The 115,343-nt window shown below is 67.9% G+C and carries 89 protein-coding genes, 2 tRNA genes and 4 pseudogenes (1 of these 95 running past the window's edge); 38 read left to right on the top strand and 57 right to left on the bottom strand.

Annotated elements, in window-relative coordinates; all coding sequences use genetic code 11:
* The 8 genes from ABIB26_RS03025 to ABIB26_RS02990 all read left to right on the top strand — a co-directional run.
* On the top strand, positions 1-369 hold the end of the coding sequence (locus ABIB26_RS03025) for a polysaccharide biosynthesis protein (protein ID WP_354239464.1). It extends 873 nt beyond the left edge of the window; 369 of the gene's 1,242 nt are visible here — the last part of the coding sequence; its start codon lies off the left edge, out of view; its stop codon occupies positions 367-369.
* 10 nt (positions 370-379) lie between these two features.
* Positions 380-1,312 carry a glycosyltransferase gene (locus ABIB26_RS03020; RefSeq protein ID WP_354239462.1) on the top strand — a complete coding sequence of 311 codons (933 nt, stop codon included), beginning with the start codon at positions 380-382 and terminating at the stop codon, positions 1,310-1,312.
* Between the two features lie 14 nt (positions 1,313-1,326).
* Complete coding sequence (locus tag ABIB26_RS03015) at positions 1,327-2,082, top strand: glycosyltransferase family 2 protein (RefSeq protein WP_354239460.1); 756 nt, start codon at positions 1,327-1,329, stop codon at positions 2,080-2,082.
* Positions 2,079-2,456, top strand: a complete 378-nt coding sequence (locus ABIB26_RS03010; RefSeq protein ID WP_354239458.1) for a DUF2304 domain-containing protein — start codon at positions 2,079-2,081, stop codon at positions 2,454-2,456. The genes ABIB26_RS03015 and ABIB26_RS03010 overlap by 4 nt, the downstream gene beginning before the upstream one ends.
* 19 nt (positions 2,457-2,475) lie before the next feature.
* Positions 2,476-3,363, top strand: coding sequence for a glycosyltransferase (locus ABIB26_RS03005; RefSeq protein WP_354239456.1), 888 nt, complete (start codon positions 2,476-2,478; stop codon positions 3,361-3,363).
* 11 nt (positions 3,364-3,374) lie between these two features.
* Positions 3,375-4,286: a glycosyltransferase gene (locus ABIB26_RS03000; protein WP_354239454.1), complete on the top strand. Its 912-nt coding sequence runs from the start codon at positions 3,375-3,377 to the stop codon at positions 4,284-4,286.
* Between the two features lie 80 nt (positions 4,287-4,366).
* Positions 4,367-5,230: a glucose-1-phosphate thymidylyltransferase RfbA gene (gene rfbA, locus ABIB26_RS02995; RefSeq protein ID WP_354239452.1), complete on the top strand. Its 864-nt coding sequence runs from the start codon at positions 4,367-4,369 to the stop codon at positions 5,228-5,230.
* Positions 5,231-5,237: 7 nt separating this feature from the next.
* Positions 5,238-7,259: a DUF6541 family protein gene (locus tag ABIB26_RS02990; RefSeq protein WP_354239450.1), complete on the top strand. Its 2,022-nt coding sequence runs from the start codon at positions 5,238-5,240 to the stop codon at positions 7,257-7,259.
* Between the two features lie 51 nt (positions 7,260-7,310).
* On the opposite strand, the gene ABIB26_RS02985 is transcribed toward ABIB26_RS02990, so the two are convergent.
* Genes ABIB26_RS02985 through glf form a run of 4 tightly spaced genes read right to left on the bottom strand, consistent with a single transcriptional unit; the run spans position 7,311 to position 12,110 of the window.
* Positions 7,311-8,063, bottom strand: coding sequence for an ABC transporter ATP-binding protein (locus tag ABIB26_RS02985; protein WP_354239448.1), 753 nt, complete (start codon positions 8,061-8,063; stop codon positions 7,311-7,313).
* A gap of 1 nt (position 8,064) precedes the next feature.
* Positions 8,065-8,934 (bottom strand): ABC transporter permease, encoded by an 870-nt coding sequence (locus ABIB26_RS02980; protein ID WP_354239447.1) that lies wholly within the window; start codon positions 8,932-8,934, stop codon positions 8,065-8,067.
* On the bottom strand, positions 8,935-10,926 hold the full coding sequence (locus ABIB26_RS02975) for a glycosyltransferase (RefSeq protein ID WP_354239445.1): 1,992 nt from the start codon (positions 10,924-10,926) through the stop codon (positions 8,935-8,937).
* Complete coding sequence (glf, locus tag ABIB26_RS02970) at positions 10,923-12,110, bottom strand: UDP-galactopyranose mutase (protein ID WP_354239443.1); 1,188 nt, start codon at positions 12,108-12,110, stop codon at positions 10,923-10,925. The genes ABIB26_RS02975 and glf overlap by 4 nt, the downstream gene beginning before the upstream one ends.
* A gap of 297 nt (positions 12,111-12,407) precedes the next feature.
* On the opposite strand from glf, the gene ABIB26_RS02965 reads away from it, so the two are divergent.
* Positions 12,408-16,625 carry an FtsK/SpoIIIE domain-containing protein gene (locus tag ABIB26_RS02965; protein ID WP_354239441.1) on the top strand — a complete coding sequence of 1,406 codons (4,218 nt, stop codon included), beginning with the start codon at positions 12,408-12,410 and terminating at the stop codon, positions 16,623-16,625.
* Positions 16,626-16,652: 27 nt separating this feature from the next.
* Here the strand turns inward: ABIB26_RS02965 and ABIB26_RS02960 are convergent, their stop codons facing one another.
* Positions 16,653-17,117, bottom strand: a complete 465-nt coding sequence (locus tag ABIB26_RS02960; RefSeq protein ID WP_354239439.1) for a hypothetical protein — start codon at positions 17,115-17,117, stop codon at positions 16,653-16,655.
* A 238-nt stretch (positions 17,118-17,355) separates the two neighbouring features.
* On the opposite strand from ABIB26_RS02960, the gene ABIB26_RS02955 reads away from it, so the two are divergent.
* On the top strand, positions 17,356-17,604 hold the full coding sequence (locus ABIB26_RS02955; protein ID WP_003804966.1) for a WhiB family transcriptional regulator: 249 nt from the start codon (positions 17,356-17,358) through the stop codon (positions 17,602-17,604).
* A gap of 122 nt (positions 17,605-17,726) precedes the next feature.
* Here ABIB26_RS02955 and ABIB26_RS02950 read toward each other — a convergent pair whose 3' ends face one another.
* From ABIB26_RS02950 to ABIB26_RS02935, 4 genes are read right to left on the bottom strand one after another with little or no spacing between them, the layout of a single operon-like run.
* The gene (locus tag ABIB26_RS02950) at positions 17,727-19,196 is read right to left on the bottom strand and encodes a sensor histidine kinase (protein WP_354239437.1); all 1,470 of its coding nucleotides are present in this window, start codon (positions 19,194-19,196) and stop codon (positions 17,727-17,729) included.
* A gap of 39 nt (positions 19,197-19,235) precedes the next feature.
* The gene (locus ABIB26_RS02945; protein ID WP_354239435.1) at positions 19,236-24,176 is read right to left on the bottom strand and encodes an NAD-glutamate dehydrogenase; all 4,941 of its coding nucleotides are present in this window, start codon (positions 24,174-24,176) and stop codon (positions 19,236-19,238) included.
* 58 nt (positions 24,177-24,234) lie between these two features.
* Positions 24,235-25,548 carry a CpaE/TadZ family protein gene (locus tag ABIB26_RS02940; RefSeq protein ID WP_354239433.1) on the bottom strand — a complete coding sequence of 438 codons (1,314 nt, stop codon included), beginning with the start codon at positions 25,546-25,548 and terminating at the stop codon, positions 24,235-24,237.
* The gene (locus ABIB26_RS02935; protein WP_354239431.1) at positions 25,545-26,189 is read right to left on the bottom strand and encodes a CpaB family protein; all 645 of its coding nucleotides are present in this window, start codon (positions 26,187-26,189) and stop codon (positions 25,545-25,547) included. The genes ABIB26_RS02940 and ABIB26_RS02935 overlap by 4 nt, the downstream gene beginning before the upstream one ends.
* Positions 26,190-26,338: 149 nt before the next feature.
* Between ABIB26_RS02935 and ABIB26_RS02930 the strand changes: the two genes are divergently transcribed.
* Positions 26,339-26,554, top strand: a complete 216-nt coding sequence (locus tag ABIB26_RS02930; protein WP_306916140.1) for a helix-turn-helix domain-containing protein — start codon at positions 26,339-26,341, stop codon at positions 26,552-26,554.
* Between the two features lie 73 nt (positions 26,555-26,627).
* Here the strand turns inward: ABIB26_RS02930 and ABIB26_RS02925 are convergent, their stop codons facing one another.
* Complete coding sequence (locus ABIB26_RS02925; RefSeq protein WP_354239429.1) at positions 26,628-27,242, bottom strand: hypothetical protein; 615 nt, start codon at positions 27,240-27,242, stop codon at positions 26,628-26,630.
* Between the two features lie 122 nt (positions 27,243-27,364).
* Between ABIB26_RS02925 and ABIB26_RS02920 the strand changes: the two genes are divergently transcribed.
* Both ABIB26_RS02920 and ABIB26_RS02915 read left to right on the top strand, forming a co-directional pair.
* Positions 27,365-28,255, top strand: coding sequence for a LysM peptidoglycan-binding domain-containing protein (locus tag ABIB26_RS02920; RefSeq protein ID WP_354239427.1), 891 nt, complete (start codon positions 27,365-27,367; stop codon positions 28,253-28,255).
* 130 nt (positions 28,256-28,385) lie between these two features.
* Positions 28,386-28,892, top strand: a complete 507-nt coding sequence (locus ABIB26_RS02915) for an Rv3235 family protein (RefSeq protein WP_354239425.1) — start codon at positions 28,386-28,388, stop codon at positions 28,890-28,892.
* Between the two features lie 155 nt (positions 28,893-29,047).
* Here ABIB26_RS02915 and secA read toward each other — a convergent pair whose 3' ends face one another.
* The 7 genes from secA to mtrA all read right to left on the bottom strand — a co-directional run bounded on the left by secA (position 29,048) and on the right by mtrA (position 39,539).
* Positions 29,048-31,786: a preprotein translocase subunit SecA gene (secA, locus tag ABIB26_RS02910; protein ID WP_354239423.1), complete on the bottom strand. Its 2,739-nt coding sequence runs from the start codon at positions 31,784-31,786 to the stop codon at positions 29,048-29,050.
* An 84-nt stretch (positions 31,787-31,870) separates the two neighbouring features.
* On the bottom strand, positions 31,871-33,121 hold the full coding sequence (locus ABIB26_RS02905) for a winged helix-turn-helix domain-containing protein (protein ID WP_354239421.1): 1,251 nt from the start codon (positions 33,119-33,121) through the stop codon (positions 31,871-31,873).
* Between the two features lie 33 nt (positions 33,122-33,154).
* The gene (hpf, locus tag ABIB26_RS02900; RefSeq protein ID WP_354239419.1) at positions 33,155-33,880 is read right to left on the bottom strand and encodes a ribosome hibernation-promoting factor, HPF/YfiA family; all 726 of its coding nucleotides are present in this window, start codon (positions 33,878-33,880) and stop codon (positions 33,155-33,157) included.
* Between the two features lie 143 nt (positions 33,881-34,023).
* Positions 34,024-35,091 (bottom strand): ComF family protein, encoded by a 1,068-nt coding sequence (locus ABIB26_RS02895; protein ID WP_354239417.1) that lies wholly within the window; start codon positions 35,089-35,091, stop codon positions 34,024-34,026.
* 77 nt (positions 35,092-35,168) lie between these two features.
* Positions 35,169-36,890, bottom strand: coding sequence for an LpqB family beta-propeller domain-containing protein (locus ABIB26_RS02890; protein WP_354239415.1), 1,722 nt, complete (start codon positions 36,888-36,890; stop codon positions 35,169-35,171).
* Positions 36,887-38,668 carry an MtrAB system histidine kinase MtrB gene (mtrB, locus tag ABIB26_RS02885; RefSeq protein ID WP_354239834.1) on the bottom strand — a complete coding sequence of 594 codons (1,782 nt, stop codon included), beginning with the start codon at positions 38,666-38,668 and terminating at the stop codon, positions 36,887-36,889. The genes ABIB26_RS02890 and mtrB overlap by 4 nt, the downstream gene beginning before the upstream one ends.
* Positions 38,669-38,864: 196 nt before the next feature.
* On the bottom strand, positions 38,865-39,539 hold the full coding sequence (gene mtrA, locus ABIB26_RS02880; RefSeq protein WP_354239413.1) for an MtrAB system response regulator MtrA: 675 nt from the start codon (positions 39,537-39,539) through the stop codon (positions 38,865-38,867).
* A 187-nt stretch (positions 39,540-39,726) separates the two neighbouring features.
* Between mtrA and ABIB26_RS02875 the strand changes: the two genes are divergently transcribed.
* On the top strand, positions 39,727-40,440 hold the full coding sequence (locus ABIB26_RS02875; protein WP_354239411.1) for a DUF4166 domain-containing protein: 714 nt from the start codon (positions 39,727-39,729) through the stop codon (positions 40,438-40,440).
* A gap of 38 nt (positions 40,441-40,478) precedes the next feature.
* On the opposite strand, the gene ABIB26_RS02870 is transcribed toward ABIB26_RS02875, so the two are convergent.
* The 7 genes from ABIB26_RS02870 to mnmA all read right to left on the bottom strand — a co-directional run bounded on the left by ABIB26_RS02870 (position 40,479) and on the right by mnmA (position 49,270).
* The gene (locus ABIB26_RS02870) at positions 40,479-41,558 is read right to left on the bottom strand and encodes a uroporphyrinogen decarboxylase/cobalamine-independent methonine synthase family protein (protein WP_354239409.1); all 1,080 of its coding nucleotides are present in this window, start codon (positions 41,556-41,558) and stop codon (positions 40,479-40,481) included.
* Positions 41,559-41,583: 25 nt separating this feature from the next.
* Positions 41,584-42,018 carry a chorismate mutase gene (locus ABIB26_RS02865; protein WP_354239407.1) on the bottom strand — a complete coding sequence of 145 codons (435 nt, stop codon included), beginning with the start codon at positions 42,016-42,018 and terminating at the stop codon, positions 41,584-41,586.
* 164 nt (positions 42,019-42,182) lie between these two features.
* Positions 42,183-43,886 (bottom strand): ABC transporter ATP-binding protein, encoded by a 1,704-nt coding sequence (locus tag ABIB26_RS02860; protein ID WP_354239405.1) that lies wholly within the window; start codon positions 43,884-43,886, stop codon positions 42,183-42,185.
* Positions 43,883-44,908, bottom strand: coding sequence for an ABC transporter permease (locus tag ABIB26_RS02855; protein WP_354239403.1), 1,026 nt, complete (start codon positions 44,906-44,908; stop codon positions 43,883-43,885). Before ABIB26_RS02855 ends, ABIB26_RS02860 begins: the two co-directional genes overlap by 4 nt.
* Position 44,909: 1 nt before the next feature.
* Entirely contained in the window at positions 44,910-46,001 is a 1,092-nt protein-coding gene (locus ABIB26_RS02850; protein ID WP_354239402.1) for an ABC transporter permease, read from the bottom strand.
* Positions 46,002-46,132: 131 nt separating this feature from the next.
* Positions 46,133-47,767: an ABC transporter substrate-binding protein gene (locus ABIB26_RS02845; RefSeq protein WP_354239400.1), complete on the bottom strand. Its 1,635-nt coding sequence runs from the start codon at positions 47,765-47,767 to the stop codon at positions 46,133-46,135.
* A 324-nt stretch (positions 47,768-48,091) separates the two neighbouring features.
* On the bottom strand, positions 48,092-49,270 hold the full coding sequence (mnmA, locus tag ABIB26_RS02840; RefSeq protein WP_354239398.1) for a tRNA 2-thiouridine(34) synthase MnmA: 1,179 nt from the start codon (positions 49,268-49,270) through the stop codon (positions 48,092-48,094).
* 207 nt (positions 49,271-49,477) lie between these two features.
* Here mnmA and ABIB26_RS02835 point away from each other — a divergent pair, with 207 nt between their 5' ends.
* On the top strand, positions 49,478-50,734 hold the full coding sequence (locus tag ABIB26_RS02835) for an NAD(P)/FAD-dependent oxidoreductase (protein WP_354239396.1): 1,257 nt from the start codon (positions 49,478-49,480) through the stop codon (positions 50,732-50,734).
* Here ABIB26_RS02835 and ABIB26_RS02830 read toward each other — a convergent pair.
* Positions 50,713-51,978 (bottom strand): cysteine desulfurase family protein, encoded by a 1,266-nt coding sequence (locus tag ABIB26_RS02830; RefSeq protein WP_354239394.1) that lies wholly within the window; start codon positions 51,976-51,978, stop codon positions 50,713-50,715. The two genes, ABIB26_RS02835 and ABIB26_RS02830, sit on opposite strands and share 22 nt — an antisense overlap.
* Positions 51,979-52,092: 114 nt before the next feature.
* Between ABIB26_RS02830 and ABIB26_RS02825 the strand changes: the two genes are divergently transcribed.
* A complete protein-coding gene (locus tag ABIB26_RS02825; protein WP_354239392.1) occupies positions 52,093-52,968 on the top strand; it encodes a DMT family transporter in 876 nt (291 codons plus the stop codon).
* 19 nt (positions 52,969-52,987) lie between these two features.
* Here ABIB26_RS02825 and ABIB26_RS02820 read toward each other — a convergent pair whose 3' ends face one another.
* The gene (locus tag ABIB26_RS02820) at positions 52,988-53,692 is read right to left on the bottom strand and encodes a helix-turn-helix transcriptional regulator (protein ID WP_354239390.1); all 705 of its coding nucleotides are present in this window, start codon (positions 53,690-53,692) and stop codon (positions 52,988-52,990) included.
* A gap of 114 nt (positions 53,693-53,806) precedes the next feature.
* Between ABIB26_RS02820 and ABIB26_RS02815 the strand changes: the two genes are divergently transcribed.
* The 5 genes from ABIB26_RS02815 (at position 53,807) to ABIB26_RS02795 (ending at position 58,714) form a co-directional block, all read left to right on the top strand.
* Complete coding sequence (locus ABIB26_RS02815; RefSeq protein ID WP_354239388.1) at positions 53,807-54,220, top strand: hypothetical protein; 414 nt, start codon at positions 53,807-53,809, stop codon at positions 54,218-54,220.
* Between the two features lie 1,220 nt (positions 54,221-55,440).
* Positions 55,441-56,436: a J domain-containing protein gene (locus ABIB26_RS02810; protein ID WP_354239386.1), complete on the top strand. Its 996-nt coding sequence runs from the start codon at positions 55,441-55,443 to the stop codon at positions 56,434-56,436.
* Between the two features lie 24 nt (positions 56,437-56,460).
* A complete protein-coding gene (locus ABIB26_RS02805; protein ID WP_354239384.1) occupies positions 56,461-56,928 on the top strand; it encodes a tRNA (cytidine(34)-2'-O)-methyltransferase in 468 nt (155 codons plus the stop codon).
* Positions 56,929-57,216: 288 nt separating this feature from the next.
* Complete coding sequence (sigK, locus tag ABIB26_RS02800; protein WP_354239383.1) at positions 57,217-57,822, top strand: ECF RNA polymerase sigma factor SigK; 606 nt, start codon at positions 57,217-57,219, stop codon at positions 57,820-57,822.
* Position 57,823: 1 nt separating this feature from the next.
* Entirely contained in the window at positions 57,824-58,714 is an 891-nt protein-coding gene (locus ABIB26_RS02795) for an anti-sigma factor (protein ID WP_354239381.1), read from the top strand.
* Positions 58,715-58,861: 147 nt separating this feature from the next.
* On the opposite strand, the pseudogene ABIB26_RS02790 reads toward ABIB26_RS02795, so the two are convergent.
* Positions 58,862-59,149: pseudogene (locus ABIB26_RS02790) on the bottom strand (GntT/GntP/DsdX family permease); the annotation flags it as partial.
* A 177-nt stretch (positions 59,150-59,326) separates the two neighbouring features.
* On the opposite strand from ABIB26_RS02790, the gene ABIB26_RS02785 reads away from it, so the two are divergent.
* Positions 59,327-59,545, top strand: a complete 219-nt coding sequence (locus tag ABIB26_RS02785; protein WP_354239379.1) for a hypothetical protein — start codon at positions 59,327-59,329, stop codon at positions 59,543-59,545.
* Between the two features lie 196 nt (positions 59,546-59,741).
* A pseudogene (locus ABIB26_RS02780) lies at positions 59,742-59,927 on the top strand (acyl-CoA dehydrogenase family protein); the annotation flags it as partial.
* Positions 59,928-60,057: 130 nt separating this feature from the next.
* On the opposite strand, the gene ABIB26_RS02775 reads toward ABIB26_RS02780, so the two are convergent.
* From ABIB26_RS02775 to ABIB26_RS02755, 5 genes are all read right to left on the bottom strand, one after another.
* Positions 60,058-60,591 carry a gluconokinase gene (locus ABIB26_RS02775; protein WP_354239377.1) on the bottom strand — a complete coding sequence of 178 codons (534 nt, stop codon included), beginning with the start codon at positions 60,589-60,591 and terminating at the stop codon, positions 60,058-60,060.
* Positions 60,592-60,666: 75 nt separating this feature from the next.
* On the bottom strand, positions 60,667-61,446 hold the full coding sequence (locus ABIB26_RS02770) for a PIG-L deacetylase family protein (RefSeq protein ID WP_354239375.1): 780 nt from the start codon (positions 61,444-61,446) through the stop codon (positions 60,667-60,669).
* Positions 61,447-61,450: 4 nt separating this feature from the next.
* Positions 61,451-62,404 (bottom strand): electron transfer flavoprotein subunit alpha/FixB family protein, encoded by a 954-nt coding sequence (locus tag ABIB26_RS02765; protein ID WP_354239373.1) that lies wholly within the window; start codon positions 62,402-62,404, stop codon positions 61,451-61,453.
* A gap of 14 nt (positions 62,405-62,418) precedes the next feature.
* On the bottom strand, positions 62,419-63,219 hold the full coding sequence (locus ABIB26_RS02760; RefSeq protein WP_354239832.1) for an electron transfer flavoprotein subunit beta/FixA family protein: 801 nt from the start codon (positions 63,217-63,219) through the stop codon (positions 62,419-62,421).
* 217 nt (positions 63,220-63,436) lie between these two features.
* The gene (locus ABIB26_RS02755; protein ID WP_354239371.1) at positions 63,437-65,035 is read right to left on the bottom strand and encodes a trypsin-like peptidase domain-containing protein; all 1,599 of its coding nucleotides are present in this window, start codon (positions 65,033-65,035) and stop codon (positions 63,437-63,439) included.
* 296 nt (positions 65,036-65,331) lie between these two features.
* Between ABIB26_RS02755 and ABIB26_RS02750 the strand changes: the two genes are divergently transcribed.
* The 3 genes from ABIB26_RS02750 (at position 65,332) to ABIB26_RS02740 (ending at position 69,902) form a co-directional block, all read left to right on the top strand.
* The gene (locus ABIB26_RS02750; protein WP_354239369.1) at positions 65,332-67,371 is read left to right on the top strand and encodes a TPM domain-containing protein; all 2,040 of its coding nucleotides are present in this window, start codon (positions 65,332-65,334) and stop codon (positions 67,369-67,371) included.
* A 137-nt stretch (positions 67,372-67,508) separates the two neighbouring features.
* Complete coding sequence (locus ABIB26_RS02745; protein ID WP_354239367.1) at positions 67,509-68,294, top strand: PspA/IM30 family protein; 786 nt, start codon at positions 67,509-67,511, stop codon at positions 68,292-68,294.
* Between the two features lie 168 nt (positions 68,295-68,462).
* Positions 68,463-69,902, top strand: a complete 1,440-nt coding sequence (locus tag ABIB26_RS02740) for a cryptochrome/photolyase family protein (RefSeq protein WP_354239365.1) — start codon at positions 68,463-68,465, stop codon at positions 69,900-69,902.
* Between the two features lie 144 nt (positions 69,903-70,046).
* Here ABIB26_RS02740 and ABIB26_RS02735 read toward each other — a convergent pair.
* The 4 genes from ABIB26_RS02735 to ABIB26_RS02720 all read right to left on the bottom strand — a co-directional run bounded on the left by ABIB26_RS02735 (position 70,047) and on the right by ABIB26_RS02720 (position 74,838).
* Positions 70,047-70,120 (bottom strand) — tRNA-Met (locus ABIB26_RS02735).
* 165 nt (positions 70,121-70,285) lie between these two features.
* Positions 70,286-70,359: transfer RNA gene (locus ABIB26_RS02730), tRNA-Met, on the bottom strand.
* 164 nt (positions 70,360-70,523) lie between these two features.
* On the bottom strand, positions 70,524-73,526 hold the full coding sequence (locus ABIB26_RS02725; RefSeq protein ID WP_354239363.1) for a UPF0182 family membrane protein: 3,003 nt from the start codon (positions 73,524-73,526) through the stop codon (positions 70,524-70,526).
* A gap of 163 nt (positions 73,527-73,689) precedes the next feature.
* The gene (locus tag ABIB26_RS02720) at positions 73,690-74,838 is read right to left on the bottom strand and encodes a YlbL family protein (protein ID WP_502913610.1); all 1,149 of its coding nucleotides are present in this window, start codon (positions 74,836-74,838) and stop codon (positions 73,690-73,692) included.
* 249 nt (positions 74,839-75,087) lie between these two features.
* Between ABIB26_RS02720 and ABIB26_RS02715 the strand changes: the two genes are divergently transcribed.
* Complete coding sequence (locus ABIB26_RS02715; RefSeq protein ID WP_354239361.1) at positions 75,088-76,533, top strand: zinc-dependent metalloprotease; 1,446 nt, start codon at positions 75,088-75,090, stop codon at positions 76,531-76,533.
* Positions 76,534-77,437: 904 nt separating this feature from the next.
* Here ABIB26_RS02715 and ABIB26_RS02710 read toward each other — a convergent pair.
* From ABIB26_RS02710 to nudC, 3 genes are all read right to left on the bottom strand, one after another.
* On the bottom strand, positions 77,438-78,067 hold the full coding sequence (locus tag ABIB26_RS02710) for a M48 metallopeptidase family protein (RefSeq protein WP_354239359.1): 630 nt from the start codon (positions 78,065-78,067) through the stop codon (positions 77,438-77,440).
* On the bottom strand, positions 78,067-80,157 hold the full coding sequence (locus ABIB26_RS02705; RefSeq protein ID WP_354239829.1) for an ATP-dependent DNA helicase UvrD2: 2,091 nt from the start codon (positions 80,155-80,157) through the stop codon (positions 78,067-78,069). Before ABIB26_RS02705 ends, ABIB26_RS02710 begins: the two co-directional genes overlap by 1 nt.
* Before the next feature lie 169 nt (positions 80,158-80,326).
* Entirely contained in the window at positions 80,327-81,424 is a 1,098-nt protein-coding gene (nudC, locus tag ABIB26_RS02700) for an NAD(+) diphosphatase (protein ID WP_354239357.1), read from the bottom strand.
* A gap of 201 nt (positions 81,425-81,625) precedes the next feature.
* Between nudC and ABIB26_RS23725 the strand changes: the two genes are divergently transcribed.
* The gene (locus tag ABIB26_RS23725) at positions 81,626-83,266 is read left to right on the top strand and encodes a macrolide 2'-phosphotransferase (protein ID WP_502913609.1); all 1,641 of its coding nucleotides are present in this window, start codon (positions 81,626-81,628) and stop codon (positions 83,264-83,266) included.
* A 484-nt stretch (positions 83,267-83,750) separates the two neighbouring features.
* On the opposite strand, the gene ABIB26_RS02690 is transcribed toward ABIB26_RS23725, so the two are convergent.
* From ABIB26_RS02690 to ABIB26_RS02680, 3 genes are all read right to left on the bottom strand, one after another.
* Positions 83,751-87,299: an ATP-dependent helicase gene (locus tag ABIB26_RS02690; RefSeq protein ID WP_354239355.1), complete on the bottom strand. Its 3,549-nt coding sequence runs from the start codon at positions 87,297-87,299 to the stop codon at positions 83,751-83,753.
* A 116-nt stretch (positions 87,300-87,415) separates the two neighbouring features.
* Positions 87,416-90,835 carry an ATP-dependent helicase gene (locus tag ABIB26_RS02685; protein ID WP_354239353.1) on the bottom strand — a complete coding sequence of 1,140 codons (3,420 nt, stop codon included), beginning with the start codon at positions 90,833-90,835 and terminating at the stop codon, positions 87,416-87,418.
* On the bottom strand, positions 90,832-91,248 hold the full coding sequence (locus ABIB26_RS02680; RefSeq protein WP_354239351.1) for an MGMT family protein: 417 nt from the start codon (positions 91,246-91,248) through the stop codon (positions 90,832-90,834). Before ABIB26_RS02680 ends, ABIB26_RS02685 begins: the two co-directional genes overlap by 4 nt.
* Before the next feature lie 71 nt (positions 91,249-91,319).
* Here ABIB26_RS02680 and ABIB26_RS02675 point away from each other — a divergent pair, with 71 nt between their 5' ends.
* The 4 genes from ABIB26_RS02675 (at position 91,320) to ABIB26_RS02660 (ending at position 95,268) form a co-directional block, all read left to right on the top strand.
* Positions 91,320-92,030: a 3'-5' exonuclease gene (locus tag ABIB26_RS02675; RefSeq protein ID WP_354239349.1), complete on the top strand. Its 711-nt coding sequence runs from the start codon at positions 91,320-91,322 to the stop codon at positions 92,028-92,030.
* Positions 92,031-92,426: 396 nt separating this feature from the next.
* Complete coding sequence (locus ABIB26_RS02670; protein WP_354239347.1) at positions 92,427-93,560, top strand: methionine ABC transporter ATP-binding protein; 1,134 nt, start codon at positions 92,427-92,429, stop codon at positions 93,558-93,560.
* Complete coding sequence (locus ABIB26_RS02665) at positions 93,560-94,231, top strand: methionine ABC transporter permease (protein WP_354239345.1); 672 nt, start codon at positions 93,560-93,562, stop codon at positions 94,229-94,231. The genes ABIB26_RS02670 and ABIB26_RS02665 overlap by 1 nt, the downstream gene beginning before the upstream one ends.
* A 194-nt stretch (positions 94,232-94,425) precedes the next feature.
* Positions 94,426-95,268 carry a MetQ/NlpA family ABC transporter substrate-binding protein gene (locus tag ABIB26_RS02660; RefSeq protein WP_354239343.1) on the top strand — a complete coding sequence of 281 codons (843 nt, stop codon included), beginning with the start codon at positions 94,426-94,428 and terminating at the stop codon, positions 95,266-95,268.
* A gap of 141 nt (positions 95,269-95,409) precedes the next feature.
* Here ABIB26_RS02660 and hemL read toward each other — a convergent pair whose 3' ends face one another.
* From hemL to ABIB26_RS02615, 9 genes are all read right to left on the bottom strand, one after another.
* Positions 95,410-96,741, bottom strand: coding sequence for a glutamate-1-semialdehyde 2,1-aminomutase (gene hemL, locus ABIB26_RS02655; RefSeq protein ID WP_354239342.1), 1,332 nt, complete (start codon positions 96,739-96,741; stop codon positions 95,410-95,412).
* 51 nt (positions 96,742-96,792) lie between these two features.
* Entirely contained in the window at positions 96,793-97,896 is a 1,104-nt protein-coding gene (locus ABIB26_RS02650; protein WP_354239341.1) for an LLM class flavin-dependent oxidoreductase, read from the bottom strand.
* Complete coding sequence (gene hemB, locus ABIB26_RS02645) at positions 97,896-98,876, bottom strand: porphobilinogen synthase (RefSeq protein WP_354239339.1); 981 nt, start codon at positions 98,874-98,876, stop codon at positions 97,896-97,898. Before hemB ends, ABIB26_RS02650 begins: the two co-directional genes overlap by 1 nt.
* Positions 98,873-99,838, bottom strand: coding sequence for a uroporphyrinogen-III synthase (locus ABIB26_RS02640; protein WP_354239337.1), 966 nt, complete (start codon positions 99,836-99,838; stop codon positions 98,873-98,875). Before ABIB26_RS02640 ends, hemB begins: the two co-directional genes overlap by 4 nt.
* A gap of 20 nt (positions 99,839-99,858) precedes the next feature.
* Positions 99,859-100,857, bottom strand: coding sequence for a hydroxymethylbilane synthase (gene hemC, locus ABIB26_RS02635; protein WP_354239335.1), 999 nt, complete (start codon positions 100,855-100,857; stop codon positions 99,859-99,861).
* Complete coding sequence (locus tag ABIB26_RS02630) at positions 100,854-102,170, bottom strand: ferrochelatase (RefSeq protein ID WP_354239333.1); 1,317 nt, start codon at positions 102,168-102,170, stop codon at positions 100,854-100,856. Before ABIB26_RS02630 ends, hemC begins: the two co-directional genes overlap by 4 nt.
* Entirely contained in the window at positions 102,167-102,895 is a 729-nt protein-coding gene (hemQ, locus tag ABIB26_RS02625) for a hydrogen peroxide-dependent heme synthase (RefSeq protein WP_354239331.1), read from the bottom strand. Before hemQ ends, ABIB26_RS02630 begins: the two co-directional genes overlap by 4 nt.
* Positions 102,896-103,007: 112 nt before the next feature.
* Positions 103,008-103,886, bottom strand: coding sequence for a hypothetical protein (locus ABIB26_RS02620; RefSeq protein WP_354239329.1), 879 nt, complete (start codon positions 103,884-103,886; stop codon positions 103,008-103,010).
* 296 nt (positions 103,887-104,182) lie between these two features.
* Positions 104,183-105,430 carry an MFS transporter gene (locus ABIB26_RS02615; RefSeq protein ID WP_354239327.1) on the bottom strand — a complete coding sequence of 416 codons (1,248 nt, stop codon included), beginning with the start codon at positions 105,428-105,430 and terminating at the stop codon, positions 104,183-104,185.
* Positions 105,431-105,463: 33 nt separating this feature from the next.
* Here ABIB26_RS02615 and ABIB26_RS02610 point away from each other — a divergent pair, with 33 nt between their 5' ends.
* Positions 105,464-105,916: a winged helix-turn-helix transcriptional regulator gene (locus ABIB26_RS02610; RefSeq protein WP_354239325.1), complete on the top strand. Its 453-nt coding sequence runs from the start codon at positions 105,464-105,466 to the stop codon at positions 105,914-105,916.
* Between the two features lie 521 nt (positions 105,917-106,437).
* On the opposite strand, the gene hemG is transcribed toward ABIB26_RS02610, so the two are convergent.
* Together hemG and hemE are read right to left on the bottom strand one after the other, a co-directional pair.
* The gene (gene hemG / locus ABIB26_RS02605; RefSeq protein ID WP_354239323.1) at positions 106,438-107,910 is read right to left on the bottom strand and encodes a protoporphyrinogen oxidase; all 1,473 of its coding nucleotides are present in this window, start codon (positions 107,908-107,910) and stop codon (positions 106,438-106,440) included.
* 5 nt (positions 107,911-107,915) lie between these two features.
* A complete protein-coding gene (hemE, locus tag ABIB26_RS02600; protein ID WP_354239321.1) occupies positions 107,916-109,052 on the bottom strand; it encodes a uroporphyrinogen decarboxylase in 1,137 nt (378 codons plus the stop codon).
* A 157-nt stretch (positions 109,053-109,209) separates the two neighbouring features.
* Here hemE and ABIB26_RS02595 point away from each other — a divergent pair, with 157 nt between their 5' ends.
* On the top strand, positions 109,210-110,547 hold the full coding sequence (locus ABIB26_RS02595) for a glutamyl-tRNA reductase (RefSeq protein WP_354239319.1): 1,338 nt from the start codon (positions 109,210-109,212) through the stop codon (positions 110,545-110,547).
* A 6-nt stretch (positions 110,548-110,553) separates the two neighbouring features.
* On the opposite strand, the gene ABIB26_RS02590 is transcribed toward ABIB26_RS02595, so the two are convergent.
* Positions 110,554-110,760, bottom strand: a complete 207-nt coding sequence (locus tag ABIB26_RS02590; RefSeq protein WP_354239317.1) for a hypothetical protein — start codon at positions 110,758-110,760, stop codon at positions 110,554-110,556.
* Between the two features lie 104 nt (positions 110,761-110,864).
* Positions 110,865-111,439: pseudogene (locus ABIB26_RS02585) on the bottom strand (recombinase family protein).
* A 298-nt stretch (positions 111,440-111,737) separates the two neighbouring features.
* On the opposite strand from ABIB26_RS02585, the gene ABIB26_RS02580 reads away from it, so the two are divergent.
* From ABIB26_RS02580 to ABIB26_RS02565, 4 genes are read left to right on the top strand one after another with little or no spacing between them, the layout of a single operon-like run.
* Positions 111,738-112,088, top strand: coding sequence for a PadR family transcriptional regulator (locus tag ABIB26_RS02580; RefSeq protein ID WP_354239315.1), 351 nt, complete (start codon positions 111,738-111,740; stop codon positions 112,086-112,088).
* 2 nt (positions 112,089-112,090) lie between these two features.
* A complete protein-coding gene (locus ABIB26_RS02575; RefSeq protein WP_354239313.1) occupies positions 112,091-112,453 on the top strand; it encodes a DUF1048 domain-containing protein in 363 nt (120 codons plus the stop codon).
* A 25-nt stretch (positions 112,454-112,478) separates the two neighbouring features.
* Positions 112,479-113,312, top strand: a complete 834-nt coding sequence (locus ABIB26_RS02570) for an ABC transporter ATP-binding protein (RefSeq protein ID WP_354239311.1) — start codon at positions 112,479-112,481, stop codon at positions 113,310-113,312.
* Positions 113,309-114,073: an ABC transporter permease gene (locus tag ABIB26_RS02565; protein ID WP_354239309.1), complete on the top strand. Its 765-nt coding sequence runs from the start codon at positions 113,309-113,311 to the stop codon at positions 114,071-114,073. The genes ABIB26_RS02570 and ABIB26_RS02565 overlap by 4 nt, the downstream gene beginning before the upstream one ends.
* A 133-nt stretch (positions 114,074-114,206) precedes the next feature.
* On the opposite strand, the gene ABIB26_RS02560 is transcribed toward ABIB26_RS02565, so the two are convergent.
* Both ABIB26_RS02560 and ABIB26_RS02555 read right to left on the bottom strand, forming a co-directional pair.
* The gene (locus ABIB26_RS02560) at positions 114,207-114,728 is read right to left on the bottom strand and encodes a putative immunity protein (protein ID WP_354239307.1); all 522 of its coding nucleotides are present in this window, start codon (positions 114,726-114,728) and stop codon (positions 114,207-114,209) included.
* Positions 114,729-115,240: 512 nt separating this feature from the next.
* Positions 115,241-115,343, bottom strand: a pseudogene (locus ABIB26_RS02555) (dihydrofolate reductase family protein); the annotation flags it as partial.

Here is a 115,343-nt window from a genome sequence, read left to right as displayed (position 1 = left end):
GGGATTGCGGGCGGACTGTTCCTGGGCTTCTTCGGCCCCTGGGTGTCCGGCGTGATGTTCGGTGACGACAAGCGCGCCGATACCCTGACGTGTGTCTACTACGGGCTGTCCTTCTTCTTCCTTTCGGCGTCAACCCCCCTCATCAGGAATATCCTGATTCCCGCCCGGCGCCAGAAGTCGGTCCTGAAGTGGACGGGGGTCTCTGCCGTGGCCGGGGTCCTCCTCATGGTGGTTGCCGGCCTGACGTCGAACGTTCCGGGTGTCGCACTGGGAATGGCGGTGAGTGAGGCCATTCTCTTCCTGGGGCTGCTGGCCCCCGCCCTACGGGTCCTGCCCGGCGTTGCCCGCCCGTCAACAGTCGAAAGGTAGTATCAACAGCGTGACTGAAAGACGCCAGCGGCGGATTGCCGCCGTAATTGCAGCGTTCAATCCCGACGACGACCTCCTGGCCAACGCTGCCGCCATCCGCGCACAGGTCGATGAGCTCGTCGTGGTGGACGACTGCAGCGCGGATCCTGCCGCGGCCGGCATCCTCGCCCGATTGCAGCAGCAGGGCGTCATGGTCCTGGCGATGCCCCGCAATTCCGGCATCGCCGCCGCCCTCAACCGCGGCGTCGAGGAGCTGGAGGCAACAACAGCGCCGGAATTCATCCTCACCTTCGACCAGGACTCGCTGCCCGTTGCCGGCTACGTCGACAACGCCCTCGCGAGCTACCTCCTGGCCACAGCCGCCGGCAGGAGGGTCGGCTTCGTATCGGCGGAATCCTTCAGCGGACACCGTGTCCCCGCACTCGGGAAGACGGACGGCCTGGCCGAAGCCTTCGACCCGATGCAGTCCGGCTTCTTCATCCCGGTCTCCACCTTCGCCGCGATCGGCAGGTTTGACAGCGGCTTCTTCATCGACTGCGTGGATTCCGAATTCACGGCCCGCGTCCGGGCCGCCGGGTACAGCGTGCTGATCGGTGCCGGCTGCGCCGTCGACCACCGGCTCGGGGCGCGCCTCCCGGCCACTGTGTTCGGCAGGCCGCTGCGGCTCAAGGGCAGCGCCCTGTCCTTTAACTACTACTCCCCGTTCAGGATGTACTACATCGTGCGCAACGGGACCACCCTCATTCGGCGGTACTGGCGGCGGAACCCCTCCTGGCTCCTCCGCCGTCTGGTGGAGGAATCCAAGGCGCAGCTCCTGCGGTTCGCGTTCAGCCCCGACCGCGGCAGCCTGGCGATCGCCGCATGGCACGGATTTCGTGACTCCAGCCGCGGACGAGAGGGCCAGATCAGCAATGAACTCGTCAACCGCTTCCGGGCCCGTTGATATATTGGAGAACTATGAAAATTCATGACTCGACCCGTGTCCTGGTCATCATGCCGGCGTGGAACGAAGCCGAGTCGGTGGGCAATACCGTCCGCGAGGTGCTCGGCGTCGGACGCCCCTACGATGTTCTCGTCGTCAACGACGGATCGACTGACTCCACGGCGGACATCGCCAAGGAGGCCGGCGCAACCGTCCTGACCCTGCCCTTCAACCTGGGTGTCGGCGGCGCCATGCGGGCCGGATTCAAGTACGCGCAGCGCCTCGGCTACCGCCGGGTGATACAGGTGGACGCGGACGGCCAGCACGATCCCGGCAACATCGACGAGGTCCTGGCCGGCCTGGAATACGCCGACATCTCCATCGGCGCCCGTTTTGCCGACCGCGGCGACTACGAGGTCAGCGGACCGCGCAAGTGGGCCATGCAGTTTCTGGCCAAAGTGATTTCCGGACTTGCCAAGACCCGGCTCACCGACGTGACCTCCGGCTTCCGGGCGGCCAACGAACGGGCCATCAGCCAGTACCTGGACCACTACCCGGCAGAGTACCTGGGTGACACCATCGATTCCCTCGTGGTCGCTGTCCGGTCAGGCTGCAAAGTGACTCAGATCCCGGTCGCGATGCGCCCGCGCCAGGGCGGCACCCCCAGCCACAATCCGCTCAAGGCGGCCATCTACCTCGGACGCTCGATTTTCGCCCTGCTGCTCGCACTGACCCGCAAGCCGTCACGGATTCCCACGGCACCGGTCAACGCTCAGGGGAGGGCACTGTGACGAATCTGGCGGCATTCATTCTCTCGCTGGCGATCGTAGGGGTCGTCTTTGAAATGCTTCGGCGGAAGAAACTCCGTGAAAAGTACGCCGCGCTCTGGCTGATCGTCGGCGTCGGAACCCTCATCCTGGCCGCATTTCCCCGTCTTCTGACCATCGTCGCGGAAGCCGTGGGCGTGCAGCTGCCGTCGAACCTGCTGTTTATCATCAGCATCCTGCTGCTGCTGGGCGTCTGCCTGCACCTGTCGTGGGAAATCTCGGTCGTCGAGGACGAAACCCGCACGCTCGCCGAGGAAGTGGCTATTCTGCGCACCATGGTCGAGGCGATGCCCCAGGACTCCGGCGGCGACGCGCCTGCGTCACCGATATCGAAGTAGCGAGTACCGAAAACTTCCCATGGCACTCGATATCTTCATCCCCTACTGGGGCGACGCTAATTTCATGAAGCAGGCCGTCGACAGCGTCCTGGCCCAGAGCAACGGCGACTGGCGCCTGACGGTGGTGGACGACGCCTATCCCGGTGATGAGGTCCGCCGCTACGTCGAGGCGATGGAGGACCCGCGGATCAGCTACCTCCGCAAAGAGACGAACCAGGGCATTACCGAGAACTTCCGGACCTGCGTCTCGCTGGCAACGCAGGACGTCTTAGTGGTCATGGGCTGCGACGACCTGTTGTTGCCCAACTATGTCGACGTGGTGCTCCGCGCCCATGCGGCGTTCCCCCAGGCCTGGATCATCCAGCCCGGCGTCCAGGTCATCGACGAAACCGGTGAGGCCGCGGCCCCGCTGGCGGATATCGTCAAGCAGCACCTCGTCAAGCCGCGCGGATCGGGCGCCCGCCTCGTGTCCGGCGAAGCGCTCGCGGTCAGCCTTCTCCACGGCGACTGGCTGTACTGGCCCTCTCTGGCCTTCCGCAGGGACCGGATCCGCAACTACGACTTCCGCGACGGCTTCCCGGTGATCCAGGACCTCGCCCTGGTCATGGACATGATCCTGGGCGGCGCCGAGCTTCTGATCGAGCCGGAAACGTGTTTTAAGTACCGGCGTCACACGAACAGCGCTTCCTCGGCAAAGCTCGTGGACGGGTCCCGCTTCACCGGTGAGCGCGACTACTTCGAGGTTGCGGAGCGTCTCTGCGCGGCGAAAGGGTGGCACAAGGCCACCCGCGCGGCACGTTTGCGGCTGACCTCACGCGCCCACGCGGTCCTGTACGTTCCCAACGCCCTCCGGCAGGGCGTTGCCGGGCCGCTGGGCACGCTCCTCCGGCATGCCCTCGGAAGGTGAGTGGCCGCACGATGCATGAAAATCCGAACGGGCACGTCAGCGGCGTCGCCGGCGTCGTGACGGCCTACCGGCCGGACGCCGGGCTTATCAGCAACGTTGCATCCCTCCTGCGGCAGCTGACTGCCGTGGTGGTGGTGGACGACGGCGGCGGGCCCGGCTTTGACCCCATCTTCGCGGCCCTCGAGGACGCCGGCGCCGAGGTGGTCCGGCTCGAGAAAAACTCGGGCATTGGCGCGGCCCTGAATGCGGGCATCAGCCGGGCACGGGAAGGCAGCAGGCCTGCCTACATTCTCACCGTGGACCAGGACTCGTACTTGCCCCAGGGCTACATCCGTGCGCTTCACGATGCCGCTGTTGCCGCGCGGGCCGCCGGCATCCAGCCCGGCCTGGTGTCCCCCGCCCGGATTCAGGGAAACCCGGTCAAGCGCGCCGGATCCCGCAACGGCATCGCCCTGGGCAGGGAACCCATCCAGTCCGGACTCTTGATTCCGGTGGCAACCCTTGATGCCATCGGCGGTTTTTGGGAAGAGCTGTTCATCGATCTTGTGGATACCGAATACTACTTCCGCGCCCTCGACGCCGGCCTGCCGACCGTCCTCGCCAAGACGGAATTCAACCACTCCCTGGGGACCATGGTTGAGGCCAGCATTTTCGGACGGACCATTGACGTGGGCGGGCGGCCGCTGAAGGTCCGCATCGCAGCCACGTGGCGGTACTACTACATCTTCAGGAACAGGGTCCTGGTGGGTCGTCGCTACGCCACCCGCAACCCGGCCTGGGTGGCCGCAGGGATCTGGACCGATCTCCGCCACCTGCTGGTGGTCACGCTGCTGGCGCCCGGGCGCACCGTCCGGCTCAGTTACGCGCTTAAGGGCATCACGGACGGCTTCCGGGGCCGCAGCGGCCGGGGGCATGAGAACTGAGTCCGCTGCGAAGGCGGCGGCGTCCGTCCGGCAGTGCGCTGGTTTGGTTCACCGCTGACCGGTAAGGGAGGATATAGTCCATGCGCGGAATTATTCTTGCCGGTGGGACCGGCTCTCGACTTCATCCCATCACCCACGGCATCAGCAAACAGCTCGTCCCTGTCTACGACAAGCCGATGATCTATTACCCGCTCTCGACGCTGATCCTGGCCGGAATCCGCGACATCCTGATCATCACCACCCCGCATGACGCCGAGCAGTTCCAGCGGCTCCTCGGCGACGGCTCACAGTTCGGCATCAACCTCAGCTACGTCCAGCAGGCTGCTCCGGACGGCCTGGCGCAGGCCTTCATCCTCGGGGAAGAGCATATCGGCAACGAGACCGTGGCCCTTGTCCTGGGCGACAACATCTTCTACGGCCAAGGCATGGGCACCCAGCTGCGCAAACATGCCGACATCGACGGCGGCGCCGTCTTCGGCTACTGGGTCAAGGACCCCAAAGCGTACGGCGTGGTCGAATTCGACGACGCGGGCCAGGCCATCTCGCTGGAGGAAAAGCCGGCGAAGCCCAGGTCCCACTATGCGGTTCCCGGGCTGTACTTCTACGACAACGACGTCGTGGAGGTCGCCAAGAACCTCAAGCCCTCGCCACGCGGCGAACTGGAAATCACGGATGTCAACCGTACCTACCTGGAGAATGGCAAGCTCCGCGTGGAGATTCTGCCCCGCGGCACGGCCTGGCTCGACACCGGAACCTTCGATGACCTCAATGACGCCTCCAATTTCATCCGCACGGTGGAAAACCGCCAGGGACTTAAAATCGGAGCCCCCGAGGAGGTCGCCTGGCGCCAAGGATTCCTGACGGACGACGAGCTACGTCAACGTGCCGAACCGCTGACCAAGAGCGGCTACGGTGCATACCTGCTCGGCCTCCTAGAACCGTAACGGCCGGATGTGGTGGTCGGTTTTACCGCAGATCATCGGCGCCGCCGTCCTCCTGATCGCACCGGGACTCCTGGTTGCCCTGGCGGTGCGGTTCAAGGGATTCGATGCCCTGGCGCTTGCCCCCCTGCTGTCGGTGGGCATCATCGTCGTCACGTCGACGCTGGCCCCGCTGGTGGACGTCAGGTTCGGCCTCGTGCCGGTCGCCGTCGTCTCGCTGCTGGTGGCCGCCGTGGGGCTGTACGCTGTACGGTTGCGCGCCGCCCGGCTGCCGGGCTTCCAGCCTCCCGCCCCGCGGAGGCGGCCCTGGCCAGCGCCGTGGTCAGCGCCCCGGATGCGAGGTGGTTTCGTGCCGTTTGCCGCCTTCGGTGGCGCAGCCCTGCTGGTCGCTGCCAGCGTGGTCCTGGCCATCGGCTCCCCGGAAGCTCTCTCGCAGACGTATGACGCCGTCTTCCACCTGAACTCCGTAAAGTTTGCCCTCGAGACCGGCCAAGCGTCGTCGCTGACAATCGGCGGGATGACCGGGGGCGGATTCTACCCGGCCGGCTGGAACGCCGTGGCCACCCTCGTGGCGTCGACCACGGGCGCGGAGGTGCCGGTCGCGGTCAACATCACCAGCATTGTCATTGCCGCCGTGTTCTGGCCCCTTGGCTGCCTCCTTCTGACCCGGTGGGTCGTCGGTCTGCGGGCGTCGGCTACGGTGGCGGCGGCAATCGCCTGCGCGTCCCTGGGTGCCTTCCCGCTCCTGATGATGGATTTCGGTGTCCTCTACCCGAATCTGCTCGCCATCAGCCTCCTGCCGGCGGCCATCGCGCTGGCGGCCTCGCTCGCCGGCCTCGCACCGGGATCGGACCGGCGCGATCTGGCCACGGCCCTGGCACTGCTGCTGGGACTCGCCGGGCTCGCCGTCGCGCACCCCACCACCTTCACGGCCTGGCTGACCTGGACATTGCCCATGGCAGGTTCCCTCGCGTGGCGGTGGTTCGGGCCGGCATGGCGTAGCCGACGGACCGCGCGGGGCCGTTTCGTAAAATACGTTTCGTCGGTGTGCGCGTACAGTGCCGCGTTCGTGGCTTTGTGGATCGTGCTGCGGCCGCCGGCGGATGCCTCGTTCTGGAAACCCCGCGGCACCATGCCGCAGGCTTTTGGTGAAGCCCTGATGACGTCCCCCGTGGATCTTCCCCCGGCCTGGTTTGTGGCGCCTCTGGCGCTTCTTGGCCTCTGGGCATGTTTCAAGGTGCCGAAACGCTTTGCCTGGCTGGGGCTGGTCTTCATCCTGTTTGCGGGCCTCTACATCGTCGTCGCCGGCTTTCCGGAGTCTCCGACGCGGGACTTTCTGACGGGGGTCTGGTACAACGACAGTCTCCGCGTTGCTGCGCTTCTCCCGGTGGTCGCCGTGGTGCTCGTCGCCGTCGGCATCGATTGGGCCGCCGGCGCGCTCCCGGCCGCCCGAAAGCGGTATCGTCGCGTCGACCGGGCCGTGGACGGTCCCGCCGGCTGGAGCGCGCCGGCGCGGCTGGCCTACCGCACCGCGGGGGGAATGGTCCTGGTCCTCGCAGCCGTCGTCCTGGGCCAGCAGGGCGGCCTCAGGGAGGAGGTGCGGCTGGCCGCGTCCCACTACCGGCTGGACGCCTCCTCCCTGCTGGTGTCCCCGGACGAACTGGCAGTCTTGAAGCGCCTCCCGCAGACAGTGCCCGAGGACGCCGTTCTGATCGACAATCCGTATACGGGCGCCGCACTGTCCTACGCCCTTGGCGACCGGAAATCCGCGCAGCTGCACATCCTAAGCTATGTCTCCCCGGAGCTCCAGACAATCTATGACGGCCTGGGGCGCGTCTCAACGGATCCGAGCGTCTGCCAGGCCGTCCGGGAAGAACACGGCTTCTACGTCCTGGACTTCGGCACCAGGGAAGTGCACCGCGAATACCACACGCCCCCCGGCCTGACCCGCCTGGATCAGAACCCAGGCCTGCAGCTGATCGACAGCCAGGGCAAGGCAAAGCTCTACAAGATCACGGCCTGCGGCAGCTGACGGACCGCAGACCGGACCGGAACCAGGGGCGTTGCCGCCGGGGCCGCGGCGCTACAGCGAGACGGACCTTCGCCGGAGTTCGCCGACGACGTCGTGCACTTCCCCGTCCATGATGACCGCGCCGTGCTCCAGCAGCACGCCCCGTTCACAGACCGTGGCGACCAGGTCCAGGTCATGGCTGACCACGAACAGGGTCTTGCCTTTGTCCGAGAGTTCCTTGATCTTGGCGATGCACTTGCGCTGGAACGGCTCGTCACCGACGGCGAGAATCTCGTCGATGAGGAAGACTTCGGGGTCGGTGTGCACCGCGATGGAGAACGCCAGCCGCAGGTACATGCCCGAGGAGTAGAACTTCACTTCCGTGTCGATGAACTCGCCGATCTCGGAGAATTCCACGATGGAGTCGAACTTCTCGTCGATCTGTTTCTCGGTCATGCCGAGGATCGCGCCGTTGAGGTAGACGTTGTCGCGGCCGCTGAGGTCGTGGTGGAAGCCGGCGCCGACCTCAATCAGGCCCGCCACCCGGCCCCTCGTGCGCACGGTCCCGCCGTCGGGCTGCAGCACGCCCGAGATCAGCTTCAGGAGGGTGGACTTGCCGGACCCGTTGAGCCCCAGCAGGGCGACGGTCTCGCCCTGCTTGACCTCGAGGGAGACGTCCTTGAGCGCCAGGAATTTCTTGGATAGATCCCCCTTGCGGCCCTTCACCAGCCACACGAGGGCTTCCTTCAGGGACCGGGTGTGGCGCAGCACGAACTGCTTCCTGAGGCCCTCACAGCTGATGGCGACGTGGCCGTGCGAAGTCATCTTAAAGCTCCTGTGCGAAATGGACGGCGAGCCGGCGGAACGTGAGCTGTCCGAGGAACAGCACCACGATCGTCATCAGCAGGGCGACCGGGAGCCATACGGTCAGCAGGTCAGGCGGCATGGTTCCGCTCACCAGCTGGTCGGCTTTGAGCGTCGGCTCCCAGAAGGCCCAGTGGAAGATTTCGACGGCGACCGTCATCGGGTTCAGCTGGTAGATCCAGAACCACGGTCCCATCACCCGCTCGACCATCGACCAGACGTACAGGACGGGGGACGCCCACGTGACGATCATGACGATCATGTCCACGATGTTCTCGGAGTCGCGGAAATAGACGTTGACCGCCCCGAACATCAGGCCCAGGCCGGTGGCGAGAACCGCGACCATCAGGAAGACCAGGACCACGGCGGCCAGCTGCAGGATCGACGGCGTCCATCCCACCACCAGGCAAGCGCCGATCAGCACCAGGAGCTGCGGCAGGAAATGGGCAGCCGAGACCCAGACCGTGGCGACCGGGAACAGTTCCCGAGGCAGGTAGATCTTCCGGATCAGATCGCGGTTGTCCACGACGGAGCGGGTGGCGTTGGACAGCGACTCCGTGAAGAAATTCACCAGCACGATGCCGGCGAAGAGATAGATCGCATAGTTCGGCGTGCCCCGCTGGAGATTCAGGAAGATGCCCAGCGCCATGAAATAGATCAGGAACTGCACCAGCGGTTTGACGTACGACCAGAGCAGCCCGAGCACCGAGCCACGGTAGCGCACCTTGATTTCCTTGCGCACCAGCAGCTTCAGGAGGAATCGGTCCCCATAGACGTCGAGGAGGCCCCGCCCGCTGCCGGGCCTGACCAGCTGGTCGGCCTGACCCGCCACCTAGCTGCCGTCCTTGGAGTTCGCCTCAAACGTCTTTTTCCACGCGTCAATCGAACTGATCTCGGCCACCGCGCGGCGGTACTGTTCGGCGAGGGTGTCCCACTCGCGGAACAGCTTTGCGTGCAGCAGGGTCGCTTCCGTCAGCATGGATTTGAGCTTCTTCGGGTCGCGCTGGTACCACGAGGCGCCGGTGCCCTCCGCGTTGGAGACCACCACGCTGTCATAGTGCGCCACCCGGTACCACCGGTTGTCCCGGTGGGCCAGATAGCCCTGGGGCCGTTCGGCGCTTTCCGGTCCCGGCGCCTTGATGAGCTGGCGCGCAACGGTCTTGATGCCCCACGGGATCAGCTGCTTCTTGCTGGGCAGCCCCACAACAGTCCCGCCCATCGGTCCGCGGCCGATCTTTGGCGCCGGGAAGTCATCCACGTCTTCCTTCAGCTGGGCGTCCGGGTACTGCGCTTTCAGCGCGTTGATTTCCGGCAGCTTGGTGCCGAGCACCTTGTGGAGGTCGCCGGGTCCGTTCAGGAGGTCGCGCAGTGCGTCGATCCGGCCGTGTTCGGTGAAGTACTGCATCGAAACGAGGTGCTTGACGTCGGACTGGAAAGATTCGCGCAGCACGCGGCCGCCCTTGGGGTACGGGCTGTGGATCAGCGTGGTGATCAGCCGGTTGCGTGCGTGGAAGTAGGCCTGCCAGCCGACCAGGTCGTCTTTGTCGATCCAGGACACGTGCCAGACGGCGGCACCCGGCATTGAGACCGTGGCAAAGCCGGCTTCCCGGGCGCGCAGCCCGTATTCGGCGTCGTCCCATTTGATGAACAGGGGCAGGGACAGCCCGATTTCCTGGATTACCTTCGTGGGGATCAGGCACATCCACCAGCCGTTGTAGTCAACGTCCACGCGGCGGTGCAGCCACGGTGTCTGGCGCAGGTTCGCGACGCTGAAATCGTGCCGCGTTTCCATGTCGGCATGGGGCAGGGCCGGGACGATCCGGTAGGGGTCCACGACCTCGCCGAAGGTGTGCAGGACGCTGCGGTTGTAGAGGTCGAACATGTGCCCGCCGACAATTGTCGGCTTGCGGCAATGGTCGGCGAACGTCAGGAGCCGCACGATGCTTTCGGGTTCGACGACGATGTCGTCGTCGAGCAGCAGGGCGTAGTCACTGCCGTTTTCGACCGCCTCGAACATGCCACGCGCGAAGCCTCCGGAGCCGCCCAGGTTTGCCTGGTTGATGACCCGGAGCTTGCCGCCCAGGGCGTCCCGGACGGCGGCGAAGCCCTCCTGGTCCTCGACCTTCTGCGTGCCCTGGTCCACGATCAGGATTTCCTTGACGTTTTCAAGGACGTCCGGGTTATCCGCCAGGATCCGGGCGTTGTTCAGGCAGAAGTCGGGCTTGTTCATGGTGGTGATTTCGAGGGTCACCTGACCCTTGGTCGCGGGACCGCCCGTAGCCTCCCACGCACCGTTCTTCAGGACCAGGTCGCCGGTGCTGGCGGCCAGATCAAACCAGTACCAGCCGCCGTCGCCGAAGGGCTTGAGTGAAAGATCGAACGTGGAGGTGGCGTCGCCGTCGACGTGCTTGCCGTCGACGCGCTGGACCGATCCGCGGGCGTTCGACTTGTAGACCGTGACCGTTCCCGGGCCGCTCGTCTCGACGACCAGGCGGACGTCCCGCACCGAGGTCCACCGGCGCCAGTAGCTCGCCGGGAAGGCGTTGAAGTAGGTGCCGAACGAGAGCTGCTCGCCAGAGCGCACCCGCATGGAGTGCCTTCCGAGGAGGTCCTCGAAATGCGCAACCCGGCTCTCGGAGCTGAACATCTGCAGCTTGTCTTCGAGCAGCTTGGGCGTGCGGGCGAATTCGTCGTTCTCCCGGAGCCGGATGCCGCTGGCGGTGCCGGCGTCAACGTAGAGGGGTACGGTGTCGGTCTGGTCCGTCGATGGCAGGATGACCCGCTGAATCGGGTTCCAGCCATGTGTCGCTTCAGCGGCGCTCATGCGTCCACTCCTCCGCTTTCGATCGTGGCGCCGGCCTCGAAATGCGGCCGGATCTTGTTCTCGAACATGGCCAGGGCCGAGCCGATGGCCATGTGCATGTCCAGGTATTTGTACGTGCCGAGGCGTCCGCCGAAGAGGACGTCCTGCTCGGCGGCTGCGAGGTCCCGGTACTTGAGCAGGCGATCCCGGTCCGCGGCGGTGTTGATCGGATAGTAGGGCTCGTCGCCTTTTTCCGCCGCGCGGGAGAATTCGCGCATGATGACGGTCTTCTCCGTCTGGTAGTCGCGTTCCGGGTGGAAGTGGCGCGGCTCGATGATGCGCGTGTAGGCCACATCGGCGTCGTTGTAGTTGACCACCGACGTTCCCTGGAAGTCTCCGACGTCGAGCACTTCTTCCTCGAAGTCGATGGTGCGCCAGGAGAGATCGCCCTCGGCGTAGTCGAAGTAGCGGTCCACGGGACCGGTGTAGATCACCGGGATGTTGCCGACAACCTTGTCCTTGCTGTACTCGTGTGATTCGTCGAAGAAGTCGGTGTTGAGCCGGACTTCGATGTTCGGGTGTTCGGCCATCTTCTCGATCCAGGCGGTGTAGCCGTGGGTCGGGAGGCCTTCATACGTGTCGTTGAAGTACCGGTTGTCGTAGTTGTAGCGCACGGGCAGCCGGGAGATGATGCCCGCCGGCAGGTCCTTGGGATCCGTCTGCCACTGTTTGCCCGTGTAGTGCTTGATGAACGCCTCGTAGAGCGGCCGCCCGATGAGCTGGATTCCCTTGTCGTTCAGGTTCTGGGGATCGGTGCCGGCAAGTTCCCCGGACTGTTCCTTGATCAGCTCGCGCGCCTGGCCAGGAGTGAGGTTGGCCCGGAAGAACTGGTTGATCGTCGCCAGGTTGATCGGCAGCGAATAGACCTCGCCCTTGTGCACCCCGTACACCTTGTGCACGTAGTTCGTGAAGGTGGTGAAACGGTTCACGTACTCCCACACGCGCTCGTTGGACGTGTGGAAGAGGTGGGCACCGTAGCGGTGCACCTCGATGCCGGTCTGTTCTTCTTTTTCGCTGTAGGCGTTGCCGCCGATGTGGTGGCGCCGGTCGATGACGACCACCTTCAAGCCCAGCTCGGTGGCGGCCTGTTCTGCGATTGTCAGGCCAAAGAAGCCCGACCCTACGATGACGAGGTCAGCGGTCACAAACTCTCCTGGTTCGAATGCGGGCAGCCCAATGTTGCGCATTGTCTGCTGCTCCAGCCTACCCGAGGCGGGATCGGAACCGCGGACCAGCCTCCGGCGCCCGGGGGTTCCCGCGGCCGCAGCGGAGCCGTCATGGCGCCTCCCCGCCGCTGCCGAGCCGTTCCCGCAGGGTCCCTTATCCACATGGCTGGACTTCCCCGGGACGCCACCGCACCGCCGCTTCTAGCGTGGGCTACAGTCCGCTCCGGCAGAAAGGATCCTGCGGTGATGTTGCAGTGATGTTGCGGTGAGGTTCCAGTGATATTCCAGTGCACCCTGGTGCCGGCACCAGGTTCGGCGCTCGCGGGAGGCCCGGTGGAGCTGGCCGTCGAGGTGCCCGCGGAGTGCTCGGGCACGGACCTGGAAGAGGCCATCTCGAGGCGCTACGGAACGGGCGGGCTGACGGTGGACGGGGTTCCGGTCCGTGCCGTGCGCGTTGGTGATCCGCCGCTGCGTGACGGGGCGGTCCTGGTGGACGGTGCCTCGCAGGCTCTCCCAGGCATCAGCCAGGGCCGCCCGGCGGTTCCGCCGCTGCTCCTCGCCGTGCACAGCGGTCCCGGCGCGGGGACCATCGTTCCGCTGCGGCGGGCGCGGTTCCGGATCGGACGGAGCGGGACGGAAATCGTCCTTCCGGACGCCGAGCTGTCCCGTGAACACGCGCTGCTGGACGTCACGGACTCGGCGGTGACCATCGTTGATCTGCACAGCGCCAACGGGACCGCCGTCGACGGCAAGCGGGTGCGCGAAGCGGTGGTGACCACCGGCTCGGTGATCCGTTGCGGCAATTCCACGATGTCCCTCATCTTCGGCGGCGGTTCCGCGGATTCCGGGGTGGCGGAATCCGCGGGCTGCAGCGTTGCGGAGCCGCTACCCGTGCGCAGTCCCGCGAACAGCGCTCCGTTTAACGGCAGCCGCGCAACGGTGCTGCTCACGGCAGTATTGCCGCTGGTCATCGGAGTCGGCCTGGCGCTCCTGACCGGGCTGTGGATGTTCCTGGCCTTCAGCCTGGTCTCTGCCGCGTCCATGCTGGTCCCTGCGGTGTCCGGCCGGAGGCAGCGTCGCGGGCTGAAGGCAGCCCTCGCGGCAGCTGCGCGCGAGGATATGGAACGACGACGGCGGTCCGCCCCGTCCGCGGCGGAACTTTGCGCCCACAACGCCCACGGCGATGCCGACGGCAAGGAACCGCGCGCCGGAACCGGCGCCCTCTGGCTGCGGCTTGGGCTCGCCGAGCAGCGGGCAAACATCAGGCTGGAACCGGCGGATCCCTTCTTCCTCCCACCCCCACTCGGCCTGGCGCCGCTGACGCTCGACCCCGCCGCCATCACCGCTGTCTCCGGCCCGGAGGCTGCCGTGGCCGGGCTGGTCCGCTCCTTCATCCTGCAGCTCGCCGGCTATCCTGCCGCCCGGCGGACCCGGGTCCTGATTCACGGCTCCCCGGCGTGCATCCCGCTCGCCGCACGGTTCCTCCCCCGGGTGACGCTGTGCTGCCACGACGGCGCAACGGCCAGCCACCTGCGCGCCGGCCCGGGTCCGGGCTGTGACCGCGGAGTACTGATCATCCTCGATGACCCAGGCGGCGGGCTCATCCCCGCGACGACGCCAGGCACTGCCCGGGCTGCCGTACTCAGCGCTCTAGCCGCCGGCAAGGGCTGGCAGGTGATCGATTGCTCGCGTCCCGCGGATCCACCCGAGGGCTCCGTCATTGCCCTCGGGGGGCGCACGGCCCGGCTGACACGCGGCCCCGATGCGGTCCCGTTCCTGCCTGACCTCGTCCCTCCCCCGGTGTTTGAACGCTATTGCCGCCGGCTGGGGTCCGCCGGACGTCAGTGCACTGACCGGCCGGAGGCCATGGCGGCCGGCGGCGCACTGGCCGGGATCCTTCCCCTCGACGCCAATGATGTTGCCCGCCGCTGGGCACATTCCGGCCACACGGTGGGGCTGCCGGTGCCGGTCGGCACAGGCCGGAAGGGAACCCTCCACCTGGACCTGCAGCGCGACGGCCCCCATGTCCTGGTGGCGGGCACCACAGGCTCGGGCAAGTCGGAGTTCCTCCGGACGCTGGCGGCGGCCTTGGCTGCCACCTACCCGCCGGACCGCATCAACCTGCTCTTCGTGGACTTCAAAGGCGGCTCGGGGCTCGGCCCGCTGACCGGGCTTCCACACTGCGTGGGAATGCTGAGCGATCTCGGGATACAGGAAGTTGACCGTACCCTGGTCTCGCTCCGGGCTGAGGTGCGCCGCAGGGAACAATTGCTGGCGTCCGCCCAGGCCCGCGATCTCATCATGTACCGCTCGCTGGACCGGACCCTACCCGTCCTCCCCCACCTCGTCATCGTCGTTGACGAATTCAGGATGCTGGTCGACGAAGCCCCGGGAGCGTTGACCGAGCTGATGAGGATTGCGGCGATCGGCCGGTCACTGGGAATCCACCTCGTCATGGCCACCCAGCGCCCGCAGGGCTCGATCACGGCCGACATCCGGGCGAATGTCACAAGCTGCGTGGCCCTGCGCGTCCAGTCCGGGATGGAATCGATGGACATCATGAATTCTGCGCTGGCGGCAGACATCCCCATCGCCAGTCCGGGGCGCGCCTTTCTGGCCAGGGGGACCGAAGCGCCGGAAGAGTTCCAGACGGCCACCCTCACTCCGGACCGGCCCCCGCCCGCCGCGCGAACCGTGACCGTGCTGACCGCGGGCGAGTGGCTCGGCCGGCCGCCCGAGGATGCGCGCAGCGGTGAAGCGGAGGAAGCCGGGCGGACACGGGTGCAGGAGGCGGCAGCGCTGGCAGCGGAAAGCAGCAGGCTGTGGGCGGCCATGGGCGGCAGCCCGGTGCGCCGTCCGGTCGCCGCGCCGCTCCCGACGCTACTTCCGTTCCCGCGCGCCGTCTCCGCCGGCGGCCCGCCTCCCGTCCGCCCGGTTCCCAGCGGCCCGCCTCCCAGCCAGGCAATGCCCGCGGTGTCCGGGGACGGCGGCACGGTCCGGCTGGGTTGGCTGGACTTACCGGAACAGCAATGCCTCGCGGAGCTGTGCTGGCACCCGGCCGATCACGGCCATCTGGGGCTGGTCGGCGGGGCTGCGGGCGGCGCGGACGCAGCCCTCACCCTGGCGGTGGACCAGTTGTTGGCCGCGGAGCGGGAATCGCATCTCTACATCCTTGATGCTGCCGGTTCATTCAGCCGGACCGCCGCGTCGGCCAGGGTCGGGGCCGTGGCGGGTCTGCACGAACCCCGCCGCGCGGTCAGGGTGCTGGAACGCCTGGCCGAAGAAATGACGCGGAGGCTCAGCGCGCCCGCTGTTCCGGACCCACCGCGGTTGGTCCTCGTCCTCTGCGGCTGGGGCTCGTGGGTTTCGGTATTCCGGTCAGGCCCGCTTGCCCGGGGCGAGGACCTGGTCCAGGACATCATCCGGGACGGTGCGAAGGCGGGAATCACCGTCATCGTCTCCGGCGAACGCGAACTGGCCACAGCACGGTTTTTCGCCGGTATCGCCAACCGCATCTTCATGCCGGCCGGCTCAACGGAGGAAGGCCGGCTTGCCTGGCCGCGTCTGCCCGCGCTGCCGGCTCTTCCCGGCCGGGTCGCCGTTTTTGGCGCCTTCACCGGGAACGCTGCGGCGGCGGGCCGCGCCGGCCAGCTTTATGAGGCGCCGCCTCCCGGACTGCTGACGAGTCCCGAGTCGTCGTTGCGGCAGGTGCCGTTCAGGGCCGAAGCCCTGCCCCAGCGGGTCAGCGTCTCCGACGTGCTCGCCCGGGCCGGCGCCCCCGCACCGGCGGGACACCGGCCCGCAGACCCACCGGCGGGACGCCGGCACGCAGACCCACCGGCGGGACCCCGGCCCGCAGACCCACCGGCGGACGCATCCGTGGAGGGACGCGCCCGGGCCGGGTCCCGGGCGCCCGTCTCCCTCTGCCTCGGGGTGGGTGGAGACGATCTCAGGCCCGTCAGTCTCACGCTCCCGGCCGGCAGCGTCCTGGCTGTCCTGGGCGGTCCAAGCTCGGGGAAGACATCGTTGCTGGCAGCCCTCCCGGGCCTCAATCCATCGGGTGGCGGCTGGCTGCACCCTCGGGCCGGCGGGGATCCGGCGGATTTTTGGGCCGGGACTCATGCCCAGGCCCGTGCCGGCACCCTGAATCGGGCGGCAGTGCTGGTGGCCGACGATCTTGACCTGCAGTCCGAGGAAACCAACCGTGAACTGCTCTCCCTCAACAGCCTCGGCTGGACGGTGATCCTGGCCGCCGGTTTCAGTCCGGCTCTTCAGCAGCGCGTCCCCCTCGCGCACTGCGCGCGCAGCCACGGAAAAGGAGTGCTGATCTGCCCCAGAAGCCTCATGGATGGAGACCTTTTCGGGGTCCGGTTTGAGCTGGAGGCCAGCCCACCGGCCGGACGCGCCGTCGTGATCTCCGACGGGCAGGCCATGGCGGTGCAGCTGGCCGCGGATCCCGCCGCCGGCACGGCCACGCCGGAAGCTGTGCCGTGACGGACGCTTTGCCGTGACGGAAAGTGGCTACAGGGCCGGAGGGGCGCCAGCGGTCCGGGACGCGAAGGCGATGACTCTCTTGTCGAACAGCAGCACGATCGCGGCGGCGGCCGGCACGAGCATGGCCAGTCCCGCCAGAGGGTATCCGCCCGTCAGGGTGGGGAAGCCGATGGTGAGGGCGAAAAGCTGGGCCACCAGGGCTCCCGCCCTCGGCCAGCGGTATCCACCGAACAGGAACCGGGCCACGGCAAAGAGCCAGAGGGAAAAGCCAAGGAGCAATCCCAGCGTGAATACTGCACCCCAGAACGAGAGCACCGGGGCTCCCGTCAGCAGTTGGCTTCCGTACCAGCCGGCAGCAATCAGCAGGGCGGCCGCCTCGAGCGCCACAATTGCTGCGATGACCGTTATTCCGGCCGGCCGCACACCCTGCCCGGGAGGACCCCCGGCGCCGGGTCCGGCAGGTTCGGAAGGGTTCTCAGAGGGTCTTGACACACTGGCAGAGTACCGGACATAGTCGTCTAAATGTGAGGGCGCCGCCAGCCCATGTGATGCATCGCTCACGATTTCATGGCATTACGAACCCAAATACCCCTTGTTTACACAGCGTTAACGTGACACGCTTAATCAAGATGACCGAGGGGCCCCAGAGGGCCCCTTTCTTATGAAGCCCCTAGTGAATAATTTCACAAAGGCATTTAACGTGTTCCCAGGAATGGAGTGACTGATCAGCATGGATTGGCGTAACCGCGCAGCGTGCCTTGACAAGGACCCGGAGCTGTTCTTCCCGGTAGGAAACACCGGCCCTGCCCTCCTGCAGATCGAGGAAGCCAAAAGCGTCTGCCGGCGCTGCCCGGTAGTGGATACGTGCCTGCAGTGGGCGCTTGAATCCGGCCAGGATGCCGGCGTCTGGGGCGGCATGAGCGAGGACGAACGCCGCGCCTTGAAGCGCCGCGCAGCACGCGCCCGCCGCGCCTCCTGATTTTTCCGCCTTCGGGCGGCACGTTTCCGTCTTCGGGCGGCACGTTCCCGTCTTCGGGCGGGACTGCAGCAAAGGGCCGCAGACCTCAGGGTCTGCGGCCCTTGCGCGGTTAACAGCGCGGCTCAGCGGGTGGCCAGGCTCAGCACGATCTGCACGGCGGTGCCGCCGCCCTCCCGCGCTGACCACCGGATGCTGCCGCCCAGCTCACTGGTGACGAGGGTGCGCACGATCTGCAGGCCAAGGCCTTCCGCATAAGGCTTCTCGGGAATGCCGACGCCGTCGTCCGCCACGGTCACCGTCAGCAGCTCCTCGCTGTCCTCGCCTTCCGAGCGGTCGGCGATCAGCCAGACCGTGCCGGTCCGCCCCTCCAGCCCATGCTCGACGGCATTGGTCACCAGCTCGTTGATCACCAGGGCCAGCGGGGTGGCGAAGTCGCTGGGCAGCTCGCCGAACAGCCCGGAGCGCTGCGTCTTCACCTGCTGCGACGGCGAGGCCACCTCCGCGGACAGCCGGAACTGGCGCCCGATCAGCTCATCGAAGTCGACGCTCTGGGTGAGGCCCTGGGACAGCGTTTCGTGCACGAGGGCGATCGTCGCGACCCGGCGCATGGCCTGTTCGAGCCCCTGCTTGGCCTCGTCACTGACCATGCGTCGGGACTGCATCCGCAGCAGCGCGGCCACGGTCTGCAGGTTGTTCTTGACCCGGTGGTGGATCTCGCGGATCGTGGCGTCCTTCGTGACGAGTTCCATCTCCCGCCGCCGCAGCTCCGAGACGTCGCGGCACAGGACGAGCGCCCCGAACCGTTGCCCTTCGTCGCGCAGGGGGATGGCCCGCAGCGACAGGCTGACGCCCCGCGATTCGATTTCACTGCGCCACGGCATCCGTCCGGTGACAACCAGCGGCAGCGTTTCATCGACCAGGCGCCGGTCCTTCAGGAGCCCCGCAGTCACCTCGGCAAGGCTCCGGCCTTCGAGCGACTCGCCGTCGCCAAGCCGCCGGAAGGCAGACACCCCGTTGGGGCTCGCATACTGGACGATCCCCTCGGCGTCGAGCCGGATCAGGCCGTCCCCCACCCGGGGTGCGCCGCGGCGCGAACCGGTGGGCGAGGCAAAGTCCGGCCACAGTCCCAGGGTGCCCATCCGGAGCAAGTCGTAGGCGCACTGCCGGTAGGTCAGCTCCAGCCGGGACGGCATCCGCGAGCTGGAAAGATCCATGTGCGTCGTGACAACGGCGAGCGTCCGGCCGTTGCGGACCATCGGCACAGCCTCGACCCGCAGGGCCATATCGCTGCTCCAGTTGGTCTCATTTGAGCGCTCGATGGTGCGGCTCTCCCAGGCCTTGGCGACCAGCGGCAACAGGTCCGATCTGATCCCCTCCCCCACGAAGTCGGCGTGGAACACCGTATGCGTGGTGGAGGGGCGGACATGGGCCAGCGCCACATAGCCGAACTCGGGATGCGGAAACCACAGCGCCAGGTCCGCGAACGCCAGGTCGGCGACCATCTGCCAGTCGCCGACCAGGAGGTGAAGCCACTCGGCATCCCCCGGGCCGAAATCAGCATGCTCCCTGATAGGGTCCGTAAAGATTGCCACAGCACCTCCATTTGCGACGCGGCGGGCAGCAAGCTGCTCCTAGCGTCGAACGATTGACCTCAAGAGCCTCAATGCTACCGACAGGGAGGCCATGTCATCGGCCTCGAGGGCGTTGACCTCGTCGAACATGCTCTCCGCACGGTCCAGCTGTTCGACATTCTGGCTTTCCCACAGCTCCAGCCGTTCCTCCGCGGGGGTTCCGGGAGGAGTCGACTCCAGCACCGCGGTGGTCATGTCCGACACGGTCGAGTAGAGGTCGTCGCGCAGGGCAGCGCGTGCCAGCGCCTGCCAGCGGTCCTGCCTGGGCAGCTTGGTGATGCGTTCCAGCAGGGAATCCGCGTGGAAGCGGTCAAACACCGTGTAGTAGACATGCGCGATGCTCTCCACAGGCTCCGGGCTGACGTGGACGATCTTGGCGATGTCCAGCAGCACGAAACTTTCGAACAGCTCCGCCCAGCGGTGGGCCAGGTCTTCGGGCAGTTCCCAGCTGCGCGCCTTCTCCAGCCATGCAGACACCCGGGCATGGTCATCGCCCCGCAGGTAGTCGAGCAGCCGGGCGCGCATCGGGTCCATCAGCGGCTTGAACTCCCCGACGATCTCGGCGATCGGCCGGGACGCGTTGCTCTGGCTCAGAACCCAGCGGACGGCCCGGTCCAGGAGCCGGCGGATGTCCAGGTGGACGGTACTCCAGTGCTCGGTCGGGAAGGAAGCCGGCAGCTCATTTAGCTCCCCGACCATGATGTCCAGCTCATAGACCTCGCGGAGCGCCACAAACGCTTTGGCGACGGCGGCCTCGGTGGCCGAGGTCTCCTCCATCGCCCGGAACACGAAGGTGATACCGCCCATGTTGATCATATCGTTGGCCACCACCGTCGCGATGATTTCCCGGCGCAGCGGGTGGGTGTCCAGTTCGGCGTCGAACCTCTCCCGCAGCTGCTTCGGGAAGTATGCCCGGAGCGTTTCACGGAACCACGGATCCTCGGACAGCGAACTGTCCCGCAGCGCCGTCGCGAGCTCGATCTTGGCGTAGGCCGCCAGTACGGAAAGCTCCGGCGCCGTCAGCCCCTGGCCCTGTTCGAGGCGCTCCTGCAGCGTCTCCGTGGTGGGCAGCGCCTCCAGATCGCGCTTCAGGTCCGCCGACTTCTCCAGCCAGTCCATCAGGCGTTCGTAGCTGGGACTCCATTCGGAGACCCGCATGCGGTCGTTGAGCAGCAGGATGTTCTGGTCGATGTTGTCCTGGAGCACCAGCCGGCCGACTTCGTCCGTCATCGAGGCCAGGAATCCGGCGCGTTCGGCGGGGTCAAGCTTTCCCGCCGCCGCCATCCGATCGACGAAGATCTTGATGTTGACCTCGTGGTCCGAGCAGTCCACGCCGGCCGAGTTGTCGATCGCGTCGGTGTTCAGGATGACGCCCTGGAGCGCGGCCTCGATGCGTCCGCGTTGCGTCATGCCCAGGTTGCCGCCTTCACCGACCACCTTCACCCGCAGATCGCGGCCGTCGACCCGGATGGAGTCGTTGGCCTTGTCGCCCACCTCGGCATTCGTCTCGGTGCTCGCCTTTACGTAGGTGCCGATTCCGCCGTTGTAGAGCAGGTCGGCCGGCGCCAGCAGGATCGTGCGGAGCAGTTCAGGCGGGCTCAGCTGGGTGGTGCCGTCCGGCAGCCCCAGCGCCGCCCTCACCTGCGCCGAAACGGGTATCGTCTTGGCCTGGCGTGCGAACACGCCGCCGCCTGCGCTGATCAGTGACTTGTCGTAGTCGTCCCAGGAGGAGCGGGGCAGTTCGAAGAGCCGCTGGCGCTCCGTGAACGACACGGCCTCGTCCGGGGTCGGATCCAGGAAGATGTGCCGGTGGTCGAAGGCCGCCAGCAGACGGATGTGCTTCGAGAGCAGCATGCCGTTGCCGAAAACGTCGCCGGACATGTCGCCGACGCCGACCACCGTGAACGGTTCGGACTGCGTGTCCAGGTCCAGCTCGCTGAAGTGCCGCTTGACGGACTCCCAGGCGCCGCGGGCGGTGATGCCCATGGCCTTGTGGTCGTAGCCGACCGAGCCGCCGGACGCGAAGGCGTCGCCGAGCCAGAAACCGTATTCGGCGGCGAGGCCGTTGGCAATGTCTGAGAACGACGCCGTGCCCTTGTCGGCCGCCACCACGAGGTAGGAGTCGTCTTCGTCGTGGCGCACGACGCCGGCCGGGGGCACAAGCGCCTCGCCGTGCGGCGTCGTGATGAGGTTGTCCGTGATATCCAGCAGGCCGCGGATGAAGGTCTTGTAGCTTTCAATGCCTTCGGCCAGCCAGGCGCTCCGGTCCGACGCCGGGTCCGGGAGCTGCTTGGCGTAGAAGCCGCCCTTGGCTCCGGTGGGAACGATCACGGCGTTCTTGACGGTCTGCGCCTTGACAAGGCCGAGGATCTCCGTGCGGAAGTCCTCGCGCCGGTCCGACCAGCGCAGGCCGCCGCGGGCCACCTTGCCGAAGCGCAGGTGCACGCCTTCGACGCGGGGCGAGTAGACCCAGATCTCGAACATGGGCCGCGGGAACGGCAGCCCGTCGATGGCGGCGGGATTCAGTTTGAAGCTGACGTGGGTCTTGTTCTGGTAGTAGTTCGTCCGCAGCGTGGCCTGGATCAGGTTCGCGAAGGTGCGCAGGACCCTGTCGGCGTCGAGGGTCGCGACCTGTTCGATGGCTGCGTCCAGTTCGGCCCGGACCTCGTCCTGCCTGATCCGGCGTTCGTCCTCACCCAGCGAGGGATCGAAGCGTGCCTCGAACAGGGCGCTGAGCCCGCGGGTGACGTCCGCGTTGGCCAGCAGGGTGTCCGACATGAACTCGAAGGAGTTGGTGTTGCCCATCTGCCGCATGTACTTCGCATAGGCACGCAACACGATGACCTGCCGCCAGTGCATCCGTTCACGCAGCACCAGGCGGTCGAAGCTGTCCGATTCCGCGGCACCCGTCACGGCGGCGCCGAAGGACGCCGCGAGCAGTTGGCCCGTCGTGAGGGGGTCCACCCCGGCCGGGTATTTCAGGCCGAGGTCATAGAGGAAGAAGTCGCGGTGATCCGCGGTCTCGATCTCAAAGGGACGTTCGTCCAGCACCTCGAGGCCGAGGTTGTGGAAGTACGGCAGGATCTGGCTCAGGCTCTTGGGCTCCAGCATGTAGAGCTTGACCCGGGCGTCTTCCTCCAGCGTGGCGCCGGCACCCTCCGGAAGGTACACGTGGACGCCGGGCTCTTCCTTGACACCTTCTCCGGCCCGTTCGGCAGCGGCGCCGTACTTCTCGAACCGGGCGATGTCCTCCAGGGCATCTTCCACTTCATAATCGACCCGGTAGCCGGCCGGGAAGGCCTCGGCCCAGATCGAAGCCAGTTCCTTGGTGGTGTTGTCCCCGGTGGTAGCTTCCCCGGCGGGGGTGGCCCCCGCGGTGGCGGCCCCGCCGCCGTCGGCGCGGGCGCGGTCGGCCCTGCCGCCGTCGGCGCGCGCGCGGAGGACCTCGGAGATGCCTTCGCCCCAGGACCGTGCCGCCCGGACGAGGCGCTTCTCCAGTTCGTCGCTGCTGATGTTGCTGACATCGGCGCCCTTGGGGAGCCTGATCCGGAAGAAGAGCCGCGCCAGCGCGGATTCTGTCATCCGGGCCTCGTAGTCGATGGACACCGCGTTGAATGTCTCCCGCAGTTCCTCTTCCATGCGCAGGCGCACGTTCGTGGTGTACCGGTCACGCGGAAGGTAGACGACTGCGGACATGAACCTGCCGTAGATGTCCGGCCGGAGGAACAGCCGGGTGCGCCGTCGTTCCTGCAGCCGCTGGATGCCCGTGGCGATGGCGGCGAGGTCGGGAATTTCAATCTGGAAGAGCTCGTCGCGCGGGTAGGTTTCAAGGATGCCCAGCAGGTCTTTGCCGGAATGGGAATCCGGCGGGAAGCCGGCGTCGCGCAGCACGGCGGCCACCTTTTCGCGGACCACCGGGATGTCGCGGACGGATCCGGCGTACGCGGTCGTGGCGAAGAGTCCGATGAAGCGGCGTTCACCGTTGACGTTGCCGGCCGCGTCGAAGCTCTTGACCCCGATGTAGTCCAGGTAGGCCGGGCGGTGCACGGTGGAACGGGAGTTGGCCTTCGTGACCACGAGCGCGCGTTTTTCGCGGGCTTTCTTCCGGCCGGCTTCGGTGAGGTGCTGGATCTGGTGCGGGGTGTCGGCTGACCCGCGCAGCAGGCCAAGGCCGCTCTCATCCCGCGGTTCCAGGACGTCCTCGCCCGATTCGTTCCTGAGATCATATTCGCGGTAGCCCAGGAACGTGAAGTTCCCGTCGTCCAGCCAGCGGAGCAGCTCCTGGGCCTGGCGGAGTTCAGCGATCGTGGCGGGGTTGGCCACTTTGTCCAGGTTCCGGGCGATCTCCTGAGCCTTACTCCGCATCTTCGGCCAGTCCTCGACGGCGGCGCGGACGTCACCCAGTACCCGGCCGAGACCTTCCACCAGTTCCCCGTGCTTGGTGTCGTCGGCGCGGTCGATCTCGACGGCGATCCACGATTCCATGTGGGATGCGTTGTTGCCCTCAGCGATCAGGTGGGACAGGTTGGGCATCGCGGCCGTATCACCGCTGGAGATGCCCAGGTGGGAGGGAACGCGCGCAACCTTGACGAGCTCGCCGGTGCCGCGGTTGCGAGTGACGACGAACAGCGGGTGCATCACCAGGTGGATCGGGGACTTCTGCCGGACCAGTTCCGCGTTGACGGAGTCCACGAGGAAGGGCATGTCGTCCGTGACGATGTAGACCACGCTGCAGTCCGGCTCGTCAACGATGGAGATGTTGGCAATGCCGGGGAGCCGCTGGGCCGCGACCTGGCGGTGCGTCTCGGCCCTGGCCGTCAGTACTTCCTGCGCATACCCGCGGGAGTCGTCTTCGGCAAGGTGCTCGTAATAGTCCCCGAGATACCCCTCCCCGGCACCGATCGAAACGGGTTGATCCTCCACGCTGGACCCAGACGACATCGACAAACGCCTCCATCAAAAAGTTCATGGCCGCCTCATTGCGGCCCCTACGGCGAGCCTAGCCCTTTGACAGGAGCTTCGCTGTGGAAGAAAACACAGAGGATTTGCGATTTCGCTGGGCAGGTGCACAAACGAGATTGGCAATGGCCCTTCGGAGCATGGAGTCCGGCGCAGTTTCGAGCAGCAGCGAGCCAGCCAGCAGCGCCGCATCGGCGGCTGCGGTGTCCGCCGGAACGAAGCCGGAGAGCGCCATCCCCGGTCCGTACCGCTCCCAGGCCTCGCGCAATTGCCGCTCAGGGGACCGTCCCACGGCCGCGGCGCGGACCTTGTTCATCACGATCCGCGGTGACGCCTGCGGAACGGCGGCTTCCAGCTGGGCCAGGCCCCGGACCAGCCGGGGCACGCCGATGGAGTCCGCAGCGCCGACGGCAAAGACCGTGTCCGCCACTTCAAGGCTTCGCAGTGTCGCCGCGTTCCGGCGTGGAGCCATGGTGTCGAAGCTCAGCTCCTCATCGGCCTCCAGACAGAAACCGGTGTCAATGACCGTCACGTCGGCCACCTCCCGCGCCCGGTCCAGCACCAGGGAGAGCGCGGCGGCGCGGAGCTCCGTCCAGCGGTCCGCACGGGTGATCCCGGTGAGTACCCGGAAGGTCCCGGACTTGATGGCCACCGGGGTGGCGATCCTGCGCAGCGCGTCCCCATCCAACAGGCCCTGGTCTGCAAGCCTGCAGGCTTGCGCCAGCCCGGCCGCTTCATCGAGCAGGCCGAGCATGGCCGCGACGCTGGCGCCGTAGCTGTCAGCGTCAACCAGCAGCACTGAATTGCCTTCCGCGGCGAGTTCCCCGGCGATGTTGGCAGCTATGAGGGTCCTGCCCGGCGAGCCTGCGGGGCCCCAGACGGCGATGATCTGCCCCGCCCCTGAACCATCCTGAGAACGGCCCGCACCGCCGTCGGACGGGCGGAGTGCGGTCCCGGCCCCGGTGAAGGCGAGGTCGGCTCCCAATGCCGGCCGGGGCCCCGCTCCGCTCAGCTGCGCCACTGCCCCTGTGATCAGGCTGGCGAGGGCGGCGGCGTCGACGCCAGGGAACTCGGCGACCACCCCTATCCCCCGCAGCCGGGTCATTTCCGCCGGATTGTCTGTCAGGGCCAGGACAGCTACCCCGACGGCTGACAGCCGGTCCACCAGCGACGCCGACAGCTCCTCGCTGCCCTCCGCCACGACGGCAGCCCGGGCCAGTCCGCTCTGGCAGGCAGCCAGCAGTTCCGCGAGTTCACTGCATCGCCTGACGACGGACACCGGCCCGTGGAGGCGCTCCAGCCCGCCGACCAGGTCTTCGCTCGAACGCCCGACGGTCACGACCGGAATGCTCATTGGGCGGTACCGCCCGGATTCCAGACGACCGATATTTTTGCCTTGTTGGCCTGCGCCCCCAGCAATTCCGGCATTTGGCTGTCCTTGACCAGGACCATCACAACAGTTGACCGCGCAGAACGGAGAGCGGTGGTGCCAGGAGTGATCTGGGCGATTTCCGCCCCCGGGAGCAGCAGGGCGGGTTGCCTGAAGCCGTTGCGGGTATCCGGAAGGGCCACCCAGACATCCACCCTGGAGCCGGCCACAGCCTGTCCGGGAAGGATCTCGTCGATGGTGACGGCCACCGGCTTGCGGTCCAGGAGGTCGAGCAACCCCGTGCTGTCACGCGGCACCAGCTGATCCTTGCCGATCCTTTGAACTGCGACGAGCCCTTCACCCAGGCCCGCCTCCGGAGTCAGGTAGTGCGGCTCGACGTCGCCGAGGCGGACCTTTACCCGGTTCAGCTTGTCCGCAGTCACTTTCTCACCGACGGCGATCGGTTCCCGTGCGGCGTACGCCTCCGTGGTCTGGTCGGCGGCCCCCACCAGCGCGATGACTCCTGTCATCGAGGCGAGCACGAGCAGGATTCCGACGACGAGACGGGGATCCTTCCAGGAAGGCTTCTTCAGCCGCGCACCGCCGGCCACCGTGCTCACGCCCATGCGCCCGCTCCCTGTCTGTCACCCCGGCTGGTGGTGCCGGGAACCCTCATTGTGACGTGTCGCAGGCCCGGACGGGAAGATGCGGGGCCAAACAAGTTCAATGTGTGGATAACGGCACCAGATGAACCCATCGGTGGCAAAATGGGGTTATGCCCCGATTCCTGACCCTGGCAGATGTTGCCGAGCAGCTCCAGATCAATGCTCCGGCCGCCTATGCGCTGGTGCGCAGCGGCGAGCTCAAAGCCATCCAAGTGGGCGGCCGCGGCCAGTGGCGTGTGGAGGAAAAGATGCTCGAGCAATACATCGAGGAGCGCTACGCCGAGGCTAGCCGCATGATCGCAGAGGCCAAGTCTAAGACCGTCTGAGCCTGCGGTCTTGCGGCGCCGCGCCGCCCTGGCGAGAGTACCCGCCCGCGGCTTTTCCGCTGACACCAGCCCGCTATGCCTCCGCCATCCGGGCCGATCTGAGTGCCGCCAACGCGGAAAACGGAATGGTCACCATCTGGCGCACGTTGGCCGCACGCCGGTCCTCCCCCTCCTCCGTCACTGCGAGGTCCAGGTGGTCGCGCCCCACTCTGTCAATCACGCCATGGAGCGCGGTTTCTGCGGCCGCGCCCCGCACTGCCAGGACGGCCAGGCGCGTCCGGTCCCTCGCCAACCCCCGTAAGGCGCTCGCCAGGCCGAGCCGCTGACGGACTCTGGATGGCTCGCCAACCGCCAGGAGAGACAACCCGAGGTACTGGACCACGGCCGCGTACGGGATCAAGACCTGGTGCCGCGGCTCATTCAAGACCAGCGCCTCACTGCCGGCGTGGCTCAGGGTGCCCTCGAACACCGTTCCGGAGGAGAGCTGGACGCTGATCGGCAGGCCGAGTGATCCGCGGAGCCTGTCTGCCAGCTCCACGGCCGCCGCTTCCGCGCGCATCCGCTCCGCGATTTCAGCATCCAGATCAAGCCGCTCGCTGGCGGCCAGTTGTGCCTCCAGATCGGTGAACAGGGTGTCCCAACGCATGGCGCCAGCGTAGGCGCACGCCCATTCGGGGTCAATCCACACAAATCCGGCGGCTCCTAGACAAATCACCATGACGTGGATCACACTTTAGTAAATACATCAAAGTGCATCAACTTGAATCAAACTGCATCAAACGACATTACGTGGGAATGAAAGTGGACGTCATGGACAGTGAAGAGTCTTCGCCTCTGAGATCGGCACCCCGGCACTTCCCGGCGGCCGACGCCGCAATGGCCGTTGTGATTCTGCTGCTGGGTTTCTTCCTGGCAGGAACCGGAAGCAGCCTCGTGCAGCGCTGGCGCTCCTCCTCGGCGCGGCAGCAGTCACTCGCGTTCGAGGACCAGCTCGGCATCATTGCCAACACCACCGGCCTGATCGTGATCACGTGGTGGGTCATGTCGCTCACGGCCGCGGTGGCCGCGGCGCTGCTTGAGCGCAGCGGCAGGACCCGTGCCGCGACGGCCGCAGGCAAATTCAGCCCCGCGTTCATGCGACGCCTCGCCCTGGCCGCCGTCGGATTCCAGCTGCTCGCGGCGCCGTTGGCCACCGCGGCCACGCCGCCCCCGGGCCCCGACCCCCGTTCCTTCCCCCCGCCGGCCCTCTCCGCACAGTGGACCCCCACCCCAGCGGCTGCCAAAGGCCTGGTTCTCCCCCGCCGCATGCTCGACCTTGCCGCCCCGGCATCCCAGGCTGACACACCCTCCCCTGCTCCCGCGACCAGTACCGGTACCGGTACCGGTCCCGCGACGAGTCCCGCCGCTCCCGGGCCCGACGTCACCCCGCAATGGACGCCGCGCGCCCCCGCCGTGGAGCCCGGCCCACTGGCGGCGCGTCAGCTCCGCACGCAAGATCCCGCGGGGTCACGCGCCGAGGTGACAGTCCGTTCCGGGGATTCACTCTGGAGCCTGGCCGCGGCCGGGCTCGGGCCGTTCGCGTCGGACGTCGACATCGCCCGGGAATGGCCCCGGCTGTATCAGGCCAACCGGGCGATCATCGGAGAGAGCCCCCACCTCCTGCGTCCGGGCCAGGTCCTCAGACTTCCCCCCGGAGAGTAAGGCCGACGCCGGGAACGCGGCCACGACGCACCAGGCACCGCCCGTCGGGGCCTCGGCACCAAAGACCTACAGCAAAAGAGAAACGCAGCAGCACCGGAATCCAGCAACAGCCAACAGCAAAGGAACCACCATGAGCGCCAACACCGGGATCCGCGCACTCGCGGCACCCCCAGCATCACCCCGCACGCCCCTCCGCGTGGTCCCCGCTGGTGCCGCCCCGGCGGCGGCCCGCGCGGCAGCTCCGCAGACCGCAACGGCGGAACATCGGGCACCCCTGCAAGTTGTGGATGAGGGTCGCGAAATCTGTACAATCTGCCGCGGCACGGTCCAGGCCGCGATCGAGGTCCTGGCCGGTACACGGCCGGTCCAGCAGCTTGCCCGGCGGCTCGACGAGCGCTGCCTTGCGGCCCTGCAGCACCGGGCGGCCCTGACGCGGCGGGTGGCGTCCGGGAACTCTCCGACCGCAGGACGGTTGCACCGAAACCCCTCCGTGCGCTCGGTCCGGGCCTGCAAGGTCTCCGAGGACGTCTATGAGGCCAGTGCCGTGGTGGTCGACGAGCTCCGCGTCCGCGCCGTCGCCCTCCGGCTGGAACGTAGCAGGTTTGTCTGGCGGGTCACGGCGCTGGAAATCGGCTGACACCGCAGGCCGCGCAGGCCGCACAGGCAGGCCCAGAGACGGCCAGGGCTCCCGGAAGGACAGGGCTCACGGAAGGAGGAGAGAGAAGCGGAAGGGGACCGGAACAAGTGTTCCGGTCCCCTTCCATGGCCGTCGATGGTGCGTCAGCGGCTGGCTTAGCGCCGCTTCTTTTTGCTGGCGCGGCGCGGGGCCTCCTGGGCTGCGGCCTTGGCCGGGTTTCCGGAGCGGCCGGAGGCCTTGGCTTCGACTCTGGTCTGGGCCGCGCCGTCCTCCCCGGGAGCGGTGTACTGCAGCTGGGCAGGCTTCTCAGGGGCTTCGAGTCCGGCAGCGTGGATCTGCGGCTCGTGGTGCTCCGTGTGCTGGCCCGCGGCGTCGGCGATCACCACGTCCTCGGCGGGGGTCACCTCGACCTCAAGGTTGAACAGGAAGCCGACGCTTTCCTCCCGGATGGCCTCCATCATGGCCTGGAACATGATGAAGCCCTCGCGCTGGTACTCCACCAGGGGATCGCGCTGGGCCATCGCGCGCAGGCCGATGCCTTCCTTCAGGTAGTCCATCTCATAAAGGTGTTCCTGCCATTTGCGTCCGATCACCGACAGGACCACCCGGCGCTCAAGTTCGCGCATGCTCTCGGAGCCGATCGCCCCTTCGCGTGCCTGGTAGACCAGGCGGGCGTCGGAGAGGATCTCCTCCCTGAGGAAGTCCACCGTGATCCGCGATTTGCCGCCGGCCTCATCGATCAGATCGCGCGGCGTGACGCTCACCGGGTACAGGGTCTTGAGGTTGGACCACAGCAGGTTGAAATCCCAGTCGTCCCCGGTGCCCTCGGCCGTGGCTTCGTCGATGAAGGCGTTGATGGTGTCTTCCAGGAAGTACTGGACCTTCTCATGGAGGTCATCGCCTTCCAGGATGCGCCGGCGGTCGCCGTAGATGGCTTCGCGCTGGCGGTTCAGGACGTCGTCGTACTTCAGGACGTTCTTGCGCTGTTCGGCGTTGCGGCCCTCCACCTGGCCCTGGGCCGAGGCGATGGCGCGGGAGACGAGCTTGGATTCCAGCGCGACGTCGTCCGGCACGGAGCTGTTCATCAGCCGCTCCGCCGCGCCGGAGTTGAACAGGCGCATCAGGTCATCGGTCAGGGAGAGGTAGAACCGGGACTCGCCGGGGTCGCCCTGGCGCCCGGATCGTCCGCGCAGCTGGTTATCGATGCGGCGCGATTCGTGGCGTTCGGTGCCGAGCACGTACAGGCCGCCGAAGTCGAGGACTTCTTCATGCTCTTCCTTGACGGACTGCTTGGCGGCTTCAAAGGCGGCCGGCCAGGCGGCCTCGTATTCTTCTGAGTTCTCCTCCGGGTCCAGCCCGCGCTTGGCGAGTTCGGAAACGGCGGTGAACTCGGCATTGCCGCCGAGCATGATGTCGGTACCGCGGCCGGCCATGTTCGTGGCCACGGTCACGGCGCCCTTGCGGCCCGCCTGCGCCACGATCGCGGCTTCCCGCGCGTGGTTCTTGGCATTCAGCACCTCGTGCCGGACACCTTCCTTGGCCAGCAGCCGGGACAGGTATTCGCTCTTCTCGACGCTGGTGGTGCCGACCAGGATCGGCTGTCCCTTTTCATGCCGTTCGGCGATGTCCTGGACCACGGCGTCGAACTTGACTGCCTCGTTCTTGTAGACCAGGTCCGCCTGATCGATCCGCGTCATGTCGCGGTTGGTGGGGATGGCGACGACGCCGAGCTTGTACGTGCTCATGAACTCGGCGGCCTCGGTCTCGGCCGTGCCCGTCATGCCGGCGAGCTTGTCATACATGCGGAAGTAGTTCTGCAGCGTCACTGTGGCGAGGGTCTGGTTCTCCGCCTTGATCTCGACGCCTTCTTTGGCTTCGATGGCCTGGTGCATTCCCTCGTTGTACCGCCGGCCGGCAAGGATGCGTCCGGTGTGCTCGTCCACGATCAGCACTTCGCCGTCGAGGATGACGTAGTCCTTGTCCCGCTTGAACAGTTCCTTGGCCTTGATGGCGTTGTTCAGGAAGCCGATGAGCGGGGTGTTCGCGGATTCATAGAGGTTGTGGATGCCGAGGTAGTCCTCCACCTTTTCGATTCCGGCCTCGAGGACGCCGACGGTGCGCTTCTTCTCGTCGACCTCGTAGTCGGTCTCGGGCTTCAGCCGCGTGACAACCTTGGCGAATTCGCTGTACCAGCGGTTGGTGTCGCCCTGCGCGGGTCCGGAGATGATGAGCGGAGTGCGGGCCTCGTCGATGAGGATGGAGTCCACTTCATCGACGATGGCGAAGTGGTGGCCTCGCTGGACCAGCTCGGACTTGTCCCACGCCATGTTGTCGCGCAGGTAGTCGAAGCCGAATTCGTTGTTGGTGCCGTAGGTGATGTCCGCGGCGTACTGCTCACGGCGCACGGCGGGATCCTGGTTGGACAGGATGCAGCCGCTGCTCAGGCCCAGGAAGCGGTAGACGCGGCCCATGAGGTCGGACTGGTATTCGGCGAGGTAGTCGTTCACGGTGATGACGTGCACGCCGTTGCCGGCAAGGGCGTTCAGGTAGGCCGGAGCGGTGGCCACCAGGGTCTTGCCTTCACCGGTCTTCATCTCGGCGATGTTGCCCAGGTGCAGGGCGGCGCCGCCCATCAGCTGGACATCGAAGTGGCGCATGCCGAGGGTGCGGGAGGAGGCCTCGCGGACGGCGGCGAACGCCTCGGGCAGCAGCTCGTCCAGCTTTTCGCCGTCGACGTGCCGGGCACGGAGCCGGTCGGTCTCTTCACGCAATTCGGCGTCGGTGAAGGTCTTGAAGGAGCTTTCCAGGGCATTGATGGAATCGGCATAGTTCCGCAGTTGACGCAGGGTTTTTTTGTCACCCGTGCGGAGAAGTTTTTCGATAAGTGATGCCACGTGAAGTTGCTCCCAGTCTCAAGCCGCCGAATTCTGGCGTGTTTAGTCTACGGGAGAGACGCGCAGCCGGTTACGCCTGTTCCCTCAGAGCGGATACAGCTTTTTCCGTCCCGGTGATTCTGTCCCCGCGACGGCGTCCGCGAGCGCCGGCGCCAGGTCCCCCGTGGGGGAAACGACCACCCGGTCCAGTTCCAGCCACTCTGCCATGAGCTGGAGCTCCGCGGCGAGTTCGACGGCGGTATCGGCCGGCGCGGCCGGCTCCGCGTGCGCGGCCCTTGCCAGGAGGAGCCCGTTGGCACGGTCGGCCTTGAGGTCCACCCGGGCCACAATCCCGTCGCGCAGCAGGAACGGCAGCACGTAGTACCCGAAGCGCCGCTTCGCCTCCGGGGTGTAGATCTCGATTCGGTAGTGGAACCCGAAGAGTGCCTCGAGCCGGCGGCGCTCAAAGACAAGGGAGTCGAAGGGGCTCAGCAGCGCCCGGCCGGTGGCGGCACGCGGCAGCTTCGCCTGCACGTGCCGGTAGAGCGGCTTGTCCCAGCCGGCGACGGTGACCGGCTGCAGCCGCCCGGCCCCGACGAGGTGCTCCACGGACACGGCTGCCGCCGGCAGCGGGGTCCGGAAGTAGTCCGCGAAGCAGCGGACCGTACCGATCCCGTGCGCCTGGGCGGCGGCTTCGATCAGCCGGTCCATCGAGGCTGCCCGGTCCGGCTCGGACACGCCAGGACCAACGGGGCCCGCAGGCAGGATTTTGGCGGTCAGGGTGTAGCGGCGTTCGAAGGATTCGGTGCGGGAAGCGGCGGAGACCAGGCCTTCCTCGAAGAGGTGTTCCAGGACCCTCTTGACGGCGTTCCAGTTCCAGCCCCAGTTTTCCTGTTGCTTGTCCTCGACGTGTCCAAGGCGGGCCGTGAGTTCCGCAGCGGTCATGGGCTTCCCGGTGGCGAGCGCCTCCAGCACCCGGGACGCGACGCCGTTCCGCAGTTCCGGGTCCATGGCGTGTGCTCCCACCCATTTCCGGCTCTGCCACTGGACGAGGTCCCGGAAATGGTCGGGGCGGATGAAGCTGGCCTCGTGGGCCCAATACTCCATCATGCGCCGCGGGTGGCTGCCGGCCATCCGGTTCAGGATCCCGCGGTCGTAGTTGCCCAGCCTGGAGAAGAACGGCAGGTAGTGGCTCCGGGCCAGCACGTTCACGGAGTCGATCTGGACCAGGTGCAGGCGGGCAAAGGTGCGGCCCACCGCCCGTGCAGTCACGGGTCCGGCGGGCCGCATCTTGTCCAACCCCTGGGCTGCCAATGCGATCCGCCGGGCCTGCTTAAGGCTCAGCGATTCGCGCATGCCAGTCCCTTCGTCGAAAAAGTCAGCATCGGCCTATGTGCTGGCCGGCTCCTCCTCGGAACGGTAGGCAAGGATCTTCTCTTCCGGCGGTGTCTCGCCCGGTTCGCAGGTCTGGTCGAGGGAGATCACACCGTAGGTCCACCCGTCGCGGCGGTACACGACGGATGGCGCCTTGGTTTCCTTGTCCACGAACAGGTAGAAGGCGTGCCCGACGAGTTCCATATTGTCCACCGCATCGTCAAGTGTCAGGGAGGACGCCGGGAAGACCTTGCGGCGGATCAGCACGGGCGAGTCGCCGGCGGGGATGTCGTTCTCGACCTCATAGGGAGACTTCTCCGCGGGAGCCTGCTTCGGTTCGTCCCAGCGGCTCGCTTCCTCGTAGAGGGGTTCAGTGGTGCTGGCCGGCTCCAGCGAGGCCGTCGCCTCGCGGACGGCCACGGGGGTGTGCCTGCCGTGATGGACCTTCTTGCGGTCCTTGGCCCTGCGCAGGCGTTCAAGAAGTTTGTTGTAGGCGAGATCGAACGCGGCGAACTTGTCTGCGGCGCTGGCTTCGGCCCGGATGACGGGGCCCCGGCCCAGGACTGTCAGCTCAACGGTGAGCATTTCATCGGCCTGACGGGCCTTAGTCTCTTTGGAGACCTTCGCGTCCACCCTCTGGACCCTGTCGCCAAGCGAGGTGATCTTCGAGATCTTCTCGTCGGCGTACTCGCGGAACCGGTCTGAGACCGTTAGATTTCGTCCGCTGATCATGAACTCCATGGTGCCCTCCAAATAACTTCGGTGACACGACGGCGGCACTTCCCGGGGCCGATCTGACTGACAGTCGAGCCCCTTTCCGAGCCGCTATCGACAGGTACATCTGTTCTTGGTACCCATCTTCGACGTTAGTTCATAGCCACCTCTTATTCATCCTTTTGTGGTTTATTTTTTTCCATGGCGGCCGCCTGGCCTGCCACCATGCCGTCAGCGGCTCCGAAGTCGGACGCGACGGGCGGCCGTGTCGCAGCGAGCACGACAGCACCCCGGACAACGGCTCCTGCCAGCTGCAAGGCACGGGCAGCCTCTGCAAGGGTGGCGCCCGTAGTCAGCACGTCATCAACGATGATGCAGGGCCGTCCGCGCAGCTCCGGATGCCACCGGCCGCCCTTGGCGCGCATGGATCCCCGCACCCGCTGCGCCCGGGCACCACGCCCCAGCCCTTTCTGGCCGCCGGCCAGTCCCCGCAGAGCGTCACGGCCTTTTCCAGTCCCGAACGTCGGCGCGGCCCCCGCCCCCGGCAGACCCGGCCCCGGCAGACCCGGCCCCAGCAGACCCGGCCCCGGCAGACCGGACGCCGCTGTAGGCGACTTCCGAGCGCCCGCCAGGGGTCCGGCCTTCCGCAGGGCATCCACGACCATGGGACCGGCCCCCGCCGCGGCCCCCGAAAGCCCGCATCGGCTGAACCTCCTGAGCAGCAGATGGACCGGGCTGAAGCCCCGCTTCCGGTAGGCGCTGTTGCTCGTGGGCACCGGCACCAGCCACAGCCCCGCAGAATCCCCCACTGCGGAGCTCACCGCCCCGGCGAGGGCCTTGGCCAGCACGTCACCGAGCTGCGCCTGGCCGTACCGCTTGAAAGACAGCACAGCCTGCGCCAGCTCACCGCGGTAGGCGCCGGCCGCCACCACCGGAAGCAGCACGGAGCCGTCCATGTCCATCAGCGCCGGCGCCTGCGCCTCCGCCCGGAACGGGTTCCGGGTCAGCTGCCGGACCTGCCGCGCGCAATCGCCGCAGAGAACCAGGTCCTCCGCCCCGCAGCAGACGCAGCCCACCGGGGCGGCGAGTGCCAGCAGTTCAGCCGCTGCGGCCTGTGTCCGGTCCGCCAGCCGCACCAGTCCGCGCCGGTAGTCGCCGCGATGCCGTGCCGGCTGGACTTCCGGCGGGGCCAGGTCCGGGTCCGCCGGCCGCCTGCCGAGCCACATGTACCTCGTCATCTTCCAAGGCTCGCGCGGCCCCGCGGGCGGCGACAGTTGCCGGCACCGCTATGTGGACAGCCTGCGGAGACCGCAGTTCAGCCGGGGAAGGACGGATCGATCAATCCCTTGAGCTGGGGCGACCAGCCGTTGCCCAGCCGTTGGAAGATGCCTTCGGCCGACTGGGCGAAGATTTCCTCCGTGCCGTTGCCGGCGCTGAGAGCCGTGAGTCCCGGCCATGGCGCGAGCTGCTCGGGCACGGCGGACGTCAGGGACAGCAGTTCAGGAGTCACGGATCCGCTCGCGGAACCCTTCATGACGGCCACCATGGTGTCGTCCACCCAGACCCCCTGGTCCGGGTCAGTGGCGGTCAGGAGGGTCATCGGTGCGGTGAGGTCCCGCGGAGTGCCGTCGGCCGCCCTGATGATGCCCGTCACCTGGACCTTGGTCTTGCCGTTCTGCTCCGAGACAACGAGCGCCCGCGCGCCTTCACGGGACACCCTGAACTCCTTGACGGTCCGCCCGGCAAGCCAGCCCGGCGCCAGTGACACCGTGGGCACGGCCGCACCTTCGGCCACGCCGACGGGCCGGTAGGCAACGACTTCGCTGGCGCCGCCGGCTCCCGGACCGGCCGTCCACACCCAGTCAAAGCGTCCGAAGGATGGCCTCGACAGGCTGGCGCGCGTGGTCAGTGCCCTGGCTGGCTGGCCCGGCAGGATGGAGTACAGGGTGGTGCGGCCGGCGTTGAGGAATGCCGCCGATTGCGAGACCGGAGACTCCGCCGGGGCCCGGGGCACCAGCGCGGCGACGGACTGGATGTCCGGAAGCGGCGAGATCCGGTTGTTCTCGTACCGGACCAGATCGTTGTTGCTGACGGCGATCTGGCGGGCGGGGACGTTCTTGTCGCGTATCGGCGGAAGCACCGATCCGTTGTCTTCGACACGCACCAGGTCCTGATTGGCCCGGAGTTCCACATTGATGACGTCCGGCTGGCTGCGGAACGTCAACGCGAGCTGCGTCTGCATCCGCAGCCTGTCCTCGTTGGAGGCCTCCACGAGGTCCTTCGCCGTGAGATCCACCTGGGCTGCCCCGGAGACAACCGGTACAGATTCCCGGGCCAGCCTGATGCCCGAGGGAAAGGCGCTGACGACGGCGCCCTGGAGATAGGGGGCGGGTCCGCCGAGGAGCGCGCTGGTCATGGCCTTGACGGTCTTCTTCTTGATGAACCAGCGGACATCGGGGACTGCGTAGGTGAAGGTGGGGTCGTAGAAGTAGATCGGGTAGGCGCCGTAGATCACCTTGAAGGTCTCTTCCGGGATGGCCGTCCCGTCCGGAAGCTCCGCTATCCTCCATTCGCCGTCCACCTGGGTCAGCGTGGCAGGAATGTTCTCCCTGGTGCCTGCGGGAAGCTGGGTGGCAACGCCGTCGGCGTCGACCGAGTAGGCCACGTCCAGTTCGTAGTTGAACACGTTTTCGACGTCCGTGCGCACCACCCGGGCGGACCGGAAGACGAGTACCTGCTGGTCCGGTTTCCACGAAACTGAGGAGGCCTGCGTGAGGTACTGGCGGGCGACGGCGTAGTCGTCCTCGTAGCCGCTGCCGGCGAGGTAGAAATCCTCGATCACCGCCTCGGGTCCTGCGCCCGGGCGGGGCGCGGACGGGAAGAAGACGGGGGCATTCTTGGGGTTTCCGGCGCTTTCGTCCGTGCTCTTGCCGACCGGCCCCGAGCGCGGGATCTGGGCGCAGGACGTCAGCAGGAGCAGGACTGCTGCCAGCAGCGCGGCGCAGAAAACCGTGAGCTTCCTCGGGGAGCCCCTCATGACTCCTCCTTCATTCCCGCGGCGGTGCCCGCGGTCCCGGTGCCGGTTCCGGCATCCCCGGTGCCGCCGGCCTGGCCGTCCTGGACCGGCGCCGGGTCGAGGAGCAGCATGGTCCGACGAGGCCCGGAACCAGGGAGTCCGACGTCGGCCGGTTCCAGCTGGAGCGGCGACCTCGTGATGGTCGCGCCCTGGCGCAGCGGAAGGGTCAGGCGGAAATTGGCCCCGTTGCCCTTCTTTCCCCAGGCCTGGAGCCAGCCGTTGTGGAGCTTGGTGTCCTCTGCGGCAATGGAGAGCCCCAGGCCGCTGCCTCCCGTGGTCCGGGCCCGGGCCGGATCGGCGCGCCAGAACCGGTCGAAGACGCGGGCCGCTTCCGCCGCACTCATGCCTATGCCGTGGTCGCGGACCGCCACGGCCACGGCGGTGCCGTTGGCCGCCACGGAGACGTTCACCGGCCGGCCCTCGCCGTGCTCCAGGGCGTTAAGGATGAGGTTGCGCAGGATCCTGTCGATCCTGCGGTCGTCCGTCTCGACGATGACGCTGCCCGCGGGGGCGTTGAGGGTGACCTCGGAGCCGTACTCGGCCGCGACGGGGGCCACTCCCTCGATCACGTGGGTGATGAGCTGGACTATGTCGGTGGGCTCGGCGTCGAGCGTGGCCACACCGGCGTCGAAGCGGGAGATTTCCAGCAGGTCCGCCAGCAGGGACTGGAACCGCTCCACCTGGTGGTACAGCAGTTCGGCCGAGCGCTTGTTGATGGGGTCGAAATCGTCGCGTGCATCGTAGAGCACCTCCGCGGCCATGCGCACGGTGGTGAGCGGGGTGCGCAGCTCATGGGAGACGTCGGAGACGAAGCGCTGCTGCATCTGGGACAGGGTGGCGAGCTGGGTGATCTGTTCCTGCAGGCTCGCGGCCATGTGGTTGAACGAGGCGCCCAGCCGGGCCACCTCGTCCTCGCCCTTGACCACCATGCGCTCCTGCAACTGCCCTGCGGCCAGCTTTTCCGACACGACGGCGGCATGGCTCACCGGGCTCACGACGTTGCGGGTCACGTACCAGGCGACGGCACCGATCATGAGCACAAGCACCGCAGCGCCGGCAAGCAGCACGTTCTGGATCTCATTGAGGGTCTTCTGCGCCGTGTTGAGGTCATAGATGAGGTAGAGCTCGTAGACGGTGCCGTTGAAGGTGACCTTGTTGCCGACGGCGATGCCGGGGCGGTCCTCGGTCCCCACCGGGAATTCCGTGGAGGCCCAGAACTGGTCCTTGCCGGAGTCCTGGACGGCCTTGCGCAGCTCGGGCGGGATGACGCTGATGGTCAGCTGGTCCGAGGCACGCGATTCCACCCAGCGGTTGCGGGGCTTGGTCTGTTCCGGCATCGCTTCAAAGACGTAGCGGCGCTGGATCACCGAGCCGCGGCCCTCGACGGCGTTCAGGGTGTCGTAGACGAGCGTGATGACGCTGGACTGGTCGGTGACCTGGGCGCCGTCGAACGTGTCCTGGACTTGCTTGACGTTGTACCGCGTCTCGGACTCCGCCTGGGCAAGGCGTTCCTGAAAAAGGTTGTTGGCGATCTGGTTGGAGAGGTAGGCGCCCACTACGGCAAAGGAACTGACAGCGAGCATCAGCGTCGTCAGCACCGTGCGGAACTGCAGCGAGCGGCGCCATTTCCGGTGGACGGAGCGCAGCAGAAAGCGGGTGCCGGGCAGTAGTCCGGAAACTCCGATCCGGACCAGTCGGGCCACCCGCACACCCATGATCAGTGCGCGCCGGAGCCAGATTCTGGTGCGGAAGCGTACGAGAGGCCAGCCGCCGGCCGGACCGTGTTGCTGCCCCTCCGGGACGGGTGCCTGTTCAGGCGCGGACGCGGGTGCCGGCTCCGGGACGGGTGCCTGTTCAGGCGCGGACGCGGGTGCCGGCTCCGGGACGGGGGCGTGGGCGGGTGCCGGCGCGCTGACCGGCCGGCCGTCCGAGGGCTCAGGAACCTGCTTTGTAGCCGACACCACGGACCGTCAATACAACTTCGGGGGCTTCCGGGTCACGTTCGATCTTTGACCTCAGCCGCTGGACGTGGACGTTGACCAGCCGCGTGTCCGCGGCGTGGCGGTAGCCCCAGACCTGCTCCAGCAGGAGCTCCCGGGTGAAGACCTGCCACGGCTTGCGGGCCAGGGCAACCAGCAGGTCGAATTCAAGCGGCGTGAGCGAGATCCGCTCGGTGCCGCGGCTGACGAGGTGGCCGGCCACGTCGATGGTGACGTCCGCGATGCGCAGGGTTTCCGGCGCCTTCTGGTCGCCGGGCCGGAGCCGGGCCCGGACGCGGGCCACGAGCTCGGCAGGCTTGAACGGCTTCGGCACATAGTCATCGGCGCCGGACTCCAGCCCCCGGACCACGTCCGAGGTGTCTGATTTAGCCGTCAGCATGACAATGGGGACATCCGACTCGGCACGGACCTGGCGGCAGACTTCGATGCCGTCCATGCCCGGAAGCATCAGGTCGAGCAGCACGAGATCGGGCTTCGACGAACGGAAGACTTCGAGCGCCTGCCCGCCGTCGGCGCAGAAGACGGGTTCAAAGCCGTCATTGCGCAACACAATGCCGATCATCTCGGCGAGCGCCTCGTCATCGTCCACTACCAGAATGCGTGCCTTCATAGTTATATATTCCCTCATTGAAATGGCTTTGTCGTATTCAGCGATTTCCCGGCATGGCGCGGGCACGCCCCGGGCGGCCGAAACTTCCGCCCACGGACAATGCGGTGGTGACAAGAGACTGCTCGTCCTGCATGCTGTGGACAGGCACCCCTCCGGCCAGGACAGCCGGAATGACCAGGAGGCTCCCGTGTACACCCCGATCTACCAGCTCGCCCTCGGCCGCGACTTTGGCCGGCTGCAGCCGGAACTGCAGGACTACTTCTCGCTTGTCCCCGGCTCGGGCCACTACGGCGTGGGCGAGGGTGTGTTTGAGGCGGTGGGCTGCCGGCAGCCCTGGCTGCGTCCGCTGCTGCGCCTGACCAGCGGCGAGCAAGCCTTCTTCCCCGAGTACGGCGGGGGCATCCCGTTCCGGATCGAGAACCATGCCCATCTGGACCCGTTCGGACGCTCCAGCCTGACGGCCAGGCGTCAGATCTTCTTCCCCGGCACCACCCGGCTCTTCCACGACACCACGAGCTTCGAGGACTCCGGCAGCAGGCAGGGGCTCGTCGATTACGTCGGCCGGTACCGGCGGCTCGTCACCGACCTCCAGCTCAGCGTCACCGCCGGCGGGCGGCTGCGCGGCGTCTCGGAAGCGTCGCGGATGTTCCTGGGGCCGCTGCGGATTCCGTTGCCCCGCGCCTTCGACGCCACAGCCTACGCCGAGCAGTGGTGGGAGCCGCAGGAAGGCAGCCAGGGCAAACACCGGATCCAGGTCAAGGTGATCCAGCCGCAGATGGGCCTGGTGCTGGTCTACGCCGGGCACTTCGACTACCGGCTGGAACCCTACGCCGGGGGCATCACCGCCCCCGGCTACCTGCCCGACGGCGACAGGCCGGACCGCTGGGAGAGCCGGGTCTGAGCACTTCGGCCTGGCTGCAGTCTGTGCCGGTTGGCGGTTCAGCCGAGGGCCAGCTGGTTGAGTCCGTCCGCCACCTGGGTCAGCCGGGTCAACACGGCAGTCGCGGACGACGGCGAGTGCCCCGCCAGCCCTTCCGAGGGAGTGACCCGCAGCGCGCTCAGCGAGGACGCCGGCAGCCCGAGTTGGCGCCACGGGCGCCAGAGGGTTTCGACGACGTCGGCGACGCGCGGCAGCACCGCGGACGGCGCGGCCACGTCCAGCGCGCCGGCCCAGAGCCGCTTGCCGGCCTCCACGGCGCCGGCCAGCTGCTCCCACTGGCGGGAGGTGAGGGCCCGCAGCGGGACGGCGATCCCGTCCGCCCCGGCGGAAAGGATCCGGTCAAAGGGTGCCTCGACCTCCGGGACCGCGACGACGATTTCAACAGCGCCCGCTGCCCGCAGCGCGTCAATGACCAACCGCCAGGAGTCGGCAGCCTCCTCGCCGGGGACGGAGCGCAGGGTCCGGTAGCCGCTGGACGTCGGAATGGTGCCGGCCAGCACGGAGGCAATCTCCGGCTCGTCGATCTGGACCACGATCCGGGCGCCGGGGGCAGCCTCTGCCACCCGCTTGAGGTAACCGCCGACTCCCGCCGCCAGCGAGGAGGCGATGTCGCGCCTGGCGCCGTAATCGATGAGCGCCCGCTCACCGTTGTGAAGATGCAGGCCGGCGGCGAGGCTGAGCGGGCCGCGCAGCTGGACCTTAAGGTCCGTGGCGGGCGTGTCCTCGGCGCCGATCACGTCGGCCAGGATGTTGATGTCGGTGGACAGGCCGGAGCGTGCCCGCTTCAGGTCCTTGCCGGGACGGTCCACGATCCGCCAGCCATAGGGCTGCACATCCACGGACAGCTCCACCAGCAGCGATGCGGTCCGGCCGAGGGCGTCGGAGCCTACGCCGCGGTCCGGGAGCTCGGCGAGGAAGGGCAGGTGCGGGCTGCCGAGTTCGCCCCGGATGATCCGTGCGGCCTCGACCGGGTCTTCGCCGGGCCACGGGCCGAGCGCTGTGGCCGTGACCTGGACCGGATCCGGAGTGGGAGCCGGAATCGGCGTCTGATTCTGAGTCTGAGTCGGAGTTTGAGTCATATTCTTAGGCTGAGGGGCGGCCATCTCAGGCGCCTGCGGAGACGGCAGGGCCCGCGGGACCGGGACGGCCGGAGCCGTTTGCCTGCGCGGCGGCCTCATGGTCTTCGGCGATCGCTTCGTGGTGGCGGATGACCTCGCCGATGATGAAGTTCAGGAATTTTTCGGCGAATCCGGGGTCCAAATGCGCCTCGGCGGCGAGCCGGCGCAGGCGCGCGATCTGGGCCGTCTCCCGGCCGGGGTCCCCGGCGGGAAGCCTATGGGCGGCCTTGAGGAAGCCGACCTTCTGCGTCGCCTTGAAGCGTTCGGCCAGAAGGAACACGAGGGTCGCGTCGATGTTGTCGATGCTGGAGCGGATCGACAACAGTTCAGCCATCACCGCGGGATCCACCTGGCCGGCCAGTGAACTGGCCCCAGGATCATAGGAATCGGCATCGGGATGAGTGTGGCTCTGCTCGGTCATTGACCCAGTCTAGGGGCACTGCTGCCAATCGTTCCTGCCGTTAAGCGGCGCCCTGCCGGACCTCGCGCTGGCCGCGCCCGGTCCCGGCAAAGGACGTGCCCACCGTTCAATCTGAACGGTGGGCATGTCCTTCCGGCTCACGCCGAAGCTGAGGCCGAAGGCTCTCAGCCGTGCAGGACGGCGCGAAATTCCTCCCGGCGCCGGGCCTGCTCATCCGGGTCCGGAACGGGCAGGGACGCGATGAGCTTCCGCGTGTAGTCGTGCTGCGGATTGCCCATCACCTGGTTGCCGAGCCCCTGCTCCACCATCTTGCCCTTGTAGAGCACCCCGACCCAGTGGGACAGGATGTCCACCACGGCGAGGTCGTGGCTGATGAACAGGGCGGCGAAGCCGAATTCGGCCTGGATCTCCTTGAACAGTTCCAGCACCTTCGCCTGGACCGAAACGTCGAGCGCCGACGTCGGCTCGTCGGCGATCAGCAGCTTCGGGTTCAGGATCAGCGCGCGCGCCAATGAGGCGCGCTGCCGCTGCCCGCCGGAGAGCTCGTGCGGGAACCGTTCCGCGTACGACGCCGGCAGCTGCACCGACTCAAGCAGCTCACGCGTCCGCTGGCGTGCCTGCGCCGGCGTCGGGTTGCTGTGGATGATGAGCGGTTCGGCGACGCAGTCGCCGATGGTCAGCTGCGGGTTGAAAGATGCGGCCGGATCCTGGAACACGAATCCGATGTCTTTGCGCAGTGGCTTGAAGGTGCGCTCCTTGAGATTGAGCATCTCGTAGTCGAGCACTTTCAGGCTGCCGCCCGTGGTCCGGTTCAACCCGGCGATGGCCCGGCCGATGGTGGTCTTACCGGAACCCGACTCGCCGACGAGCCCGAAGACCTCGCCCTCGGACAAGGTGAAGCTGACACCGTCCACCGCCTTGAACGCGGGGCTACCCAGCCGGCCGGGGTACTCGATGGTCAGGTCCCTGGCCTCGACCAGCACCTTGCCGCCCTGGTGGGCGCGCTCGGTCAGGCCTTTCGAGGCCGAATTCCTGCCAAGGTGCGGGACGGCGGCCAGGAGCTTCTTGGTGTAGTCCTGCTTCGGCTCCGCAAAGAGGACCCGGGAGCTCGCCTCTTCGACGACGTCGCCCTCGTACATCACGACGACGCGGTCGGCGAGGTCCGCCACCACGCCCATGTTGTGGGTGATGAGCACGATCGAGGTGCCGTACTGGTCCCGGAGATCCCGCAGCAGTTCCAGGATCTCCGCCTGCACGGTGACGTCGAGGGCGGTGGTGGGCTCGTCGGCCACAATCAGTCCCGGGTTCAGCGCCAGCGCCGCGGCGATGACCACGCGCTGTTTCTGGCCGCCGGAGAACTGGTGCGGATAGTGGTTGACCCGGGTTTCCGGGTCCGGGATGCCCACCTTGCGGAGTGCCTCGATGGCACGCGACTTGGCTTCCTTGGCACTGATGCGTCCGGTTCCGCTGTGGCCGGCGTGGGCCCGGATGCCTTCGGCGATCTGCCAGCCCACGGTGAAGACAGGATTGAGCGCAGTGGACGGCTCCTGGAACACCATGGCCACGTCGCGGCCGCGGATCTGCCGGAGCGTGGCCGGGCTGACGCTGATCACGTTGTTGCCGTTGATCAGTACAGCCCCGGAGCTGATGGCGGTTTCCGGCAGCAGTCCGAGGATGGTCTTCGCGGTGACGGTCTTGCCCGAGCCGGATTCGCCGACGATTGCCACGACCTCGCCGGGGTTGACCTCGAGGCTGACGTCCTTGACGGCGTACACGTCCCCGGCGTCGGTCGCGAAGGTGACCTTGAGGTGGTCGATGTCGAGGACAGGCCCGGCGCCGCGGCCGTGCGGATCGATGTTGGTGGTCATGGAAGTCTCGCTTCTAGTTCGGGTGCAGCCTGCGCGCCGGAAGCGGAATCGGGTCCGCCCTTGCCGGAGGCTGCCTTCTTGCGCCCGCGCAACCGGGGATCATTGAGGTCGTTGATGCTTTCGCCGACCAGCGTCAGTCCCAGGACGGTGAGTACGATCGCCAGGCCTGGGAACACACCCGTCCACCAGATGCCGGAGGTGGTGTCCGCGAGAGCCTTGTTGAGGTCGAAGCCCCATTCTGCGGCAGATGTCGGTTCAATGCCGAAGCCGAGGAAGCCCAGGCCGGCAAGGGTCAGGATGGCCTCGGAGGCATTGAGCGTGAAGATCAGCGGCAGGGTCCGGGTGGCGTTCTTGAAGATGTGGCGGCTCATGATACGGATGCTTGAGGCGCCCACCACCTTCGCCGATTCAACGAACGGTTCTGCCTTGAGCCGGATGGTCTCAGACCGGATGACGCGGAAGTACTGCGGGATGAAGACGACGGTGATGGAGATTGCCGCCGCCAAGATGCCGCCCCAGAGGTTGGATCTTCCGCCGCTGATGACGATCGCCATGACGATGGCGACGAGCAGGGACGGGAAGGCGTAGATGGCGTCGGCGATCACGACGAGGATGCGGTCCAGCCAACCGCCGAGGTAGCCGCTGACCAGGCCCAGGATCACACCGACGAAGATCGACATGACCACCGCCACAACGATCACCATGACGGCGGTCTGAGCCCCCCAGACGACCCGGGAGAAGACATCATAGCCGCCCACCGTGGTGCCCATGAGGTGCTTGCCCCCGGGCGCCTGCTGCGCCGGGAAGCCGCCGCCGGCGTCGGAAATCTGGGAGAAGCCGTAGGGGGCGATCAGGGGCGCGAAGATCGCGGTCAGCAGGAAGATGCTGGTCAGCACGAGCCCGGCGACGAGCATGCCCCGCTGCAGGCCGACGCTCTTGTTGAAGTGTGAAACGACCGGCAGGCGCCGGAACCACGAAGCACGCGGGTCCTTCACAGTGACAGAAATGTCAGGGGTGCTCATATCAGTACCTCACGCGGGGGTCGATCAGCGCGGCGACGATGTCCACGATGAAGTTGGTCACGGCCACGATCACGGCCAGAAGGACCACGATCCCCTGGACGGCCACGAAGTCGCGGGCCGTCAGGTAGGTGGCCAGCTGGAAGCCGAGGCCCTTCCACTCGAAGGTGGTCTCGGTCAGCACTGCGCCGCCGAGCAGGACGGCGATTTGCAGCCCCATCACGGTGATGATCGGGATCAGCGCCGGCTTGTAGGCGTGCTTCGTGACCAGGCGGAATTCGCTCACGCCGCGTGAACGGCCGGCCTCCACATAGTCCTTGCCCAGCGTGCCGATCACGTTGGTCCGCACGAGCCGCAGGAAAACTCCCGCCGTGAGCAGGCCCAGTGCGGTGGCGGGAAGCACGGCGTGCGCCAGCACGTCACCGAGGGCGGCCATGTTGCCGCTGCGGACCGCATCCACCCAGTAGATGCCGGTCGGCGCTTCGAGCGCCGTGAGGGCCAGTTCGCTGGAGGTCTTGGCCCGGCCGGCCACGGGCAGCCAGCCCAGCCAGACGGAAAAAACCAGCTTGTACAGCAACCCCGAGAAGAACACCGGTGTGGCGTAGAAGAGGATGGCGAGGATCCTCAGCACGGCGTCCGGGGCCTTGTCGCGCCGGTGCGCGGCAAGCATGCCCAGCGGGATGCCGACGAGCAACGCCACGAGCACGGCGTTAATGGCGAGTTCGAGGGTGGCCGAGCCGTAGGTCGTCAGCATCTCGGAGACCCTGCGGTTGTCCGAGAGCGTGGTGCCGAAGTTGCCGGTGAGGAGCTGGCCCAGGTACTCGAAGTACTGCACGACGATGGGCCGGTCATAACCGGCGTTATGGATGCGCTCCTGCAGCTGCTCCGGCGGAAGCCGTCCGCCCAGTGCTGCCGTGATGGGATCGCCGGTGATCCGCATCAGGAAGAACACCAGGGTGACCAGAATGAGAATGGTTGGAAAGATCAGCAAGAACCTGATCAGGATGTATTGGCCCAGTCCCCCGCCGGACGACTTGTTCTTTGACGGCAGTAGGCCGTCGGCGTCAGTTGGCGGCGCCTCGATAAGTGTTGTCATTGGTACCTCAGTGTGTGTTTCCGTCTGCCTCGTGAGCTTCGGGAATCTGTGTCCTCTACCGGCAGGAAAGGCGGGACGCCGTGCAGGCGCCCCGCCTCGCTGGCTGGTCAGAACCGGATGGGGATGTGGACCTACTTGGAAATCACACCAAGGCGGGTCTTGAAGGAAGCATCCAGGGTCTTTTCAACGCCCTTGATGTCCTTCCCGGCGACCATGAGCTGGGCGCCCTGCAGCAGGGGCAACGTGGAAAGGTCCGCGGCGACGGCCGTCTGGGCCTCACCCAGGATCTTTTCGCGATCGCCCTTGTCAACGGTGGTCAGCTGCTTGCTGATCAGGTCCGTGACGTCCGGGTTCTCGTAGTGGTTCTTCAGGAAGTTGCCCGGGAGGAAGAACGGTGTGAGGTAGTTGTCCGCGTCCGAGTAATCCGGGAACCAGCCCAGCTGGTACACCGGATACGCATCGGCCGTCCGGTCCTTGGAATAGGTGACCCACTCGGTGGACTGCAGGTCAACCTTGAACAGGCCGGACTTCTCCAGCTGCTCCTTGATCATGGCGTATTCGTCGCCCGAGGACTTGCCGTAGTGGTCGGGGTTGTACTGCAGCTTCAGGGTGACCGGAGCGGTGACACCCGCGTCGCTGAAGGCCTTCGTGGCCTTGTCCAGGCTCGGCTTGCCGCTGCCGTCGCCGTACATGTCCTTGAGCGGCTTGATGGCTCCGACGAAGCCGTCGGGAACAACGGAGTAGGCCGGCAGGTAGGTGCCCTTATAGACCTGGTTGGCGATGGCGTCACGGTCGACGATGTTGGCCATCGCCTGCCGGACGGCGAGTGCCTTCGCGGGATCGGCGTCGGCGGTCTTGGCGCCGAACGGCATGGTGTCGAAGTTGAAGACGATGTAGCGCAGCTCGCCGCCCGGGCCCTTGTAGACCTTGACCTTGGAATCCTTTTCGAGGTCGGCGGCGTCGGTCGCGGTCAGGCTTCGGCCGGCGACGTCGATGTTGCCCTGCTGGACGTCCAGCTTCAGGTTGTTGGAGTCCGCGTAGTACTTGATCGTGGCGGCGTCGTTGGCCGGCTTGCCCAGCAGGCCTTGGTAGTCCGGGTTCGCCTTCAGGCTGACGAGCTCGTTCTTCTTGTAGCTCTCGATCGTGTACGGGCCGGCGAACGGCTTGGCCTTGACGATTTCGTCGTCGCTCATCAGCTTGTCGGCCGGGAAGACCTCCTCGTCGATGATCGGTCCGGAATTGGCGGCGAGCACGCCGGGGAAGACCTGGTCGTTGCCGGCCTTTAGCGTGAAGACCACCGTGGTGTCGTCCTGGGCTGCCACGGAAGCGAGGTTGCCCAACAGCGAGGCCGGGCCGTTGTCGTCGGCGATTTTGACTACGCGGTCGATCGAGTACTTCACGTCGGAGGACGTCAGAGCGTGGCCATTGGCAAACTTCAGCCCGGACTTGAGCTTGACCGTGTACTCGGTCGGCGAAGTGAACGATGCGGATTCGGCAATGTCGGGGACGGCTTCAGCCGTGCCGGGCTTCGAGTTCATGAGGAACGGGTAGATCTGGTTCATCACCATGAAGGAGCCGGCGTCGTAGGAACCGGCCGGGTCGAGGGTGACGACCTTGTCAGTTGTGCCGTACGTAATGGTGCCCCCGCCGGCGGCGCTGCCGGATGCCGTCCCGCCACCGGAAGGGCCGGTGCAGGCGGTCAGTGCGAAGGCGGATACCCCGGCGAGCGCGATGGCGCTCTGCAGGGCCTTTTTGTTCATTGCCATCTGTGAACTTTCTGTTCGATGAGTACTAGTGCACAGCCCGGATGAGACGAATGACTCGGCGGGCGGCACACTCTCCTGATCGCTTGATTCAACCAGAAAACAATACGGTGAATCGTTACATCTTGTGAGATGAGACACAAAATTTACACTAACGGCAGCAAGTCATCACTATCTTCAGGAATCCCCTCGGATTTCCGGCAGGCTGGCGGGCCTGGGGCCGTCTGGAGTGGCGGCGCAGCGCGGAAGGAGCACCGCACATCGAATATGTGCGGTGCTCCTTCGAAACCACCGGAACCCGGTGCGCGGCGGTGTTAGCGGGCGGTGTTAGAGGGCCGTGCGCTGCAGCGAACGCGCGGCGTCGATGGTGGCCTGCCCCAGCACGCGGCTGCCCTGGTACAGGACCACCGTCTGGCCGGGGGCGACGCCGCGCAGCGGCTCGGTCAGGGTGACCACGAGGTTGCCGTGCCCGCCGGTGCCGGCGCCGCCGTCGCCGCTGCCGGCGTCGCTGTCTTCTCCCTCAGCGCCGGTGCGTTCCATGCGGGCCGTGGCGGGCACGGGGTCTCCATGGGCGCGGACCTGGGCGTAGCAGTCGAACTCCGCGCCGGTGCCCACTTCGGCGATCGGCAGCCCGGCCCAGGAGACCTTGATGCCGCGGATTTCGTCGATGGCCAGGAGTGCCTCGGGCCCGACCACCACCTTGTTCTCCTTCGGCCGGATTTCCAGGACAAACCGCGGCTTGCCGTCGGCGGCCGGGGTGCCCAGCTTCAGGCCGCGGCGCTGCCCGACGGTGAACGCGTTGGCACCCGGGTGCTCGCCGACCTTCGCGCCGGATTCGTCGACGATGTCACCCGTGGTCATTTCGATCTTTTCGGCCAGCCACCCGGCGGTGTCACCGTCGGGGATGAAGCAGATGTCATGGCTGTCCGGCTTGTTCGCCACGGAGAGCCCGCGGCGTTCAGCCTCGGCACGGACCTCCGCCTTGGACGGCGTCTCCGCCAGCGGGAACATGGAGTGCTTGAGCTGCTCGTGGGTCAGCACGCCCAGCACGTAGCTCTGGTCCTTGGCCCAGTCGGCGGCGCGGTGCAGCTCGGGGTTGCCCTCGGCGTCAGTGATCACCTTGGCGTAGTGCCCGGTGCAGACGGCGTCAAAGCCCAGCGCGATCGCCTTCTCCAGCAGCGCGGCGAACTTGATCCGTTCGTTGCAGCGCATGCAGGGGTTGGGCGTGCGCCCGGCGGCATATTCGTCGATGAAGTCCTGGACCACGTCCTCCTTGAACCGCTCGGAGAAGTCCCAGACGTAGTAGGGGATGCCGAGCACGTCGCAGGCGCGCCAGGCGTCGCGGGAGTCCTCGATGGTGCAGCAGCCGCGGCTGCCGGTGCGCAAGGTTCCCGGCATCCGGGACAGCGCCAGGTGGACACCGACGACGTCGTGTCCCGCCTCGACGGCGCGGGCTGCGGCAACGGCGGAATCAACGCCGCCGCTCATGGCTGCAAGAACTCGCATACTGGCTTTCTTTAGGGTTCGGGTGCAGCAGGCACCCGCGGCCCGCGGTCCATGCCGGCGGCCGCAGGAATAACACAACGCCTGCCGCCCTATTCTATCGCCACGCCGAATCCCCACCCAAAAGCCTTGACTGAACCACCCCGCGCTTCTAACGTCAGCATAGACGGTTTTAGAAACTGAGGACGCACCAGCGGGAATCGAGCGGACATGGCTGTTGAGAACATCGTCATCGTGGGCGGCGGGCTGGCCGGCGGCACCGCAGCCAAGACATTGCGGGCGGAGGGCTTCAGCGGCCCGGTGGTGCTGGTGGCCGAAGAGGCCCACCACCCGTACCTGCGTCCACCGCTGTCCAAGGAGTACCTGCTGGGCAAGGCAAACGACGACGCGCTTCCCGTGGTGCCGGAGGGCTGGTACGCGGAGAACGGCGTCGAGCTGCGGCTGGGTGAACAGGTCACGCGTCTTGACCCCGGCGCCCGCACCCTGGGCCTCGGTGACGGTAGCAGACTGGAGTACGCCTCGCTGCTGCTCGCCACCGGGGCACGTCCCCGGAGCATTCCCCTGCCGGGCAGCGGGCTGGACGGGGTCAGCACCTTCCGGACGGTGGAGGACAGCCTACGTCTGCGCGCCGGCCTCGTCGACGGGGGCCGGAATGTTGTGATGATCGGCTCCGGCTGGATCGGGATGGAACTGGCCGCCGCCGCCAGCACCTATGGCAACACCGTCACGCTGCTGGGACTGGCGAAGGTTCCGCTGGGCGCGGCGATCGGCTCCGAGCTGGGCGGCTTCTTCCGCTCGCTGCATGAGGCCAACGGCGTGCGGTTCAGGCTTCCCGCCTCGGCGGCCGAGATCACCGGCCAGTCCGGACGCGTGACAGGGGTGGTGACCGACGCTGGCGACGTCCTGCCCGCCGACCTGGTGATCATTGCGGTCGGCGTGGTACCGGAAACGTCCCTTGCCGAAGCCGCCGGCATCGGACTGCGGAACGGCATCCTCACCGATGCCTCGCTGCGGACCGGAACCCCCGGGATCTACGCGGCCGGCGACGTCGCCAACGCCCTGCACCCCTTCACCGGGGAGCACCACCGCAGCGAACACTGGTCCAATGCGCTCAACGGCGGCAAGGTGGCCGCCAAGTCCATGCTCGGCCAGGACGCCGTGCTGGACACGATCCCGTATTTCTATACCGACCAGTTCGACGTCAGCATGGAGTATTCCGGCTTCCCGACGCTCATCTCCGGGCCTCCGACGATCCGTGGCTCGCTGGAAGGGAAGGAATTCCTCGCCTTCTGGCAGCGCGACGGCCAGGTGGTCGCGGGAATGAACGTGAACTGGCCGCGGTCCGACAAGCCCCAAAAGACCATCAAGGCCCTCATCACGGCGAAGGCCGCGCTGGCACCCGGGGTCCTGGCGGACCCCGGCGTCCCGCTGGATCAGCTCCTGGATCAGCTCCTTCCAGGGGCTTGACCGGCGGACTGACGGGCAGCGTGTCGGGTGGCCTGACGGGCGACTGTTCCAGCGGTCTGGATGCTGGACTCGTGGCCGGCCATGCCCGCCTGCCGGGCACGGGTGACGGCGCCCGGCAGCGCGGCCAGCAGCGCGTCGACGTCGGCCTCGGTGGAGGAATGCCCCAGGCTGAAACGCTGGGCGCCCCTGGCCGTGTCCTCATCCAGGCCCATCGCCAGCAGCACATGGGAGGGCCGCGGCACTCCCGCCGTGCAGGCCGAACCGGTGGAGGATTCCACGCCGGCCAGGTCCAGCAGGAACAACAGGGAGTCCCCCTCGCAGCCGGCGAAGGTGAAGTGTGCGTTTCCCGGCAGCCGCCCGGCCGCGGGAGCCCCGCGCAGCACCGCCTCAGGCACCGCCGCAAGGACTCCGCCGATCAACCGGTCCCGAAGCCCCGCGATCCGCGCGGCCTCCTCCGGGAGCTTGGCGTTGGCGGCCGCGGCGGCGGCGGCGAAAGCGGCGATCGACGCAGTGTCCAGGGTCCCGGAGCGGACGTCGCGTTCCTGTCCCCCGCCGTGCTGGACCGGGGTCAGCTTCACCGCGCGGCCAAGAATGAGCGCCCCGACACCCACCGGACCGCCGATCTTGTGACCCGAGATGGACATGGCGTCCAGGCCGGTGCCGCGGAAGTCCACCGGCAGGGAGCCGAAGGCCTGGACGGCGTCGGAGTGCACCGGAACGCCGGCGGCGTGCGCCAGCTCGACAATCCTGGCGACGGGCTGGATGGTGCCGACTTCGTTGTTGGCCCACATGACCGTGACGAGGGCGATCGAGGCCGGATCGCGGGACAGTTCGGCCGCCAGCACGCCGAGGTCCACCGCGCCCTCGGCGTCAACCGGCAGCCAGCACACTTCGGCGCCCTCGTGCCGTTCGAGCCACTCCACCGTGTCCAGCACCGCGTGGTGTTCGACGGCGGAGCACAGGATGCGCGTGCGTGCCGGGTCCTCGGCGCCACGGGCCCAATACAGGCCCTTGACGGCGAGGTTGTCAGCCTCGGTGCCGCCGGAGGTAAAGATGACTTCCGAGGGATGGGCCCCGGCGGCGGCGGCCAGCACTTCCCTCGCATCCTCGACGGAGCGCCGGGCGCGGCGGCCGGACCCATGCAGTGAGGAAGGGTTGCCGGTCCGGGCCAGTTCGCGGGTCAGCGCGGCCAGCGCCTCCGGGGCGAGGGTGGTGGTGGCGGCATGATCGAGGTAAACAGGCACAGGGCAATTCTACCCGCGGCGGCGCAGGGGGAAGCCGGCGGCGGCGCAGGGAAGCCCTCCGGCGGCGCAGGGAGGGGTCTCCGGTCCGGACCCGGCGCGGTGTACATTCAAGCCGTGAAAGCGTCCCTGTACCTTGTCCTGGCAACCCTGTTCTGGTCGGGAAACTTCGTCGTCGGCCAGGCCGCCGTCGCCTCGATGACCCCGCTGGACCTGACGTTCTGGCGCTGGAGCCTTGCCGCCGTGCCGCTGTTGCTCCTGGCCCGGTTCATAGAGAAGCCGGACTGGCGCGCGGTGCTGCGGCGCTGGCCGGTCCTCCTGCTCCTGAGTCTGCTGGGCATGAGCGGCTACACACTGCTGCTGTACGGCGCGCTCGGCTACACCTCCGCCATGAACGCCTCCCTCATCACGGCGGCGAACCCGGCGCTGATCGTGGTGATGGCGATCGTCCTGCTCGGGGAGAAGACCACGCGTCTGGGCTGGCTCGGCATCTGCATCGGCCTGCTGGGCGTGCTGCTCGTACTGACCCGCGGTGAGCTTCAGCGCGTCTTCAGCCTCGCCATCAACACCGGTGAGCTCCTGATGATCGGAGCGGTGGCGGTCTGGGGCTGCTACACGATCATCGCCCGCCGGCTGGACGTTCCGGTCATCGCGGCCACGGCCGTGCAGGTGGTGATTGCGACTGTGACCCTGGCGCCCTTCGCCCTCGCCCTGAACGTGCAGTTTCCGGACACGCCCGCCGAGGGCTGGTCGCTGGCGTACATTGCCGTGTTCCCTTCCCTTGCCGCCTACCTCTTCTGGAACCTGGCGCTGAGGACCACCCCGCCGGGCACCGCCGGGAATTACCTCAACCTGATGGTGGTGTTCACGGCCGTCATCACCGTGGCACTGGGGACGCCGCTCACCCTGATGCAGATTGTCGGCGGCCTGATGGTGATTGCCGGCGTCCTGCTGACCGGGGTCAAGGGGCAGGCCACGCTCAAAGTGGCCTGAGCCGCGTGGAATTGCCGCCTCAGACGGGCCTGATGCGGGCGCAGCATTGAGCCGGCTGGGCGGCGCCCTGCGCCCTGAGGTCGGTGATGTCGAGTGCCTCCACGCGGTCCGGGTCGAGGCCGCAGCCTGCGGCGGCCCCGCCCAGGAAAGCCCCGTTCATGGCGCAGACCACGTCCGTATGGCCTTCGGCGATCCGGTGGAAGGGGCAGTTCAGCAGCACATAGCCGCCCGTGCCGTCAGCCTCCGGCCGATAACCTTCCGCCGCAAGCAGCTCCGCAAAGTCGGCTCCCTTGTCGCCGCTCGCCTGGGCCGTAGCCTGCCCCCGGGCGTAGGCAGCCCGGACCAGCGCCTCCCGGGCGGTGACGCCCGCCGCCGTCGACTCCTCGATCGCGGAGACCAGCAGCTCGGCGGCCAGATCGTAGTTACGGTCCGGCACCGAGGCGGCCACCTCCTGAACGGCAGCCTTGTACAACTTGGCGGGACGGCCTGACCCGGGACCTTCCCGCCCCCCGAGTTTCCGGAATTCCGCGCCGAGGAGCCCGTCATGCACGAGCCGGTCCAGATGGAACGACGCTGTGCTCCGGGAAAGGCCGAGAGCTCCGGCGGCGTCGTCGCGGCTCACAGCGGCCTCCGCCGACGCGACAAAATCAAACAGCTTCCTGCGGTTCGCATCCCCAAGGGAGGCTACGGCCGCAATCCTGCGCTGCCACGGGAGTCTGCTCATGACGACATTCTATCTCTAAAAACAAGATCCATTGTTTAATAGCTCCGGGAGTTCTAAAATCAAGCTATCCACTTTTAGACGCTGTAGTTTTAGAAACTGTAGAAGGAGCCCCCGATGCAATCCCCCTCAACCCTTACGGCAGGACCCCGGCCGCTCGCAGCGGAACCGGCACGGCAGGCCTTCCTGCTGCTACGGACCGTCTTCACCGTCGCTCCCATTATTTTCGGCCTGGACAAGTTCACCAATCAGCTGACCCACTGGACCATGTATCTGGCGCCCGTTGCCACGTCCGTGGTCCCACTGCCGGCCCAGACCATCATGTATATCGTCGGCGTCGTCGAAATCATCGCCGGCCTCACCGTGGCATTTTGGCCTCGGTACGGATCGCTGCTGGTCGCCGTGTGGCTGCTCGGCATCATCATCAACCTCATCGTGATGGGCAGCTTCTACGACGTCGCCCTCCGCGACTTCGGCCTGCTGGTCGGAGCTCTTGCACTGAACCGGCTGTCGCCGAGGAAGGCCCGGTAGCGGTTCACCACGGGGGCGGCTCAGTCCGGCAGTACGACGGCGAGACGCCCCCGGCGTCGGCCCTGCGGGGGCCTGGGCGTCGGCCCTGCGGAGGCCTGGGCCTGGGCCGCGGCGTCCGGGCAGGATGCGGAGCCGTACACCGAAGAGGACCCGGCCTTGCCGGCACAGGCCGGCGGATGCCCCCGGAGCCTGCACGGAGGCGGCGCATAGCGCCCGCCTGTGGAGAATCGACGTCCACCGCGCCAGCGTGCCAGCTGCGGGCGTCCGAGGCACTGGGCGGGAGGGCGGGCTCCCGCGAGCCCAGTAGGGCGGCATTCTCCAAGAACGGCCGGAATGAGAGCCCCAAAGCGGCCATCTGTGGCAAATCGACGAGACCCGCCGCGCCGACCCGGGTCCGCGGAACCGGGGCGAATGTCCGCGTGCCAGCTGCGGGCGTCCGAGGCACTGTGCGGAGGGCGGGCCCCCGCGAGCCCAGCACGCCGGCATTCTCCAAGAACGGCCGGAATGAGGGCCCCAAAGCGGCCATCTGTGCCAAACCGACGAGACCCGCCGCGCCGACGAGGGTCCGCGGAACCGGGCCGCGCGAGGCGGTGGCTGCGAAACCTGGGCGGGCACCCGCGAGCCCAGCAGGCCGGCATTCTCCAAAAACGGCCGGAATGAGATCCCCAAAGCGGCCATCTGTGGCAAATCGACGAGACCCGCCCCGCCGACGAGGGTCCGCGGAACCTGGGCGAGGGCCCGCGGCCTGGGCGAGCACCCGCGCGCAGGCGGCGGGGACGTTGTGCCGCGACGGCCCGAGGGCCTTGGCCACGCGCTCGCCCGTACCGTTGGGAATGATCCCTAGCCGGCCCCTGCCATACGGGGCATCCGCCCCGGACGCCAGCGCCTTCGCCACGGCGTCAGTCAACTCTTCGTGACTGTCCTCGCGTCTTCGTGGCTGTCCTCGCGCAGGAGCAGGACATCCGGCCGCCACCAGGACATCCGCCCGCCCGCCCGCACGGAAGCAGCCCGCCGCCTCTTGGCCGTCATGTTGACCGCGGCCAAAGGATGCCGGCGGATTCACGGCGACGGCGATAATCATGCGCTGAATCATGCCGGCCGCCGGGAACCTTCCGGGCTGACGCGATCGTTGTTCGTTTAGCCGGTTAAACTGGCCTGGCCTAAACTAGCAGGCCGGACGTCCAGGATGGGCTGGCACCATCAACGTAAAGGATTCTTGCTTGACGCAGGGCAACAGCTCGCATTACCAGGTCCTCCGCATCCCAGTGACGGCGACGGACAAGGAAATCAAGGTGGCCTACCGCAAGGCCGCCCGCCAGGCACACCCTGACCACGGCGGTGACCCCGCAGCGTTCCGGCGGGTGACCCTTGCCTACGAGACCCTCATTGACGCCAAGCGGCGCGCCGACTACGACCGCTCGTACGGCAGCGGCTCCCGCGGCTTTTCCGGAACCCCGGACCGCGAGGAAGGCGCGCACTTTGACGTGCCGGCCGCAGGCAGCCGCGCCTCGGCCCACGTACACCGCCCCAACACACCGCGAAATACCGCGGCCGATGCCCCGCTTTATCTGCCGTCCTTTGAGGACGTGGCCCAGGCCGGCGAGGTGCCCCTGGTCCCGGAGGATCTAGCGCGGCAGCAGGTCCACGGGATGCCGCGCAAGCGCGGGATCTTCGGGGCCGAAGCGAGGATCCAGCGGGAAATGCGGACCGTCCAGCTGATCAGCCGCCAAATCCTCCCCGCCATTCCGGCCGCGCGCCTCATCAACGGCCTGCAGTCACCCGCGGACAACAGCCATATCGATCACGTGCTTTTCTCCGGCTACCGGATGGCTGTTATCGGCTCCATGCTGCTGCCCCCCGGCGCCTACGCCTGGAACGGCAGCACCCTGACCCATGGCGGGCGGTCGATCGCTCCTCCGCAGCTGGCGCAGGTGGTGCGCCGGATGCAGGACATTTTCCCGGAGCTGAACGTGACCGGCTGGACCGTGGTGCACAGCAGCGACGGCAATTTGCACGAGCCGGTCATTGACCAGCAACGCCGCGCGGCTGCAGGCCTGGGCAGCGACCGCGGCGACCGCGGCGACAGCCACGACACGGTCCGGGTAGTCAACGCTGCCGGCCTGGCGCGCGGCCTGAAGCAGTTCCTGAGCTCCGGCCCGGCACCGAACACTGTCAACGTCCCGGTGCTTGGCCGCCTGCTGCGCGGGATGCACTAGCCGCGGCTCGTCTAGGATGGGAGCGTGTTCCGCATCCTCTTCCACGCCCCCGAAATTCCCGGCAATACGGGCAACGCCATTCGGCTGGCCGCGATCACCGGCGCCCAACTGCACCTCGTCGAACCCCTGGGCTTTGACTTTTCCGACGCCAAACTGCGGCGGGCCGGCCTGGATTACCATGACCTCGCCGTCGTGACCGTCCACCCGGACATCGACGCGGCCTGGGAGGCGCTGAAGCCGGAGCGCGTTTTTGCCTTCACGTCCGACGGCGAGGCCTCCTATACGGATGTCAGCTACCTCCCCGGGGATGTACTGCTGTTCGGCCGGGAATCGGTGGGACTTCCCGAGGAGCTGAAGGACGACCCGCATGTGACGTCCCGCGTCCGCCTGCCGATGCTGCCCGCCCTCCGCTCCCTGAACCTTGCCAACGCGGCGTCCATTGCCGTCTACGAGGCGTGGCGCCAGAACGGCTTCGCCGGCGCCCAGCTGTAGCCCGGCCGGCGGTTCCGCCGGCCCTCACCCGCGCCTTTTGCCGCTGCCGGACGCGCCGGCTGCAAGAAACGGGACCGTCCACGCCCATCCGGCTGCACTGCCGCGCCGAATCACATGTGAAGCCCGGTTCCGGGCAACCGCAAGGAGCACGGGGAAGGGAGCGAGGAACGGCAGGTGACAACAGTGCAGTTGGACAGACACCCGGCCCGCCGGGTGGCGGGCGGCCACGCCTATGGACCGGCTCATCCTGACCCGGGATCGGCGCCACGCGCCTTATGCTTGAAAGTGATGGAAACTCCCAACGCCCCGAATCCAGAGGCCGCCGCTCCCCCGAGCACCTCAGCCGATGTAAATCGTCGGCTGGGAATGTTACTGGAACAGATCGCCCAGGGTAACCAAGCCGCCTTTGCCGAGTTCTACCAGCTCACCTCCCGGCGTGTCTTCGGCATGGCCCGGCGGGTCCTGATCGACACGGAACTCAGCGAGGACACCACCCAGGAAGTTTTCCTCCAGGTCTGGCAGAACGCTTCGAAGTTCAATCCCGAGGCGGGAAGCCCTCTCGCCTGGCTTATGACCATCTCGCACCGCCGGGCCGTCGACAAGGTCCGGTCTTCCCAGTCGTCCACCGACAGGGAAGCGAAGTACGGCGCAAGCAGCCAGGAAGTTGACCACGATTCCGTCTCCGACGAGGTCGGCAACCGGCTTGAGGCCGAAGCCGTGGTCCGCTGCCTGGAGACCCTGACCGATACGCAGCAGGAATCCGTGCGGCTGGCCTACTACGGCGGCCTCACCTACCGGGAAGTCGCAGAAAAGCTCAACGCTGCGGTTCCCACCATCAAGTCCCGCATCCGCGACGGCCTGATCCGACTGAAGACCTGTCTGGGGGTGAGCTGAGATGACCGACATCAATGCGCAGAACAACGCGCGTGTTCCCGGCGCCTTTGCGGCCGATATCGCCACCGACCTCACTTCGGGACGGGCCGTTGATCTGGCCGAGCTGTACGCGCTGAACGCCGTCGACGACGCCGAGCGCGCCGCCGTTGAGCACTACTTCGCCGCGGCTCCGGCCGCCGAGCGCGCCGCGTTCAACGAACGGGTGCGCCAGGCGCAGGAAACGCTCGCCGCAAGCTTCACCGTGGAAGCGGAACCCCCGGCCGGGCTCCTTGACCGCATCATGGCCTCCCTGCCGCCGCAGGACGCCGGAGGGGTGAAGCAGCATGCAGCAGGCCACGCGCCGCCGTCGGTTCCGGCCGTCGTAGCCACACCGGTCCGGGAACCCAACGAGCGGCCAGTCACCGATGAACTCGGCGCAGCCCGCCGGCGCCGCGAAGAACGACGCCGGCCGCAGGGTCTGCGTAACTGGCTCGTGGGCGTCGCGGCCGCCGCCGTCATCGCCCTGGGCGGCGTCGGCGTCGGTGCCTATGTGGCGAACCAGAACGATCCGCTGAACCAGGTGCTCCAGGCCGGCGATGTCCGCCAGGCCACTGTCAACGTGACGGGCGGGGGCACGGCCACCGTGTCCGTCTCGGCGTCGAAGGACGCAATCGTCGTCAAGATGAACAACGTCCCGGCGCCCCCGCCTGGCAAGGTCTACCAGATGTGGCTGATCCCGAAGGACGGCTCGGCCCCGGTGTCACAGGGCCTGATGGACGCGGAAGCGCTGTCCAAGCCGGCCGTCGTCAAAGGCATCCACACCGCCGCGGCGCTTGGCATCACGGTGGAACCGGCCGGCGGCTCGCAGTCACCGACCCTGCCGACGGTGGCCGCCGCGCCGCTCAACGCCTGACCCTCGCTGGGGGCCGGCCCCGCACCGGCCCCAAGCAACAGCGGGAACAACAAAGCCGGGCAGGCCTTGCCTCCTCCGGAGGATGAAGCCCTGCGCGGCTGTTGTTCTTTAAGGGTGCCGGTTGTTTGAGGGTGCTTCCGACTTTCGCTAGATGTTCAGCGAGAGCAGCATTACGAAGCCGAAGCCGACCACTGAGATCAGCGTTTCCGTCACGGACCAGGTCTTGAAGGTCTGGCCCACGGTGGGCCCGAACAGTTCCTAGACCAGCCACAAGCCCGCGTCGTTAACATGCGAAAGGAACAGCGAGCCTGCACCGATCGCGAGGGCCAGTAGGGCGGCGTGCGTCGGCGTGAGCGAGCTGGCCAGCGGCGCCACGATTCCGGCGGCGGTCACGGCAGCCGAGCCGGTCGCCAGACGCAGCGCGACGGCCACGATGCTTCACGGCCAAGGAACGCCGGATGAAGCGGCGCCGGAATCGTGCCGTGGTGTGACCAGCCAAAACAGGCACGGCACCCGGTATTGATGACAGGTAAACGACAGTGGTGTACTTCCGGGGAGGGGCGCTTTCGCACCCCAACCAAAACAGGCACGCACACTGGAAGAATTGGACCCATGGCACAGACAGAGGAATACCAGACCGTGACGATTCCGGCGGGCAAGAAAGCCCAAACCAAGGCACTGAACAAGCTGGCCCGAGACGGCTGGATATTGGTGGACAAGAAACACTTGTGGGGTGCTGGTGTGGACACCGTGACCATGAAGCGTACCTATGTCGCGCCGGCCCCACAGTTCAGCCTAATGACTTGGCTGATGCGCAAGCTGACCAGGTAGTTCAGCGCAACCAAACAGGCACGCCACCACCTGATAATTAGGGGTAAGGCCAGATGCCACCCCTGAAAGGAACGCCAGTTGAAAGTCGTCCCCATTGATTCCACCGCGCTGTTACTCGTCGCGTTATTTGACATGACGGCGTCGGTTTCCGTGACGACGGGCCGGGCATGAAAATGCCCCACCGGAGGTTCCCGCCACCAAGCGCATGCGCGAAACCGTCGCGCTGGGCCGCAGCATCCTTGGCGGCAATCGCATCGTCACGGACTACGAGATGGCAAAAATCTTCTGCGCCGCCGAAGCAATCTACACCTACGAAGGCACCTACGAGATCAACACACTTTTAGCCGGCCAAGCCATCACCGGCGTCGCAGCATTTGTCTAGGCCGGCCCGCGCCCTGTCCTCGATATCGGACAAGAAACCCTCCGTTCCCCTGCCCGAGGCACAGCAAATCCAGCCTTCAAAGATCAGCACTTCCTAGCTGGAATGAAATGTGTGATGGCTGGAGCGTTGACTACAGCCTGGCGGCGTCGCCGGCGTCAAGACCCAGTCGGTCGATGATTTCCTGGGCTTCTTCCGCAGGCGTCGCGGAAACGCACAGGCTGATGAAGGATTCGTCCTCGGTGGGCGCCTCGAGCGCGTCGAACTGGGATTCGAGCAGGGCCGTGGGCATGAAGTGCCCGTGCCGGGAGGCCAGCCGGTCCGAGATTCGGTCCTTGCTTCCCTCCAGGAAGACAAACACCACGCCCTCGCCCCGCAGGACATCCCGGTAGCGCTTCTTCAGGGCCGAGCACGTGATCACGCCGGGAATCCCGGCTTCAGTGTGGGCCCGGATCCACTCGGCGATGATGTCAAGCCAAGGCCACCGGTCCTCGTCAGTCAGCGGCTCGCCCGCCTGCATCTTGGCCACATTGGCCTGCGGGTGCAGGTCGTCGCCTTCCGCGAGATCCCAGCCGAGCTGGCCCGCCAGGACACCGGCCACAGTTGACTTGCCCGATCCCGAGACACCCATGATCACGAGAACGGGTTGCTGCGCAGTCTTCGCCATCAAAGTCTGCCTTTCATTAATAAATATGATTTAAACAAAGGCCAGCTTATGGCAGCGGGCCGGCCCGGGGCAACACTAGAAACCGGCGATGGTCCCCGGGCCATTGACTGTGACGACGTGGAACGCCTCGGCACTGCGGCCGGCGGGCAGCCCGCCGCGCTGGGCGGTCCCGAGCATCAATCCACGCACGGTGCGTTCCATCGCCCCGGCGTCGGGATGCTGGCTGACGTGGATGTGGACGGCGGCGAGCTTGCTATCCACCTGCTCCGTGACGTCCACGAAATGGTTTTCGAGTTCCTCGGGTCCGGCGAAGAGCCACAGCCATGGCAGCTTGTAGGCCTCAAGGCCGGCCCCGGCGAGCTCCGGGTAGGCGAAGGGATTCTCCAGCGCCGGATACACCGCACGGGTCACGGCCTCCCCCACGGCCAGGTGGTCTGGGTGGCTCTTCTGGAGCCGGCTCCAGTTGCGCTCGGGGTGCATGGAAAGCACGACGTCGGGCCGGAGCTGACGGATCAGCCGCACCACCTCCCGCATGACTTCATGGGTGGGCTCGAGGTAGCCGTCGCGCTGGTGCAGGTAGTGGATGTCCGTCACGCCGACCAGAGCGGCGGCGCGGCGCTGCTCCGCATTCCGCAACCGGACGATTTCGTCGCGCTGCTCCGGGTCGAAGCCGCCGGCGTCGCCGTCGGTCATGATGCAGTAGCTGACCTCCACCCCGGCGGCGGTCCAGGCGGCAATGGTGCCGGCGGCGCCGAAATCGATGTCGTCGGGGTGGGCGGTGAAACAAAGGACCCGCCCGATCCGGGAGCTTCCCGGGCCGAACGGGCTTTGCGCCGCAGTGGCATTGGTGCTCAAAGTATCAACCTCTGCGCTTCTTGATTTCTTCGGTGGCCTGCGGCAGGACCTTGAAGAGGTCCCCGACAATGCCGAAGTCGGCGATTTCGAAGACCGGCGATTCGGCGTCCTTGTTCACCGCCACGATCACCTTGGCGGTCTGCATCCCGGCTTTCTGCTGGATGGCGCCGGAGATGCCGGCGGAGATGTAGAGCTGGGGCGAGACGGTCTTCCCGGTCTGGCCCACCTGGGCGTCGTGGCCGATCCAGCCGGCATCCGTCGCGGCGCGGGAGGCGCCGATGGCGGCTCCCAGCGCGTCCGCGAGGTCTTCCACGGGTCCGAAGTTCCCGTCGACGCCGCGGCCGCCGGCCACCACAATCCGGGCCTCGGCAAGGTCCGGGCGCCCGCTGGCGGGCTTTTCGCTGCGCGACGTGATGCGGGCGGACGCGGCTGTGGCCGTCTCCGGAACCTCGACCGTGACGGCCTCCGGTGCCGTGCCCGTGGTGGCGGGCTCCGGTGTGATGCTGTTGGACTTCACGGTGAGCACGGCCACCGGCGTCGTGGCTTTCGCCGTCGTGGTGTAGGAACCGGCAAGCACGGACTTGTGGGCCGTTCCGTCCGGCTCCACGGCGACGACGTCGGTGATGACGCCGGCGCCGAGCTTGATGCCCAGCCGGGCTGCAACTTCCTTGCCGTCGGCCGAGTTTTCTGTCAGGACGACGGCGGCCCCGGAGGCCTCCACCGCGGCGGCCAGGTAGGACGCCTTGGCGCCCACAAGGTAGTCGTCGAGGTCGGCCGCGGAGGGGCGGTACAGCGCCTGGACCCCGTAGGCCGCGAGGGCCGCGGCGACCTCGTCGTGCAGTTCACCGTTGAACGCGACGGCCGGCTCGCCGAGGGAGCGGGCGATGGTGAGCAGTTCCAGGCTGGACTTCTTCAGCGCCGGGCCGGGGTTGTCAATGAATACGAGTACTTTTGCCATGTCTGATGATCCCCTTAGAGCAGCTTCTGGGCGGCCAGGAACTCGACCAGCTGGATGCCGGCGTCGCCTTCGTCGGTGATGATGGTGCCGGCGGTGCGCGGCGGGCGGGCCTCGGCGGTTTTGACCGCGGTCCAGGAACCGGACGCCCCCACCTGCGCGGGGTCGACGCCGATGTCGGCGAGGGCCAGCGTGGTGATGGTCTTCTTCTTGGCCGCCATGATGCCCTTGAAGTTGGGGTAGCGCGGATCGTTGATCTGGTCCGTGACGGAGACCAGGGCCGGCAGGGTGGCCTCGATGGTGTCCGCGTGGGAGTCGCCGTCTCGGCGGGCGGTGAGCTTGCCGCCGTCGAGCTCCAGGGAGGAGGCGAAGGTCACCTGGGGCAGGCCCAGGCGCTCGGCGAGCTGGGCCGGGACCAGGGAGGTCTCGCCGTCGGTGGAGGCCATCCCGGTGAGGATGAGATCGGCCGGGGCATCCGCTTCGAGGTGCCGGATGGCCGCGGCCAGTGCCAGCGAGGTTGCGGCCGCGTCGGAGCCGGCGAGCGCCTCGTCGCTGAGGTGCACCCCTTCCGTCGCACCGATCTGCAGCGATTTCTTCACCGCGTTGACGGCACCGGCAGGGCCCATGCTCAGGGCGATCACCTTGTTGCCGGCCGCCTCGCCGCCGCGGGCCTCGATCAGCTGCAGGGCCGCTTCAAGGGCGTACTCGTCCAGCTCGGAGAGGATGCTCTCGGAACGGTCGGTCGTGTTGCCCGCGCCGGTCAGATGCCGGTCGAACTGGGCGTCAGGGACGTGCTTGACCAGCACGATGATCTTCAAAGTCTCTTCCACTGTGTGTACAGCAGCCTTCCATGCGGGTGGACAGCCAGCCGGGTGGGGTCGTGGCCACGGAACGCCCGGGATGCCGGGTTGCTCCAAGCTAACCACATAGCGCAGCCCCGGCGCGGCCTGGGTTAACGTCCATGTCAGTGCGGCGGCGGGGGCACGGACAAGGCCGGGCGGCACCTGCTGGTGCCGCCCGGCCTTCGGGGCTGTCCTACTGCTCGGCTGCCGCCCCGAGCGTGACGTCCAGTTGCTGCTCCTGGCCGTTGCGGAGCACCGTTACCTTCACCGTGGCACCGGCGGCCTGTTCCCGGACCGCGGCGGTCAGTTGGTTCGGATCGCTGACGGAGAGGTCCTGGAACTTCGTCACGACGTCGCCCACCTTGATGCCGGCCTTGTCCGCGGCGGATCCGGACTCAACGGTGGCGACTTCCGCCCCGACCGAGAATCCGGAGGCCGAGGTGCTTGCGGTCTTGGCCTTCACGCTGACGCCGAACTGGCCGTGGGTGGCCTTGCCGTTGCTGATGATCTCCTGCGCGACGCGCTTGGCGTGGTTGATCGGGATGCTGAACCCAACGCCGATGTTGCCGCTGCCGGCGGCATCGCCGCCGGCCGAGGCGATGGCGACGTTGACGCCGATGATCTCGCCCTTGGTGTTGACCAACGCGCCGCCGGAGTTGCCGGGGTTGATGGCCGCGTCGGTCTGGATCACGTTGATGGAGATGGAGCCCTGGTCTGCCGGGCTCTGGTTTTGCCCGCCGCCGGGAGGAGCGAACTGGAAGCCCTGGTCGCCGCCCTGTGAACTGTCCGCACCGTCCTTGGGTGCTGCGGAGGAGGCGACGCTGATGGTGCGGTTCAGGGTGGAGACGATGCCGTCGGTGACGGTTCCCGTGAGGCCGAGGGGCGAGCCGATCGCGACGGCGGTGTCGCCGACGTTGAGCTTGCCGGAGTCACCCAGCGTTGCCGGGACCAGTCCGGAGCCGTTCTGGATCTGGACCACAGCGAGGTCCGACAGCGGATCGGTCCCGACGATCTTGGCGTTGTAGACCTTGCCGTTGCTCGTGCGGACCTCGATCGTGGCGTTGGCGGCCTTGCCGTCGAGGGTGACGACGTGGGTGTTGGTGAGGACATGGCCTTCGCCGTCGAGGATGATGCCGGAGCCGGTGCCGCCGTCACTGCCGCTGGTTGCCTTGATGGTCACCACACTGGGTGAGGCCTTCACAGCCGCGGCGGTGATGGTGTTGACATCGTCCTTGTTGTTCACGATGACCGGGCCCGCCTGGGTGCTGCTGCCACTGCTCGAGGACGTCAAGGCACGGTCACCCAGCAGCTGCGTTGTCCCGGCGACGACGCCGCCGCCGACCAGCCCGGCGGCCAGGATGCTGGCAACGAGCGTGGGGACGCCGAAGGCTGCCTTGCGCTTTGGCGCGTTGGACGGTGCAGCGTACGGGGACTGCCCGTAGGGGGCCGGGTTGTGCTGCGTCTGGCTGTGTTGGGGCTGGCCGTTTTGGGGCTGGCCATACTGCTGGCCGTGCTGGGCCTGGCCGTACTGGGAAGGATACTGCGGCTGGCCGTGCTGGGTCGGCCCGTAATGCTGGGTCGGGGTGGGCGCAGCCTGTTCGCCGTAGAAGGGCTGGCGCTGCGGGTAGACCGGCGTTGGGGAGCCTTCTTGCGTCCGGTCCAGCCGGAGCGTCGGGTTCTCGTGTTCTGAGTCCGGCACCGCAGTGGCCGCCGGCTGCCCCGAGGAGCCCTCTGGCGGGGTCTCCGGTTCTCGGTTCTCTGGTGTTGCACCGTGCGCTGGGTTCTCAGTCATAAGACTTCCTTTCATCCTCGTCTGCATTAACTATGGACGCCCTGACTGATATTAGGGCGGTCATTTGCTGGGAGGTTCCTGAACGGTCGCAGGACAGACCGTGATGGGCACGCTACAGCCTTTCAGCGCGTTTCGCTGGTGGCATATTCCCACCGGTGGACGGCCCAATGGGTGGACCATAGAATCAAATGGAATTGCCACAGCGACCTGCGGCTTTATTTCTGCGTGGGGGCGCTGCTGCATTCTATGACGACTGGTTCGGCCGAACCAGTCGCAGAAGTGCTGAAGGGTTGCACATGCGGTCTACCTATAAACGTCTCCTCGCCGTTCTTGGCGTGGCCGGATTGCTGGCGCTTCCCGCCGCTCCGGCCCTGGCCGAAGATCCGGTGACCATTCCGAGCGGGCAAAACATCGTGGACAGCACGAACGTGCTCGGAGGCCGGAAGGCCGAGGTCCAGGACGCCATCCAGAAGCTCCTGAAGGACCACAAGTACAACCTCTACGTGGTCACCGCCAAGACCTTTGAGAACCCCTCCACCGCGAAAGAGTGGGCGCAGGCCGTAGCCACGAAGAAGGGCATGGGCAAGGCCGACGTCATCCTCGTGATGTCCGACGAAGGCAAGTACTACTTCGCGGCCAACTCGGCGAGCGCCATAGCCTCGAAGAACAGCAATATCACGTCCAACGCCATCGTTCCCAACGTGGCAGGCGGCAAGCGCGACTTTGCCCAGGCGGCCATTGACACCGCCACCGCCGTTGGCGACGCAGCCGGCGGCGGCAGCGGCTCGGTCTCCTCCGGTGATGGCGCAGGCGCCGCTGTCCTCGTCGGCACTGGCGTCGTCGCGGCAGGCGGCGCGGGCGCCTACCTCTTTTACCGGAACCGCCGGAAGAAGAAGGCTGCTCAGGGCGCCGGCTACGGCCAGCAAGGCGCAGAGCTCGACCCGCTCGCCGGTCTCACCGTCGAGGAACTGCGCCGCAAGAGCGGTTCGCTGCTGATCGAAGCCGACGACGCCATTAAATCCAGCGAACAGGAACTCGGCTTCGCGCAGGCACAGTACGGCGACGCCGCCGTCGGCAACTTCACCAAGGCGTTGCAGGATGCCAAGGGCCACATGTCGGAATCCTTCAAACTGCAGCAGCAGCTCGACGACCACATCCCCGACACCGAGGAGCAGCAGCGCAGCTGGCTCGGCGAAATCATCCGCCGTTCCGAGGCCGCCCTGGCATCCCTCCAGGAGCAGAAGGCCGACTTCGATTCACTCCGGGAACTGGAGAAGAATGCCCCGCAGGCGCTTGCAGCGGTCAGCGCAGGGGCGGAGCAGGCCGGAACCAAGATTGCCGGCGCGGACCAGTCGCTGACGGAGCTGCGGGCCAAATATGCCGAGAGCGCGCTGGTTCAGGTGGCCGACAACATCAGCCAGGCCAAGGAGCGGCTGGAGTTCGTGAAGAACGCCTCGGCCACCGCCCAGGAGAAGCTCGGCGCCGGTGAGGGCAGCCTCGCGGCCGTGGCTGTCCGTGCGGCGGAAGAGAGCCTGCACCAGACCAACGTGTTGATTGACGCCATCAACAAGGTCTCGGGGAATCTGGACGAGGCCCGCAATGGACTCGAGTCCGCGGTTGTTGACACCTCGCAGGATCTGGCGCAGGCCCGCGCCATGATCCAGGCCGGGGCGAACCCGGAGCTCGCTGGCCCGGTCGCCGCGGTGGAAGCCGCACTGGCGAGGGTCAAGGCGGAGATCCAGGGCGGCAAGATCGATCCGATCGCCACGCTGGAGCGGGTGGAAGCGGCGCACCAGTCGCTGGATGCCTCCCTTACAGGGATCCGCGACCAGCAGGAGCAGGCCCGCCGGGCGCAGGCCTCGCTGCAGCAGAGCATCATGTCCGCGCAGGCCCAAATCAGCGCGACCTCGGACTACATCACCGCCCGTCGTGGCGGCGTGGGCACCGAGGCGCGCACGCGCCTCGCGGAGGCCCAGCGCAACCTGGACTACGCCCTATCCATCTCCCGTAACGACCCGGTCACGGCCCTGCAGTACGCACAGCAGGCCCATTCCCTGGCGGCGCAGGCAGCTCAACAGGCACAGTCGGATGTCGACCAGTTCGGCGGCTACGCCAACCAAGGCCAGGGCTACGGCCGCGGGGGGATGTTCGGCGGCGGAGGTGGCGGCCTCGGCGGCGCCATCCTCGGCGGCATCCTGATCAACTCCATCCTGCACGGCGGCGGAGGCGGCGGCTGGGGCGGCGGAGACTCCGGCGGCGATTCCGGCGGAGGCTGGGGTGGCGGTGACTTTGGCGGTGGAGGCGACTTCGGCGGCGGAGACTCCGGCAGCTTCTGACTGACCCCGCGACCGGCCAGGGCGGGCCGGCCACAGACTACGCGCCGGCAGGAACGCTCCGGCCGGCGGATAGAAGCAGTACATTCACTGTTCACTGAATTCAGTGGGAACCACTGAGCAGGACGAAAGGTAACACCATGAAGCAGTCCATTTTCGGCCGCATGGCGCAGCTGGCGAAGGCCAACATCAACTCCTTGCTGGACCAGGCTGAGGACCCGCAGAAGATGCTGGATCAGATGGTCCGGGACTACACGAACAACATCGCCGAGGCCGAGTCCGCGGTGGCCCAGACCATCGGCAACCTGCGTATGCTCCAGGATGACTACCACGAGGACATCAAGAACGCCCAGGACTGGGGCAACAAGGCCCTCGCAGCCTCACGCAAGGCCGACGAGTACCGCGGCAAGGGTGACGCGCCCGACGCCGAGAAGTTCGACAACCTCGCCAAGGTGGCACTGCAGCGCCAGATGTCCGCGGAAAACGAGGCAAAGTCCGCCGAGCCCAGTATCGCTTCCCAGACCGAGGTCGTGGACAAGCTCAAGCACGGCCTGGACCAGATGAAGGGCAAGCTCAACGAGCTCACCAGCAAGCGCAACGAGCTGGTGGCCCGGTCCAAGACCGCCGCCGCCCAGACCCAGGTGCACGATGCCCTCAAGAGCATCGACTTCATGGATCCCACCTCGGAGGTGGGCCGCTTCGAGGACAAGATCCGCCGCGAAGAAGCCAAGGTCCGGGGCCAGCAGGAACTCTCCGCCTCCAGCCTCGATGCGCAGTTTAATTCGCTTGAGGACCTCGGCGAGCAGACCGAGATCGAGGCACGGCTCGCCGCCCTGAAGTCCGGCGGTTCCCCCGCAGCCATCGGCACCGGCGGCGCCCAGAAGACCGGTTCCACGGTCGACGAAGCCGACTTCGACAAGCTCTAGGCGGCGCACTCTCAGCGGCGCCGCCGGCCGCTCCCACCGGCCCCGAGGCCGGGTCCCCGCGTATCGTCAGCAGTTGTGGACGACTCCGGGGGGCCCGGCCTCTGCCGTGTCCTGCCGTGCCGTGCCCCGTCGTGCCGTGCCGTGCCGCGGCGCGTGTAGCGTTGATCCATGTCCTCGGAGTCCCTGTCTTCAACAGTTGTCTGGCTCCGCGATGATCTCCGGCTGGACGACAACCCGGCCCTGAGCGAAGCGGCCTCGCTGGGACGTCCGCTGACCGTGGTCTATGTCCTCGACGAATCCTCCCCCGGCGTGCGGCCCCTCGGCGGCGCCACGAAATGGTGGCTGCACCATTCGCTGGCGGACCTCGCCGCCGGGCTTGAGGCCACGGGCTCACGCCTGCTGCTGCGCCGCGGCCCGGCCGCCGGCATCATCCGGGACCTCGCCCAGCAAACCGGGGCCTCGACGCTGCTCTGGAACCGCCGCTACGGGGGCCCCGAACGCGACGTGGACGCCAACGTCAAGGCCTGCGCCGTGCAACGGGGCCTCAGAGCTGCGAGCTTCCAGGCAAACCTGATGTTTGAGCCGTGGACGGTACGGACCGGGGCGGGCGGGCCGTACAAGGTCTTCACGCCCTTCTGGCGGGCCTGCCTGGATGCTCCGGAGCCCCGGCTCCCCCTGGACGCCCCGGAGCGCTTCCCTGCCCCGGCCATGGATGCGGAGGGAAACCTTCCCGCCGGCGACGCCCTCGACAGCTGGGGGCTGCTCCACCGCAGACCGGACTGGAGCGCCGGCCTCGCCAGCACCTGGCAGCCCGGAGAAGCCGGTGCCCACAGCAGGCTCGAGGATTTCGTCGACGGACCGGCGGAGGAATACGGCACCGGCCGGGACCTCCCCGGCGTCGAAGGGACCAGCCGGCTCTCGCCCCATCTGCGGTTCGGCGAAATCAGCCCCTTCCGGATCTGGCACACCCTCCGGGAGCGTTTTCCCGAGCAGGCCCCGGCCGACGTCGGCATCTTCCGTTCCGAGCTCGGCTGGCGGGAATTCTGCTGGCAGCTGCTGTATGGGAACCCGCAGCTGGCCGTGCGGAATTACCGGCCGGAGTTTGACCGCTTCGCCTGGCAGACGCCGTCGGACGCCGAGCTGGAGGCCTGGCAGCAGGGCCGCACCGGATACCCCCTGGTCGACGCCGGCATGCGCCAGCTCTGGCAGACCGGCTGGATGCACAACCGCGTCCGGATGGCCGCCGCGAGTTTCCTGGTCAAGAACCTGCTGGCCGACTGGAGACTGGGCGAGGCCTGGTTCTGGGACACACTGGTGGACGCCGATGCCGCGAGCAACCCGGCCAACTGGCAGTGGGTAGCGGGCTCCGGTGCTGATGCCTCTCCGTACTTCCGCATCTTCAACCCGGTCACCCAGAGCAAGAAGTTCGACGCCGGCGGCCGCTACCTGCGCGAGTACCTCCCCGAGCTGTCCGCGCTGGACGTAAAGCAGATCCACGAACCCTGGAAGGCTGCGGACGCGGCCCCGGACTACCCTGGACCGATCGTCGGACTGGCGGAGTCACGGGTCCGGGCGCTGGAGACCTACCGGCGGCTCAAGGACGGCTGAGGAAGCTCACGGGGCCGGCCGGGGCGGGATCCGCCGACCGGCGCGCGGCGTGCAGTTGCACGGCGTCCAACAGCACCGGGCGCAACCAGGGGCAACAGGAAAGGCCCGGATCATTGGATCCGGGCCTTTCCTTTTCTTCTTCAGTTGCGGGGACAGGATTTGAACCTGTGACCTCTGGGTTATGAGCCCAGCGAGCTACCGAACTGCTCCACCCCGCGTCGCTTGATCAACTCTACCCTACTTTGCCGGGACCCCGGACCACATACCCTCTGCCCAGACCTTCACGCTCCGCCACATCATCCGGCATGCGGCTGGAACCACGGCAGGGCGCTAAAGCAAAAGGTCCGGAACACTGTTTCCAATGTACCGGACCTTTTCTTCAGTTGCGGGGACAGGATTTGAACCTGTGACCTCTGGGTTATGAGCCCAGCGAGCTACCGAACTGCTCCACCCCGCGTCGCAAGATCAACTCTACCTGCCGGTGAACTTGGGGCCAAATCGGGGCGGCGTGATGTGCATCTCCCCCGACCCGGCGATACAGAAGAGGCCGGGCCCCCGCTCCGGTGGAACGGGGGCCTGGCCTCACTGCAGGGCTAACTGCTCGGCGTCGGCTGCTCGGCGTCAGCTGCTCGGCGCCGGCGCCGGCGTGGCCGAAGGAGTGGCGGACGGCGCCGGAGCCGGGGCAGGCGTGGCGGGGAGCTTGCCCTCGGCATCGAGCGCCTTCTGCAAGGCCGCCGCGAGCCGCTTCTGCTGGTCGCCGTAGGCGGCAAAGTCGCCCTTGGCGAGGGCGTCCTGGCCGGCCTTGATGGCCGCGTTGGCGTCGTCCAGGGCAGCCTTCAGCTCCGCATTCGCGTCAACCGTTCCCGGGGCCGGCGGCGTGGCACCGTCCGGAGCGGGAGTGGCCGGAGCCTGCCCCTTGTTGGCCGAGTCACCCGCCGTTGCACCCGAGTTGCCGCCGAACAACTGGTTCAGCGCCTCATCCAGGGTCGGTGCGAACCCGATCTTGTCGCCGAACGCCACCAGCACGCGCTGCAGGGTGGGGTACGAGGTCTCACCCGTGGACCTCAGGTAGACGGGCTGGACGTAGAGCATACCGCCACCGACCGGCAGCGTCAGCAGGTTGCCGTTGAGCACCGCCGACGCTCCCTGGCGCAGCAGGTTCAGCGCCTGCGAGACGGTGGGGTCGGAGTTGAACTTGTTCTGCGCCTGGCCGGGGCCGGGCACCTGGGCTTCCGGCGGAATCTGCAGGAGCCTGAGCTGGCCGTAACTGTCCGCTTTCACGCCCTTCTGGTTGCCGGCGTCGGAATCCGCAGCGAGGAAGCCGTACATCACGTTGCGGGGGGTGTTGTTGACCACCTGCGGAATGAAGGAGGACGTCAGCTGGAAGGCCGGCCTGTCCTGGTCCGGCATCTTCAAGGACATGTAGAACGGCGGCTGCTTGACGTCCTCCTTGACCGTGGGGTCGTTCGGGACGGACCAGGCGTCGATATTGGTGTAGAAGCTGTCCGCCTGGGTGACGTGGTAGCGGCCCAGCAGCTCACGCTGGACCTTGAACAGGTCCTCCGGGTAGCGCACGTGGCTCATGAGCGCGCCGGACATTTCCGAGAACGGCTTCAGCGAGGTCGGGAAGACCTTCTGCCAGGCCTTCAGTACCGGATCCTGATCGTCCCAGGCGTAGAGCGTCACCGAGCCGTCATAGGCATCCACGGTGGCCTTGATCGAGTTGCGGATGTAGTTGACGGAGCTGTTCGGCAGGGCAACCGTGCGGTTCGCGGCGGTCTGCGAGTCGGCGGTGGCGGCGGAGAGCTGCTCCTGCTGCGAGTACGGGTAGTACTGGCTGGTGGTGTACCCGTCCACGATCCACTTCACGCGGCCGTCGACCACAGCCGGGTAGGCGTTGCCGTCAACCGTCAGGTAGGGGGCGACCTTCTCGACGCGGTCCCGCGGGTTGCGGTCGTAGAGGATCTGCGAGTCGGCGTTCACACCGTCGGAGAGCAAGAGGTCGGAGGACTGGAACTTGATCGCGTAGAGGATCTTGTTGAAGAAACTGCCCACGTTCGGGCCGCCGTTGCCGGTGAAGGTGTACTGCGTTTCGCCGCCGCCTTCCTTGGCGGCCGGACGGTCCTGTTCGCGGTGCGGGGCGCCGTCGGGAGCACCGACGATCGAGTACTCGGGCGAGTTTTCGCCGAAGTAGACCCGCGGCTGGTACGTCGAATCGTTGCCGAGCACACCCGTGGAGGGGATGCCGGACTGCAGGAAGTCCGGCTTGCCGTCCACGGTGAACTTGTTGCCCTTCGCGGCGACGACACCGTAGCCGTGGGTATAGACAACGTGGCGGTTCAGCCACGACTGCTGGTTGGTGGCGAGACCCTCCGGGTTCAGCTCACGGACAGCGATCACCGTGTCCTGGATCTTGCCGTCGACCTCGTAGCGGTCCACGTTCAGGGCACTCGGGAACTGGTAGTACGGCCGGAACTGCTCCAGCTGGGAGAACGCATCCGAAATCAGGTTCGGATCCAGCAGGCGGATGTTTTCCGTGGTCTGTGCGTCCGGGGCCAGGGCGCCGGTGGTGGCGGTGGTGGTGGCGTTGTACCGCTTCTCCTGGACCTTGTCCAGGCCGTAGGCGGCACGGGTCATGCTGATGTTCCGCTTGATGTATTCGTTTTCCAGCGTCTGCTCCGAGGGACGGACCTGGAACTGCTGGATCACCCAGGGGTAGACGCCGCCGGCGAGGATCGAGGTGATGACGAGCATGGCGGTGCCGATCAGGGGCAGCCGCCACTTGCCGATCACCGCGGCGACGATGAAGAGCACGGCAACGAGCACCGCGGCCACGGCCAGGATGGACTTGGTGGGGATGACGGCATTGACGTCCGTGTACAGGGCACCGGCCCAGCGTCCGCCGCTGTTCTGCACGGAGGAGTAACGGTCCAGCCAGAAGTTGACGCCTAGCAGCAGCAGGAAGGCCGCACCGGTGACCGCCAGGTGGATCTGGGCGGCCCGGCTCGTGAAGATGCCGCGCTCCATGATCCGGATGCTGCCATAGAGGTAGTGCGTGAGGATGCCGGCGATACCGGCGACGATCGTGACGCTGATCAGGAAGCCGGTGATGAAGCCGAAGAACGGCAGGGTCATCAGGTAGAAGCTGATGTCCAGCCCGAACTGCGGATCGTTCTGGCCGAAGGGCACCTGGTTCAGGAACAGCAGCACCTTCTGCCACTGGCTCGCGGCGGCGCTTCCGGCGAACAGGCCGAACAGGATGGGCAGCCCCACCATGACCACGCGGCGGACCGGTTCCAGCTGGACCTGGTAGCGGTTGAGGTTGTCCCGGACGTCCGAATCCGGGGCGTAGACGGGACGCGCGTGATAGGCGATCCGGATGGCGTAAAATACCGCGGCGAACATGACGGCGAAGCCGGTCAGGAAAAGCGAAATGCGCGCCAGATTCTCGGTCAGGAAGACTTCAAAGAAGCCGAGCTGCTGGTACCACAGGACGTCCGTCCAGACACTGGCGAAGAAGATGAACCCGACCACGATCAAGGCGACGACGATCAACGTCGGCGTCAGTGCGCCTCGTCGTGTCTTCGGTCTTCCGGGCGGGACGGTGCTGGGGGGACGGGACAAACTCGGTACCTCATAGCTGGTCGTGAGTTGCTGGTTTAGTTGTCAGTCGGTGCGGGTGATGAAGCGTTGCTGCATCGTATCGGCAGCGGGCCCCGCCCGGAAGGGCGGGGACGGCCGTCAATAGGTGCCACGAGTGGCGGCGGAGCTTAGTTCCGCGGCCAGTCTAGTTGCTGGAGCAGCCGGGAAGCGCGGATGTATCGGCGCCCGACGCCGCCTGCTCGACGGCCTTCCGCGCCCCGGCCAGATTCTCCACCTTGACCACCTGCAGGCCGGCCGGAATGTGCCCGAGGACCTCATCGCAGTTCGCGGCGGGCGCCAGGAACAAGGTGGCCCCGCCGGACCTGGCCCCGTGCATCTTCTGCCCGATGCCACCGATCGGTCCCACGGCGCCGTCGGGGGTGATGGTCCCGGTTCCGGCGATGTGTTTGCCTCCGGTCAGATCCCCTGGGGTGACCGTGTCGACGATGCCGAGGGCGAACATCATTCCCGCACTGGGACCGCCCACCTTATCGAGCGAAATCTTGACCTCGAAGGGGAACGTGAACTTGTACTGCAGCAACACGCCCAGGATGAACATACCCGTCGGGGCCTTGGTCGGCGTGATGGTGACCGGAACGCTGCTGCCGCCGCGGTCGACGTCGACCGTCACCGGAGCCCCGTTGCCTGCAGCCAGTTCCGCCTGGACGACGCTCAGTGCAGTGATGGGCTTGTTGTTGATGGAAACCAGCACGTCGCCTTCCTGCAGCTTTCCGGCTGAGGCGGAGTCCGCCGGAACCCCGGCGATCTGCAGTTTCTGCTCGAACGGGATGTTGAGTTCCTTGAGGGCCGCAGCGACGGCGTTTTCCTGCGAGGTGGTCATCGCGACGGCACTCTCCTGCTGGGACTGCTCCTTGGTCACGCCGCGCGGGTAGATGAGTTCCTCGGGGTATACGGCCTTGGCGCCGTCGAGCCAGGCGGAGAACGCTTCGAAGACGCTGACGGGCCCGTTCGGGCCGCCGTCGACGTAGACGGTGGTGAGGTCCAGGTTGCCCTTCGCGGGAAAACTCTCGTGCCCGGTGACGCTGATGACGGGCTTGCCGTTGTCATCGCCGAGGGTGTTGAACGTCGGTCCGGGGGATTCGACCACGTACGGTACGGGCAGGCTCACCGCGGTAATGCCCAGCGCCAGCGCCAGCAGGCCGGAGACCAGCATGGCCGAGGACCGCCTGTCCTTGTTCCGGGGCCGACGCGGCCCGCCGAGGAGGGCCCGGCGGCCCCGGGTGCTGCCGGCCGTCGGTTCGCTGGCGGGCTGCTCACCCTGGGTAATCGTCAATGAAGGACCTCTCCGTGCCGGCGCCCGGGACCCTGCGGCACCCGTGAACAGCGCGCCGCCGCCGCCGCCTCGGCCGCGGCTGCCGCCTGCAAATATTCCAGCCTCTAACACTACGCGCTCACCCGCCCGGACGGCTCTGCGACAGGAGTCTTTGCCTAGAGCGAACGGGGCACACTTTCGGCAGACAGCCCCTCTTGCCGCGGGGTACCGTGAAGTGGAGAAGCAGCCACACCGACGATCGGCGGGATCATGACCTCCAACCCACTCAATCCGTCCAATGGTGACGAGGAACCCAAGGATCCGCTGGCAGAGATGCTGAAGAACCTGATGGGCGGCCAGGGCATGGGGAATATCGACCCCGCGGAACTCGCCAAGGCCGCCGGCCTGCCCGACGACCCGAACCTCCTCGCCCAGATGTTCTCGCAGGTCCAGGCGATGATGAGCGCCTCCTCGGACGGCCCGGTCAACTGGCAGCTCGCGCATGAGAATGCCCGGCGGGTGGCCGCGAGCGGATCGGACCCTTCCGTCACCGCCCAGCAGAGCCGCGACGTGGATGAGGCCCTGCGCCTCGCCGAACTGTGGCTCGACCAGGTCACCGGACTGCCGGCCACCGGACTTATCGGCCGGGCGTGGTCCCGCGCCGAGTGGGTCGAGGAGACCCTGGGGACCTGGAAACGGCTGACCGAGCCGGTCGCGAACAGCATCGCGAACGCGCTCTCCTCCGCGATGACCGAACAGATGCCCGAAGAGATGAAGTCCATGATGGGCGGCGCCTCCTCGATGCTGCAAAACATGGGCGGGGCGATTTTCGGCATGCAGCTGGGCCAGGCCATCGGCGCCCTGTCCGCCGAAGTGGTCAGCTCCACGGACATCGGTGTGCCGCTGGCCGACCTGGAAATGGCGTTGCTGCCTTCCAACGTGGCGAAGTTCGGCGAAGGCCTCAGCCTGCCGGAGAACGACATCCGGCTGTTCCTCGCCGTCCGCGAAGCCGCCCATGCCCGCCTCTTCGTCCAGGTCCCCTGGCTGCGGGGACACCTGCTCGGCGCGATCGAGGCGTACGCCCGCGGCATCCACATCGACACGTCCAAAATCGAGGAACTCGCCCGGGAACTGGACCCCAGCAATCCCGAGGGCATCCAGGAGGCCCTGTCCCAGGGCGTCTTCATGCCACAGCGCACCCCCGCGCAGGATCAGGCACTGGAGAAGCTGGAGACGGCCCTCGCCCTCGTGGAGGGCTGGGTTGATGAACTGACCTGGGCCGCCACCCAGAAGCTGCTGCCCTCGGCCGGGGCACTCCGCGAAACCGTCCGGCGGCGCCGCGCCACCGGCGGCCCGGCCGAACACGCGTTCTCCTCCCTCGTGGGCCTGGAACTGCGTCCGCGCCGGCTGCGGGAAGCCGCCACCTTGTGGGCCTCGCTCAAGGACGAACGCGGCATCGATGGCCGCGACGCGATCTGGCAGCACCCCGACCTGCTTCCCACCGCGGAAGACCTGGACGACCCGCAGGGCTTCAGCGGCCGCCGCAAGCTTGCCGAGGCGAGCGACACCGAGGTTGACGACGCACTGCAGAAGCTGCTCAGCGGCGGCTTCGACGGGACCGGGGGGAAGCCGGCCGACGGTGTCGCCGGCGAACCTGGGACTCAGGAACACGGCCCGGACGAAGCCCCTGAAGGCGGCACAAGCCCCAAGTCCTAACAGGTGGGGCTGTTTGTCCGTAGCCCGTGGAGCAGCTGGCCCCGGCCGGAACTTCGGTTCCCGCCGGGGCTTTCTCATGCCCGCCGCGCGCCGGTCAGGTCGGTGGACTCGCCGTTGTCCGCCGGAGTAGCGGTCATTTTCGGGAATTCGTCGGGGGTGGGGGGGTGAGGCCCTCTTCGCGCAGGGGAGGACATGCCCAGTCTTCGCGCCCGGGACCGGCGACACCGTGACGTTCCCTGGCCGGAAGCCGGGTACTCGGGCGCGGGCAGTCGGCGGGTCGCTCCTGCCCGGTTGCTTGCCGCCCGACCGCCTGCCGGCCGTGGTGAACCCCGGATTCCCGCGGGCGGTTTGCGCGGGGCGCCGAAGCAACCGGGGAGGAACGTCACGGCAGGGGTGTGTGGGGCGTTTCCGGTGGCCGGACCGGGCGCCGGGCTACTTCCCGGGAGGACATGCCCATTCGTCGCGCCCGGGACCGGGCATGAGCGGAATATGTCCATCCGCCGGCCCCGGCGCGGGGCATGTCCTGATCCGGGGGCACGTGCAGTGGCTCCGCTGGGGGCTTCGGGCCACTTCCCCGGGAGGAGATGTCCAGTCTTCGCCCCGGGGACCGGACATAGTCGGAATATGTCCATCGGCCGGCCCCGGCGCGGGGCATGTGCTGTCCGGTGGTCACTTTCGCTGAGGTCGTCGGGGTCAGGCTGCCGGTGCGTGCTCGTACCGGCTCAGGCGTGGCAGCTAGTGGTTGAGGCCGGTGGTGTTTTCCGATCGACCCGGCCGGCTGGCCGAGGTCCCTGAAACCGGCGCCGGTGATGGCCTGGCGCGACACCGACTGCGGCCTCTACCTCAACGACCCCACCGCCTGGACCTGACCCCCGACGACCTAACCGAAGATGACCACTAGCTGTCAGTCGAAGTCGCCGGTGTCCGTCAGCCCGCGGGAGGTCGCGAAAGAGACGCCTTCCAGGAAGGCCTTGGCGCGCTGCGTTTCCGGGTACGCCTCCAGGAGCCGCCAGAACGCGGGATTGTGGCCAGCGACGAGCAGGTGCGCCAGTTCGTGGAGCAGCACGTAGTCAATGACCCACGGCGGCATGGCCTGGAGCTTGTCCGAGAGCCGGATGGACCCGTCCGACGGCGTCGCGGATCCCCAACGTGAGTTCTGGTTGCTGACCCAGCGGACCGAGGACGGGACGGCGCGGCCGCCGAAGTACTTCGCGGACAGCTCGGCGGCATGCGCGGCCAGGGCAGCATCACTGCGGGGGCGGCGCTTGCCCGCGCCGCGGCTCCCCCGCTCCCCCTGGAACCGGAGCTTTTCGAGCATCCGGTGCACCCACTCCCGCTCCTGAGTACGGGTGAAAGAGGCCGGAATCGCGACCACGGCGGTGCCGTTCTCCCAGAACGCGGCGACCGTCCTGCGCCGCCGGGCGGAGCGGCGCACCTCCACCGGGGCACCGTCGGCCGTGGTCAGCGGGACAGCCGCCGCGGTTGCGGGTGACGGCGCACGGCTGCCGGCCCGGCGCGCAGCATCGCCCGCCATCAGAGGCTGGTGCTTTCGACGAGCACGGCCAGCACGGCTTCGCCGTATTTCTCCAGCTTCGACGGGCCGATCCCGGCGAGCTTGGCCAGCTGTTCGAGGGATTCCGGCCGGGCCTCGGCGATCGCGGTCAGCGTGGCGTCGGTGAAGACCACGAAGGCGGGGACGTCCGCCTCGAGGGCCACGTCCTTGCGCCACTGCCGGAGCGCATCGAAGGTCTGCTCCTCGTACGTGGGAGGGCACTGGTTGCAACGGCCCACCTTGCGTTCCGCACCGGAGGAGAGCATGGTCCCGCAGACCCGGCACGACGCCGGAACGGCGGCCTTCCGGCGCGGCGCCGCGCCCTTGCCGCGGACGGAGGAGCTCGCCACGGAGTCCGGGCGCAGCCCGTCCAGGAAGCGCGAGGGCTTGCGGTTCGCCCGTCCGCCCGGCGTCCTCGCGGTGGACCAGGACAGGAACAGGTACTCCCGGGCGCGGGTGATCCCGACGTACAGCAGGCGGCGTTCCTCGTCCACGGACTCCGGGCTGTCTGCGAAGGAGATCGGCATGAGCCCCTCGCTGAGCCCGACGAGGAAGACGGCGTCCCATTCGAGGCCCTTGGCGGAGTGCAGCGAGGCCAGGGTCACGCCCTGGACGGTCGGGGCGTGCTGGGCGAGCGAGCGTTCCTGGAGCTCGTTGACGAAGTCTGAGAGGCTGAACTGCTCCCCGCGAGTGATGACAAGCTCGTCGGCGAGCGCCACGAGGGCCGCGAGCGATTCCCAGCGTTCCCGGAGGGCGCCGCCGCTGTGCGGTGCGGCGTCCGTATAGCCCAGCGAGGCGACGATGTCGCGGACCAGCTGGCCGAGCGGCTCGGGGGTGGCGGTCTCCGCGACGGCGCGGGTGGCTGCCCGGAGCTGGAGGATGGCGTCGCGGACTTCCTTGCGGGCGAAGAAGCGCTCCCCGCCGCGCAGCTGGTAGCCGATTCCCGCCGAGGCCAGGGCCTGTTCGTAGGCTTCGGACTGCCCGTTGGTGCGGAACAGCACGGCGACCTGGCTCGCCGGGGTACCGGCGTCGAGCAGCTCGCGGACCTTGACGGCAACCGTGGCGGCCTCGGCCTCGTCGTCGGAGCATTCCGTGAACTGCGGGACGGGACCGGCCGGGCGCTGCGCCACGAGCTGCAGGGGTTTGGCCCAGGCGGCATCCGCGGCGGGACCGCCGCTGCGCCGGCCGGCCAGCAGATCATTAGCCAGCTTCACCACCTGCGGGGTGGACCGGTAGTCGCGGATCAGCCTGACCACATTTGCTTCCGGGTACATCGCCTTGAAGCCGAGCAGGTGCTTCGGCGAGGCGCCGGTGAACGAGTAGATCGTCTGGCTGGCGTCGCCCACCACACACAGCTCGTCGCGGCCGCCCAGCCACAGTTCCAGCAGCCGCTGCTGCAGCGGCGAGACGTCCTGGTACTCGTCGACGACGAAGTGCCGGTACTGCTCACGGACGGTGGCCGCCACCTTGGGATCCTCCTGCAGGATGCCCACGGTGATCAGCAGCACGTCCTCGAAGTCGATCACGTTGCGGTCCGTCTTGACGTCCTCATAGGACTGGAAGACGCGGGCGACGGCGGTCAGGTCGAAGCCGCCCGGATTCCCGCGGCCCTGGGCATTTTCCAGGTAGTTGGCCGGTGTCAGCATGGACACCTTGGCCCACTCGATCTCGGAGGCCAGATCGCGGATGGACGCGCGGTCGGTACTGAGCCGGAGCCGCCGGGCCGCCTCGGCGATCATCTGGGCCTTGTGGTCCAGCAGGTTGGGCAGCGCCCCGCCGATGGCCTGGGGCCAGAAGAACTGGAGCTGCCGCAGGGCTGCGGCGTGGAAGGTACGGGCCTGGACGTTTCCGACGCCGAGGTCCCGGAGCCTGCTGCGCATTTCGGCCGCGGCCCGCGAGGTGAAGGTGACGGCCAGGAGCCGCTGCGGGTTGTAGACGCCCGAGTGCACGCCGTAGGCGATGCGGTGGGTGATGGCGCGGGTCTTGCCGGTACCGGCTCCCGCCAGCACGCACATCGGCCCCTGCAGGGTGCTCGCCACCTCGCGCTGCTCGGCGTCGAGGCCGCCCAGGATGCGCTCCTCGAGGGAGCGGTTGTCCGGTGCGTGTGGTTCCGGGACGGGGCCGTCGCCGGGGCCGGGGAAGGTGCTGGTGTTCACGTTCTCTGTTGTCACTTCTTTAGTAGATCGAGGGTGGGTGGTGGCGGTGCAGGGCAGCGCTCCCGCGGAGGGCGTTCATCGGGCCTCATTCGGTTTCCGGGCGGTCCTGGATGACGCCGCCGTACCAGTGCTCGATCAGGGCCCGGGCAATGGAGAGCCTGCTGGAAATGACGATTTCGCCGCTAAGCACCGCGTCCTGCAGCTCGCTCCGGCTGAACCAGCGGGCCCTGGTGACCTCGTCGCCGTCGGGCGTGGCCTCGGTGTCCTGGGTGGTGGCGGTGAACCCGAGCATCAGCGAGGCAGGAAAGGGCCAAGACTGGGATCCGAGGTACTGGGACGCGGTGACCCGGACGCCGACCTCCTCGCCGATCTCCCGGACCACGGCCTGCTCCAGCGACTCCCCGGGCTCGACGAAGCCCGCGAGTGTGGAGTAGTTCCGGGCGTCGAGGGGACCGCCGCCGCCGAGCAGGAGGCGGCCGTCGGCGCCGACCACCGTCACGATGATGGCGGGATCGGTGCGCGGGTAGTGCTCGGAACTGTCCACGGGGCAGCGGCGCACCCAGCCGCCGGCTTCCGGCTGGGTGGCGGCGCCGCAGCGCGGGCAGTGGGCGTGGCTGGCATGCCAGTTGGCGATGGCACTGGCTTCGATGAAGAGGGCGGTGTCCGTCGGGTTCAGCCGGGCAGCGACGTCCCGGAAACCGGCCCACTGCGCGCCGCCGGGGATGCCGGCAATGTGCGCTTCAAACTCCTCGGCCTGGACCTCGAACTGCCGCGGAAGGATGAAGAGGACCAGCTGGGTGCCCTCCTCGAGATCCGAACCGGACAGGGCCGAGCCAAGGTAGATCAGCTGGTCCGGGGCGTAGACGGTGTCCCGCAGGTGGTCCGCCAGCTCGGTCGCATCGAGGAGGACCAGGCTGTCGCCGTCGATGAGGGCCTGCCGGCCGGAGAGCACCACGGCCCGCGCGGTTCCGGACGCGACCAGATCGTCAAGCATGCCAGGCTTCATCCGCGCCGCGGATCCGCGGTCGATCAGCGCCGGGCGCACCGGCAGGACGGTGTCCCGCAGGTGGTTCGCGGCGATGCCCGGTCCCGGCGGGGTTGGCGCGTCCACCTGTGGTTGGTTCCCGGACGGTTGGTTCCCGGACTGTTGGTTCCCGGCCGCCGGTGACTCCGCAAGACTCATGTACCCACCGTACTGACTCCCGCTGACAATTGACATTTCCCGTGGCCTTTGCGGGCGCGGTCACGCCCCTCGGTGACCGCGGGCACGGAGAGGTTCGCCGGCTGGATTCCGGGCGCTGTTTTATTCCCGAATTTGTTCCCGATCTGGAGACTCGCCGTGGTGCATCGCCGTCTTGGGCGCCGCTCAATCTACCGTGGAAGCGTGAGAAGAAAACCAATCGAACTGGCAGCTGTGGCAACCGCGGCAGTCCCCGGGCTGACCCCGACCGCCGTTAGCTCTGCGCCCGACGATCCGGCAGACTTCGATTCGGCTCTCCTCCTGGACTCCGAAGGCAAACGCTGGCGCGTCCGCTCCCCCCGGCACGCCGAAGCCAGTGCGCGGCTGGAAACGGAATTCATGGTGCTGCGGGCCTTTGCTCCCGCGATCCGGGCCGAACTCCCGTTCCTGATGCCCACCGTGGCGGGCACCGTCCGGCAGGGCCCGCTCAGCACCTTCGTGTACTCCCATCTGGGCGGGTCCACCCGGTCCGTCGAGGAACTCAGCGAGGGTTCCGCGGCCCTGGCGGGGGAAATCGGGGCGGCCATGGCCGCCATCCATGATCTGCCGCACTCCCTCGTCAGCAACGCCGATCTGCCGAGCTACACCCCCAACGAGTTCCGCCAGCGCCGCCTCAACGAACTCGACCAGGCCGCGACCACGGGCAAGATTCCGCCGCTTCTGCTGCGGCGTTGGGAACACGCGCTGGAGGACGTGTCGCTGTGGCGGTTCAACCCCTGCGTCGTCCATGGCGATCTGCACGAGGACAATCTGCTGGTCGACGGCGAGCGCGTGACCGCAGTAACGGGCTGGACGGACCTGCGCATCGGCGACCCTGCCGACGATATGGCCTGGCTGGTGGCCTCCAACGAGCAGGAATTTGTGGATGCGGTGCTGGAGCACTACACCTCCAGCCGGCGGGACGCGCCCGATGCCCACCTGCTCCGCCGCGCGGCGCTGTCCGCGGAATTTGCCCTGGCCCAGTACCTCGTCAAGGGACTCTCCGCCGGGAACCAGGACATGATTGACGAGGCTGATTCGATGCTCACGGCGCTGGCCGACGACGTCGCGGAACACGGCGGACAGCCGATCAGCGTGGAGCCGTTGCCGCAGCCGGCAGCCCCGCCCTCCCCCGGCCAGCCGGCGGATAAGGAGCCGGAGAGCATTCCGGGGCTAGAGCGCGTTCCGGGGCCGCAGAGCATTCCTGGGCCGTCCGTGAGAAAGGTGACGCTGCTCGCCCCGGATTCGGTGTCCGGCCTGCCTGCCGTTCCGACGGGCAGTGCGATGCCTGCCGTCCAGGTGACACCGATCCCTCTTGACGAGATCAACTACGCCGAGATCAACAACGACGGGAACAGCGGCGGCGAAGAGGCGGCCGGGATCGAGGCGGAGCCTGCCGGCACCAACGGCGAGACGGCCGACGCTAACGGCGAGACAGCCGACGACGACGAGGCCGCCAACGACGACGACTCTGGCCTGACGGCCACTGAAGCGGGCCAGACCGACGGCCGGACCGAAGTCCAGACCGAAGGCCAGACCGACGATGCGGGCGGCGGCCAGACCGACGAAGCGGGCGGCGGCCAGACCGACGAAGCGGGCGGCGGGGCTCCGGGTGGGACTCCGAAGGGCCTGGCCGGCGCCGACTCCCCTGGGACCGCATCTGGCGGGGTTGAGTCCCCGCACGCGGCCGTGGTCGGTGCCGCCGGCGAGACCTCAACGCAGTCGATCAGCGTCGTCGGGTCGCCTGCGCCCGCCGAGGACGTCTCCACCACCGCGCTGACGGTCGTTGAGGCGAAGCCGCACTAGGGGGCATTTTCGCTAGTTCGTCGGGGGTCTAGAGACCAGGACCCCTCCGGGGCGGGAGGACATGCCCATTCCTCGCGCCCGGGACCGGACATAATCGGAATATGCCCATCCGCCGACCCTGGCGGAGGGCATGTCCGGATCCCGGGGGCATGTGTGGGCGGCTCCGTTGCGGGGATCGGCTACTCTCCGAGAGGACATGCCCAATCCTCGCGCCCGGGACCGGACATAATCGGAATATGCCCATCCGCCGACCCTGGCGGAGGGCATGTCCGGATCCCGGGGGCATGTGCGGGTGGCTCCGTTGGGGGGATCGGCTACTCTCCGAGCGGACATGCCCAATCCTCGCGCCCGGGACCGGGCATAATCGGAATATGCCCATCCGCCGACCCCGGCGCGGGGCATGTCCTTAAGCCCGGCCACCCACCGCTGGGCCTCAACCCCCGACGAACGAACGAAAAATGCGCACTAGCCGTGGCGGTCCGAGCTAGGCGCCTCCTGACGTGGAGCTCGGTTTCCGCTTGCCCTGACCCAGGGCTGCGGCCACGATCTCCTCAAGCCGTTCCGCTGATCCCAGATCGTGCGGCCGGACCACTTGGTTGTCTGCCACGTAGTAAAACGCTGCCCGCACTTCGTCCAGCGGAACACCCTTGAGCCGGGACCAGGCCAGCCGGTAGACGGCGAGCTGGACTGCTTTGACTTTCAATTGGGCCGCGGAGGGCCGACGGCCGGTTTTCCAGTCCACGAGATCCCAGCCACCGTCGGCGTCCCGGAAAACTGCGTCGATCCGGCCACGGACCACGACGTCCCCGATGCGCGTCTCGACCGGCACCTCGACATAGGCCGGGGCACGGTGGGCCCACTCCGACTGGCGGAACGTCTCCACCATGGTGTCCAGCCCGTAGGCCTCGTCGATATGTTCATCCGAGCCGGCTGCCTCGCCGAGGTCGAGCATGCCAGCAGCGCCGAAGTACTCCTCAACCCAGGCGTGGAAGGCCGTGCCTTTGCGCGCGGACATCCCCGGCTCCCGGGGAACCGGCCGCCGCAGCCGTGCGACGACGGAGCCGGCGTCGTCGTCCAGATCCACCAGGGTCGACGCGGAGATGTGACCCGGAAGGTGGACATCCTGCACGGCGGTGCGCCGGGAGCGGCGTTCCAGCAGCGTCGCGGCCTCGCGGGCCCAGCCGGCAGCAGGGCCGCGCAGCGGTCGCCGCTGTTCCCCTCCGGCTGGGAGGGCCGGGCGTGGGGTATGCAAGGCCGGGTCAGCAGCGGCATTCAGGATCTCGGAGTCCAGCGACTGCAGCACCCGCGCCGCAGCTGATTCCATCGACGCCCGGCGCCCGGCAACGAGACGCAACCGGGAGCCGGTACGCGGGTCGATGGGGCCCTCGAGGGGGTCGTAGGGCCACGCCGCCACCTGAAGCTCCGAGGTCAGCGGGCTCTCCTCCGGCAGCGATTCCTCGCCGACGGACAGGGGATGGATCTCCGCGGCCCCGTCGGCGGAGAGGACCTCGAGATCCGCGAGGAAGGGGGACATCTCCGCCATGCCCGCCCGGGAGCCCACCCAGGCGGCACTGGACACCCAGAGGACGTGTTTCGCCCGGGTGTACGCCACGTAGGCCAGGCGCCGTTCCTCGGCCTCGCCGTGCACCTGGACGGCAGACTTGAACTCCTTTTCGGCGTCGAGCCAGCCCTTTTGGTCCGGTTGCTCCAGATCCCATTGCGGCAGGTCCGCACGGTCCCCGCGCAGCGGCCAGGGCAGGGCGGCGCTGCCGCTGCTCCAGCGCGAGTCCCGGCTGCTGGGGAAGGCGCCCACATTGAGCCCGGGCACGAACACGACATCCCATTCCAGGCCCTTGGACGCATGCACGGTCAGCAGCTGCACAGCCTCGTGGTTCACTTCGGGTGCGGCGGCGTCGAGGCCGTTTTCCTCGGCGGCGGCGGCCTCGAGCCAGGCGAGGAAGGCCATTACGCCGACCCGCTGGGAGGTGTGCAGGAATCCCGCCGCGGCGTCCTGGAAGGCGTCCAGGTTCCGCCGGGCCTGATGGATACTGATCCCCGGCCGGGCAGCCACCTCGATATCCAGGAGCGTCGCCCGCTCCACCTCGCCGAGCAGCGTGGTGAGGTCGTCGCCCATGAACCCGCGCAGCTGGCGGAGTTCCCCAGAGAGCCGGTGGAGCCGTTCCCGGGCCGCGGTGCTGAGCGCGCGGCCGTGCCGGGAAACCCAGCCGTCGCGCGGCAGCCAGTCCAGCGCTTCGACCAGGCTGGCGGCGTCCGTGAGGTCGCCCTCGATCACCGCTCCCTCGGAGCCGGCGTCGGTGTCCGTGTCGGTGTCCGTGTCCGCGTCCGTGTCGGCGTCGCCGGTCCCGGAGCCGCCCGGACGTCCCCGGCGCCGGGCCAGGAAGCTGGACCAGTCCCGGAAGGCCATCAGATCGGCCGGCCCGATCCGCCAGCGCGCTCCGGCCAACAGCCGCATCAGGGAGTCGGAACGGCCCGGATCGGCGAGGACCTGGAGCGTCGCGACCAGGTCCACAATTTCGGGGGTATCCAGCAGCCCGCCGAGCCCCACGATCTCGTACGGAATGCCCCGCAGCTCGAATTCGCGGCGGATGCATTCCATCTGCGCCCGTCGCCGGCACAGCACCGCCATCGCGGGAGGCTCCGGCTGGGCCGCAGCCGCTGCCTCGAAGTCCGTCACCCGGAACTTCAACACGTCGCCGGCGATGGCCGCGGCCTCGTCCTCATCGGTGGCAAAGCGGCCCATCACCACGCGGCCCTGGACCGCGGCGGGGCTGGGCTGCAGCGGCGGCACTTCCACGGCATCGGCCGTGTCCCGTTCCCCGGCGGGCCCGCTGTTGGCCGCGGCCTTGCTGAGCGGGGCGGAGATGACGTTGGCGGCGGAGAGGATGTTCCGGCCGTTGCGCCACGCGGTGGTCAGGTACGACGTCGGCGCCACCGCGAAGCGGGGAGCGGCGGCAGCCGCTGCGGCAGCGTCTGCCGTGCCGGCGGCGGCCTCGCCGTCGTCGGAGGCGCCGTCGTCGGTGGCGAGGCGCGCCGGGAATTCGCGGACGAAGTGGAAGAGCTGGCCGGCGGAGGCGCCGCGGAAGCCGTAGATGGACTGGTTCGGGTCCCCCACCGCGGTGACGGCGTGGCCCTCGCCGAAGAGGCGGGAGAAGAGCACCAGCTGGGCATGGGAGGTGTCCTGGAACTCGTCCAGCAGCACCACCTTGTAGCGCTGGCGTTCGGTTTCCGCGGCGACCGGGATCTCGTTGGCCACCCGCGCCGCGAGGGCCACGAGGTCGCCGAAGTCCAGCGCACCCCGGGCGCGCTTGGCGTCCGAGTAGCGGCCCACCATGTCCGCGACGCTGGCCCGGGTGCGGAGCAGGGCGCTGAGCTCACCCGCGGCCTGGCTGGGGTTCTTCCTGGCGGTGGCCAGGTACGGCAGGGCCTCGAACTCGGCGACCCGCTCCAGCAGCCAGCCACGGACCCCGGCCGGGTCCTGGAGGTGCTCCGCGCATTCCCCGGCGAGCTGGATGACGGCCTTGACCAGGGTGGACTTGGCGGAGCGGAAGTGCTTGTAATCGCCGTCGAACGCTTCCACCACCTCGCTGGCGAGCTGGAAGGACTGGGCACCGCCGAGCAGCACCACATCACGTTCCACGCCGAGCCGGAGGCCGTAGTCGGACACGATCCCGCTCGCGTAGGAGTGATAGGTGGAGACCTTGGGCTCGAGGGCATCGGTGCTGAGCAGCCCGGCCGGAAAGACCTGGTTCCCGGCGTCCGCCGCGGCGATGCGCGCCAGCGCGGCCAGCTTGGCGCGGATGCGGGTGGCGAGCTCCCCGGCGGCCTTGCGCGTGAAGGTCACGCCGAGCACTTCCTCGGGCCGGACCCAGCCGTTGGCAACGAGCCACACCACCCGGTCGGCCATGGTTGCCGTCTTTCCGGACCCGGCTCCGGCGATCACGAGCCGGGGCGACAGGGGCGAAGAAATGATCAGGGACTGTTCCGGGGTGGGGCTGTTCTTCTCCCCCAGCATTGCGGACAGTTCCTCGGGGCTAAACCTAGGGACGGGAAGAGCGATGGGAAGAGCGGTGGGACTGGGAAGGGACCCGGGAGGCGCCGCCGGACGCGTTGCCGGTGTTGCTTGGGCGGTCATTCGGTAACCTGCTTTCCTCGCGCGCACAGTGGACAGACCTCCGGCAGCCGGCAGCCGTGGCCGCCGTGACCGCCCTTGGCGGGGTCGTGACGGGCCTCGAAGGTGTTGCCGGACATCACCCGGGCGGCGCCGCTGACCATGTCCAGCGCCCAGTTCTCGGCCGGGTCCAGCGCTTTCTGGGCCTGGACTCCGGGGCTCTTGGTGGCGGTGCCGAGCTGGGCCAGGACGGCGCCGCCCGGCAGCGGCGGCGGACCGTCGTCGGGGCCGGCGAAACCTCCGGCCAGTACGGCCGCCTGGTAGGCGCCGAGCTGCGGGTGGCGGTCGAGCTCGGCTTTGCCCGGCTGCCGCTTCCCGGTCTTGAGGTCCACGATCACCAGCCGGCCCTCGGCGTCGATCTCCAGCCGGTCGACCTGCCCGCGCAGCACGGCCGGACGGGCCGGCCACGGCTCGCCGTCGGGGTCACTGGCGGGGTCGCCGCCCGCGCCCGCGCCGGTGCTTCCGGCGACGCCGGGCGGGGCCTGGGGCGCAACGTCGGGGAGCTTCACCTCGAAGTCCTGTTCGACGCCGACCAGGCTGCGGCCCTCGCTGCGCATCAGCAGCACGTATTGTGCCAGCTTCCGGACCATGGACTCGGCGCGCTGGAAGTCCAGCTTGCCTTCCCAGTTGTCCTTCATCCCCAGCGCCGGCCAGCGGCGCACGAGTTCGGCCACGTATTCGCTGCCGGAGGCGTCCGGAAAGTCCTGGGCGATGGCGTGCACCAGGGTTCCCAGGCTGCGGGCAAAGTCGGTGGCTGCCTCTCCGCCCGCGGCCTGGACGAACCAGTCCAGGGGCGATTTCTGCACGGTTTCAACCTTCGAGGGTGAGACGTAGACGGTGCCTCCCGGCGGAACCACCGGCTCATCCGAGGACAGCGGCGCCAGGCCCCACCAGGTTCCGGGATGCGCCCCGGGCACGGGAGGTTCCGCGGCGGCCAGGGCGCCCAGCACCGAACTGGCCTCGGCAGCCACGGGCGCATCCAGCTGGGCATACTGGCGCAGTTCGGCCACGAGGGCGCGCAGGGTCAGGGGCCGTTCCACCGGAGTGAAGCCGCGCCGGTCCTGGTCCGGGTGCAGGGGTGCGACGTAGTCCAGGAATGAGGAGGGCTGCTCGTCCTCGGAGGAGACGGCGGTGCAGATCAGCACCTGCCGGGCCCGCGACACGGCCGTGGAGAAGCTCCGGAGCTCGTCGTAGCGGATTTCCCGCAGCCGGCTGAGCGGGTCCAGCTGCAGGGCGTACTCCACCCCGTGTTCGACGGCGTCCGCGAACAGGGTGCTGCCGAGCAGTTCGCCACGGAGCCGGGTGTTGGGCCATACGCCCTCCTGCAGTCCCGGGACGATCACGACCGGCCATTCCCGTCCGGCGGCGCTGGCGGGGGTCATGAGTTCCACGGCGTCCTCCAGCTGCGCCCGCGCGGCCAGGGTGTCCATGGGCAGTTCCTGGCTCAGCAGGTACTCCAGGAACTGCTCGGGGCCGGATCCCGGAAGCTGGTCCACGAAACGCTCGGCGGTGTGGAACAAGGCCATCATGGCATCGAGGTCGCGGTCCGCGCGGGCTCCGGCGGCTCCGCCGGCCAGCGCCGCATCGGTCCAGCGCGAAGCGAGCCCGGTGGAGTTCCAGAGAGCCCAGAGGACGGTTTCGGCGTTGCCGCCGGGCGCCCGGGCGGCAACACGCCCGGCCAGGATCATCCGCGCGATCCGGCGCGCGGAGTGCCCCTCGATGCCGAGCGTGGCCAGCGCCCCCGGCTCCAGCAGGGCCTCGACCAGGAGCGCGTCGCTGGTGCGCCCGCCACCGCCGAGGATTTCCTCGCGCCGCAACGACTGGCGCAGCCTGCGCAGCTCGATCGAGGTGGCGCCACCGATCCGCGACGTCAGAAGCGACACGGCCGCCTCGGGGGTCAGCACGGCGGGGTCCAGCACGACGGTGTAGGCATCGAGCAGGGGCCGGACCGCGACTTCGTCGCGCACGGCGGATTCGGCCACCGGAATCCGGACCGGGATGCCCTGGCCGGCGAGGTACCGCTGCAGCTGGCTGAGCTGGCCGCCGTTGCGGACGATCACGGCGATCTCGCCCAGTTCCCGGCCGTCGTTCAGCTGCGCCTCGAGGATCCGCTGCGCCACATAGCGCAGTTCGTGCACCGGGGAGGGCAGCAGGTGCGCCTCGACGCTGCCGGCACTGCTATTTTCCGGGCTGCCGGCGGCCGCGCCGTCGGCACCGATACCGTCCGCACCTGCGGGGGCGTCCCGGCGCGGCGGTTCGTCCCGGCCCGGCTGCTCGTCCCGGCGCGGCTGCTCGAGCCGGCGCGCCGACTGACCGCCCGCGCGGCGGGAGATGCGCCCGGCCACCGAAAGCCAGGCATCCGCCACTGCCGGCATGTGACGGTGCGCGGTCCAGAGCGGGCGCTCGAGGACGGTGCCGCCGGCGGGGGCGAGCAGGTGGGGCAGTTCGGCCACGAGGTCCGGGCGGGCGCCGCGGAAGCCCTGGACCACCGTGTCCGGGGACGAGGTGACGAGGGCGTCCTTGCCCGCGGCGATGTCCGCGAGCAGTTCGAACACGGCAGGGTTCGCTTCCTGGATATCGTCCACCAGGACCAGCTGGAGCCGGTCGCGTTCGGCGGCCAGGAAGTCCGGGGCGTCTTGGAAGATCTGGCGGGCGGCCGTGATGATGCCGGCAGGGTCGAAGGCTTCGGGCATGCGCAGGTCCAGGACGTCGCGGTACTCGGCGTACAGTCCGGCCGCGGCGATCCAGTCGGGCCGGTGGCAGCTGCGGGCGAGGACCACGAGGTCCGCGGGCGTCCGGCCGGATTCGATGATCCGGTCAAAGAGCTGGCGGACTTCCTGCCGGAACCCCCGGGTCTGCAGGGCGGGCCCGAGGTCTTCCGGCCAGGGCAGTTCGAGCCCCGGCTGCGCGTGGCCTTCGAGCAGTTCCTTGATGATCAGGTCCTGTTCCGGGCCGGAGAGCAGCTTCGGCGGCCGCGGCAGCGGCAGGATGCCCTCGGCCTTGGCGCGCCGGATCAGGTCGAAGGCGTACGACGCCCAGGTGCGGGCCGGCGTCGTACTCAGGCTACGGTCCAGCCGTGCGGTGAATTGGTCCCGGAGCGAATCGGCGGCGAGCCGTCCGGGTGCCAGGATGAGCATCCGTTCCGGGTCCACGCCGTCGCGCTGTGCCCGGCGGACGGCGGCCTCCACCAGTACCGTGGATTTGCCGGTCCCCGGCGCGCCCGGGACGAGGACGGGCCCGGAACCGTGCGGGACCTCGACGGCGGCGAGCTGGTCCGGCGAGAGCGCCGGGACGGCGCTGTGCTGCTTGCGCGGCGGGAGGAGACGGAGGCCGGTTGTCTGGTTGCTTCTCTGATTAGGGTGGGGGCTGGGAGTGCTCACGCCGTCATTTCATCATCGGGGGCCGACAGTTTATGCAAGGAGCGTTCCAGCCGCTCGGCGATGGCGTCGATCCGATCGAACTCGGCGTCGGACGGGGCCCACCGGGCGGACTGAAGGTCCACCCACCAGCGTCCCTCACCGGTGCGCAGATATTCCGCGTAGTTTCCCAGCAGCGGAGTTCCTTCCAGCAGGTACAGCGTCAGTGCCTCGCGCGCATGTCCCGGCGGGGCGTCACCGCTGGCCTTCAGGACGCGCCACCAGGGGACCGAACTGCCGTGGTGGCTCATGACGGAGCCGATCTGCCGGGCGCCGCCGGATCCCAGGAGCTCGGCGACGTCGCCATAGGCCACCGCCGCACCTGCGGGAATCAATGCCACCACCTCCAGCACCGCCTCCGCATACTCCATCCGCATGACTCAAGGCTACCGTCGCGGCCCGGCCGGGTTGGCGCATTACTGTCGGGGGCAGCAGGTAGCGTTATGGCATGAGCACCTGGAACACCCTCCCCCGCGCAGCCTTTGATCTGGAAACCACCGGCAGGGACTCCCGCGCTGCCCGGATCGTGACGGCGTCGGTCACCGTCGTGGATTCCGACGGCGGGATCATAACGGAGCACGAGTGGCTCGCGGATCCCGGGGTGGAGATTCCGACGGAGGCCAGCGACATCCACGGCGTCACCACCGAGAAAGCCCGCAGCGAGGGCCGTCCCGCCGCGGACGTGACCCGGGAGCTCGCCGCCGTGCTCCAGGAGCTCTTCGACACCGGCGTGCCCGTCATCGCCTTCAACGCCAGCTACGACTTCACCGTGCTCGCCGCGGAATCTGCACGCTACGGCGTCCCCCAGCTGAGCCGCTACCCAGTCCTGGACCCCTACATCATGAACAAGCAGGTGGACCGCTACCGCAAGGGCAAGCGCACGCTCACCGCCCTGTGCGAGGAATACGGCGTCAGCCTGGACAACGCACACACCTCCGCCGCGGACGCGCTCGCCACCCTGCGCATGCTCGACGCCATGGCCGGGAAGTTCCCGAAGCTCAGGATGCCGGCCAGCCATCTGCATCAGCTGCAGGTCGAGTGGGCCTCCGCCCAGGCCTCGGACTTCCAGACGTACCTGCGCAAGACCAAGCCTGCCGCCGTGATCGAGGGCGACTGGCCGGTGCTGCCGCCCGAAGACGCCAGCCGCGGGGACTTCTGACCGGGGAATCCTGACCGGACTCCCACCCGTCAGCCGCCTTCCGGCGCCGGCACGCTGGGCACGCTGGGCACGCTGGGCACGCTGGGCACGCTGGGCACGCTGGGCACGCTGGGCACGCTGGGCACGCTGGGCACGCTGCGACGGAGATCACAGCCCCGAAGCGGCGCTGCCCGGCAAGGATAGCCGGGCGGGGATTCCGCCGGCCCCGGCCCGGAGGCTGCCGCGGCCGCAAGCAAGCCCGGAGGGCCGAACATTCCACATGGATCTGGGCCTTGTAGTGAACTTCCCGCGAAAGTGGATGCCACATGGCACCCCTGACATAATTTAGTTCAGAAGCGTGCGTGTGTTATGTCGCGCCCAATCCCCAAACCCCAATCCCTAATTGCCAGAGGATCAATGATCACAGTTACCGACCTTCGCAAGGTCTACCGGCAGGGCAAGAAGGAAGTGGTGGCCCTCGACGGCGTCACGCTTTCGGTGCCGAAGGGGTCCATCCACGGCATCATCGGGCATTCCGGTGCCGGCAAGTCCACCCTGGTGCGCTGCCTGACCCTGCTGGACCGTCCGACGTCCGGCTCCGTCAGTATCGACGGGACCGAACTCAGTTCTGTCAGGGACTCGGAAATCCGTGCTGCCCGCCGCCGCATCGGCATGGTGTTCCAGCACGCCAACCTGATGGACTCCAGGACCGCGGCCGGTAACGTGGCCCACCCGCTCGAACTTGTGAAGACCCCGAAGGACAAGGTCCGGAGCCGGGTCAAGGAGCTCCTGGGGCTCGTGGGTCTGGAGGGCTTCGAGGACGCCTATCCCTCGCAGCTTTCCGGCGGCCAGCGCCAGCGCGTCGGCATCGCCCGCGCCCTTGCCTCGGACCCCGATGTCCTCCTGTGCGACGAGCCCACCTCCGCCCTGGACCCCGCCACAACGAATGAGATCCTTGATCTGATCCAGGAGCTCACCGGTCGCCTGCAGTTGACCGTGCTGATCATCACGCACGAGATGAACGTCGTAAAGCGCGTCTGCGAATCGGTGTCACTGCTCTCGCACGGCCGGATCATCGAACACGGCCCCCTGCGGGACGTGGCCGGCGACCTGGACAGCAAGCTGGCACGCGCGCTGCTTCCGCTGCCGCCGTCGGAGCCCCTGCCGGGTGCCTTGCAGGGCGGGCCGGTGCTGGAGATCCTCTTCTCCGGCGACAGTGCCAAGGAACCCGTGCTCACGGGCGTCGCCCGGCATTTCGACATCGACATCAATGTCCTGGCCGGCAGCGTCGAGACCCTCGGCGGCCAGCAGTTCGGCCACCTGCGCGTGCAGCTGGCGGAAAACGCGGACTTCGACGCCGTGCTCAGCTACCTGCATGAGCGCGGCATCGCCGCGAAACGCTCGTCCCCCGCCCCGGCTGGAGACCCTGACTTTGTGGATTCTGCGCCACGGGACGCTGAGAAGCCGGACGCTGAGCAGCCGGACGCCGAGAAGCCGGACGCTGCGGACCCGGACGCTATTCTCCTCCGCGGGGAAGAGGGAGGTAACTAGTGAACGATATTTTCAGCAACCCCGTCCTGGTCAAGGCCCTGCCCGAGGCGATCGTGGAGACCCTCCAGATGGTCGGCATCTCGGCCTTCTTCACCGTGCTGATCGGCCTGCCGCTGGGCGTCTTCCTGCATGTCTCCGCTCCCGGCGGACTCCGGCCGATGCCCGTGACCAACAGGATCCTGAGCGACGTGATCGTCAACATCACCCGGTCCATCCCGTTCGCCATTCTGATGGTGGCCCTCATTCCGCTGGCCCGGGCCCTGACCGGCACCAGCCTCGGCCCGGTGGCCGCTTCGGTGTCGCTCTCGATCGGCACCATCCCGTTCTTCGCCCGGCTCGTGGAGGTGTGCCTGCGCGATGTGCACCATGGCAAGATCGACGCGGCCCAGGTGATGGGCTCCACGAACATGCAGGTCATCAGCAAGGTGATGCTGCGTGAATCCCTGCCGGCCCTCGTCGCAGCGGCCACCACCACGGTGGTCACCCTCGTCGGCTATTCCGCCATGGCCGGGTTGGTGGGCGGCGGCGGCCTCGGCAAGCTGGCCTACAACTACGGCTTCCAGCGTTTCGACGTCACGGTCATGCTCGTCACCATCGTGCTGATCGTCGTCCTGGTCCAGATCATCCAGCTGGTGGGCGAGCGGATCTCCCGCAGCCTCGACCACCGCTGACCTGCCCGGCGCCAGCCACCGCTGACGCCGGCATCCCGGCCGGGACGGGCCCAGCCCGGCACCGGCCGGACCGCCCTCTCCCATAGACCAACACCCCTGCAGCGGGTAGCCGCCCGCTGCATCTGCGCGGACCGCGACATAACGGCAACACAGCCGACGTCGTGATTCCAGCTATTTCGAAAGGAACGCATCCGATGCGTAAGTCACTCACCCTTCTGGCCACCGGCATTGTCACTGCCCTGGCGCTGACGGCTTGCGGTGGTTCGTCCACCCCCAGCGCCGAGGTCAAGACCCTCGACCCCGCCAACCCCGTCACCCTCAAGGTCGGAGCCAGCCCGGTCCCGCACGCGAAGATCCTGGAGTTCGTCAACCAGGAACTCGCTCCCAAGGCCGGCCTCAAGCTGGATATCAAGGAGATCGAGGATTACCAGACGCCCAACACCGCGCTGAGCGACGGCTCCCTGGACGCCAACTACTACCAGCACCTCCCCTGGTTCGAGGACCAGGTAAAGACCAAGGGCTACAAGTTCGGCCACGGTGCGGGCATCCACATCGAGCCGTACGCCGCCTTCTCGGAAAAGGTCAAGGACATCAAGGACATCCAGGACGGCGCCAAGGTTGCCATCACGAACGACCCGTCCAACCAGGTCCGTGCCCTCAAGGTCCTCCAGGTCGCCGGCCTCGTGAAGGACATCAAGGAGGACTCCTCCGTGCTAACCCTCACGGACGAGCAGAACCCCAAGAAGCTGAAGTTCTCCGAGAACCAGCCGGAACTGCTGATCAACGACCTCAAGGATCCCTCCGTGGACCTGGCCCTGATCAACGGCAACTTCATCCTCAAGGCCGGGCTCAGCACCGACAACGCCCTGGCCGTGGAATCCACGGACAACAACCCCTACGCCAACTTCCTGGCCTGGCGCGAGGACTCCAAGGACGACGTCCGGATCAAGAAGCTCGACGAGCTCCTGCACTCCCCCGAGGTCAAGGCCTTCATTGAGAAGGAATGGCCCAACGGAGACGTGACCGCGGCCTTCTAGGCCAGCCGGCCCCGAAGCGTTAACCATCTATGGCACCCGCCGCGGCGGGTGCCATAGATGATTAAGACAGATAGCTGGTTAAGAGCGACGCTGGAACTGGCGGCTGGGTCTTTGCACCCTTCGGGCTCTGGCGCCCCGAGGCTACGCCGTCGCTGCCGCCGCGGCCTTTGCTGCGGCAGGCAGGGCGTCGAAGATCCGGTTCATCGCGGCGTCGTCGTGCGCCGCGGAGAGGAACCAGGCCTCGAAGACCGACGGGGGCAGGTAGACGCCGGAGTCCAGCATGGAGTGGAAGAACGGCGCGTACCGGAAGACCTCTTGGCCCTGCGCATCGGCGTAGTTGTGGACCCCGTGGGCGGACGTGCCGAAGGCCACCGAGAACAGGTTCCCGGCGCGCTGGATCGAGTGGTCCACGCCGGCCGCGTCCAGCGCCGAGGACAGCGCTGAAGAGAGCTCCAGCGAGCGGGCGTCCACGAAGGAGTAGACCTCCGGGGTTGCATGGGTCAGGGTCGCGACCCCTGCGGCCATGGCCACCGGGTTACCGGAGAGGGTGCCCGCCTGGTAGACGGGGCCCAGCGGGGCGAGGTAGTCCATCACGTCCGCGCGTCCGCCGAGTGCCGCCGTCGGCATGCCGCCGCCGATCACCTTGCCGAAGGTCAGCAGGTCCGGGGTCCACGGCTGGTCCGCGCCGGCCGCGCCGCCGGTGAGGCCCCAGTAGCCGGAGTAGCCGGTCCGGAAACCGGTCAGGACCTCGTCGAGGATCAGCAGCGCCCCGTGTTCGCTGGTGATGCGGGACAGGCCGGCGTTGAAGCCCTCGCCCGGGGTGACGACGCCCATGTTCGCGGGCGCGGCCTCGGTGATCACGGCGGCAATGTTCCCGCCGTGCTTGGCGAAGGCGGCCTCGACGGCGTCGAGGTCGTTGTAGGGCAGCACGAGGGTTTCCGCGGCGGTCGCGGCCGTGACACCGGCGGACCCCGGCAGCGCCAGGGTGGCGACGCCGGAGCCGGCCGCCGCGAGGAGCCCGTCAAGGTGGCCGTGGTAGCAGCCGGCGAACTTGATGATGAGGTCGCGGCCGGTGAAGCCGCGGGCCAGACGGACCGCAGTCATGGTCGCCTCGGTGCCGGTGGACACCATCCGGACCCGCTCGGCGGCGGGGACGCGTTCCTTGACGATCGCGGCGAGGTTGGCCTCGTCCGGCGTCGAGGCGCCGAAGGACAGCCCGCGGTCGACGGCGGCGTGCACCGCCGCCAGGACGGCCGGGTGGGCGTGCCCCAGCAGCGCCGGGCCCCAGGAGCAGACGAGGTCCACATACTCGGCGCCGTCGGCGTCGGTCAGGTACGGACCCTTGGCGGAGACCATGAACCGCGGCGTCCCGCCGACGGAGCCGAAGGCGCGCACGGGCGAGTTGACGCCGCCCGGCATCAGCTGGCGGGCGCGGTCGAAGAGTTCCTCATTGCGAGGGTGGCTGGAAGTCATGGTTCCTATTCTTTCAGTTTCTGTTGCCGGGCTGCTGTCACTGGGCTGCTCTCACCTGGCCGGGGAAGCCCCGGCGAGCAGGGCAGCCACGCGGGGCGCCACCTCGGTGCCGAACAGTTCGATGGACCGCATCATGGCGGCGTGCGGCAGCGTGCCGTTGCTGTACTTGAGGTCGAAGCGGTCCACGCCGAGGTTCTTCTTGAGCAGGGCGATCTTCGCGGCGACGGTTTCCGGCGAGCCGACGTACAGGGCGCCCTCCGGCGTGCACATCGCGTCGAATTCGCCCCGGTTGCCCGGGCCCCAGCCCCGCTCGGACCCGATCCGGTTCCGCTGCTGGAGCCAGTGCGGGAAGAACTCCTCCCGTGCTTCCTCGTCGGTGGCGGCAACGTGGCCCGGTGAATGGGTGGCCATTTGCTGCACCGGGTGGCCGTACTTGGCCATCGCCTCGCGGTAGAGGCCGGCGAGGGGCGCGAAGGACCGCGGCTGGCCGCCGATGATGGCGAAGATGATCGGGTAGCCGTACTCGGCGCAGCGCAGCACCGATTCCGGGGTCCCGCCGACGCCGATCCAGGCCGGCAGCAGACGGTGTTCCAGCGGCGGGTAGACACTCAGCCCGTTGATGGCGGGCCGGGTGCGGCCCTCCCACTGCACGGGTTCCTGCGCCCGGACCTTGTCGAAGAGCTCAAGCTTTTCCTCGAACAGGACCTCGTAGTCCGCCAGGTCAAGGCCGAACAGCGGGAAGGACTCGACGAAGGAGCCGCGGCCCAGCATGACCTCGGCCCGGCCGTTGGAGATGGCATCCACGGTGGCGAAGCGCTGGAAGACCCGGATGGGGTCATCGGAGCTGAGTACGGTCACGGCCGAGCCGAGCCTGATGTTCCTGGTCCGGGCGGCCGCGGCGGCGAGGAAGACCTCGGGCGCGGAGACCGCGAAGTCGCGGCGGTGGTGCTCGCCCACGCCGAAGGCATGCAGCCCCACCTCGTCCGCGAGTTCGGCCTGTTCCAGCAGCTGGCGCAGCACCTGGGCGTGCGGGACGGGGTGCCCGTCCGGAAAGACCCCGACGTCGCCGAAGCTGTTCAGTCCCAGCAGGATGCGGTCCGGTCCGATGGGAGCGGTGGGGTTCGCCCCGGCCGCCGGGTCAAACGAAGTGCTCATCAGGACTCCTTCAGCCAGCCGGCGAGTTCGCTCGCCCAGTAGGTCAGGACCATGTTGGCCCCGGCGCGCTTGATGCCCAGGACGGATTCGGTGATGGCGGCCCGGCGGTCGATCCAGCCGTTCGCCGCCGCGGCCTCGATCATCGAGTACTCACCGGAAATCTGGTAGGCCGCGACCGGCAGGGGGCTCATGGCGGCGACGTCGGCGAGGATGTCGAGGTAGCTCATGGCGGGCTTCACCATCACGATATCGGCGCCTTCGGCCAGGTCCAGTTCGACCTCCAGGATCGCTTCGCGGCGGTTGGCGGCGTCCATCTGGTAGGTGCGGCGGTCGCCCTTGAGCTGCGAGTCGACGGCTTCCCGGAAGGGTCCATAGAACGCGGAGGCGTATTTGGCGGCGTAGGCCACGACGGAGGTGTTGGCGTGGCCGGCTTCCTCCAGCGCCTGCCGGATGACGGCCACCTGGCCGTCCATCATGCCGGAAGGGCCCAGGACGTGGGCGCCGGCCTCGGCCTGCGCCACCGCCATCCGGCCGTAGATCTCCAGGGTCGCATCGTTGTCCACGTAGCCGTTGGCATCGAGGACACCGCAGTGGCCGTGGTCGGTGAATTCGTCGAGGCAGACGTCGCTCATGATCACGAGCTCGTCGCCCACCTCGGCCCGGACGTCGCGGATGGCCTTGTTCAGCACGCCCTCGGGGTCCAGCGAGGCGGTGCCGGTGGCGTCGCGTTCTGCGGGGATCCCGAACAGCATGATGCCGCCGACGCCCAGCTGGACGGCGTCGGCGGCGGCACGCTTGAGCGAATCGGTGGTGTGCTGCTGCACGCCGGGCATCGAGCCAATGGGGTTCGGCTCGGTGAGGCCTTCGCGGATGAAGGCGGGCAGGATGAGCTCCGCGGCCGAGAGCCGGTATTCGGCCGTCAGCCGGCGCATCGCCGGGGTGGTGCGGAGGCGGCGGGGACGGTGGGTCGGAAAGCTCATTCGGTGTCCTTTGCTGGGGGCTCTGCGGCTGACGGTTGGGGTGGGGACGGCTGGCTTGCCAGGGACCGGACGACGGCGGCCACCAGGCCGGAGGCGGTCGGGTCCTGGGCGACGGCCGCGACGGTGAGCCCGAGCGATTCGGCCTCGGCCGCCGTCGAGCGTCCGATGGCGACGAAACGGCACGCCCCCAGCGGGGCAAGGTCCGCGTGGATGCGCCGGGCTGCACTGGGGGAAGCGGCGACGACGGCATCCAGCCGGCCGGCACGGATTTCGGCCTTCGCCTGGGCCGCGGTAAGCACGGCCGGCGCCGGTGCGTCCTGCCCGGCGGAACCGGTCTGCGGCAAAGCCGGCTGCGGCAAGGCCGGCTGGCAGGCGGGCAGGGCGCGGCGCGGGTCGGCCGGGTAATCGACGGTGTTGTAGGCCGTGACGGCCTGGACCGCGGCGCCGCGGGCCTCGAGGCCCCTGCGGAGCCGGGGGTCGGCAATGTCCGCCTGGGGCAGGAGCACGCTGCCCTGGTTCGCGGGCCAGATGCCGAGCAGGCCCGTTCCGGATTGCTGGCCCGTGGGCGCAAGGTCGACGCTGATGCCCCGGGATTCCAGGACACGGCGGGTGGCCGGGCCGATCGTGGCGACCAGGACGCTGCCGGGCAGCCAGCTGCTGAGGGAGGCGCCGCGTTCGGCCGCCTTGGCCTCGAGCGCCTGGACGGTGGTCACGCTGCTGACCACCAGCCACGCGTAGGCCCCGGCGCCCAGGGCGTCGAAGGCGACATCCAGGGAATGCTGGTCGCTGGCCTGTTCGAAGTCGATCAGCGGCAGGAGCACGGGGTCGGCGCCGACGCGGCGCAGGGCCGCGACAAGTTCCCCGGTACGGTCAGGGCTGCGGGCGACGAGAACCCTGGCGCCCTCGGGCACCCTCATGTCTTGTGGCGTGTCCGGGTGGTTGCTGCCGCTCTGCCGTCCCATGATTCGATGGATTCCGCGGTTCAGGAAGCGGTCAGGTCCGCGATGCCGGCGGCCCCGCGGGCCAGCAGGACCTCTGCCAGTTCGATCCCGAGCAGGGTTGCCCCCACCTCGGTGAGACCGTCGGTGGCCTTCTTGTCGCGGATGCTTGCCGTGCCGTCAACCGCGCAGACCACGGCCTCGAGGTGCAGCATGCTGCCCTTGCGGTAGGCGTAGGCGCCCACCGGGGCGGCGCACCCGGCCTCCAGCCGGGCCAGCAGCGCGCGTTCGGCTGTGACGGCGAGGCGGGTGTCCGGATCGTCGAGGGCTGCGAGGGCTTGCGCCAGCACGCCCTGGGACCCTTCGGTGGACCCGGCCCTGCGCGGCGCATCGGCGGAGCGGCATTCGATCGCGAGCGAGCCCTGCCCCGCGGCAGGCAGCATGACGTCGGTCTCAAGGTACTCGCTGACCGTGTCCAGCCGGCCGATCCGGTGCAGTCCGGCGGCGGCGAGCACGACGGCGTCGAGATCGCAGGACTTGCCGGCCACGACGGCGTCGTTCGTGTTGCCCGGCAGACCGGGCACGCGGCCCAGGCGGGTGTCCACATTGCCCCGGATGTCCCGGATGTCCAGGTCCGGCCGCGCGGCGCGCAGCTGGGCTGCCCGGCGCGGGGAGCCGGTGCCCACCGTGGCCCCGGCGGGCAGGCCGGCGAGCGTGAGTCCGTCGCGGGCGCACAGCACGTCCCGGACGTCGGCGCGTTTCGGCGTGGCCGCGAGGCTCAGTCCGAGGGCGGGACCGGTGGGGAGGTCCTTGAGCGAATGCACCGCAACGTCGCATTTGTCCTGCAGCAGGGCATCGCGCAGCGCGGCGACAAAGACGCCGGTGCCGCCCAGCTGGGACAGCGAGCCCTTGAGCACGTCACCCTCGGTCCGGATGTGGACCAGCTCCACCGGGAACCCGCCGACGGCGGCCAACTGGTCGGCGGTCTGCTGGGTCTGGGTGAGGGCCAGCTTGCTGGCGCGGGTGCCGATCCGGACGGTCACGGGGTTCCCTGGCCCGCTGCCGGCGCGGAGCTGCCCGCAGCCGGCGCGGCTGTGCCCTCGGCCCTGCCCGAAGCCACAGGTGCGGCCGCGTGCGGATCGTGGCCGGTCCCGACGCTGGTGTCGGCTCCGGCAATGGTGGGCTTTTCGCCGCGGAAGTTGGCGCAGCAGCCCGGGCGGCAGACGTCGTACCAGGGGCCGAGCTTGGTCAGGTGCAGCCGCTCGGCGATGTTGTTCGCGGCGGTCCGCTCGCAGATCAGATCCACGATTCCGGCGACAAACTTGCGGTGCGTCCCGGGGGTGGCGACGCGGGTGGCGGCCAGGCCCAGCCTGGCGCAGGTTTCCAGGGCCTCGGTGTCGAGGTCCCAGACCACTTCCATGTGGTCGCTGACGAAGCCCAGCGGCACGATCACGATGCCCTTGACGCCCTGGCCGGCTAGCTCCTCGATGGCGTCGTTGATGTCCGGTTCGAGCCACGGTACGTGCGGGGCGCCGGAGCGGGACTGGTAGACGAGGGACCACGGCGCGGTGTCGCCGGTCTCGGCCTCCACCCGGCGGATGACCTCGCTGCCGGAGGCCAGGTGCTGCGCGACGTACGCGGAGCCCTCCTCGAAGTGGCGGGGCTCGCCCTCGGAGCGCCCGGCGGCCTCGGCATCCCGGGTGGGGATGGAGTGCGTCGCGAACAGGATGTGCACCGGCGCGTCCGGGGCGCCGGCCGCGGCGAGCCGGGTGCGGACGTCGGCGAGGCCGGCAGCGGTGCCCTCGATGAAGGGCTCCACGAAACCGGGGTGGTCGAAGTACTGGCGCACCTTGTCGACCTCAAGTTGTCCGTCGAGGCCGGTTTCGGTCAACGCGATGCCGATGTCCTCGCGGTACTGGCGGCAGCTGGAGTAGCAGGAGTAGGCACTCGTGGTGACCATGAGGACCTTGCGGTGCCCGGCGTCGAACATGTCCTGGAGGGTCTGCGGGAGGTAGGGATCCCAGTTGCGGTTGCCCCAGAACACCGGCAGCTTGATCCCACGGGCGGCAAGTTCGGCTTCGATGCCGGTCCTGAGTTCGCGGTTCTGCTGGTTGATCGGGCTGATGCCGCCGTTGGCCCGGTAGTGGTGCGAGACCTCTTCGAGCCGCTCGTCCGGGATGCCGCGGCCGCGGGTGACATTGCGGAGGAACGGGATGACGTCCTCCTGGCCTTCGGGTCCGCCGAAGGAGGCGAGGAGCACGGCGTCGTACTCCTTGGGGGCCATCCGGCCGGCCTCGGTGACGGTGTTCACGGCGGTAACCCCGAGGTCGGATTCCAGGGGATCCAGCGGGCTCATGCAAGGACCTCGGCAACCTCGGCGGCGGTGACCCGGCGGCCGGTGTAGAAGGGGATTTCTTCCCGGACATGGTGGCGGGCTTCGGTCGACCGGAGGTGGCGCATCAGGTCCACGAGGTCCACGAGGTCGGGGGCTTCCAGTCCGAGGATCCATTCCCAGTCGCCCAGGGCGAAGGAGGAGACCGTGTTGGAGATGACCTGCGGGAAGTCGCGGCCCAGCATGCCGTGGTCGCGGAGCATCTTGCCGCGCTCGGCGTCGGGCAGCAGGTACCACTCATAGGACCGGACGAAGGGGTAGACGCAGAGCCACTCTGCCGGTGCCACGCCGCGGGAGTAGGCGGGGGTGTGGTTCTTGGCGAATTCCGCCTCACGGTGCACACCCATGGCGGACCAGACGATCTCGGTACCGGCGAACAGCTTGCTGCGCCGGATGTCCCGGACCGCCCGCTGGAGGGCCTCCGGCTTGGGCCCGTGCAGCCAGACCATGATGTCCGCATCCGCCCGCATGGCGGAGACGTCGTAGCTGCCGCGGTGGACGACGCCGGCCTCGGCCAGCCGCCCGATCAGGGTGTCGAAATCCTCGGCAGCCTCGCCGCTGCGGAGCACGTCGGCGGAGCGCTTGAACACCGTCCAGAGCGTAAAGAACTGCTCGGCTGATGATTCTTCGCTTGCTGATTCGGTGACTGATCCGGTTTTAGTGACAGATTCGGCAGAAGTGTGGCTCATGGATACCATACTGCCCCTTCGCCGCAATGAAGTCGAAACCGAGAACTTCTACAACGCGTAGAAGTGTTCGAATTCACAGTTTTGCGGATTTCGGCCGCCGGTGGCGTACGGCTCAGACCCTGCGCATCCTCACGACGATGACGCCGGCGAGCACGGACAGCGCGACGAGGGAGATCCCCCAGCCGAGCAGCGGGGACGGCCCGGCCTCCTCCACGGCGGAGGTTGCCTGCATCGAGGTGCTACCGGAGTGGCCCTTGGCCCCGGGCCGCGAAGCTGCCGGCGACGAGCCTGGCTCCGCCGCCGGCGACGCGCCCGCACCGTCGGGCGCCGGGGTCCCCGCACCGGCGGGCGCCGGCTCCCCGGCCGTTCCGGGGGTGGTGGACGTGGCGGGTGTGGTTTGGCCGGCCCCAGCCGCGGCCTGGTCGGCGCCGGCTGCGGCTGGGTCGCCACCGGCTGCGGCTGGGTCGCCACCGGAGGACGGCCCCTGCCCTGCCGCCGTGCCGTTGCCCGGCTGGGCGGCGGGCGTGCCGTCGGCGGCCGGGGCAGCGGGCTGCGGGGCGGCCGGCTGGGTCCCCGCCGGAGGGTCCTGGGGGGCTGCCGGCTGCGCCGGGGACTGCCGCGGCGCGGTCGGCGTCTGGCTCGGCGTCTCGGCGTCGTCAGGGCCGTCGCTGGGCTCAGGCTGCGGCGAGGGTGACGCGTGCTTCGTCGGCGTCGGCTGCGGTGAGGACGTGCGCTGTTGCGACGGCGATGGCTGCGGGGACCCGAGCAGGCCGTCGAGGAGGTCGTCGAGACCGGGGGTAAGGGAGCTCCCCGCCGTCGTCACGGACGCCGCTGAGACCGGGACCGAAATTGAGACTGCGGCGGCGTGCGAGGCAGGGACTCCTGCGGACAGCGCCAGCACCGTTCCGAGCGCGGCAGTTGCCATGACGCGTCGAAGTCCCCCATGGTGACCGGTCTGCGTCTTGGAAACGTTGGACCTGAGAATAACCATGGTCATCGACCCTAATACGTATCAGCTTCCGGGGGAATTTTGACGGACGGGCGGTGAACGTGCTCAGCGTCACCGGGAAGCGCCGCTTAGGGCTGTGGAGTCTGGCGGTAATTGGCGGCCTTCTGTGACCGTTCGATGTCGCATTCCCGGGCTTCGCGTCGTCTTACATCCCATGGGTTTCGAGACACCGTGGTTACGAGACACCCAACCGGCCGTGACTGTTCACTTGAAGTGGCGGTTTGTCGCAGTTGTCTATGACGGTTTAGCAGCACTTTGGGTGACCGCAAGGCGAACCTTCACCGAGACAGAGTGGCCTCTCTGAGGTAATCGGGGCGAGTGGCGCGAGTCGCGGTACGCAAACTGAGCGCCCAGGTAACCACTCCGCCGGCTGCGAAGGCAGCACCAAGAAAGGCCGAGCCTGGCCAGCCGGCGGTGGCATATAAGGCGGTTGTGGCCGCGGCGCCGAGGGCGGAGCCGAGGGAGTAGAAGACCATATATGCACCGATGGTGGTACTGACGCGGTCGGCGTAGACGGTGGTGAGAATGTGCTGATTGCTGACGTGGACGGCTTGGACAGCGAAGTCAAGGAGGATCACTCCGAGGATCAGCAGTACCAACGACCAAGTGAGCTGTCCGATTGCGAACCACGAGGCGAGCAGAACAATCAGGGCGAAGCCGGTGACGCGGTTCGCGTACCCTGAGTCCGCCCAGCGACCAGCGCGGGCAGCACCGAGTGCACCAGCGAGTCCGGCGATGCCGAACAGTCCGATCTGCGTCTCGCTGAGGTGCCACGGCGAATCGGTCAAGGGCAGGGCCATGCCGCTCCAAAGCGCACCGAAGGACGCGAACAGGAAGAACGCGATCAGCCCGCGACTGAGAAAGACCGGATGGGTGAACAGTCCGGCGAAGGAGCGGAGCAGGACCCCATACCTCGCGCCGCCCGAGCGGATGTCCGCGGGAAGCAGGATCAGCACCAACAAAGCGAGAGCCGCGGCGAGGACCGCCAGGACGACGTAGATACTGCGCCACCCCCAGATGTCCGCGAGGAACCCTGCGAGGATGCGCCCACCGAGGATGCCAATCACCACGCCCGAGGTCACGATCCCCAGGTTGCGGCCACGCTCGAAGGGCACAGAGAGCGCCGTCGCGTACGCAACCGCCGTCTGCACCACCACGGCGAAGACACCCGCCAGCGCGAGGCCGACGAATGCGACCCACGCTGCAGGGGCAACCGCGACAATGGCTAGGCCTGCCGCCACCAGGACAAGGTGGAGAACAATCAAGCGTCTGCGGTCGAGCAGATCACCCAACGGCACCAGAAGGATCAGGCCTACAAGGTAGCCGAGCTGGCCAGCGGCCACGAACCAGCCCACGGTGTCGACCGGAACACCCAAATCGAGTCCCATCTGACCGAGAACAGGTTGCCCCGCGTACACGCTCGCCACAGCGACCCCGCAGATAACAGCAAGCAGCAGCTTCGTTCGCCCGTTAATGCCAACCACCTCATTCAGTTGCAATTTGCTACCAATCAGAAGATAGGTCAAAATAGTTGCAAGATGCAACTCGTTGGAGGTGTGATGACGTACGACATAGCCGCGAGCATCGCGTGGACAGACCCGAGCTGCCCAGTCGCCCGCACGACCGACCTTGTCGGTGACCGCTGGAGCCTGCTTGTCATCCGCGACGCGATGGATGGCGCCCGCTCATTCACCGACTTCCAGAGGCGCACCGGCATCGCCCGCAACATCCTCACCGACCGACTCCGCAAGCTCACGGCGTACGGCATAATCGCCCAGGTCGATGCGCAATCCGGCAAGCGCAAGCTGTATGAACTCACCGACGCAGGCAAAGACCTCTTTCCGGTGATCGTCACGCTACGACAGTGGGGCGAGCGTCACGCGTTTGCCGCCGGAGAAGATCATTCGGTGCTGGTAGGTGACGATTACGCTCGCGTACCGGAACTCGTGCCTATGTCCGCCGACGGAACGCCACTGACGAGCGAGAACACACGCGTCCGACGGGCTCGCTGACCGGAGGAGCGCTCGGGGCGGTCCATAGCTAGACGAGCGCCCGCAAGCCGGACGATCACCGGGACACACGACCCGGCGCAACGGCGGCACCAACTTCGGGGGCCTTCATGAGTGTCGTTTCCGTAAGACCCTCCCGAGAAAATGCCCAGGTAAGGGGGCGTCAAACGGACACGCAGACGCCTGTCTCGCAACCCTACGGATTCGAGGCGTCTCGACGGTCGCATGCTCGTCCCGCGAAGGAACGGCGGAACGCTGCGAGTCGGCGATTCTCATAACTATGTGTCGAAACCCTGTGGTTGAATCGCGGTACTAACCATGAGTTACGAGACACCTGGAGCGTCGTGAAGAAGCTGATCGGATGCGACCGCGGTGCCGGCCCTCGCGTATTTAACCGCGAAGGTTGCCCGCGATCTGGGTATGTCCCGCGCGACGTTCTATAGCTATGCACTCGACGCACAACCTCGCTCGTAAGGCGACAACAAGCGATCACAGAACCGCCATACGGCGCCAAACTCCGCCGCTTAGGGCAGTAGACTGCGGAGCTGTTTCGGCGTGTCGGCGACAATCGCGGCGAGCCCGTTGCCGGACAGCCAGCCGCCCACCACGGCCAGGGTGCCGTCCGCCGCGCAGATCTCCCGGACTTCAGTCACGCGCCGTTTGTGCCCCAGGGATGCGAAGGGCAGGGCGCCGGCCCAGCGCACCACGTCCCAGTCCAGGACGTCGCCGGCCGCTACGGGCACGGTGAGCAGGGCCGAGGCGTCTTTCAGGGCCGCTTCGAACAGCTCGTCGTCGGATTCCGGCTCCGGGGCGCTCCCCGCGCCGTGCCGCGTGCCGCCGCGGCCGTAGGAGAGCCGGAGGACGTGGGTGCCGGGGCCGGTCCGCTCGGCGAGCCAGCCCCACTTGGCGGTGGCATGAGTCAGGGCCTTGGCCTGGATGCCGGGGCTCTGCGGCGCCACGAGGACCCCGGTGCCGCGCGGGGCGGCGTCGAGTTCCGGCACGTCCACCACGAGGGTGACCAGGCTGACGTCGGGTCCGGCGGCGGGGCGTCGGGCCGCGAGCTCGGGCAGGGTGTCCGCGAGGAGTCCGACGGCGGCCGGGCCCGCCACGGCGATGACCAGCAGCCCGGCGTCGTACGCCGTGTCCCCCGAGGTGACGTGCCAGCCCTGCGGCGTGCGCGCCACGGCGTCTGCCGGCGTGGCGCTGAGCAGCGTGACGCCGCGGCGGCGCAGATCGGCCACGAGCGCGGAAACCAGCGTGTTGATCCCGCCCCGCAGCCCGGCGACGGCGGAGCCCGCCTTCTGCAGCCCGGGTTTCTGGGGTCCTGTTTTTCGGGGAGCAGCCCCTCCCCTGCGCTGGGCCGCCACGGCGGCAGCGAGCGAGCCGTGCTGCCGGATCCCGGCGCGCAGGCCCGGCGCCACCATGTCGACGTCGAGCAGCGCGGGATCGGCCGAGTGGACGCCGCCGACCACCGGCGCCACAAGACGGTCCAGGACGCGCCTGCCCATCCGTGCCCGGACCAGCGCCGACACGCTGGCGACATCGGCCCGGGTTCCCAGCGAGGCGGGCAGCAGGGCATCCAGTGAGGCCCGCACCGAACCGAGCAGGCCCAGCGAGCGCCGGACCTCCGGATCCCAGGGGTTGGCCGGAATGCCCAGCACTCCGGTCTTCGGCAGTTCCCGTGGCCCATCAGGCAGCTGGACCCAGGCGCCGCCGGGGTTCGGCGGAACAATGTCGCCTGCAAGGCCCAGCTCGGCGGCGAGGTCCGCCACGGCCGGGGAGCGGGTGGCGAAGGACTCGGCGCCGCTGTCCAGGGTCAGGCCGGCCACCACGTGGCTGCCCACGCAGCCGCCCCAGTCCCCGGAGGCCTCCAGGACGGTGGTGCGGATACCGGCCCCAGCCAGCTCTCGGGCGGCCAGCAGGCCGGATATCCCGCCGCCCACCACCACGGCGGTCAGGCCCGGTTCAGCCGCGCCTGCGTCTGCGCCTGTGCCCATGGCGTCTACGCCGGGGAGATCGAGTGGATCAGTTCGACGACGCGCGTCAGCACCGTCGCATCCGTATCCGGCGGCACGCCGTGGCCCAGGTTCAGGACGTGGCCCGGGGCCGCGGCGCCGGCCGCGATCACCTCGCGGACATGGGCTTCAAGGACGTCCCAGGGCGCGGAGAGCAGCGCCGGGTCGATGTTGCCCTGCAGCGGCACCGTCCCGCCCAGGCGGCGGTTGGCTTCGTCCAGCGGCAGCCGGTAGTCGACCCCCACGACGTCGACGCCGACGTCGCGCATGGCCACCAGCAGTTCCGAGGTGCCGGTGCCGAAGTGGATCAGCGGCGCCCCAAGGTGCCGCACATGGTCCAGGGCGCGGGACGACGCCGGGGCAACGAAGCGCTGGTAGTCGGCCAGTCCCAGCGATCCGGCCCAGGAGTCGAAGAGCTGCGCGGCGGAGGCGCCGGCTTCCAGCTGCGCCCGGAGGAACATGCCGGAGGCGTCCGCAGCCCAGTTGGCCAGGGCGGTCCAGGTCTCGGGGTCGGCATGCATCATGGTGCGCGGGCCGAGGTGGTCGCGGGAGGGCTTGCCTTCCACCATGTAGGCCGCCAGGGTGAACGGCGCGCCGGCAAAGCCGATCAGCGGGGTGCTGCCCAGCTGGGCCACGGTCAGCCGGACGGCTTCCCGGATGGGCTCGAGGGCTTCCCACGTCAGCTGCGGCAGGGCGGCGACGTCCTCGGGGGTGCGGACGGGCTTGTCCAGGACGGGGCCCACGCCGGGAACGATGTCCACCCCGACGCCGGCCAGTTTGAGCGGAATCACGATGTCGGAGAAGAAGATGGCAGCATCGACGTCGTGGCGGCGGACCGGCTGCAGGGTGATCTCGGAGGCGAGCTCGGGGCGCAGGCAGGACTCCAGCATGCCAACGCCCTCGCGCACCTTCAGGTATTCGGGCAGCGAGCGGCCGGCCTGGCGCATGAACCACACGGGGCGGCGGGAGGGCTTGCCGCCGCGGTAGGCGGTGATCAGCGGGGAGCCGGCGGTGCGGCCGTCCATCAGCGGGTGCCCGGCGCCGAGGCCGGAAGCCTCGTGGGTGGACGTGCCGATTTCAGACGTGCTGGTGGTGCCGTCGGTTGCCGCAGCGCTAGGAGTCATGACTTCGATTGTGCCCAAAATCGGCCCCAAAAGATAACTACAGCCTGTCACCAGGGCTGCCGCGGGCGCCGCCGTGGCGGGAATCACAGGCCTGCGTGCGCGGTCCACGCGTGATTGTTGTTCTACGCGGACGCGAAAAAGCTATGATTGACCTGCTGTGGTTCTTTTTTCATTGGTGGCGACTCACGCCGATATCGACCTCGAGACCGTTGCTCAACTGAGCACCGGCGCTTCAGAGCTCGCCACATCCGCCCTCGCCGGATCGCCGGCCGTGGCGGGTGCCATTGTCCTTGCCACGTGCAACCGCTTCGAAATCTACGGTGAGGCGCACCGCCCCGACGACGTCGATGCCGCCCGCGCGGCCCTCATCTCCCAGATCAGCGGAGCCAGCGGACTCAACGATCAACTCGTCTCCCGCTCCTTCAGCACCCGCACCGGCCCGGAGGTCAGCCAGCACCTCTTTGCGGTCAGCTCCGGCCTGGACTCCGCCGTCGTGGGCGAGCGCGAGATCGCAGGCCAGGTCCGCCGGGCCCTGATCACCGCCCAGCACGAGGGCACGGCAAGCTCCGGCCTCGTCCGGCTCTTCCAGGCAGCCTCCAAGACCGCCAAGGACGTCGGTGCGCAGACCGCACTCGGCTCCCGGGGACTCTCGATTGTCTCCGTTGCCCTGGACCTCGCCACCGAGCTGTCCGAAAACCCGGACTGGTCCACCAAGAAGGCTGTGGTCTTCGGCACCGGCGCCTACGCCGGCGCCACCATGTCGCTGCTGCGCGAACGCGGCTGCACGGACGTTTCCGTCTTTTCGTCCTCGGGCCGCGCGGCAGGCTTCGTCGCCACCCGCGGGGGCACGGCCCTGGACACCGCGAGCCTCCCCGCCGCCGTTGCGGCCGCGGACGTCATGATCGGCTGCAGCGGCTCGGATACCCGGGTTGAAGCGTCGGACCTTGCCCGGGTCCGGGCTGACTCGCAACAGCCGCTGATCGCCATCGACCTCGCCCTCACCCACGACTTCGATCCCGCCGTGGGCGAGCTCGACGGCGTCGAGCTCCTCACCCTGGAGTCCGTGCGCCTCGCCGCCCCGCAGGAACAGTCCGAGTCGCTGGAGCAGGCGAGCAGCATAGTCGCCGGCGCGGCCGGCGCCTTCGAGCAGGAGCGTGAATCGCGCTCCGTGGACTCCGCGATCGTCGCGCTGCGCCGGCACACCATGAACGTCCTGGAGGCGGAAATGGAAAAGGTCCGTGCCCGCCACGGCTGCACTGCCGCGGCGGAGGAAGTCGAGTTCGCCCTGCGCCGGATGGTCAAGCAGCTGCTGCACGTGCCCACCGTCCGTGCCCGCGAGCTGGCCGCCAACGGCCAGCAGGAACATTACGTCGCAGGCCTCGAAGCGCTTTATGGCATCACGGTGGAGCAGCCCGCCGCCCGGGCGGCCGAAGCAGAGTGCCCGGTCGACCACAGCCAGCCGCCCGGGGCAGCCGCCAAGCTGGAAACGGCGTAGCTCGCGCTAACGGCCCCGGCCGAAGGCGTTGATTCCGGTCAGCTCCGCCAACAACGTCCACAACCGGGCCGCATCCGCCCGGTCCACGGCGTGCGCGTCCACTCCCCTGATCCGTGCCTCCGCGGACCCGATGAGCGTGGGTTCGGCGACGTCGCAGTCCTCGCAGTAGACACCGCCCTTGCCTTCGAGCGCCGGGGACGTTGCTGCCCACACGGACGTCGCGGCGCCCTGCTCCGGGTCTCAGCAGGATCGGTACGGAAATCACGTTTAGGGGCGGCGGTGCGGATTCCGGCTTCTGATGGCGGAATCTCTCGGTTCTAGACGGAGGCATCGCCGGCCCGCTTGATGGCGCGGTAGACGGTTGAGCGCGCTACCGCGAACAGTGCGGCAATCCCCACAGTTGTGTGTCCCCGCAGGGTGAACGGAGGTGCGCTCCCCGTGTCTTGGAGAGCTTGGGTTGCTTCCCCCGGAGACGGCCCCTGGCGTTGGCGACGGCCGTGCTCTCCCGGGTGCGGGCGCGGATCAGCTCGGCTTCGACTTCGGCGACCATGGCCAGGACGTTGAAGGGAAGCCGGCCTACGGGATCGGCCGGGTCGCGGACGAGCCTCCCATGCTCAGCTTGACCTCGCGGCGGGTGAGTTCGTCAACAATGTCCTTCGCATCGCGGAGCGGCCGGGCAAGGCGGGCGAGTTTGGTCACGACCAGGGTATCCCCGGCCCGGCAGGCAACCAGTACTTCCCTGAGTCGCGGTCACGCCCAGTTGGCGCCGGTCAGGCCCTGATCGGCAAACGTCTTCTCCGACGTCACCGCAAGAGTGACCAGGGCGTTTTTCTGTGCGGTGAGGTCTTGGTCGTTGGTGGATACGCGGGCATCCGATGAGGATCCCGGTCATGGATTTGACTGTAGCGTTTAGCCCCCCTTGACCGGGCTTAATCTCGGGCGGGTCCTGCGGGAATTGACGACCCAGTGACCGTCTCGATTGTGGGAATGTCCGAAGCCGTCTGCGCGTGTCCCGGTGGACGACCCCTTCCGGTGTAGCTTTTGCCGAAAGATCACTGGTGGAGCCACCGCCGCCACTCGAGCGCGGGGCGGGTCGTGGAGAACTGGAGAATCTTCCCCTTGCTCGATCGCTATTCAGTGCTACTATCTAGTGGTAGATAGTATCACAGAGTAGCCGAGGGAGGGGTTCCATGGGTAAGCAGATGACCGAGATGCTCAAGGGCACGCTCGAGGGCATCGTCCTTGCGACTCTGGCCGTGCAGCCGGCATACGGCTACGAGATCACAGCGCGGCTGCGCGAGCAGGGCTTCTCCGACATCGTCGAGGGCACCGTGTACGCGCTGCTGGTCAGGGTCGAGCAGCGCGGTCTCGTCGACGTGGCGAAGGTCCCATCCGAGAAGGGCCCACCGCGCAAGGTCTACACGCTGAACGCACTGGGCGGGGAGTACCTCGAAGAGTTCTGGAAGACATGGAGCTTCCTCGCAGAACGAATCAACGCGCTCCACCACCACATCGAACACCCACCGGAAGAAGGAATCTAGTCATGGCCGCAAAATGGATCGAGCAGATCACGGGATCGTTCGAGGACAAGAAGCGCTGGCGCCAATACAAGGCCCGCAAGGAAGAGCTCCCGGCGAGCTACCGAACCGCGATCGACGGTATAGAGCGCTACCTCATGTTCGCCGGGTCGATCGTCAAGGGCGATGTCCTGATGCAGATGCTCGAGGACCTCGCCGACCTGATCGAGCGCGCCGCTGCCGACGGCACCCCGATCCGCGACATCGTCGGTGACGACCCGGTGGAGTTCGCAGACACCTTCATCCAAAACTACTCGGACGGCCAGTGGATCAACAAGGAGCGCAAGCGCCTGACCGACGCCATCGATCAGTCCGCCGACGAGGCGTGAACGCGCCAGGAACGGAGACCCGGATATGACCACCAACCAGGCCCTCGAACCCGCGATCCGGGTGCAGGGCATCGAGAAGTCGTTCAAGGATCTGCACGTGCTGCGGGGCGTCGACTTCGATGTGAGGGCGGGGAGCATCTTCGCCCTGCTCGGCTCGAACGGTGCGGGCAAGACCACGCTGGTGCGGATCCTGTCGACGCTGTTGAAGGCCGACTCGGGAACCGCCACGGTGCACGGCTTCGACGTCGGCGCGAAGCCCGGCGACGTGCGGGAGTCAATCAGCCTGACCGGCCAGTTCGCTGCGGTCGATGAAGTACTCTCCGGCCGGGAGAACCTCGTGCTGATCGCCAAGCTGCGTCACCTGAAGAACCCGGATGCGATCGCCGACGACCTGCTCGCCCGTTTCTCGCTCACCGAAGCAGGGAACCGCAAGGCGTCGACGTACTCAGGCGGCATGCGACGCCGACTCGACATCGCGATGAGCCTGATCGGCAACCCGCCGATCATTTTTCTTGACGAGCCCACCACCGGACTCGACCCCCAGGCGCGCATCGAGGTGTGGCAGACCGTCAAGCAACTCGCTGACCAGGGCACGACGGTGCTGCTCACGACGCAGTACCTCGACGAGGCCGAGCAGCTGGCCGACCGGATCGCGATTCTGCACAAGGGCACGATCATCCAGAACGGCACCCTCACCGAACTCAAACAACTCCTCCCGTCTGCCAAGGTCGAGTACGTCGAGAAGCAGCCCTCCCTCGAGGACGTCTTCCTCGCTCTCGTCGGTGACACCGGGGAGGCCGACACCGCCGACGACGACCGCACTGACAGCACGGTCCCGGCAGGAAAGGAACCCCGATGACCACCCACGTCCTCGGCGACACCGGCATCCTGACCGCCCGCTCGCTGCGCCACATCCTCCGCAGCCCCGACACGATCATCACCACCGCGGTCACCCCGATCGCGCTTATGCTGCTGTTCGTGTACGTGTTCGGCGGCGCGATCAATACCGGTTCCGACGAGTCCTATGTCAACTACATGCTCCCCGGCATACTGCTCATCACGATCGCGTCCGGCGTCGCGTACACCGCGTACCGGCTGTTCCTGGACCTGCAGGGCGGCATCTTCGAGCGCTTCCAGTCCATGCCGATCGCGCGGTCGAGCGTGCTCTGGGCGCACGTGCTCACCTCCCTGGCCGCGAACCTGGTCTCGGTCGCGATCGTCATCGGCGTCGCGCTGATCATGGGGTTCCGCACCGGAGCATCCGTGGCGGCCTGGCTCGCGGTCGCCGGCATCCTGGTCCTGTTCACCCTCGCGCTGACCTGGATCGCCGTGATCGCCGGGCTCTCGGCGAAGAGCGTCGACGGCGCGAGCGCGTTCAGCTACCCGCTGATCTTCCTGCCGTTCATCAGCTCGGCGTTCGTGCCCACCGGCTCGATGCCCGGCCCGGTCGCATGGTTCGCCGAGAACCAGCCCGTGACCTCCATCGTGAACACCATCCGATCACTGTTCGCCCAGGAACCCGTCGGCAATGACATCTGGATCGCCCTCGCCTGGCTCGTCAGCATCCTCGTCGTCGCCTACACCGTCGCGATCGCCATCTACCGTCGCAAGATCAGCTAAGGCCGAGCTCTGCTCGCGGACCGCGCGACGAATGCCGCCCGCTTCCCCCACGGGGACGTGGGCGGCATCGTCGTTACACTTTCCCTCAGCGGACCTCGGATTCAGCCGGGTGGCACAGGTTGGTCGGGGTCGGCTAAACGGGTCTGGATGTTTCGAATGCTTGAGGCGAGAATGCCGGACGCGAGGAGTCCCGGTCCGAGCGGGCCGGGTCCTCACCAACGGGCGGCAAGCGCCTGAGAGTCTCCCTGGCCTCGGCAGACATGTGGTCGAGTTGCCAGCGGATCTCTTCGCCGACTGCTTCGGGGCGATCGGGTGCCGCCAGACCAGCCGCTTTCGCGGCGTAGGCGGCCGCGCCCAAGGCCTGCGCGCCCATGTGAGCGACGGCCGCGGCCTGTGCGGCAGCGCGAGCAGCCGCCACCGCGGCAGGAGTCTTCACCTCCCGCGCGGCACGGCCAGCAACAAAGCGCTGGCGGATCTCCCCGGCCGCGGCGAGGTCACCGCGAGCAAATGCTCGGGTCCGGGTGATGGCATCGCGAGGCCGAGTATCTTCTGGAGCCTCCGCCTCGAATACCGCCAGGACGCGCTCCGCACAGTCCGCGGCCCACGTTGCGACGATACGGCGATCGGTCTCGCTTAAAGCCTGCGGGGAAGCCATATCAGCACCCTCTCACACCTGACCCACAAGCCGACGGCACCACGACGAGACCCACCCAGGCCGATCCACGCTGAGGGACCCTCCACCGGGCACCGCGAGCTGTCCCATTGGCCGTTCGGCTTACGGGCAGAGCTGCCTGCTGGTGCTTCAGCGTGGCGCCACGTCATTGAAAGGGATCACTTTGTGGTGCTGCTCGCGGAGGCGGAGCTAGTGTGCGGATAGGCCGGTTTTCTCGCGTGGGTCGCACAATTCGGTGTCGTTCAAGGGACCATCATCGACGCCGCACTTCGGAGCGGGATCTGGTGATCTGCGAGTCCCGATTGGAGTTGGCGCCGTTTGTTGTTCGCGGACTTCGATGTGTCGGTGGGCCATATTGTGGCGCAACCGTTTTTGTTGAAGGCTGAGGTCGCCGGGGCGGTGCGCAGGGCAGGCACATTCCGGACTATCTGCTGCCCGTCGACGTGGGGCCGCTGGTGGTGGAGTACTTCCCCGATCTCGCGGAGGAATCGCGCTCAGCGCTTCGTCTCGTACCTGGTCAGGACCACGCCGTCGGGAAACGTCCGCGTCTCCACCAGGTTCAGGTTCACCCAGCTGTCCAGCGCGGTGAAGTACGGA

This window comes from Arthrobacter sp. UYEF20 (assembly GCF_040546335.1).
GTDB lineage: Bacteria > Actinomycetota > Actinomycetes > Actinomycetales > Micrococcaceae > Arthrobacter.
This window is presented reverse-complemented; position numbering and strand designations above follow the sequence as displayed.

What these genes read in the sequence shown, in the direction of transcription:
- ABIB26_RS02710 (WP_354239359.1), bottom strand. Translation starts at nt 78,067, where the DNA reads ATGGCGGGCGATGCTGCGCGCCGGGCCGGCAGCCGTGCGCCGTCACCC.
- mnmA (WP_354239398.1), bottom strand. Translation starts at nt 49,270, where the DNA reads ATGCGAGTTCTTGCAGCCATGAGCGGCGGCGTTGATTCCGCCGTTGCC.
- ABIB26_RS02745 (WP_354239367.1), top strand. Translation starts at nt 67,509, where the DNA reads ATGAAGCAGTCCATTTTCGGCCGCATGGCGCAGCTGGCGAAGGCCAAC.
- ABIB26_RS02915 (WP_354239425.1), top strand. Translation starts at nt 28,386, where the DNA reads ATGAGCGCCAACACCGGGATCCGCGCACTCGCGGCACCCCCAGCATCA.
- ABIB26_RS02750 (WP_354239369.1), top strand. Translation starts at nt 65,332, where the DNA reads ATGCGGTCTACCTATAAACGTCTCCTCGCCGTTCTTGGCGTGGCCGGA.
- ABIB26_RS02670 (WP_354239347.1), top strand. Translation starts at nt 92,427, where the DNA reads ATGATCACAGTTACCGACCTTCGCAAGGTCTACCGGCAGGGCAAGAAG.
- ABIB26_RS02690 (WP_354239355.1), bottom strand. Translation starts at nt 87,299, where the DNA reads ATGCTGGGGGAGAAGAACAGCCCCACCCCGGAACAGTCCCTGATCATT.
- ABIB26_RS02580 (WP_354239315.1), top strand. Translation starts at nt 111,738, where the DNA reads ATGGGTAAGCAGATGACCGAGATGCTCAAGGGCACGCTCGAGGGCATC.
- ABIB26_RS03005 (WP_354239456.1), top strand. Translation starts at nt 2,476, where the DNA reads ATGGCACTCGATATCTTCATCCCCTACTGGGGCGACGCTAATTTCATG.
- ABIB26_RS02755 (WP_354239371.1), bottom strand. Translation starts at nt 65,035, where the DNA reads ATGACTGAGAACCCAGCGCACGGTGCAACACCAGAGAACCGAGAACCG.
- ABIB26_RS02975 (WP_354239445.1), bottom strand. Translation starts at nt 10,926, where the DNA reads ATGAGCGCCGCTGAAGCGACACATGGCTGGAACCCGATTCAGCGGGTC.
- ABIB26_RS02795 (WP_354239381.1), top strand. Translation starts at nt 57,824, where the DNA reads ATGACCGACATCAATGCGCAGAACAACGCGCGTGTTCCCGGCGCCTTT.
- ABIB26_RS02990 (WP_354239450.1), top strand. Translation starts at nt 5,238, where the DNA reads ATGTGGTGGTCGGTTTTACCGCAGATCATCGGCGCCGCCGTCCTCCTG.
- ABIB26_RS02845 (WP_354239400.1), bottom strand. Translation starts at nt 47,767, where the DNA reads ATGGCAATGAACAAAAAGGCCCTGCAGAGCGCCATCGCGCTCGCCGGG.
- ABIB26_RS02935 (WP_354239431.1), bottom strand. Translation starts at nt 26,189, where the DNA reads ATGGGCGTGAGCACGGTGGCCGGCGGTGCGCGGCTGAAGAAGCCTTCC.
- ABIB26_RS02660 (WP_354239343.1), top strand. Translation starts at nt 94,426, where the DNA reads ATGCGTAAGTCACTCACCCTTCTGGCCACCGGCATTGTCACTGCCCTG.
- hemL (WP_354239342.1), bottom strand. Translation starts at nt 96,741, where the DNA reads ATGACTTCCAGCCACCCTCGCAATGAGGAACTCTTCGACCGCGCCCGC.
- hemQ (WP_354239331.1), bottom strand. Translation starts at nt 102,895, where the DNA reads ATGAGCCACACTTCTGCCGAATCTGTCACTAAAACCGGATCAGTCACC.
- ABIB26_RS02905 (WP_354239421.1), bottom strand. Translation starts at nt 33,121, where the DNA reads ATGCGCGAATCGCTGAGCCTTAAGCAGGCCCGGCGGATCGCATTGGCA.
- rfbA (WP_354239452.1), top strand. Translation starts at nt 4,367, where the DNA reads ATGCGCGGAATTATTCTTGCCGGTGGGACCGGCTCTCGACTTCATCCC.
- ABIB26_RS02680 (WP_354239351.1), bottom strand. Translation starts at nt 91,248, where the DNA reads ATGCGGATGGAGTATGCGGAGGCGGTGCTGGAGGTGGTGGCATTGATT.
- ABIB26_RS02620 (WP_354239329.1), bottom strand. Translation starts at nt 103,886, where the DNA reads ATGGTTATTCTCAGGTCCAACGTTTCCAAGACGCAGACCGGTCACCAT.
- ABIB26_RS02815 (WP_354239388.1), top strand. Translation starts at nt 53,807, where the DNA reads ATGCAATCCCCCTCAACCCTTACGGCAGGACCCCGGCCGCTCGCAGCG.
- ABIB26_RS02775 (WP_354239377.1), bottom strand. Translation starts at nt 60,591, where the DNA reads ATGGCGAAGACTGCGCAGCAACCCGTTCTCGTGATCATGGGTGTCTCG.
- ABIB26_RS02890 (WP_354239415.1), bottom strand. Translation starts at nt 36,890, where the DNA reads ATGAGGGGCTCCCCGAGGAAGCTCACGGTTTTCTGCGCCGCGCTGCTG.
- nudC (WP_354239357.1), bottom strand. Translation starts at nt 81,424, where the DNA reads ATGAGTCTTGCGGAGTCACCGGCGGCCGGGAACCAACAGTCCGGGAAC.
- ABIB26_RS02860 (WP_354239405.1), bottom strand. Translation starts at nt 43,886, where the DNA reads ATGACCACCAACATCGATCCGCACGGCCGCGGCGCCGGGCCTGTCCTC.
- ABIB26_RS02865 (WP_354239407.1), bottom strand. Translation starts at nt 42,018, where the DNA reads ATGACCGAGCAGAGCCACACTCATCCCGATGCCGATTCCTATGATCCT.
- hemE (WP_354239321.1), bottom strand. Translation starts at nt 109,052, where the DNA reads ATGACTCCTAGCGCTGCGGCAACCGACGGCACCACCAGCACGTCTGAA.
- ABIB26_RS02715 (WP_354239361.1), top strand. Translation starts at nt 75,088, where the DNA reads ATGACCTCCAACCCACTCAATCCGTCCAATGGTGACGAGGAACCCAAG.
- ABIB26_RS02765 (WP_354239373.1), bottom strand. Translation starts at nt 62,404, where the DNA reads ATGGCAAAAGTACTCGTATTCATTGACAACCCCGGCCCGGCGCTGAAG.
- ABIB26_RS02610 (WP_354239325.1), top strand. Translation starts at nt 105,464, where the DNA reads ATGACGTACGACATAGCCGCGAGCATCGCGTGGACAGACCCGAGCTGC.
- ABIB26_RS02785 (WP_354239379.1), top strand. Translation starts at nt 59,327, where the DNA reads ATGGCACAGACAGAGGAATACCAGACCGTGACGATTCCGGCGGGCAAG.
- ABIB26_RS02570 (WP_354239311.1), top strand. Translation starts at nt 112,479, where the DNA reads ATGACCACCAACCAGGCCCTCGAACCCGCGATCCGGGTGCAGGGCATC.
- ABIB26_RS02630 (WP_354239333.1), bottom strand. Translation starts at nt 102,170, where the DNA reads ATGAGCCCGCTGGATCCCCTGGAATCCGACCTCGGGGTTACCGCCGTG.
- ABIB26_RS02855 (WP_354239403.1), bottom strand. Translation starts at nt 44,908, where the DNA reads ATGAGCACCCCTGACATTTCTGTCACTGTGAAGGACCCGCGTGCTTCG.
- ABIB26_RS02940 (WP_354239433.1), bottom strand. Translation starts at nt 25,548, where the DNA reads ATGAGCATTCCGGTCGTGACCGTCGGGCGTTCGAGCGAAGACCTGGTC.
- ABIB26_RS02955 (WP_003804966.1), top strand. Translation starts at nt 17,356, where the DNA reads ATGGATTGGCGTAACCGCGCAGCGTGCCTTGACAAGGACCCGGAGCTG.
- ABIB26_RS02835 (WP_354239396.1), top strand. Translation starts at nt 49,478, where the DNA reads ATGGCTGTTGAGAACATCGTCATCGTGGGCGGCGGGCTGGCCGGCGGC.
- ABIB26_RS02985 (WP_354239448.1), bottom strand. Translation starts at nt 8,063, where the DNA reads ATGACTTCGCACGGCCACGTCGCCATCAGCTGTGAGGGCCTCAGGAAG.
- ABIB26_RS02870 (WP_354239409.1), bottom strand. Translation starts at nt 41,558, where the DNA reads ATGACTCAAACTCCGACTCAGACTCAGAATCAGACGCCGATTCCGGCT.
- hemB (WP_354239339.1), bottom strand. Translation starts at nt 98,876, where the DNA reads ATGAGCTTTCCGACCCACCGTCCCCGCCGCCTCCGCACCACCCCGGCG.
- ABIB26_RS02740 (WP_354239365.1), top strand. Translation starts at nt 68,463, where the DNA reads ATGTCCTCGGAGTCCCTGTCTTCAACAGTTGTCTGGCTCCGCGATGAT.
- ABIB26_RS02850 (WP_354239402.1), bottom strand. Translation starts at nt 46,001, where the DNA reads ATGACAACACTTATCGAGGCGCCGCCAACTGACGCCGACGGCCTACTG.
- ABIB26_RS02930 (WP_306916140.1), top strand. Translation starts at nt 26,339, where the DNA reads ATGCCCCGATTCCTGACCCTGGCAGATGTTGCCGAGCAGCTCCAGATC.
- ABIB26_RS02895 (WP_354239417.1), bottom strand. Translation starts at nt 35,091, where the DNA reads ATGACGAGGTACATGTGGCTCGGCAGGCGGCCGGCGGACCCGGACCTG.
- ABIB26_RS02560 (WP_354239307.1), bottom strand. Translation starts at nt 114,728, where the DNA reads ATGGCTTCCCCGCAGGCTTTAAGCGAGACCGATCGCCGTATCGTCGCA.
- mtrA (WP_354239413.1), bottom strand. Translation starts at nt 39,539, where the DNA reads ATGAAGGCACGCATTCTGGTAGTGGACGATGACGAGGCGCTCGCCGAG.
- ABIB26_RS02945 (WP_354239435.1), bottom strand. Translation starts at nt 24,176, where the DNA reads ATGTCGTCTGGGTCCAGCGTGGAGGATCAACCCGTTTCGATCGGTGCC.
- ABIB26_RS02820 (WP_354239390.1), bottom strand. Translation starts at nt 53,692, where the DNA reads ATGAGCAGACTCCCGTGGCAGCGCAGGATTGCGGCCGTAGCCTCCCTT.
- hpf (WP_354239419.1), bottom strand. Translation starts at nt 33,880, where the DNA reads ATGGAGTTCATGATCAGCGGACGAAATCTAACGGTCTCAGACCGGTTC.
- sigK (WP_354239383.1), top strand. Translation starts at nt 57,217, where the DNA reads ATGGAAACTCCCAACGCCCCGAATCCAGAGGCCGCCGCTCCCCCGAGC.
- ABIB26_RS02920 (WP_354239427.1), top strand. Translation starts at nt 27,365, where the DNA reads ATGGACAGTGAAGAGTCTTCGCCTCTGAGATCGGCACCCCGGCACTTC.
- ABIB26_RS02575 (WP_354239313.1), top strand. Translation starts at nt 112,091, where the DNA reads ATGGCCGCAAAATGGATCGAGCAGATCACGGGATCGTTCGAGGACAAG.
- ABIB26_RS03000 (WP_354239454.1), top strand. Translation starts at nt 3,375, where the DNA reads ATGCATGAAAATCCGAACGGGCACGTCAGCGGCGTCGCCGGCGTCGTG.
- ABIB26_RS03015 (WP_354239460.1), top strand. Translation starts at nt 1,327, where the DNA reads ATGAAAATTCATGACTCGACCCGTGTCCTGGTCATCATGCCGGCGTGG.
- ABIB26_RS02565 (WP_354239309.1), top strand. Translation starts at nt 113,309, where the DNA reads ATGACCACCCACGTCCTCGGCGACACCGGCATCCTGACCGCCCGCTCG.
- ABIB26_RS02640 (WP_354239337.1), bottom strand. Translation starts at nt 99,838, where the DNA reads ATGGGACGGCAGAGCGGCAGCAACCACCCGGACACGCCACAAGACATG.
- hemG (WP_354239323.1), bottom strand. Translation starts at nt 107,910, where the DNA reads ATGGGCACAGGCGCAGACGCAGGCGCGGCTGAACCGGGCCTGACCGCC.
- ABIB26_RS02650 (WP_354239341.1), bottom strand. Translation starts at nt 97,896, where the DNA reads ATGAGCACTTCGTTTGACCCGGCGGCCGGGGCGAACCCCACCGCTCCC.
- ABIB26_RS02675 (WP_354239349.1), top strand. Translation starts at nt 91,320, where the DNA reads ATGAGCACCTGGAACACCCTCCCCCGCGCAGCCTTTGATCTGGAAACC.